Source organism: Stenotrophomonas sp. 3(2025), assembly GCF_052665395.1.
Window position 1 is genome coordinate 1 of the sequence record NZ_JBQOIF010000005.1, and the last position, 115,343, is coordinate 115,343.

Here is a 115,343-nt window from a genome sequence, read left to right on the forward strand (position 1 = left end):
CGATACCCACCGGACCGGTAGGCCACGACCGTTGGTCGTGGCACATGACCTGCCTTGGGTAGTGCCGGCCGCTGGCCAGCGGCCGGCCCTACCGTTGGGAATCAAGCCACGTAGATGGTCTTGATGTTCATGAACTCATGGATGCCGTGGTCGGCCAGTTCACGGCCGAAACCTGACTCCTTGCTGCCGCCGAACGGCAACCGCGCATCGCTCTTGACAATGGCGTTGACGAAGGCCGCACCGCATTCCATGCGCTGGGCGAAGGACTCGCCACGCACCGGGTCACGCGTCCACACGCTGCCGCCGAGGCCGAAGCGGGTGTCGTTGGCCACGCGCAGCGCTTCGGCTTCATCCTTGACCCGGATCACTGCGGCGACCGGCCCGAACAGTTCTTCGTCATAGGCCGGCATGCCCGGCCCCACCTGGTCGAGCACGCTGGCCGGGTAACCCGCGTGCGAACCGGCGATCGGTTCGCCGCCGATCAGCACCCGCGCGCCTTTGGCGACGCTGGCCTGCACCTGCTTGTGCAGTTCGTCGCGCAGGTCGGCACGGGCCATCGGCGCCAGCGTGGTGCCGCGCTCGTTCGGGTCGCCGTACTGACGCTCGCCCGCGGCCTCGACGAAGCGCCGGGTGAATTCTTCGGCCACCGCTTCAACCACGATGAAGCGCTTGGCGGCAATGCAGGTCTGCCCACTGTTGTCGAAGCGCGACTTCACCGCGGCGGCAACCGCCTTGTCCAGGTCGGCATCATCGAGCACCACGAAGGCGTCGCTGCCGCCCAGCTCCATCACCGACTTCTTCAACTGGCTGCCAGCGTTGGACGCGATGGAGCGCCCAGCCCGCTCGCTGCCGGTCAGGGTGACTGCCTTCACCCGTGCATCGCGCAGTACGTCGGCAGCCTGGTCGTTGTCGATGTGCAGCACGTCGAACACACCGTCCGGCAGGCCGCCATCGCGGCACACCGCCAGGATCAGGTCGGCGCACTGCGGCACGTTGCTGGCGTGCTTGAGCAGCGCCACGTTGCCGGCCATGAACGCCGGGGCCAGGAAGCGGAACACCTGCCAGATCGGGAAATTCCACGGCATCACCGCGAACACGCAGCCGATCGGCTCATAGCGCACGTAGCTGCGCTGGGCCTCGGTGTCGATCAGCTGCGGCTTCAGGTAATCGGCGGCATGGTCGGCATAGAACTCACAGGTGGTCGCGCACTTTTCCACTTCGGCCAGGGCCTCGGCCTTCAGCTTGCCCATCTCGCTGGTCATGGCCTGCTGCAGGTCATCGCAGCGCGCACGCAGCTGGCCGGCAATCTGCTTGAGGATCGCCCCGCGATCCTGCAGCGAGCGCTCGGCCCAGCGCGGGAACGCCTCGGCTGCGGCCTGCAGGCGCTGCTCGATGGCAGCGGCATCCATCAGCTCATGGCGGTAGGACACCTGGCCGGTGGCCGGGTTGATGATCTCGACGGTCATGGGGGGTCTCCATCAGGTAGACCCCCATTGTGCGCCGGCCGCCGTGAGCCGGATGTTGCGGCTCAGCCGTTGTCCTGGCGGGCCAGCTGCAGGTCGCGCTGGCGTCGCTTCTCCGCACGCGCATTGATGTACCAGCCGATCACCGCGGCGATGGACACTGCCGATACCAGCAGCGTGGCCAACGCGTTGATCTTCGGGCTGATGCCCATGCGTACCGAGGCGAACACCTTCATCGGCAGCGTGGTCGAGCCCGGTGTGGCAACGAAGCTGGCCACCACCACGTCATCCAGCGACAGGGTGAACGCCAGCAGCCAACCGGCCACCAGCGCCGGGGCGATGATCGGCAGGGTGATGCGGGTGAACACGGTCAGCCGGCTCGCGCCAAGATCCATCGCCGCTTCTTCCAGCGACAGGTCCATCTCCTGCAGGCGCGAGGACACCACCACGGTGACGAAGCACAGGGTGAAGGTGACGTGGGCGATCCAGATGGTGGCCAGGCCGCGCGCCGGGAAGCCCGGTATCGCGCCCATCGAGGCCAGCAGCGCCATCAGCGAGAAGCCCAGGATCACGTCCGGCATCACCAGCGGCGCGGTCACCAGCGCACCGAAGAACGGCTTGCCGCGGAAACGCTTGAAGCGGGTCATCACCATTGCCGCCAGCGTGCCGAGCACGGTGGCGGTACAGGCGGTCCAGAACGCGACCACCAGGCTGGTCCACATCGCCTCCATCAGCGCGCGGTCGGCAAACAGGTCGCTGTAGGCACGGGTGGAAAACCCGGCCCAGACCATGGCCAACCGCGAGCTGTTGAACGAATAGAACATCAACAGCAGGATCGGCAGGTACAGGAAAGCGAAACCGAGCAGCAGCACGCCCAGGCCCAGGCCCTTGGCAGAACGCGGGCTCATGCCTGCTTCCCTTCCAGCAACCGCTGCTGGGATCGGTTGAACAGCAGGATCGGCACCAGCAGCAACAGAATCATCGCCACTGCCATTGCCGAGGCGCCCGGCCAGTTGCGGTTGTTGAAGAATTCATTCCACAGCTGTCGGCCAACCATCAGCGTTTCCGAGCCACCCAGCATTTCCGGAATCACGAATTCACCGATCGCCGGGATCATCACCAGCATGCAGCCGGCGATGATGCCCGCCTTCGACAGCGGCAGGGTGATGCGCAGGAACGCCTGCCACGGCTTGGCGCCGAGGTCGTAGGCTGCTTCCAGCAGACGGTGGTCATGCTTGACCAGGTTGGCGTACAGCGGCAGCACCATGAACGGCAGATAGCAGTAGACGATACCGATGTAGGCCGCAGTCGGGGTGTCGATCAGCTGCAGTTTCGGCAGGCCCAGCGAGGTCATCAGCGACTGCAGGCCGGTGTACTGCAGGAACTGGTCGAGCAGGCCGTTGCGGTCCAGGATCGCTTTCCATGCATAGACGCGGATCAGGAACGAGGTCCAGGACGGCAGCACCACCAGCATCATCGCCACGTTGCGCGCGGCCGGCGACAGGCGGGCGATGGCATAGGCCATCGGATAGCCGATCAGCAGGGTGAGGAAGGTCGAGATCGCGGCGATCTTGATCGAGCTCAGGAACGCCTGCGCATAGATCGAATCACGGAACAGCGCCAGGTAGTTCTCGAGGTTGAGCTTGAGCGAGAACCCGCCATCGACGTACTGCAGCAGCCAGGTGTACGGCGGCGAGCCGACCCGGCTGTGCGAGAAGCTGATCATCAGCACGATCAGGAACGGCACGGCGAAGAACAGCAGCAGCCACAGGTACGGAATGCCGATCACCGTGGCACGCAGCCCCGGCAGCCAGCGCTTCAGGCCGGCGGCGCTCATGAGGTCAGCACCACGCCGTCGTTGTCGCGCCAGTGCACCCACACCTGGTCGCCCCAGGTCAGGCCATCACTGGCCCAGCGCTGCGAGTTGGCGAAGTTGGCCAGCACCTTGGCGCCGCTGGGCAGGCGCACGTGGTAGACCGAATGGCTGCCGAAGTAGGCGATGTCCTCGATCACGCCCTGCGCCTTGTTGGTGTGCCCTTCCGGCTCGTCCTTGCCGATCATCACCTTCTCCGGGCGCAGCGCGAACGCGACCGGCTGCCCTTCGTAGCAGGTGATGCCGTGGGCGATGTAGACCGGCGCCGGGAACAGCGGGGAACGCACGGTCACGTATTCGGGCAGGTCCTCGTCGATCACCCCGTCGAACAGGTTGACCGAACCGATGAACTCGGCGACGAAGCGATTGGCCGGCTGCTCATAGACCTCGTCGGGCTTGCCGACCTGCTGGATCCAGCCGGCGTCCATCACCGCGATGCGGGTGGCCATGGTCATCGCCTCTTCCTGGTCGTGGGTGACCATCACGCAGGTCACGCCCGACGACTCGATGATGCTGACCAGCTCCAGCTGCATCTGCGAGCGCAGCTTCTTGTCCAGCGCGCCCATCGGCTCGTCCAGCAGCAGCAGCTTCGGCCCCTTGGCCAGCGACCGCGCCAGCGCCACGCGCTGCTGCTGGCCGCCGGACAGCTGGTGCGGCTTGCGCTTGCCAAGATGGCCCATCTGCACCAGGTCGAGCATCTCGCCCACGCGCTTGGCGATGGCCTCGCGGCCGAGTCCGTCCTGCTTCAGGCCGAAGGCGATGTTCTGCTCCACGGTCATGTGCGGGAACAGCGCATAGGACTGGAACATCATGTTGACCGGCCGCTGGTACGGCGGCAGCGCATCCATCCGCTGGCCATCGACGGTGATGCTGCCCTTGGTGGGTGTCTCGAAGCCGCCCAGGCAGCGCAGCAGGGTCGACTTGCCGCTGCCAGAGCCACCGAGCAGCGCGAATATCTCGCCCTTGCGGACGTCCAGGTTGACGTCGTCGACGGCGACGAAGCCATCGAATTCCTTGCGCAGATCACGAATGGAGAGATAGCCGGGCACACCGGTCGCTTCGACGACGGCGGCTTCCGGCTGGGCTTCAACGGGCATGGGGGCTCCGGGAGCGGGCGGTGGACAGCGGCCGCCATTCTAACGGCCGGGGGCCGCAGGGGATATGACGGGCTGTGGCGGGCGGCCGCCTCGCCATGCCATCGGGGCAATCAGCGGATGGCCACCGGCGGCGCCTCCTGCCAGCCCAGGCCCAGGCTCTTCTGCAGGGCCACATAGCGCACCAGCAGCTGCAGGCGCGCCTGTGCGGCGGCATCCTGGGCCTGCAGGCGCTGGCGCTGCACGTCCAGCAGGTCGATCTGCGAGGTCGCCCCAGCCTGCCGACGCTGGCGCATAAGGCCCAGCGAGCGGTCGGCCGAGGCCTCGGCGCGGACACTGGCCTGCAACTGCTGCCGCGCAGCGCCGAACCGCGCCAGCGCCGTGTTCGCATCCTGCAGCGCCGCCAGCACCGTGCCCTCGTAGGCCGCCAGCCTGGCCTCGTTGCCCGCCCGGGCCTGCGCTACACGGGCCTTGTTCACGCCGAAATCCAACAGCGACCAGCGCAGGAACGGAGCAACGATCGTGGCCGCCGAATCCCGCCCCAGGTCGGACAGCGAGGTGGCTCCGGCGCCGATGCTGCCCAACAGCGTCACCTGCGGAAAGTACGCCGAGAGAGCCTGGCCGATCTGCGCCGACGAAGCTGCCAGCTCGCGCTCGGCCTTGCGTACATCCGGCCGGCGCTGGATAAGCGCGCCCGCATCATCCACCGGCACGCGGGCCGGCAGCGCTGGCAGCGGCTGGTCCGCCGCCAGCCGCGCATCCAGTGCACCGGGCTCGCGGCCAACCATCAGGGCCAGCACATCGCGCGCCTCATCGGCCAGTGCCTGCAGTGACGGCAGCGCGGCCTGCTGCTGTTGCAGCTGGGCCTGCGCCCGTTCCACCTGAAGGTCCGAATCTGCGCCGCGCTGGCGGCGCTGGCGGGTCAGCTGCAGGCTTTCATCGGCGGCGCGGAGGTTGTGTTCGGCCAGGGCGATACGCTCGCGGCTGCTGCGGTAGCCCAGGTAGACCTGGGTCAACTCGGCGGCCAGCTGCACCTGTGCGTCGGCCAGTGCTGCCGCGTTGGCCTCGGCCTCGGCGGCGGCCTGCTCGGCTGCGCGGCGCCGGCGCCCGAACAGGTCCAGTTCCCAGCTGGCGTCGAAGCCGGCCACGTACAGTTCGGTATCAAGATCGATATCAGCGAACTGCTGGCGCAGCTGCGCGGCTTCCTGAGGGCGGCCGTTGGCCTCGGCCACGCCGGCGATGTTCTCGCCAAGGCCACGTACGCTGTTTTCCAGGGAATCGGGCGCGGTGACGTTGGCGTAGCCGGCCACTGCCCCCACCTTGGGCAGCTGCTCGGCGCGACGCTGGCGCTGCAGCGCGCGCGAGGCCAGCAGCTTGGCCTGGGCCGCACGCAGGTTGGGGCTGTTGCGCAGCGCCTCGTCCACCAGCTGGTCCAGCAGCGGATCATTCAGCGCGCGCCACCACTGGCTGGGTGGCGTGGCCGGCTGCACGTCAGCCTGCGCGGCGCGCGGCAGCCGTGCCTGTGCGGTGGCATTGCCGGCAACGTCCGGCTTCACGTAATCCGGCCCCAGCATGCAACCGGCCAGCAGCAGCGGCACCGTGGCTGGCCACAGGCGGCGCAGGCGAAGGGACAGGGCCGGGAAAAGGGGCAAGGTCGTCGAAGTCATCAGTGCATCGCCAATGGAACGCCCTTGGGCAGGGGCTTGAGCAGGAACACCAGTGGCAGGGTCGCCACCACGATCAGGCCGAAGATCCAGAACAGGTCGTTGTAGGCCATCACCATTGCCTGCATCTGCACGGTCTGCGCCAGCACAGCCAGCGCCTGCGTGACGTCGCCGAGCTGTTGGCCGTAAGCATGCAGCGCATCCTGGGCCACGGTCGAATTGGCGGTAACGCTGCTGCCGATGGCATCGACGTGCAATGTGGCGCGACGCTCCTGGAAGGTGGAGATGATGGCCAGGCCGATCGAACCACCCAGATTGCGCGCGGCGTTGAACAGGCCCGAGGCATCGCTGGTGTATTCGCGCGGCACCGAGGTGATGGCGGCCTGGTTCAGCGCCATCATCGCCAGCGCCAGCCCGCAGCCCTGCAACAGCTGGCCGATGACAAAGTGCGGGCCGATGCTGTCCGGGGTCAGGCCCAGATTGACGAAGCAGGCGGCGGCAAAGCACAGCATCCCGCCAAACACCATGATGCGCACGTCCACCGTTTCCAGCATCTTCGGCATCAACGGCATCAGCAGGATGGTCGGCAGGCCGGCCAGCAGCAGCACGTAACCGGCCTGTTCGGTGTTGTAGCCGGCGATGATCGCCAGGAACTGCGGGATCATGTACATGACCCCGAACAGGATCATGCCCACCGCCATCACCATCACGAACACCGCGCCGAAACTGCGCTGGAAAAGGATGTTGAGGCGGATGACCGGCTCCTTGCTGATGAACTGCGAGAGCGCCAGCAGCGCGAACCCCAGCAGCGAGACGATGCTGAGCACTACGATCATGCTCGATTCGAACCAGCGCTCGCGCTGGCCGTCTTCCAGTACCACGGTAAGCGCGGACAGGCCGGCGGTCATGCCGACGATGCCCAGCCAGTCGGCGCGCAGCAGCCCGACCCAGTTCGATTTCTCATGCGGCAGGCCCAGCAGAAGCAAGGCAACCAGGCCAGCGCAGATGGGCACGTTGATGAAGAAGGCGTAGTGCCAGCTGACGTTCTCGGTCAACCAGCCGCCCAGCAGCGGGCCGATCACCGGGCCGAGAATGACGGTCATGCCGAACAGCGCGGTGCCCAGCGGCTGCTGTTTCGGCGGCAAGCGCGTGCCGACGATGGTCAGCGCAGTAGGGATCAGCGCACCGCCGGCAAAGCCCTGCCCTACCCGGCCGGCGATCATCATCGGCAGCGAATCGGCCAGGCCGCACATCACCGAGAATGCGGTGAACAGCGTGGCGCAGATCAGCAGGAACGTGCGCAGGCCCAACGTGCGCACGAACCAGCCGGTCAGCGGAATCATGACGATTTCCGAGACCAGGAAGGCAGTGGAGATCCAGGTGCCTTCGGTGCCGCTGGCGCCGACCTCGCCCTGGATGGTGGGCAGTGCCGCGTTGACGATGGAGATGTCCAGCGTGGCCATGAACGAGCCGATGGTGCCGGCCGCCACGGCCAGCCACGCACCGGCATCGGCCTTGCCTTCGGCGGCGGGCGCTGCGGAGGCAGTGGTGGCATTCATCGCGCCGGCGCGGCCGTGGCCTCGGCCTCGTCCCGGGTGCGCTCACGCGCGTCCTTGGCGTTGCGGGTGTCCACGGTCACTTCCACCGACATGCCCGGCACCAGCACCTTGCGCGCCTCGGCACCGGCGTCCACCCGGATGCGCACCGGCACGCGCTGCACGACCTTGGTGAAATTGCCGGTGGCGTTCTGCGGCGGCAGCAGCGCGAACTGCGAGCCGGTGCCGGGCGAGATGCTCTCCACAGTGCCGTGCAGGGTAGTGCCCGGCAGTGCATCGACCTTGATCTCGGCCGGCTGTCCGGCACGCATCAGACCCACCTGGGTTTCCTTGAAGTTGGCGCTCAGGTACAGCGACTCGACCGGCACGATGGTCATGGTGCGGGTGCCGGCAGCGACGAACTGTCCCACCTGTACGGTCTTGTTGCCGACCCGGCCGTCGATGCGCGCGCGAAGCTCGGTGTCCTCGAAGGCGACCCGCGCCTGCGCGGCATCGGCCTGGGCCTGCTTCAGGCCGGCCTGGGCCTGTTCCAGTTGCGCCTGGCTGGCTTCGATCTGGCTCTGCGCGCCCTGGATCTGCGCCCTGGCCGCATCGTACTGGGCCTGTGCACGTTCGACGTCGTGGCGCAGGCTTTCCACGTGTTCGTGGGTGTCGGCACCGCTGGCAGCCAACGGGGTGAAGCGGGCCAGCTCGGCCTTGCCGAATCGCAGCGAGGCGGTGGCAGCGGTGAGTTGGGTGCGGGCCTGCAGCAGGCTGGACTGCTGGCCCTGCACGCCGGCGGCGGCGGCCGCGATATCGGCCTCGCGCACGGCGATCACCGCCTCGGCCTGGTCCAGGGTGGCGCGGTAGGTGCGCGGGTCGATGCGCAGCAGCGGTTCGCCGGCCTTGACCCACTGGTTGTCCTGCACCAGCACCTCGGTGACGTAGCCGTTGATGCGCGGGGCGACCGCCACCGCGTCGGCCTGCAGGTAGGCGTTGTTGGTGTCCTGCAGGTAGCGGCCGACCAGGAGGTGATAGGCCAGCCAAGCGATCAGCACCAGCACGACGAGGATGCCGATGATCGCCAGCATCCACCGGACCTTGGGGTTCTTCAGCGGTGAGGGCTTGGCGTGCTCCTTCCGCCGCTCGTTTTCATCATCGTGGGCGCTGTCGTCGCGCTGGGGCTGTTCGGTCATCGTCTCGTGGCGGTGGTCAGTGCCGTACGGGAAGGTAGGGCAGGCGGCGCCGACGCGGAGTGAACGTGGCGATCGCATCAGCGTGAGACCCGACCACCGGCTTGTCGCCAATGGCCCGTTGGTGCAACGGCACCGACGCCCGGCGACCAACGCCTTCGCCTTGGTCCGTGGCCAATCCATGCAGATGCAACGTTTTTCAGAGCGGAAATCATTGACCCGGCACGCGCTGTCATTGGGGAATCACCTCGACCCTCAAGTGAATCCGACATGGCCCACTCCAAATCATCACCGGTTCTCCCCTGCTGCCCGTCCGCATCTACGCCGCGTGACGTCGTGATCATCGGCGCCGGCCAGGCAGGGCTGTCACTCAGCGCGGCCCTGCAGGAGGCCGGCATCAAGCATCGGGTACTGGAGGCCGAGGCCGTGGGTGCCAGCTGGAAGCGCCGCTGGGATTCGTTCCAGACCAACACCGCCAACGCGACGATGGCCCTGCATGGCCACGCCTATGCCGGCGACCACCCGGATGGCTTCATGGCCGCACCGGAAGTGATCCAGCAGCTACGCGACTATGCCAGCGAAAGGTTACTGCCGATCCACGAAGGCTGCGCGGTCCTGCGTGTCACGCCCAAGGCGGGCGGCTACGCCATCGAATCCAGCCGCGGACCGATCCAGGCCGCTGCGGTGGTGGTGGCCACCGGCGAATACGGCCGTCCCCGGATGCCCCGCGTTCCCTTTGTGCCCGGGCCGGCACTGGCGGTACTGCACTCCAGCAACTACCGCAATGCTGGGCAGCTTCCCGATGGCGCGGTGCTGGTCATCGGCGGCGGCCAGTCCGGCGCGCAGATCGCCCAGGATCTCCGCGCCAGCGGCCGCAACGTGTATTGGTCGCTGGCCGAGCGCCATTCGCATACGCGCCGGCTGCGCGGCAAGGATTCGATGACCTGGTGGGACATGGCCGGACGCATCCACCAGCATGTGAGTGAATCGGCCGGGGTACTCGCCGGGGAGCCGGACGCGCTGCGCAAGGCCCGGACCGCAGAGTTCCCGCTGATTTCCGGCAAGGGACGCGCAGGCCTGGGCAGCTCGATCAGCCTGCTGTCGATGCATCGCGAGGGCATCACGCTGCTGGGCCGCCTGCAGGGCTTGGACGCGGACATCGCCCGCTTCGCCGATGTCCGCCCACAGCTGCGCACCGCGGTCGAGGCAACGCGCGCCGAGTACGCCTATCTCGATTCACTGGCAAGCGGGTACTACGCCACGCGGCCCGAACCGCGCACCGACGACGCCCGCTACATTCCCGAAGAGGTGTACCTGCACTGGGAGCCGGACGCCTCGCCGCGCAAACTGGATCTGAACGCTGCCGGCATCCGCTCGGTTGTCCTCGCCACGGGCTTCGTCGCCGAATGGCCATGGCTGGATGTTGACGGCGTGCTGGACGAACACGGTTATCCGCTCGGCGAGTTCGGTGTCTCCCCGCAGCCTGGCCTGTTCTTCATCGGCATGCACAACCTGCAGCGGATGAGCTCATCCTTCCTGTGCAACGGCGGTCGCGACGCGCGCGACCTGTTGCCCGCCATCCTGCGGCACCTTGGCCGGGCCGGTGGTGCCGCTTCCGGGAAGGGCTGAGGCCATCCGCCGGGCATGGCCCGGCGCTACCACTTTCTTCCAGCGGGCAGGACCGCTTACCTGCCGGTCTTCACCTCGGTCCACAGCCGGGTGTAGAGCTTGTCGGTCTCCGGCGTGTTGATCGAATAGGTGAACATCTTCGCCGCCACGTCGGCCGGCGGGTAGATGGTCGGGTCGGTGCGGATCGCCTCGTCCACCAGCGGGGTCGCGGTCGGCACCGGGTTGCCGTAGTGGATGAAGTTGGTGTTGGCCGCGGCCACCTTCGGTTCCAGCAGGTAGTTGATGAACGCGTAGGCCGCTTCCGGGTGCTTGGCATCCTTCGGGATGGCCAGCATGTCGAACCACTGCGGCGCGCCTTCCTTCGGGATCGAATAGGCCACGTGCACGCCATTGCTGGCCTCGGCCGCACGGTCGCGGGCCTGGATGATGTCACCCGACCAGCCCACCACCAGGCAGGTGCCGCCATTGGCCAGCGAGCCCACGTACTGCGAGGAGTGGAAGTTCTGCACGTACGGGCGGATCGACTTCAGCAGGTCCGCCGCCTTCTGCAGGTCGGCCGGATCGCCGCTGTGCGGATCCAGGCCCAGGTAGTGCAGCGCGATCGGAATCATGTCCGCCGGCGTGTCCAGGATGGTCACGCCGCAGTCCTTCATCTTGCTGATGTTTTCCGGCTTGAACACCAGGTCCCAGCTGTTTGCGATGTCGGTGCTGCCACCGAAGCGCTCCTTCAGCATGTCCACGTTGTAGCCGATGCCGGTGGTACCGATCATGTAGGGCACACCGTACTGGTTGCCCGGATCCTGGGTGGCGATGCGCTTCATCACCGCCGGGTCGAGGTTGGCCAGGTTCGGGATCTTCGACTTGTCCAGCGGCAGGAACACGCCGGCCTGGATCTGCCGGCCGAAGAAGTTCAGCGTCGGCACCACCACGTCGTAGCCGCTGTTGCCGGCCAGCAGCTTGGTCTCGACCATCTCGTCACTGTCGAACACATCGTAGGTGACCTTGATCCCGCTCTGCTTCTCGAAGTTGGGGATGGTGTCTTCGGCGATGTAGTCGCTGTAGTTGTAGACGTTCAGGACCTGGCTGTCCTGTCCGCCGCCGTTGCCGCCGCCACAGGCGGCAAGCATGGCGGAGGCCAGGCCGAGCGTGAGGATACGCAGCTTCATCGGGTGCTCCAGAATGCGGAAAGGGGGGCCGGCCGGGCCGGCGACGGGTGCCAGCCTACCCCCCGGCGACGGATTTTTCTATTCGCGGCCTTCACACGTTCAGCAGCAGGAACTCGCGCTCCCACGAACTGATCACGCGGAAGAAGGTCTCGTATTCCTTGCGCTTGACCGAGGTGTAGGCGCGGCAGAAGCGCTCGCCGAGCAGCGCCTGCAGCTCGCTGCACTGCTCCAGCCCATCCAGCGCTTCACCCAGCGAACGCGGCAGGTCGTAGCCCAGTTCCTTGGCGCTGCCGGTCACCGGCGCATCCGGCGCCAGGCGCTCACGGATGCCGAGCAGGCCACAGGCCAGGGTCGCGGCCATCGCCAGGTAAGGGTTGGCATCGGAGCCGGCAAAGCGGCTTTCCACCCGCATGTTCTCCGGCGTATCCAGCGGCACCCGCAGGCCGCAGGTGCGGTTGTCGAAGCCCCAGTGCACGTTGCTCGGCGAGACCTCGCCGAACACCAGGCGCCGGTAGGAATTCACGTTCGGCGCGAAGAACGCCATGGCCATCGGCACATATTTCTGCAGGCCGGCCAGGTAATGGGCGAACAGCGGACTGAAATCCTCACCACCATGCTCGCCGGTGAACACGTTCTGGCCGTCGCTGATGCGCAGCAGGCTCTGGTGGATGTGCATCGCACTGCCCGGCTCGTTCTCCATCGGCTTGGCCAGGAAGGTGGCATACACCCCATGGCGCATCGCCGATTCGCGCATGGTGCGCTTGAACAGGAACACCTGGTCGGCCAGGTCCATCGCATTGGCGTGGGTGAAGTTGACCTCCAGCTGCGCCGCGCCGGATTCGTGGATCAGCGTATCCACGTCCAGCTTCATCGCATCGCAGTAGTCATACATCAGGTCGAGGATCGGATCGAACTCGTTGACCGCGTCGATCGAGTACGACTGCCGCGCCGTCTCCGGGCGACCGGAGCGGCCCGCCGGGGGCAGCAGCGGGAAATCGGGATCGGTGTTCTTCTGCACCAGGAAGAATTCCAGCTCGGGCGCGACCACCGGTCGCAGGCCGAGCTCGGTATAGGCATCCAGCACCCGCCGCAGCACGTTGCGCGGCGCCAGCTCATGCGGCTCGCCGTTCTTGGTGTAGCAGTCATGGATGACCTGCGCGGTCGGGTCGGTCGCCCACGGCACCATGCGCACGGTGTCGGGGTCGGGGCGCAGGATCATGTCCGAGTCCGACGGCGAGGTCAGGTCGTAGTAATCGTCCGGAAATTCACCGGTGACGGTGGTCGCGAAGATGCCTTCGGGCAGGCGCGTGCCGTAATCGTGCGAGAACTTGTCGGCCGGGATGATCTTGCCGCGCGCATTGCCGGTGATGTCTGGAACCAGGCATTCGACCTCGGTGATGCGCCGCTCCTTCAACCAACGCAGCAGGCTGCTTTCCTGCGGGGGCGGGGGCGTGGCCGTCTTGCGCGGGCGCGTTCGGGAACTCATGGGGATTCCAGTCGATTCTGTTGGTGCTGCCGGCAAGCTTGGCCGAACGCACGGAAAATAGCGTGATAGAACGGCGTCTGCATGACACGCCACTCCGGGTGCCACTGTACGCCGAGCACGAATCGATGGCGCGGGCTGCGCGCTGCTTCGACCAGGCCATCATCGGCCCAGGCCTCGATCTGCAGGTCGTCGGCGACCTGCGCGATGCCCTGCCCGTGCACCGAATTGACCTGCACCCGATCGGCGGCACACCACTGCGCCAGCCAACCCCCATCGGCCAGGGTGATCGCGTGGGCCGGCCCATACTGCACCTCCACCGGCGCCTGTGGATCTTCGCGATGGTCGGCCAGGCCAGGCACTGCATGTACCTGCGGATGCAGCGTGCCACCGAGCGCCACATTCAATTCCTGGAATCCGCGGCAGATCGCCAGCACGGGTAGATCCATCGCCAGCGCCTCGCGCAGCAGGGCGAACGCAGTGGCGTCGCGCGCCGGGTCATGACAGTTGCCGTTCCAGGTGCGGCCCCCTTCGTAATGCTGCGGCTCGATGTTGCTGACCGCGCCGGTCAGCAGCAGGCCATCCAGGCCCTGCAGCCAATCGCGCGCCGGCAGCAGCGGCTGCAGACTCGGCAGCACCAGCGGTGTTGCCTGCGCAGCGTCAACCAACGCACGCACATACTTTTCCCCGGCCACCGCGAAACGATGATGGCCGAGCACGGTGCTGTCGGTGGGCAGGCCCACCCAGGGCAGGCGGCGCATGGGGCAACTCCTTGGCGTGGCATCAAGGTACGCGCCCGGCATCGACATCGGCAAGCCGCTGCCCTCACACCACGGGCGCCCGGCTTGGGCCAAACTATCGCTGTGAAGCCCGACCGTCCTCCTCCGCTCCGACGCCCTTTCCCGCTTGTGCGAGGCCGCCGGTGAGTGCCGCCTTCCCGCCCAGCTGGTACGCCAGCAGCCTGCCCGAACCGCCCGCATTGCCGCCGTTGCGCGGTGAACTGCATGCCGATGTGGCGATACTGGGCGCCGGCTATACCGGCCTCACCGCCGCACTGGAACTGGCCCTGCGCGGCCAGCGGGTGGTGGTGCTGGAAGCGCAGCGGATCGGCTGGGGAGCCTCGGGCCGCAATGGCGGCCAGGCGCTGGTCGGCTACGGCTGCGAAGTGGACGAGCTGGAACGCCAGCTCGGCCGCGAGGATGCGCGCCGCCTCTTCGACTGGTCGCGCGAGGCGGTACAGGCGATGCGCGCGCGCATCGACCGGCATGGCATCGAGTGCCATTGGGTGGAGGGCCACGCCAGCGTTGCCATCCGCGCACGCCACGAGCGCGACCTGCGCGCCAACTGCGAACACCTGCAGCGACATTACGATTACCCGATGCAGTGGTGGGAGCGCGATACCCTGCGTGGGCAACTGGACAGTCCGCGCTACCGCGCGGCGATGTTCGACCCGCTCAGCGCCCACCTGCATCCGCTGGCCTACGCCCGCGGGCTGGCCGATGCCGCGCGCGCAGCCGGGGTGGCCATCCACGAACAATCGCCGGTGACGCGCATTCAACGCGGCGCACATGCGGTGCTGCATACCGACCACGGCAGCGTGCGCGCGCCGCAGCTGGTGGTGGCCGGCAACGCCCTGTTGCAAGGGCTGGTGCCTGAGCTCGAGCGGCGCATCATGCCGGTCGGTACGTATATCGGCGCCAGCGCACCGCTGGGGGCCGAGCGCGCCCGTGCCCTGATCGGCAACAACATGGCGGTCTCCGATACGGCCTGGGCGCTGGACTATTTCCGGCTCAGCCATGACCACCGCCTGCTGTTCGGTGGCCGCGCCAGCTATTCCGCGCTGCCGCCGCCGGGTCTGCACCGGGTGATGCAGCGGCGCATGCACGAGGTGTTCCCGCAACTGGCCGACATCCCGCTGCAGCAGGTCTGGGGCGGTTATGTGGACATCACCCGCAACCGTGCCCCGCACTGGGGCCGGCTGGATGGGAATGTGTACTTCGCGCAGGGGTTCTCCGGCCACGGCGTGGCAGCGGCCGGGCTGGCCGGTGAAGTGATCGCCGAAGCCATCGTTGGCCAGAGCGAGCGGCTGGACGTGTTCCAGCGCCTGCGCCATGGCCCCTTCCCCGGTGGGCGCCTGCTGCGCATGCCGCTGCTGGTGGCGGCCATGTCCTGGTACAAGCTGCGGGATGCGTTGTGGTGAGCTGATCAGGAAGCGAGCTGAATCTACCGCCCGCCGAAAACTGTGAAACTCGTCGCCGCCGGTATTCCTGTGATGACTTTCTCACTTGCCGGGCCGAGCGCTGAGGCGATTGCATAATCGAACGCGTGTCGATACCGTCGCTGAGAACCGGGTCCCGCGGCGAATGGATGCTGACAGGGAACGTACTGTGAAGGGGTAGTGCGATTGAACTGGTGGAATGAAGGCCTGCAGCTGAAGTTGCGTATCCGCCCGGCGGGGCTGGTCCTTGCGCTGCTGTACGCCATTGCATGCTGGGCGTCGCGCCAGTTGTCGCTCGACCAGTTCTATCTGCCGGCCGGCGTCCGCGTCGCTGCAGTGCTGTTGTTCCCCCCGCGTTGGTGGCCATACCTGCTGCTGGGCGAATACGCCTACTTTACGCAGATGCGCGTGCCAATGATCGAGAAGTATGGGCTGGCCTGGATCGTACTTGGTTCGGCACTGCTGATGCCTGCCGTGATGCTGATCGTGCATCTCCACCGGAAAATGATGGTGACCACGAAGAATGCGTGGCTGATTTCAGTCGCGGCGGCTTCGGCGCTGGTGGTCACCGCGCTCAATCTGATGCTGGCACACCTTCTCTGGCCGACACCACCCGAGATGCCGGTGATTGCCAGCATCGCACGCTTGGTGGTTGGCGACTTCATCGGCATTCTGACCCTTGCGCCGCTCGCGTTGCTGTGGACACGACGGACCAGCAACGCCCGGTGGACGTCAGGCTTTGCCCCGCCTGCACTCGCCGCCCTGACGATGATGGCGATGATTGGTCTGTATGCCGCACAGCTGCCCTTGGACGAAGTCAATGCCAAGACGTCGATGCAGCTGCTGATGGCGCTGCCGGTCGTCGTGCTTACCTGCCTGTACGGCTGGCGAGGTGCGGCGATCGGAGTGCCCTCGCTCAACCTGATCATCGGCCTCACCACGCCCAGTCCCTACACGGGAGCATTCGATCCAGCCGCCTTCGCGACCCAGCAGATAATGGCGGTCACCGGCGCTGCACTGTTGGTGCTGGGGTCGCGCATTACCCACTACTACCACCGTTCGCGATTGGGCGAAGTGGGTGAAAGGGATGCGCTCAAGCATGCGCGAAATTCACTGGTGGCAAGCGAGCTAGATCTCCGCGAGCGCGCGCGGCACCTGAGGAAACTGGGGGACGGTATCGACACCTCGCTCAGCGAGGTGGTGAACTGGCTCAATGCTCAGGGCCATCCCACTATAGCGAACAGCCTTCTGCACATGGCTTCGGTCCATTCGCGACAGTTCAGGGAACAGACCAGCATGGTCTATCCGGCCGCGTTGGAACATCTCGGGCTCTATGTCGCCCTCCAGGCCGGCGGCGTACGTGAAAGCTGGGACCTGAGCCATCGGGTGATGCGCCCTCGCCTGCTCGGCGATCCCTGCCAGCTCAGCGTCGGCCTGCAGCTAGCCGCCTATCGCGCACTCACCGATGCTGTTTCGCTGTTGATCAACAGTGAATCAGGCCAGATCCGCATCCGCGTACGTTGCGGCCAGACAGGCGGACGCCGCGGCATCCTGATGACGGTCGCACTACTGGATTCATACCGCACCCTGTCACCGTCCACCGTTACCGCCACGGTCGAGCGCTTGGCTGGCCGGACGATTGCGTATGGCGGGACAGTGCAGTGCCATCGGAACCGGATACGGATGGCGATGGTGGAAACGGATGATTCCGCCGCCCTCGGCATGGCATCGTTCAACGCGATGGATCACGTAACGGCCTTCGGCCAGGGAAACTCGCAGACCCAGACCTGACGCCCGGGGTCTGCTCGGCCGCGTCCATCGTGGCAATCGCAGCGGCGCGGAGACCCCGACGCCGCTGCGCTCCTCACTGTCTTTAAGGTGTTTCGACCGACCAGATAACGTCGCTGCCGCTGCGGTAACGCACCAGCGAGAAATCACTGGCGCTGTAGATCTGCGAGCGGGTGGCACCTGCCGGTATCTGGATCTGCTGCTGGGGCAGCGAAACCCGGGCCGCGTTGTTGCCTGCTGGCAGCACCCAGTATGTGCCTCCAGCATTGCCGATGATCAACTGCACGTTTCCGAGCAGGTCATTCACCTGTAGATAGGTGATCCCATCGCGCTGGAATCCAAACAGCTGCCAGCTGGGGTCTTGACTGAGATTGATCGCGGCAGGACTTGCCTGACCCAGTCCAGCAGTTGCCAACGGCTTTCCATGGAAGTCCGACGGACCGCCCGCGAATGCCGGGGCAGCGGCGAGAATCAAAAATGCAGTGGTCGCACCAAAACATGAAAATCGCACAGTGACCTCCAGGTCGAAGTTAACATCAGGAACCTCCAGCAGATACTAACCGCTTCCCATCCAATCAATGTGCCAGGCGGCGGGTACGGACGTTTTTGTCCTAAAGTTGCACCTGAAACCGCCGCTATCGGTGCCGAGCCCTCCCACGTGAGCCCGCATCATGCCCGTCCTGCCGCAGGCCGCTGTCGATGGCGACCTGGCCGATCCGCTGCCGCAGCGCATCCTGCTGGTGGAAAATTCCCGTGCCTTCACCGGCATGCTGCGCGAAGCCATCGAACAGCGCCTGGAGCTGCCGGTGGTGGTGGCCAGCTCGCTGGCCGAAGCTGATCGCCTGCTCAGTGAAGAAGGCGGCTGGTTCCTGGTGCTGACCGGGCTGGTGCTGGCCGATGGCGACCGCGACGCGGTGGTCGAGTTCTTCCTCAAGCGCAACCTGCCGACGGTGGTGGTCAGCGGTGTGTACGACGAGGACCTGCGCAAGCGCGTGCTGCAGCAGCAGATCATCGATTACGTGCTGAAGAACACTCCGGGCAGCATCGACTATCTGGTCTGGCTGGTGCAGCGCCTGGAACGCAACCGGCGCATCGCCGCGCTGGTGGTGGACGACTCGCCGTCCGCACGCGGCTATGCCGCCGCCCTGCTGCGCATGTACGGTCATGAGGTGTACGAGGCAGCCGATGGCAGCGAAGGCCTGGCGGCGATCGAGGCGCACCCGGCGATCCGCCTGGCCGTGGTCGATCAGGAGATGCCGGGCATGCAGGGCGTGGAGTTCACCCGACGCCTGCGCACCCTGCGCTCGCGCGACAAGGTGGCGGTGATCGGCATTTCCGGCAATACCGATGCGTCGCTGATTCCGCGCTTCCTGAAGAACGGCGCCAATGACTTCCTGCGCAAACCCTTCTCGCGTGAAGAGTTCTTCTGCCGTGTCTCGCAGAATGTGGACCAGCTGGAACTGATCGGCACGCTGCAGGACCTCGCCACCCGCGATTTCCTCACCGGCCTGCCCAACCGCCGCTGCTTCCTGGAACAGAGCCAGCGCCAGCTGCCGCAACTGCAGCTGCATGGCCAGTGCGTGGCGGTGGCGATGATCGACATCGACCATTTCAAGCACATCAACGACACCCACGGCCATGAGGCCGGTGACGATGCACTGCGCGCGGTCGCCCGTGCTGTCGGCGACCACGCGCGAAGCCAGGACCTGATCGCGCGCTTCGGCGGCGAGGAATTCTGCCTGCTGGTGCCGGACATGGAACAGGACGAAGCCCTGCTCTATTTCGAGGAGCTGCGCCAGCGCATCGCCGCGCTGGAAGTGGACATCGGCAGTGCCACGCTGCGCATGACAGTCAGCATCGGCTTGTGCTGCCTGCGGCCGCAGCGTGATGCGCTGCACCGGCTGATTTCCGAGGCCGATCGCCAGCTGTACCTGGCCAAGGCCGGAGGCCGCAACCGGGTCAGCTGCACCACGGTGGCCAGCCCGCTGCGCCCGCGCGAGGCTGCGCTGTCCTGACAGGCATGCCTTGATCCAGATCAACGCCGCCCGTGGGCGGCGCCTCTACAGTCGGCCCCGACATCAGCATGAAGGGGAGCCGGGGATGGCACTACTGGTCTGGCAGGACGATCTGAACATCGGCATCGATGTGATCGATCAGCAACACCGCCGCATCATCGAAATGCTCAACCACCTGCACGTGGCGCAGACCAGCCTGCAGCGGGCAGCGGTGGGCGAAGTGATCGACGAGGTGGTGGACTACACCATGTCGCACTTCGCATTCGAAGAAGAGCTGATGGAAGAAGCGGGCTATCCATTCTGTGCCGCGCACAAGCGTGTGCATGAGGTCTTCATCAAGCGGGTATCGGAATACCGCATGCGCTTCCAGGCCGGTGAGGACATCAGTGACGAGTTGCGCACCATGCTCTCGCGCTGGCTGTTCAACCACATCCGCGGCGACGACCAGGCCTATGCCGAACAGGTCAAGCAGCACCTGAACCAGTTTGCCCGCGAGCACCAGAGCGGCGGCTGGCTGGGCCGCACGCTCAAGCGCTTCTTCGGCTGATCAGCGCTGGCGGCGCTGCAGGGCGAGCAGCGCGCACAAGGTGATCACTGCGGTCAGGCACAGGTAGTAGCCGACCGCGACCAGCCCATAACGCTCTGCCAGCCAGGTCGCCAGGTACGGCGCCGGGGCTGCGCCCAGAATGCCGGCCAGGTTGAACGACAGCGAGGCACCGGTGTAGCGCACTTCCACCGGATAGATTTCGGCCAGGAACGTGCCGCACGGGCCGTAGGTCAGCCCCATCAGGAACAGACCCAGGCACAGGAACGTCAGTACCAGCCACGGGCTGCCGGCCTGGAACAACGGCGCGAACAGCACACCGAAGCCGATGATCAGCACGCTGGCGATGGCCATCGTGCGGCGCGTTCCCCAGCGATCACCGTAGCGCGCCGACAGCGGGATGCCGGCGGCGAAGAACAGCATCGCCACCATCTGCATCAGCAGGAACTGCTCGCGGCTGTAGCCGAGCACGGCGGTGCCATGGCCGAGGCTGAACACCGTCATCAGGTAGAACAGCACGAAGGTGGCGAACGCCCCCAGCGTGCCCAGCAGCATCGGCAGCGGATGGTCGCGCAGCACCGTCCACATCGGCAGGCGCACCGGCGCCTTGCGCTCCAGCGCGCGCTTGAAATCCGGTGTCTCGTGGATGTTCAGCCGCACCCACAGGCCAAGGCCGACCAGCAGCGCGCTGGCAACGAACGGAATGCGCCAGCCCCATTGCAGGAAATCGTCCTGGCCCAGAAAGCGACCGAGCAGCAGAAAGATGCCGGCTGACAGAAGGAAGCCGATCGGTGCACCCAGCTGCGGGAACATGCCGTACCAGGCGCGCTTGCCCGGCGGCGCATTCTCGGTGGCCAGCAGCACCGCCCCACCCCATTCGCCGCCCAGGCCCAGGCCTTGGCCGAAGCGGCACAGCGCCAGCAGTGCCGGCGCCCACAGGCCGATCTGCGCATGGGTGGGCAGCAGGCCGATGGCGACCGTGGACAGGCCCATGGTCAGCAGCGCGGCCACCAGGGTGGCCTTGCGGCCGATACGGTCCCCGAAGTGACCAAACACCGCCGAGCCCACCGGGCGTGCGATGAACGCCACCGCGAAGGTGGCCAGGGACTGCAGCAAGGCGGCCTGGTCGCTGCTTTCCGGGAAGAACAGGTGCGGGAACACCAGCACCGCGGCGGTGGCGTAGATGTAGAAGTCGAAGAACTCGATGGTGGTGCCGATCAGGCTGGCCAGCAGGACACGGCGGGGAGAATTCACGGGTGGCGCGGCAGCGGTGATCGTCGACATCGGCAAGGCGGGTAACGGCGGATCGACCGATTCTGCCACGCTTGGCCGCCCCGCCGGGGCAATGGTTTCAGGCGACACCGAGGCCAACGAATTCTTTCCCGGGGGCCGCTACGCTGCACCACCGGTCCCTGCATGGATGCTTCACCGATGGGTTCTGCCGCCCCGCAGTCGTGCTCCGATTCCCCGCTGCTGCCTCGCCTGGCTGCATGGCTGGTGGTGCTGCTGGTGCATCTGCTGATGCTGTGGTGGCTGTTGCATGCGGGGCGCATCGCCTTGATCGCACACGACAATTCGCGGATCAGCCTGCGTTGGCTGCCGCCGGAAGCGCCGCCGATGAGCCGTCTGGTTGTCGATGCATCACGGCCGGCGGCTGCGCCGCACCAGGTTCCGCACGCCCCCGCGCTTCCTACTGCGCAGGCCAAGCAGCGCTCAGCGCATGTCGATCGGCAACGCAGCGCGGCTGCGCGCAACCAACCACTGAATCTGAGGCTGCCGGCTGGCAGCATCGATGGTGGCGATGGCATCACTGCCGAGGGTGTGGCCGCAAAGCTGATCGGCCGCCGTGAGGTGCATGCGGCGTTCGCCCCCCGTCGCCCACCTTTCCGGATCCACCGGCAAATGACGCCCGAGCAGATCCTGCAGGGTGTTGCCCAGATGCTCGGCACCTGGCCACCGGGCTACATGGTTGACCCGTGCACGCTGGGCCAGCAGGACATGCACTACTTCCAGAACGCAGTGGAGGAAGTGGACCGGCAGTTGCTGCGCGAGGCGGTGCTGCAGGTCAGTGCAAGCTGCCGGTAGCGCGGTCTACAGCTGGATCCAGGTGGCCTTGATCTCGCTGTACTTGTCGAAGGCGTGCAGCGACTTGTCGCGGCCGTTGCCGGACTGCTTGTAGCCACCGAACGGTGCCGTCATGTCACCGCCGTCCCAGCCGTTCACCCACACGCTGCCCGCGCGCAGTTGGCGGGCTACGCGATGGGCGCGTCCAAGATCCCGCGTCCACAGGCCGGCGGCCAGTCCATAGCGACTGTCGTTGGCCAAGCGCACAGCCTCGGCTTCGTCATCGAAGCCGAGCACGGCCAGCACCGGGCCGAACACTTCCTCGCGGGCCAATGCCTGTTCCGGGCGTACCTGGTCGAACACCGTCGGCTGCACATAGCAACCGCCCGCCTCCACTTCGGCCCTCTGGCCGCCCAGCAGCAGGCGCGCGCCATCGGCTTCGGCCCGGGCGATATCGGCCAGTACCTTGTCCACGTGCGCGGCATCGACCAGCGCGCCCATCGGTGCATCGGCCTCCAGCGGATGGCGGGGCTGCATGCGTTGGCCGTAGGCGATCACCTGGTGCACGAAGTCATCGCGGATCGAACGCTGCACCAGCAACCGCGAACCGGCGGTGCAGACTTCGCCCTGGTTGAAGAAGATGCCCTGCGCCACGCCCTTGGCGGCCGCATCCAGGTCCGGCGCGTCGGCGAACACCACGTGCGGGCTCTTGCCACCGCATTCCAGCCAGACCCGCTTGAGGTTGGAGCGCCCCGCGTATTCGAGCAGCCTGGCGCCGGTAGCGGTGGAGCCGGTGAAGGCCAGCACGTCCACGTCCATGTGCAGGGCCAGCGGCTCGCCCACGCGTGAGCCGTGACCGGGCAACACGTTGAGCACGCCGTCCGGCAATCCCGCTTCGGCCGCCAGTGCGGCCAGCCGCAACGCACTCAGTGGCGAGCGCTCGGAGGGTTTCAGCACTACTGAATTTCCCATCGCCAATGCCGGCGCGATCTTCCAGCACGCCATCAGCAGCGGAAAATTCCACGGCACGATGGCCGCCACCACGCCTGCGGCCTCGCGCGTGACCAGGCCCAGCTCGCGCGGACCGGTGGGGGCGATTTCACCGTACAGCTTGTCCACCGCTTCAGCGGTCCAGGTCAGGCAGCGCACCACGCCGGGCAGATCGATGCGACGCGCATCGCGGATCGGCTTGCCCATGTCCAGCGTTTCCAGCAGGGCCAGCTCATCGGCGTGCGTCTCCACCAGCGCGGCCAGCGCCAGCAGCACGCGCTTGCGATGGGTGGGGCTGGCCTGCGACCAGTGGCCTGCCTCGAACGTGCGGCGCGCCGAGGCCACTGCACGCTCGACGTCCTGCGCATCACAGTCGGCCACCGCACCCAGTACGCGCCCGTCGATCGGGCTGATGCAATCAAAGCGCGCGCCGCTGGCGGCATCCACGTAGCGGCCATCGACGAACGCTTGCCCGGGAATCGCCACGCGGCTGCGCAGGGCCTGCCAGTGGCTGCGGTCGGGGAAGTCGGCCATGGGTCGCTCCAGCAATCAACGTTCCTTGTTTATACCGGCGCGGCCGCGACCCCACCGTGATCGACCGCGCTGCGCGCTCGCCGGGCATGGCCCGGCGCTGCCACAAGGTCGAGGCCCGAACGGTAGCGCTGGGCCATGCCTGCCGACAGAACCGTGACGCGGCTGCGCTAGAGTCGCAACCATCGGACCCGATGGAGCCGGCATGAAAACCCCTGCAAGCGACCTGCACGACCTGGCCACCCAGCGCCCCGATTCACTGGACGCGTACTGGATGCCGTTCACTGCCAACCGCCAGTACAAGGGCGCGCCGCGCATGCTGGTACGTGCCGAGGGCATGCACTACGAGGACATCGATGGGCGCACCATCCTCGATGGCACCGCTGGCCTGTGGTGCTGCAATGCAGGGCACGCCCGCCGACGCATCGTCGACGCGATCGCCGAGCAGGCCGCCACCCTCGATTACTCGCCGGCCTTCCAGATGGGTTCGCCGCCGGCCTTCGCCCTGGCGCAGCGGCTGGCGGCACTGGCCCCGGCCGGGTTGAACCACGTGTTCTTCACCAGCTCGGGTTCGGAGGCGGTGGATTCAGCGATGAAGATCGTGCTGGCCCACCACCGCCTGCGCGGCGAGGGACAGCGCACGCGCTTCATCAGCCGCGAGAAGGCCTACCACGGGGTCGGCTTCGGCGGCATGGCACTGGGCGGGCTGCCCAACAACCGTCGCCAGTTCGGCCTGCAGCTCGGCGGCGTGGACTACCTGCGGCATACCCTGGACCTGTCACGCAATGCGTTCAGCAAGGGCCTGCCACGCCAGGGCGCCGAGCTGGCCGACGATCTGGAACGGCTGATCGCCCTGCACGATCCGTCCACCATTGCCGCGGTGTTCGTTGAACCCATCGCCGGCTCGGCCGGGGTGATCCTGCCGGCGCCGGGCTATCTGCAACGACTGCGCGAGATCTGCGACCAGCACGGCATCCTGCTGGTGTTCGATGAGGTCATCACCGGCTTCGGCCGGGTTGGCATGGCGTTCGCCGCGCAGCGTTTCGGGGTCACCCCGGACCTGTTGACCTTCGCCAAGGGAGCCAGCAACGGCGCGGTGCCGCTGGGAGGCGTGCTGGTCGGCGACAGCGTGCATGCCAGCTTCATGCAGGGTCCGCCACAGGCCATCGAGCTGTTCCATGGCTATACCTATTCGGGCCACCCCTTGGCCTGCGCGGCGGCGTTGGCCACGCTGGACATCTACGCCGAGGAACGGTTGTTCGAGCGCGCGATCGAGCTGGGCGAATACTGGCAGGAGCGCCTGCACGCCCTGCAGGGGTTGCCGAACGTGATCGACATCCGCAACTTCGGCCTGGTCGGTGCGGTGGAGCTGGCACCGCGCAAGGACGCTCCCGGCAGCCGTGGCTACGAGGTGTTCCGCCGCTGCTTCCACGACGGGCGCCTGCTGGTGCGCTGTACCGGCGACATCATCGCGCTGTCACCGCCGCTGATCGTGGACAAGGCACAGATCGACCAGATCACCGGCACCCTGGGCGAGATGATCCGGGCCACCGCCTGAGGCCAGGCCGGTGCTGGTGAGCGGGTACAATGGGCGGTTCCGCTCCTGCCTGTTGCCGTGCCCATGAACATCGTCGTCAAAGAAGAACTCAAGGCCTACATCGACCCGCTCACCGCCGACGAACACGAGGCGCTGGAGCGCAGCATCCTCGCCGAAGGCTGCCGCGATGCGCTGGTACTGTGGGGCGACGTGCTGGTGGATGGACACAACCGCTTCGGCATCTGCCAGAAGCATGGCCTGCCGTTCAACACCGTGCAGAACACCCGCTTCCAGAGCATGGAAGACGTGCACCTGTGGATGATCGAACAGCACCTGGGCCGGCGCAGCGTTTCCGATTTCCAGCGCGGCGTGCTGGCCCTGCGCAAGCGCGACATCCTGTCCGCGCGCAAGCAGGTCGAACAGGCGCAGCTGCAGCGCGAAAGCGACGGCACCGCCGAGCCCGCCGACGAGGCCGGCGAAGACAGCCCGCCGTGGGAACCGGCGCCGAAGATCAGCCGCGCCGAACTGGCCCGCGAAGCCAAGCTGAGCACCAGCCAGGTGGGCATGATCGAGCGCATCCACGCCCAGGCTGCGGCCGAGGTGGTGGAAGCGGTGAAGGCCGGCGTGATCTCGATCAGCGCCGCCGCCGCCGTGGCCGACCTGCCGGAAGAAGAGCAGCGCGCGGCGGCTGCCGGTGGCAAGGATGAACTGAAGCAGGCTGCAAAGCGCGTGCGTGAGTCCAAGCGCAAGCCGCGTGCGCCGAAGCCTGAACCGGAGTCGGCGGAAATGGACTTCGAAGAGGCCAACGAGGATGAGATCGCCAGCCGCGATGCCGAGGTGCTGGCCGCACTGGAGCAGCTTGGCGAGGATGCCCCGGCGCTGCGCCGCCGCGTGGTTGCCCTGACCCGCGAGAACGACACCCTGCGCGCACAGCTGGCCCATCTGCGCAGGCAGCTGGAAACGCTGTAACGGGTGGGTAGCGCCGGGCCATGCCCGGCGAGCGCAGCGGCGCCTGAAGCGCCGCCGGGCATGGCCCGGCGCTACCGATGCGTCGGCATCATTCGGTGACGGGTAGACTTCGGGCATGACGTCTGCCATCGATCCGCGCCGCGCCCAGCTGCGGCGCCTGAAAACCCTCGCCCTTGGCCTGCTGCTGCTGATGCTGGCCGGTTTCGCGGTCAGCCACTGGCAGGGCGAGCGTGGCATCTGGGCCTGGGTCTCGGCCTTCTGCGAGGCCGCCGCGGTTGGCGCGCTCGCCGACTGGTTCGCGGTGGTTGCCCTGTTCCGGCGGCCGATGGGCCTGCCGATTCCGCATACGGCGATCATTCCGCGCAGCAAGGAACGCATCGGCGACAGCTTGGCCCTGTTCGTGCGTGACCAGTTCCTGGAACCGACGGTGCTGCTGGCCAAGCTGCAGGTATTCGATCCAGCCAGCCGCCTCGGCAGCTGGCTGGCCGATCCCGGGCGTTCACGGATGCTGGCCGACATGGCCCGTGGCTGGGCGCTGCAGGCGCTGGACTTCTTCGATGAAGCTGCGGTGCGGCGGCAGCTGCACAGCTTCGTGGTGCAGCAGCTGCGGCAGTGGAACGCCGCAGCCACCGCCGGCGAACTGCTGGGCCTGCTGACCGCCGATGGCCGCCACCAGCGCGTGCTGGACGAAGGCCTGCAACGGCTGGGGCGCTGGCTGGAGCAGCCGGAAGTGAAGGAGCGCGCCTCGCAGCTGATCGTGCGCTACATCCAGCGCGAATGGCCGACGCTGTCGAGCACGGTGAACTGGGTCAAGCCGATCGATGAGATCGGCGACAGCCTTGCCGAACGCCTGGCGCGCGCGGTGCTTGAGGAGCTGCAGCAGGTGCTGTCCGAGCCGCAGCACCCGCTGCGCCAGGACTACGAACAATGGCTGGGCAACTACGTGCAGCGCCTGCGCGAAGACCCGGCACTGGCCGAGCGCATCGAGCAGCTCAAGCAGGAAATGATCGACCACCCTGCCCTGCAGGACTACGTGCAGGGCCTGTGGTCGCGCATCCATGCCAGCCTGCGCGGCGATCTGCAGCGCGAGGATTCGGCACTGGTCGGTCATCTGCAGCGCAGCCTGGCCTCGCTGGGTGACAGCCTGCAATCGGACCCGGCGTTGCGCGAGGCATTGAACCAGCACCTGCTGGAAGGTGCGCAGCGGCTCACCGGGCGCCTGCGCGAGGGCGTCACCACCCATATCGCGCAAACGGTGAAGAGCTGGGACGAACGTCATCTGGTCGAGCAGCTGGAACTGAGCGTGGGCCGCGACCTGCAGTTCATCCGCTTCAACGGCACCCTGGTGGGTGGGCTGATCGGGCTGCTGCTGCATGCGGCGACGGTGCTGTTCCGGTTCTGAGGGGGTTGGCCGGGCTGCGCCCGGCACCCGCAGAGGCGACAGCAACAACCGAAGCAAACGGCAACAGCGGGATTCCGTGAGATGGCGGGGTGGGTCCGCCGCCGGGGGACGCCGTAAATAGGTCCTTGGTAGGCTCGATCGCGCCTTGCTCGTGTGCGCCGTCCTGCGCACACGGCAAGCCCAGGGTTGGGCGTCCTGCCCAACCCGCCCGACGCATGCCTCGGGCCCATGGCGCTCACGCCCCCGCCACCGGACCCACCCCACCTCCGACAGGTGTCCGGCCAAAGGCACAGCGGCTTGGATCCGCATGTTCGGGGGACGAATGGGGCTGTCACGCTTGCTTAACGAAATGCGAATGCCTATCATTTACTAATCGGTTGTACGCTTAGCCAAGCGGGGCACGGAAGCACGCGCCCACCCGCCCCTTCGCCCGTGTACATCCCCCGACCACTGGGTCGCCTGCCTGCCGCAGGTGGCGCGCCGTCGATGGGAATCACGCTGGGTGACGTGCGCGGAGCGCATGGCTGCCGTGGGTGCGTTTGCCATCGCCTGTTTTTTGTCCTGCATGGAATCGCACCGATGGCTTCTCCCCTGAATACTCCCCGCCCAACCCTGCTGGCCCTGGCCCTGACCGCTGTGATGATCGCTCCGCTGGCCCACGCCGATGCACCGCTCGCTGCCGATGCGCGCACGCTGGACACGGTGAAGGTGACCGCTTACGGCGAGATCGCAAACGGCTACACGGTGAAGAACACCCGCAGCGCGACCAAGCTGGATCTGTCGCTGCGCGAGACGCCGCAGTCGGTCACCGTCATCACCCGGCAACGGCTGGATGACATGGGGTTGTTCTCGTTGTCCGACGTGATGGGCCAGGTCACCGGGGTCAGCGTGTCGGTCACCGACAGCGAGCGCATCAGCTATGTTTCGCGTGGCTACACGATCGAGAACTTCCAGATCGACGGGATGCTCAACACTTTCGGTGGGTCGATCAAGACCAACACCGACAACGTCATCTACGAACGCATCGAAGTGATCCGCGGCGCCACCGGCCTGACCACGGGCGCTGGTGATCCGTCCGGCACCATCAGCATGGTGCGCAAGCGCCCCACCGACACCTTCCAGATGAGCAGCAACCTGACCATGGGGCGCTGGGGTAACCAGCGCCTGGAAGCCGACCTGGGCGGTCCCGTGGCCTGGGACGGGCGCATCCGCGCACGCGTGGTCGCGGCCAAGCAGCAGAGCGATTCGTTCCGCGATGTCTACAAGCTCGACAAGGACGTGTTCTACGGCATCGTCCAGGCCGACCTGACCGACAGCACCCTGTTCGAACTGGGCTATGAATACCAGTCACCGCACACCACGGGCGTTACCTGGGGCGTGGTGCCTTACTGGGGTGCTGACGGCAACCCGGCCAACCTGCCGCGCTCGACCAATCTGTCGGCGTCGTGGAGCGAATGGCCGATCATTGAAAAGACCACCTTCGCCCGCCTCGAACAGCAGCTGGGCAGCGGCTGGTCGCTGAAGGGCAGCGTCAGCCATGCCGTGCGTGATACCGATGGCAGCGTCTGGTACGGCGCAGCCGGCTACCCGCGCGCGGACGGCACCGGCGTCACCGCCTACGTCTCGCACTTCAACGAACACAGCACGATGGACGTGTTCGACGTCAACGTCGGCGGCCCGTTCCAGCTGTTCGGCCGCGAGCATGAACTGGCGTTCGGGCTGGGCCAGTCCGTGCGCAAGGGCGAATCCGAAGCGACCAGCTTCGACACCAGCGCACCGGGCTACATGCAGGTTCCCGACTGGCGCAACTGGACCGGCAAGGTGCCGGTCCTGCCGGTGACACGCTATGGCCGTCTTTCCTCGGAAAACGAGCTGCGCCAGCGCGCCGCCTACATCGCCGCGCGCCTGCGCCTGGCCGACCCGCTGCTGGCCGTGGTCGGCGCCCGCTATGGCAGCTGGGAAACCCGCCAGTGGGGCTACGGCTACGACACCAACGGCAACCGCAACCGCACCACCCGCACCGGCTACAAGCCCGACGACACGCTGACCCCGTACGCCGGCCTGGTCTACGACTTCAATTCGATGTTCAGCGGTTATGTCAGCTACACCGACATCTTCAAGCCGCAGAACTACCGCGACCGCAACGGCAACTACCTTGAGCCGGTGGTCGGCGACATGTACGAGGCTGGCGTCAAGGCCGAATTCTTCGGTGGCCTGCTGAACGCCTCGGCCGCCGTGTTTGAGGGCAAGCAGGACAACGTGGCCGAGATCGATGATTCGGTGCCGCTGAACTCGCTGCCCGACGGCGGCCAGGCCTATCGCTCGACCGGCAAGGGCAACAAGGTGAAGGGTTGGGAACTGGAAACCCAGGGCAGCATCGGCGAGCAGTGGAACATCTCGGCCGGTTTCGCCCGTACCCGGATCCGCAACGCCGCGGGTGTGCTGCAACGGACCACCACCCCGCAGGAAACCTTCCGCCTCAACACCAGCTGGCGGCCGGGCGGCATCGAAGGCCGCTTCTGGCTGGGCGGCGGCGTGACCTGGCAGAGCCGCATCTGGAACAACAGCACCAAGCCGACGGCCGACTACCTGAGCACCGGCCGCACCGAAAGTGCGCGCATCACCCAGGACGCGTTCTACCTGCTGAACCTGGCCGGTGGCTACCGCTTCAACGAGAACTTCAGCGCCCAGCTCAACATCAGCAACCTGCTGGACAAGAAGTACTACAACAACGTCGGCTTCTACCAGGGCGTGTACTGGGGCGAACCCCGCAACGTCAGCGTGACGCTGCGCTGGAAACTCTGATGACCTGATGGATGGTGCCGGTTCTGCGACCGGCACCCGGCCACGGATGGCCAACCCCGGCGCGCTTCGTTGCGCCGGCCTTCTCTTCATTCAACCTGCAGGACCGCCGTGGACCGCTCGCCCGCAACCGCCAGCCCCCGCCTCAGCACCTTCTTCGCCAACCCGCGATGGGGCGTGCTGTCCCGATCCCTTGCCTCCATCTTCGGCGGCTACGCGCTTGCCTCGATGACCACGGTGTTCTGTGCGCTGGCGCTGCCGGGCGCGCGCGGCCAGGCCGTGCTGACCGGCATGCTGCTGGCGATCCTGGTCGCCGCCTGCGCCGCGCTGTGGGCGTTCGCCACGCGCAGTGCGCTGCGTGCCTGGGTCGGCATTCTCGCCCCCACCCTGCTGTTGGCCGGCATTTCGCGCCTGCTGGGAGCGTGGGCATGAAGAATGGATTCCGCCAATCCATGGCCTGGCTGCATACCTGGACCGGCCTGCTGGTCGGCTGGCTGCTGCTGCTGATCTTCATGGCCGGCACCGCCAGCTACTACCGCGAGGAAATCAGCCGCTGGATGCGCCCGGAGCTGCCGCGCAGCACGGTCAGCACCGACGAAGCGGCGCAGCGCGCGGCCGACTACCTGCTGGCCAACGCACCACAGGCCGAGAGCTGGTTCGTCACCCTGCCGCAGCCACGCAATCCGGCCATGCAGATGTTCTGGCGGTTGCCGGCCGAGCTGGCCGACCCCAGCAAGGGCCGACGCGGCGCCTTCGGTGATGCCACCCTGGACCCGAACACCGGCACCGAGCTGAAGGCCCGCGAGACACGTGGCGGCGACTTCTTCTACCGCCTGCATTTCGACCTGCACTACATTCCCGTGCTGTGGGCGCGCTACCTGGTGGGCTTCTGCGCGATGTTCATGCTGGTGGCCATCATCACCGGCGTGATCACCCACAAGAAGATCTTCAAGGACTTCTTCACCTTCCGGAAGGACAAGGGCCTGCGTTCCTGGCTGGACTTCCACAACGTCAGCGCGGTGATGGCCCTGCCTTACCACGCGATGATCACCTACACCGGCATCGTCACGTTGATGATCATGTACCTGCCGTGGGGAGTGAACGTGGCGTACGGCACCGACCAGGATGCGTTCTACGCGGAGGCCTTTGGTGGCCTGCCCGAGGTCACCGCACCCGCCGAAGGCAAGGCAGCGCCCCTGCCGCTGCGGCAGCTGCTGGACAGTGCCCGCACGCATTGGCACGGCACCGAGGTCGCCGGTTTCAGCGTTGCCAATCCCGGTGCCGCCAATGCGGTGATCGACATCCGCCAGCGCGATGGCAAACGCCTGTCCATCGATACCCCGGCGCTGCGCTATGACATGGTCACTGGCGCGCTGCTGCAGGAAACGCCGCCTTCCGGTGGCGCCACCGCCACCCGTGGCGTGCTGTATGGCCTGCACCTGGCCCGCTTCGCCGATTGGGGCCTGCGCGCGTTGTTCTTCCTGTCCGGCCTGACCGGCTGCCTGATGGTGGCCAGCGGCGTGGTGCTGTGGGCGGTGAAGGAGCGGCCGAAGCATGCCAAGAGCGGTCGCACCGGCTTCGGCCTGCGCCTGGTCGATGCACTGAACATCGGCGCCGTGGCCGGTCTGCCGATCGCCTTTGCCGCCTATTTCTGGGGCAACCGCCTGCTGCCGCTGGGCTTGGCCGAGCGCTCCAACGCCGAAGCGAACGTGTTCTTCTACGCGTGGGGCGCCTCGCTGCTGGCAGCCTTCATCTGGCCCAAGCGGATGATGTGGGCGTGGCAGCTGTACATCGGCGCGGCCGCGTTCGCGCTGATTCCGGTAGTGAACGCGCTGACCACCCACGCGCACCTGGGCGTCACCTTGTTCAACGGTGACTGGGCATTGGCCGGTTTCGACCTGTCGATGATCGCCTTCGGCGCCATGCTGGCCCTGTGCGGCTGGCGCATGCAACGCTGGACGCCGCCGCTGACTGCCGCCGAGAAGAAGAAACGCGCGGCGGCCGCTGCAGCGACGAAGGCACCGGCCGATGCAGTGGAAGCGGAGGCCAGCGCATGATGCTGCTGGTACTGGGGTTGTCGTTCACGGCGTTCACCGCGCTGTCGCTGGCGATGGAAAAGCATCAGCAGGAACTGCACGGCAAATCCGCGGCATCACCGGCACGGCGCACGCAATGGCGGGTGCTGGGCTGGGTACTGCTGACGGTGGCTTTCGCACTGTGCGTGGTCGACCACGGCTGGGCGATGGGCCCGGTGCTGTGGCTCGGCGCGCTCACCCTGGGTGGAATCGTGCTGGCGTTCGCGCTGTACCCGTACCGGCCGAAATGGATCGCGCCGCTGGCGATCGCGTTGCCGGTGATCGGGCTGGTGGTGGCGCTGTTGTAACCCGTGCGGTGGGCCGCATCCACGCATGGCGTGGATCTACTACGGCTCTCATCCACGCATGGCGTGGATCTACCGGACCCACGCTCGCCGGGCATGGCCCGGCGCTACCGTTCTGCGCGCACGTGGGTAGCGCCGGGCCATGCCCGGCGACGCGTCACGCCAGGCGCTTCAGCTCCCACGCACGATGGATGCGCGCGTTGCGCTCGAAATCCGGGCCGATGGTGCTGGCGCTGATCTCGCGGCACTGGGCGAATTCGGCGATGGCGTTCTCTTCCAGCTTGAAGCGGCGGAAGTTGTTGGAGAAGTACAGCACGCCACCCGGCGCCAGTCGCGCGACGGCCGCACGCAGCATCTTCACCTGCTCGCGCTGTACGTCGAAGTCCTCGGCGCGGGCCGAGTTGGAGAACGTCGGCGGGTCGCAGAAGATCACGTCGTACTGGCCGCGATCGCCTTCCAGCCAGGCCATCGCATCGGCCTGCACCAGCAGGTGCTGATTGCCGCCCTGCCCGTTCAAGGCCAGGTTGTCGTAGCACCACTGCAGGTAGGTGGCCGACAGATCGACGCTGGTGGTGCTGGCCGCACCGGCCACCGCCGCCTGCACGCTGGCCACGCCGGTGTAGCAGAACAGGTTGAGGAAGCGCTTGCCGCGCGCCTGCTCGGCCATCAGCCGGCGCAGCGGGCGATGGTCGAGGAACAGACCGGTATCGAGATAGTCGAACAGGTTCACCTGCAGCAGCGCGTTGTTCTCGCGTACCACGAGGAACTCATCGCGCTGCTCGAAACGGCCGTACTTGCTGCCGCCCTTGCCACGTTCACGCGATTTCATCGATACCTGTTCCGGCGGCACGCCGAACACCTCGCGCGCAGCGGCCAGCAGTTCATTGCGGCGGCGGCGCACGTCGTTCTCGGGAATCGCGGCCGGTGCAGCGTATTCCTGCACATGCAGGAACGTGCGGCGCTGGCCGCCATCTTCCTCGTACACGTCGATGGCCGCTGCGTATTCCGGCAGATCGGCATCGTAGGCACGGAAACAGGTGATGCCTTCGCGCGCGCGCCAGCTCTTGAACTTCTTCAGGTTCTTGCGCAGGCGGTTGGCCACCATCTGCGCGCCTTCGCTCAGCTCGCGCACCTGTGCCGGGTCGCGGCCCGGCACCGCGATCGGATCGCAGACGATCAGTGCGCATTCCAGCGCACCATTGAACATCTGGTACTTCTTGCCCGCACGCAGGCCGGTGGCGAACGCCAGTTCGTCATTGCCGCACAGCAGGCTGGCGCGCCACTGCGGCACGGCCTTCTGCAGGGCATTGCCCAGCTTGCGGTACAGCGCCGGATCGGCGGCCAGGCGCTCGTCATACGGCGGGTTGCAGACCACCGCGCCGATCTCCTGCTCCGGGGTGGGCAGGTCAGCCACATCGGCGCGGGTGAAGCGGATGGCATGGGCGACGCCGGCAACTTCGGCGTTCTCGCGCGCGGCCTGGATCGCCACCGGGTCGATGTCGCTGCCGTGGATGACCGGCTTCAGCGCGGCAAGGCCGGTCGCTTCGCGATCACGCGCTTCGCTCTGGATGGTTTTCCAGGCAGCCTTGTCGAAGCCCAGCCAGCGGCTCGGCGGCAGGCTGCCATGGCGCATCAGGCCGGGGGCGACATCGGCCGCCATCAGCGCGCCTTCGATCAGCAGGGTGCCGCTGCCGCACATCGGGTCCAGCAGGCCGCCACCGGCAGCGTGCAGGCGCGGCCACTGTGCGCGCATCAGCAGCGCGGCAGCCAGGTTTTCCTTCAACGGCGCGTCATGCGCCGCACCGCGCCAGCCACGGCGATGCAGCGGGCCGCCGCCGAGGTCGATCGACAGCGAGGCGCGGCCCTTGCGCAGCGACAGGTTGACGCGCACGTCCGGCAGGTCGGTGTTGACCGAAGGGCGCTCCAGCCCTTCGTCACGCATGCGGTCGACGATGGCGTCCTTGATCCGCTGCGCGGCGAAACGGGCATGGGTGATCTTGTCGCCGGACACATGTGCGTCCACCGCTAGGGTCATCTCGGGCCTGATGTGTTCGTGCCACGGCAGCGCACGCACGCCGTCGTACAGCGCCTGCTCGTCCGGGCATTCGAATTCGTCGATCGGCCACAGCACGCGGCTGGCCAGCCGCGACCACATCACGATCCGCAGCGCCTGCTCCAGTTCGCCATCGGCGTTGACGCCGGCGATGGTGGCAGTGGCCTTTTCCAGGCCCAGGGCCGACAGCTCATCGGCAAGCAGGTATTCCAGGCCCTTGGCGCAGGAGACAAAAAATTTCACGGGATCGGTTCGCAGGTGGTCAGGCACGGCAGGGGGCCGGGCCATTCGGAAGGGAGGGCCGTGGACACGGCCGGCAGGCCCGCGCCGGGGGCGGCGGGGCTGCCATTGTAGTCAATGCGGGCGGGCGCGCCGTGCGCCCGGGCTTCACAGCTGCCGCAGCAGGCGCTCGAAGGCCTGCGCAGAGGCTTCCACGTGGTGCTCCAGGCGATGGCCATCGTCCACCAGCAGCAGCTGCGCCGAGCGCGCCTGCGCCCAGGCGATGACTCCGGCGGCCGGCACCACCTCGTCATGCCAGGCCTGCACCACCGTGGTCGGCACCGGCGCGGCATCCAGCGCCGGCATCGGTCCCATGGTGGTGGGCGGCACCATCAGGAACAGGCCGGCCACCGGCACCTGCAGCGAGGCGATGGCGGAGATGTAGGCGCCCAGGCTGGAGCCGGCCAGCACCACCGGCCCCTGCGCAGCGGCAGCGGCCGTGCGCTCGATCAGGCGTTGCAGGCGAGTGCGCACATCGCCAACGCGGCTGACCTGGCTCATCGCGTCCAGGTCGGTGTAATCGGGGCGCTCATGGGTCCAGCCCAGTCGCTCGGCGACTTCGGCCAGCGCGGTGACCTTGGTCGCCTCCGGGCCGCTCTCGAAGCCGTGGGACAGGATGCAGTGACCGCGGCTCATGCGTGCGCTCCCACGGAGCGGATCGACAGCAGAAGGGAAGGCAGTTTCATCCGGCAATGCTAGCATCGCCGCATGCCCAAACCGCTCCTGCCCGGCCTGCAGCTGCAGCCGTTGCCCTACCACGACCGCCTGCCACTGCGCGATCCATCCAGCCTGGCGATGGTGGTGATCCACTGCACCGAACTGCCCGACCTGGCGACCGCCCGGGAGTACGGCGAGCGCGTGCTGTACGACAGCGGCGCCGGCAACAGCGGGCATTTCTACATCGACCGCGACGGCAGCGTGGTGCAGTACGTGGCGCCGGAGCGCATCGCCCACCACGTGCGCGGCATGAATGCCGATACCGTGGGCATCGAACTGGTCAATTCGGGGCGCTACCCGCACTGGCTCGACAGCCGCCACCAGGCGATGGACGAGCCGTACACCGAAGCGCAGCTGCTGGCGCTGGAACAGCTGCTGCAGGCACTGGTGGCTCGTTACCCGTCGCTGCGGCGGATTGCCGGACATGACCAGTTGGACCTGGAGCAGGTGCCGGCCAGTGATGACCCGGCGGTGACCGTGGCGCGCAAGCGTGATCCGGGCCCGTTGTTCCCGTGGGCGCGGGTGCTGGCGAAGGTGCCGTTGCAGGGGTTGGGATGATGGGCAGGGCTGCGCCCTGGGTACACGCCATCGCATGCGCGCTGTCGCTCCCACGCTTCGCTGCGCGAAACGCGGGCCCCACTTACCAGCTCCCAGACCCCCGCCGCTTCGCGGCCGCCCCCTGACTCAGGGGGCTCTGCCCCAGAGATGAACCGGTGGCCAGCAGATCCACGCCATGCGTGGATGAACGTCAAATCGACCAACCCGCATTGCTCAGGCGCCGGTGGCGACCGGTCGGCTGCTGTCGCTGACCCAGCCACTCCAAGAGTCCGCGTAGATGCGTGCGCCGGACAGGCCCGCGCTTTCCATCGCCAGCAGCAGGTGGCAGGCGGTCACGCCCGAGCCGCACATCAGCACCACGCGTTGCGGGTCCTGGTTGCCGATCACGCCCTGCAACTCGGCACGCAGTTCCTGTGCATCGCGCAGGCGGCCGTCCAGCACGTTCAACGCGAACGGGCGATTGACCGCGCCCGGTACATGGCCGGCGACCGGGTCCAGCGGCTCCACCTCACCGCGGAACCGCTCGCCCGCGCGGGCATCGACCAGCCAGCCCGGCGCATGCTTGAGGCGTGATTCGATCTCGTCCGCGCTGGCGACCTGGCTGCCATCGAAGCGCCCCGGATACGCGGGCAACGCGGTGACCTCGCTGCTGCCGGTCGCCAGCGGCTGGCCGGCGGCCTGCCACGCGGCGATGCCGCCATCGAGTACGGCCACGTTCGCATGCCCTATCAGGCGCAGCAGCCACCACAGGCGCGCGGCGGCCATGCTGCCATCGCTGCCGTCATACACCACCACCTGCGTGTCGGTGCCGATGCCCCATTGCCCCAGTCGTGCGGCGAACGCATCGCTGTCGGGCAACGGGTGGCGGCCATGGCCTACCCGCGTCAGATCGGACAGGTCGCGGTTGAGATCGGCATGCACTGCGCCGGGAATGTGTCCCTGCGCGTAGAGGCTGTTGCCCGCCTGCGGGTCGGCAAGCGATGCACGCGCGTCGACCACGCGCACGGTACTGGCGGTCGCGCGGGCATCGACCACGCGTACCCCATCGCCCAAGGCCGCAGCCAGGGTCGCAACATCGACAAGGGTGGTCCACGGCGGGTCGATCGGCTTCATTGCACTTGCTCCAGGCGGCGACGCAGGTTGTACAGGATGGCCGCGGTGGCGCCCCAGATGCGCTGGCCGGGCCAGCCATATTCAAGGACATGGCGGACGCGGCCGCGATGGTTGATTTCGACCTGGCGCAGGTTGTCGGCGGCCATCAGATAGTCCAGCGGCACTTCGAACACCTCGGCCACTTCGCTGGGCTGCGGGACCGCCACGAACTCCGGATCGATCACTGCCACCACCGGGGTCACCCGGTAGCCGGTGATGGTCACGAACGGATCGAGATATCCCAGTGCCTGCACCTGTGTCGGCGCCAACGCGATTTCTTCCTGGCTTTCGCGCAGTGCGGCAGCCAGCGCATCGCGATCATCGGGCTCGGTACGGCCACCGGGGAAGCCAACCTGGCCACCATGTTGCCGCAGGGTTTCGGTACGCCGGGTCAGGATCACCTGCGCACCGTTGGCGCGCGGCACGATGCCAGCCAACACCGCCGCCTCGACCGGTGGGCCCGGAGGCAGCAGGTCATCCAGTTCACTGCGGTTCCAGCCGTCACCTGCCGGCGGTTCGGCCAGCGGATGCAGCGCGCGCAGCAGCCGCTCATGATCGGCCAACGACCCTCGCAGCGACTGCTGCAGCTGTTGGCGCAGGGGCAGCACACGCTGCAGGATATGGCTGCGTTCGCTGTCGCTCATCGACGACCACCGTGCGATTTCGTCGATATGCCGCCCGCACCCGGCGCAGAGCCGGTTGCGATCCAGCTTGCAGACGTTGATGCAGGGGCTTGCGACAGCACGCGCCGTTTCTTCCATTATTTGCACCGGTCAACAGTAGCGCGAATGGGCTGAATTTGGGATGGGCCCCGCACGGCTGCAGCGTGGTGCAGAAACAAAAACGCGCCGGTGGGTTCACCGGCGCGTTGATGTTGACGCTGTTTCTTCTTACTTGACGCTGATCAGCTTGATCTCGAACTGCACAGCCACGTTCGGCGGGAACGGGGTGCGCGGGTCGGCGCCGTAGGCCTGATCCGGCGGCAGCGAGACTTCCCACTTCGAGCCTGCCGGCATCTGCAGCAGGGTCTCACGCATGGCCTTCATTTCGACTTCGCTGACCTTGATCGACGGAATCTGCTGGGCCGGGCGGGCTTCGGTCGGGCGCTGGCCGTACGGGAACGGACCGGCCACTTCCAGCTGCACGGTGCTGGCCTGGGTCGGCTTGGCACCCTTGCCGGCTTCGATCACACGGTACTGAACGCCGCTCGGCAGGGTCTGCACGCCCGCCTTTGCCTTGTTCTGCGCCATGAACTGATCGCTCTTGGTCTTGTTTTCGGCAGCAGCCTTTTCGTACTCGGCCTTGGCGGCCTGGGCACGGCCCTGCTCGCGCTTCTGGAACGCTTCAACGGCCGGCTTCAGCTGCTCGGCGGTAATGGCCGGCTGCTTCTTGGCGTAGGCGTCCTGCAGGCCCTTCACCACCGAGTTGATGTCCAGCTGCTCACCGCGACCGGTCAGCTCCGCCAGGTTGTTGCCGTAGTCGTAACCGAAGTAGTAGCTCAGCTTGCCCTTCTCGGACGCGATGTCCTGGGCGAAGGCATTGCCCGTCAGGGCCAGGGCCGCGACGGCGACCGCGATAGAACGCAACTTCATCAAACAGTTCTCCAGGGGTGGTAACTCAGGGACGTTCTGCGCCGCCCTGAGGCGACGGGTTAGGATAACGGCCACAACGTGTAACCGCTACTCACCACGCAGGCTATGACCTGTCTGCGTTTACAGAGTTCAATCTCACTTTTTTTTAACGTTCCAGGAGTTTCCCGTGGTCGAGGCCCCCGCTCCCCACCCGGTCGACGTCAGCGATGATGGCGCCGTCCGCACCATTACCGTGCAACGCCCGGACAAGCTCAACGCCCTCAACGCCGCCACCCTGCAGGCCTTGGCCGAGGCGTTTGGCGACGCCGCCGCCGACCCGGCGGTACGGGTGGTGGTGCTGACCGGGGCTGGCCCCAAGGCGTTCGTGGCCGGGGCCGACATCGCCGAAATGAACACCTTGAGCGCGGTTCAGGGACGTGATTTTTCCCTGCTCGGGCAGGCCCTGATGCGCCGAATCGAACGCATGCCCAAGCCGGTGATCGCCCGGGTGAACGGATTTGCGCTGGGCGGCGGGCTGGAACTGGCCATGGCCTGCCATCTGCGCATCGCCGCCGATTCGGCCAAAGTCGGCCAGCCGGAGATCAATCTCGGCCTGATTCCCGGCTTCGGCGGCAGCCAGCGCCTGCTGCGCCTGTGTGGCCGCGCGGCCACGCTGGAACTGTGCCTGCTGGGCACCCCGATCGACGCCGCACGCGCACTGGCCCTGGGCATCGTCAACGAAGTGGTACCCGCCGCCGAGCTCGACGCCCGCGTGCAGGCCCTGGCCCGGCAGCTGGCACAGTCGGCGCCGCTGGCGCTGCGTGGCCTGCTCGACGCGGTACACGTGGGCGGCGAATGCAGCCTGGAAGCCGGCCTGGAATACGAAAGTGCGCAGTTCGGCCTGCTGTTCGCCACCGAGGACATGCGCGAAGGCACCAGCGCCTTCCTGCAGCGCCGTCCCCCCGCCTTCCAGAACCGCTGACGCCATGGCATCCCGACCCAACCCCGTGCTGCTGTTCGCCCGGGTCCAGGCAGACGATCCCGATGGTGCGCTGCAGGCTGGACTGATGGACTACGTCGTGAGGGCTGGCGATGAGCGGCTGCTGCCCGATCATCCGGACCTGCCCGAGCGCCTGTGCCAGATGCAGTTGCAACTGCAGCGTGCATGGGCGGCGCGCGAACGTTTCCGCGCACGCGCCGTGCGCCTTGCCCGCCGCGAGGCCGAGCGTGATGCGCGGCGGACGCCCGCGCCGGCACCGGACGTCAAACCCGCCCTGCCTGCCGCCGCGGCCGCCATCCTCGCCCGGGCCAAGGCCCGCGCCGCCGGCAAGGAGCAGTAATGGCGACCGCGAAGAAGACCGCGCGCGCACCTGCGCGCCGCGGCAGTACGATGCCGCGTGCCGACGTGGTGGAAATGTTCACCCGCCTGCGCGAGCTCAACCCGCACCCGAAGACCGAGCTGGAATACAGCTCGCCGTTCGAACTGCTGGTGGCGGTCGCGCTGTCTGCACAGGCCACCGACGTCGGCGTCAACAAGGCCACCCGACGCCTGTTCCCGGTTGCCAACACGCCGGCGAAGATCCTCGCGCTGGGCGAAGAGGGACTGAAGAAGTACATCGCCACCATCGGTCTGTTCAACGCCAAGGCGAAGAACGTGATCGCCACCTGCGCGCTGCTTCTTGAGAAGCACGGTGGCCAAGTGCCACGCGATCGCGACGCACTGGAAGCCCTGCCCGGTGTCGGCCGCAAGACCGCCAACGTGGTGCTCAACACCGCCTTCGGCGAACCGGTGATGGCGGTGGACACGCACATCTTCCGTGTCGCCAACCGCACTGGACTTGCGCCCGGAAAGAACGTGCGCGAGGTTGAAGATCGACTGGTCAAAGCGATTCCCGCCGAGTTCCTGCTCGACGCGCACCACTGGCTGATCCTGCACGGCCGGTACGTGTGCAAAGCGCGCAAACCGGATTGCCCGGGCTGCGTGATTGCCGACCTGTGCCGGTTCAAGGACAAGACACCCGCGGAGTGACGGCGCCATCCACGCATGGCGTGGATCTACTGGAAAATCCATCCACGCATGGCGTGGATCTACTGCAACCGGGGCGCAATCCGCGCGTCATACGTAACCGGTTTCAATGGCAGGCCCAGCCGTGACGGGGCCTGCGGCGGATCGCCGCCGTGCGCGAACTGTCACATTTACGCAATCTTCACGTTTTAGCCTGCGCGCATCTTCCCACCTGCCTGCAAGGCTCCTCTCCATGAAACTGCATCACCAGCTCCTGACGATCGCCGTGGCTGCTGCGCTGTACGTGCCGGCCGCCCACGCCGAAGTCGCCATCGATGTGATCGGCGGTTCGGAAATCACCTTCGAAGGCCTGGTCCAGGCCGACGGCAACTGGTACGACAATGACGTCGTGGACCTCAACGGCGGTGACGCCGGCAACGGCAAGAACAGCGAATTCGAACTGCGTCGCGCCGAGCTGGTGCTGAAGGGCAAGGGCCCGGGCAACGTGGAATGGGTCGTGGGCTACGACGCCAAGGCCGACAAGTTCCTCGACACCAACGTGAAGTACAAGCTGCTGGGCAACGCCAACCACTTCATCCAGGTCGGCCAGTTCAAGCAGCCCAACAGCCTGGAAGAACTGTCCAGCACCAAGAACAACGACTTCATCTCCAAGGCTGCGGTCACCAACACCTACGCTGTCGCCCGGCGCCTGGGCGGTGCCTACAGCTACGGCCAGGACAACTGGTCGGTCACCGCCAGCGCCTTCGGCCGCGAACTGACCCGCAACCTGGCCCACGGCAGCGGCTACGGCGCACGTGGCACCTGGGCACCGATCAACGAGAAGGGCCAGGTCCTGCACTTCGGCCTGAGCTACGTCGACTACGACACCGACGCGGACACCCTGCGCGTGCGTGCCCGCCCGAACGCCGACCTGGCCACCGCGCGCCTGGTCGACAGCGGCAACCTGGTCGACACCGACCGCGTCAGCACCATCGGCGCCGAAGCGATGTACTTCCAGGGCCCGTTCAAGGCCCAGGCCGAGTACTACACCAGCAAGGCCAAGCGCCTGGCCAACGACAACTACACCAGCGACGGCTACTACGTCAGCGGCGTGTGGAATGTCACCGGCGAAAGCTGGAGCTACAAGGGCGGCACCCCGGGCACCGGCCTGCCGAACAACCCGGCCGGCGGCCAGTGGCAGCTGGGCGTGCGTTATGACCACATGGATCTGAACGACGGCAACCTCGCCGCCAACGCGGTGGCCGGCCGTCCGCCGATCGTCGATGGCGTGCTCGGCGGCAAGATGGACATCTGGACCGTCGGCGCGAACTGGTACTGGCGCTCGAACTTCAAGCTGATGCTCAACTACGTGATGGTCGACAGCAAGAAGTACAGCTCGACCGCCCGTGGCTTCGTCAACGACGATCCGAACATCCTGGAAGCCCGCGCGCAGTTCTTCTGGTAAGCCCGGAAGCACGCGGTCGAACGAAGGCACGGCCCAGGCCGTGCCTTCGTCGTTGTGGGCAGGCGGTGGCCGCGCGATGATGCCCTGCCCTGTCGACAAGGACCTTCGGGATGCCTTCTCCCCTCCGCCTGCGCCGCCTGCTTTGCAGTGTCCTGCTCGCTGCCCTGCCCGCCACTGCGTTCGCCTGTGACGATGCGGATGCCGTGCGCGAGGCCGCGTACCGGCAGTTGCCGGCCGGCGCCCTGCCGGTCACGGCACGTTTCACCGATGCGGACAGCACGGCCTGCCGTGCGTGGCCGGCACAACCCGGCACGACCCTGCTGGCCGTCGCGCAATGGACCGCCCCCGCCTCGGAAGACGTGCGCGGTGGCGACCTGGACCTGTTGCTGATCGATACCGCCAGTGGCAGGCCACTGGCCTGGACCCGCGTGGCCGACGCGGTCAGCAGTGATGCGCTGCGTTTTACCGGCCTGCGCCTGGACACGGCGCGCTGGCAGCTGGATCCGGCCACCCGCGCATTCGGCGTGCGCATGGACTACAACGGCAGCTCAGGCCCCAACCCGTTCGCGCAGACCGAACTGCAGTTGTTCGTACGCGAGGGCCGGCAGCTGCGCCGGGTGCTTGCCCCGCTGGCCGTCAGTGGCAGTCGCGGCGAATGGGATACGCGGTGCGCCGGCGAGTTCAGCCGCTTCGAGCGCACGCTGGAAATGGGCAGTGCCAATGCCGCTGGCCTGGCGCCGATCGTGGTGCGCGAAAAGCGCACCGATACGATCAGCGTCGCCGCCGGTGACGACTGCCATGCCACCGACACGACGGCACCCGCACAGCGCTGGACACTGCAGCCCCGCGACGGTCGCTATGCCGTTCCGGAGGCCCTGCGCGGGCTCTGAAGGGCGGGCTTGGGCACCGCCATGACGGCTGTCACGTTCGCGTCATATGACAGACGCGGGCGTGTCATGGAACCGTTATGGAATGTGCACCGAAACGTCGGGCAGCCGCCCCTCGACCACCCCAGGAGTCTCTCCCGTGATCCACGCCTTCAAGTCGCGCGCCGCCGTCGCCATTCTGGCCGCGTCGTCCGTGTTCGCCGCCAACGCCGCCGATGTCACCGGCGCGGGCGCCTCGTTCATCTACCCGGTGATGTCCAAGTGGTCGGCCGACTACAGCACCGCCACCGGCAAGAAGGTCAACTACCAGTCGATCGGTTCCGGCGGTGGTATCGCCCAGATCAAGGCAGCGACCGTGGACTTCGGTTCGTCCGACGCGCCGTTGAAGCCGGAAGAGCTGGCTGCCGCCGGCCTGGCCCAGTTCCCGTCGGTGATCGGTGGCGTGGTGCCGGTGATCAATGTTGCTGGCGTCGCCCCCGGCGCGCTGAAGCTGGACGGCCCGACCCTGGCCAACATCTTCCTGGGCAAGATCACCACCTGGAACGACCCGGCCATCGCCGCCCTCAACAGTGGCCTGACCCTGCCCAGCGGCAAGATCACGATCGTTCATCGTTCGGACGGCTCGGGCACCACCTTCAACTTCGTCAACTACCTGTCCAAGGTCAGCCCGGAGTGGAAGAGCAAGGTCGGTGAAGGCACTTCGGTACAGTGGCCGGCCGGCATCGGCGGCAAGGGCAACGAAGGCGTTGCTGCCTACGTGAAGCAGATCAAGGGCGGCATCGGCTACGTCGAACTGTCCTACGCGCTGCAGAACAAGATGTCCTACGCGGCGATGAAGAATGCGGCCGGCAAGATCGTGCAGCCGTCGGACGCCTCGTTCTCGGCCGCTGCGGCCAGCGCCGACTGGGCCAACGCCCGTGACTTCTACCTGGTGATGACCAACGCCCCGGGCGCTGATGCATGGCCGATCACTGCCACCAACTTCATCCTGGTGCGCAAGCAGCCGAAGAACGTGGCGGGCGCCAAGGCCACGCAGGAGTTCTTCCGCTGGGTCTACAAGAATGGCGATGCGCAGGCCAAGCAGCTGGACTACGTGCCGCTGCCGGACGCGCTGGTGCGCCAGATCGAGACCTACTGGACGCAGAACCTGAAGTACTGAGTTCGTTGCAAGGCGTTCCCCCGCAGGAACGGGGCCGGCGGGTCCTCTCTCCCCCGCCGGCCCCACCGGGCGCTGGATCCTTCGGGGTCCGGCGCTCTTCTTTTCTGCAGGGTTGTCTGCTGCGGTTGGTCGTGAAAGGCGCTGCGCCTCCTCGAATGTGGCATAGCGGCGATGGGCCGGGCTGCGCATGACACGCCGCAAGTACCTCCTTGCAGGCTCGGCCCAACGCCGCCTGATGGTTCATCGGGGGCGCGGTGGGGTCATGGGAGGCAAGGAGCGGGGGCAACGGTTGCCCGGCCCTCCGCCACGCCGGGGACCGCGCACAAGCGCAGTTGGGGCTGTCAGCCGACCCGGTAGCCAACCGTGAATCCCGCGAAACCCTTGCCAGAACGTGATCCAGGACACCTCTGTCATGGACGTCATACGGCTGTAACAAAAACATCATTTCATAGCCGCATCCGCCGACACCGTCGGCTCTACCCCGCTATGGAGTGACCATGAAACTGCACTCGGCCAGCCTTGCCGCCCTTTCCCTGGCCATCGCCCTGGGCCTGTCTGCCTGCGGTGGCGACAAGCAGGCCGCACAGCAGCCGGCCGCTGACGGCGCCGCTGCTCCGGCCGCTGCCGGCGACAAGGTGACCGCTGAGGTCTCCGGTGCCGGCGCCTCCTTCATCTTCCCGCTGGTGTCCAAGTGGTCGGCCGACTACAACACCGCCACCGGCGCGAAGATCAACTACCAGTCGATCGGTTCCGGTGGTGGCATCGCCCAGATCAAGGCCGGCACCGTTGATTTCGGTTCGTCCGACAAGCCGCTGAGCAGCGACGAGCTGGCCCAGGCCGGCCTGGCCCAGTTCCCGTCGGCCATCGGCGGCGTGGTGCCGGTGGTCAACATCGACGGCCTGGAAGCCGGCAAGCTGCGCCTCAGCGGCGCCCTGCTCGCCGACATCTTCCTGGGCAAGGTCAAGACCTGGAACGACCCGGCCATCGTCGCCGCCAACCCGGGCGTGACCCTGCCGGACGGCAAGATCACCATCGTCCACCGTTCGGATGGTTCGGGCACCACCTTCAACTTCTCCAACTACCTGTCCAAGGTCAGCCCGGAGTGGAAGAGCAAGGTCGGCGAAGGCACCTCGGTGCAGTGGCCGGACGGCGTGGGTGGCAAGGGCAATGAAGGCGTTGCTTCCTACGTGAAGCAGATCAAGGGCTCGATCGGCTACGTCGAACTGGCCTATGCCCTGCAGAACGCGATGCCGTACACCTCGCTGCAGAACGCGGCCGGCACCTGGGTGCAGCCGAACGCTGAAACCTTCGCCGCCGCTGCCGCCAGCGCCGACTGGGCCAGCGCCAAGGACTTCAACCTGGTCATCACCAACGCCCCGGGCGAGCAGGCGTGGCCGATCACCGCCACCAACTTCATGCTGATGCAGAAGAAGCCGAAGGATGCCAAGCGCAACCAGGATGCGCTGGCCTTCTTCAAGTGGGCCTTCGAAAGCGGCCAGACCCAGGCCAACGAACTGCACTACGTGCCGCTGCCGGCCGAGCTGGTCAAGCAGATCGAAGCCTACTGGGCGACCGAACTGAAGTGATGGACCCGACGGTGCCCGCCACGTGCGGGCACCGTCTCCTGCACATCGTGCTGCCCCGCCCCTTCCTGGCCCTGCCGTCCCCATGAATGCCATCGCCCAGCCTGTAGCCGCCCCGTCCACGCGTGACATGCGTGATGCCCGCAACGACAAACTGTTCCGATGGGTGCTGGTCGGCACCGTCATCTTCGTCCTGATCGCGCTGGCCTGCGCCGCACTGTCGATGCTGTGGGGTGGTCGCCACGCTCTGCAGATGCAGGGCCTGAGCTTCTTCTTCTCCTCCGACTGGAATCCGGTCGAAAACAAGTTCGGCGCCCTCGCCCCGATCTACGGCACCCTGGTCACCGCCCTGATCGCGATGGTCATCGCCGTACCGGTCAGCTTCGGCATCGCCTTCTTCCTCACCGAAGTGGCACCGCGCTGGCTGCGTGGCCCGGTTGGTACCGCCATCGAACTGCTGGCGGGCATTCCCTCGATCATCTACGGCATGTGGGGCCTGTTCGTGCTGGTGCCGGTGATGACCGAGTACGTCACCCCGTTCCTCAACGAAACCTTGGGCGAATGGCCGATCATCGGCCCGGTGTTCCAGGGCCCGCCGCTGGGCATCGGCATGCTCACCGCCGGCTTCGTGCTTGCGATCATGGTCATCCCGTTCATCTCCTCGGTGATGCGCGAAGTGTTCCTGACCGTGCCGACCCGCCTGAAGGAATCGGCCTACGCTCTGGGTTCCACCAAATGGGAAGTGAGCTGGGACATCGTGCTGCCCTACACCCGCTCGGCGGTGATCGGTGGCGTGTTCCTCGGCCTGGGCCGCGCACTGGGCGAGACGATGGCAGTGGCCTTCGTGATCGGCAACAGCGTGCGCCTGTCGCCGTCGCTGCTGGAACCGGGCACCACCATCGCCGCACTGATCGCCAACGACTTCGGCGAAGCCACTGAAACCTACCGCTCGGCGTTGCTGCTGCTCGGCTTCGTCCTCTTCATCGTCACCTTCGTGGTGCTCGCCATCGCCCGCCTGATGCTGATGCGCCTGTCCCGCAAGGAGGGCAACTGATGTCCAGCACCGCTGACTCCCTGTACCTGCGCCGCCGCATCGGCAATGTCATCGCCATCGCGCTGTCTTGCGCCACCGCGCTGTTCGGCCTGTTCTTCCTCGGCTGGATCCTGTTCACCCTGGCCTCCAAGGGCCTGGCCGGCATCAACCTGGATCTGTTCACCAGGATGACACCGCCGCCGATGCAGGAAGGCGGCCTGGCCAACGCCTTCTTCGGCAGTGCGGTGATGTGTGCGCTGGCAATCGGCATCGGCACCCCGCTGGGTGTGCTGGCCGGCACCTGGCTGGCCGAGTACGGCAACGCCCGCAAGGCCGGCACCGTGGTCCGCTTCGTCAACGACATCCTGCTGTCGGCCCCGTCCATCGTGCTGGGCCTGTTCGTCTACACCCTGTACGTGATGCAGACCGGCGGCAGCTTCTCCGCCTTCGCCGGTGCACTGTCGCTGGCCTTCATCGTGCTGCCGGTGGTGGTGCGTACCACCGACGAGATGCTGCGCCTGGTGCCTTCGCAGATGCGCGAAGCCGCGCTTTCGCTGGGCATTCCGCAGTGGAAGGTGATCGTGCAGGTGCTGTACCGCAGTGCCTCGGCCGGCATCATCACCGGCATCCTGCTGGCGCTGGCCCGCATTTCCGGCGAGACCGCACCGCTGCTGTTCACCGCCTTCGGCAACCAGTACTGGAACAGCAACGTGTTCCAGCCGATGGCCTCGGTGCCGGTGGTGATGAACCAGTTCGCCGGCAGCCCGTACGAATCCTGGCAGGTGCTGGCCTGGGCCGGCGCGCTGGTGCTGACCGTGTTCGTGCTGCTGGTCAGCCTCTCTGCGCGCGGCATCCTGCTGCGCAACCGTATCTCCCATGACTGACCTTTCCGTGGATACCGCCATGAACGACCTTTCCAACGCCGTGCCGATGCAGCGCATCGTCGTGCCGGCCTCGCACGAGAACCTGCACGCTCCGGCCCCGGTCAAGCTCGCCGCGCGTGGACTGGACTTCTACTACGACAAGTTCCACGCCCTGAAGGGCATCAACCTGGAGATCCCGGAAAAGCGCGTGACCGCGCTGATCGGTCCCTCCGGTTGCGGCAAGTCGACCCTGCTGCGCATCTTCAACCGCATCTACGCGCTGTATCCGAAGCTGGAAGCGCGCGGTGAGGTGATCCTCGACGGCGAGAACATCCTGTCGCCGAAGTACCCGATGAACCGCCTGCGCAGCAAGGTCGGCATGGTGTTCCAGAAGCCGGTGCCGTTCCCGATGACCATCTTCGAGAACGTGGCCTACGGCATCCGCCACCACGAGAAGCTGTCCAAGGCGGACATGGCCGACCGTGTCGAGCACGCGCTGCGCCAGGGCGCGCTGTGGGACGAAGTGAAGGACAAGCTCAACCAGAGCGCTCTGGGCCTGTCCGGTGGCCAGCAGCAGCGTCTGTGCATCGCCCGTGCCGTGGCCCTGCGCCCGTCGGTGCTGCTGCTGGACGAGCCGACCTCGGCGCTGGACCCGATCTCCACCAGCCGCATCGAGCAGCTGGTGGAAGAGCTCAAGCACGAGTACACCATCGTGATCGTCACCCACAACATGCAGCAGGCCGCGCGCGTGTCCGATTACACCGCCTTCATGTACCTGGGCGACCTGATCGAACACGACCGCACCGAAGTGATCTTCTCGCAGCCGTCCAAGCAGCAGACCGAGGATTACATCACCGGCCGGTTCGGCTGATCGGCGCTGACGCTTCGCCACCTGTCCCAGCCAGGCGCGCCTGGCTCTACCTGGATTGCAGAACATGAACCTTCCCAACGACCACATCGTCAAAAGCTACGACGAAGAGCAGCAGCGCCTGGTGGCCGAGATCGTGCGCATGGGCGAGATGGCCGTCGCCCAGCTGGAGGCGTCGATGGACGTCATCGAGAAGCGCGATGAGAACGCCGCCCATCGCATCATCGCCAACGACGAAGCGATCGATGCGCTGGAACAGCAGATCAGCCACGACGTGATGCGCCTGGCGCTGCGTGGCCCGATGGCCCGCGACCTGCGCGAGATCCTCGCCGGCCTGCGCATTCCGGCCGATATCGAACGCATTGGCGACTACGCGGCCAACGTCGCCAAGCGCTCGATCGCGCTGGGCAAGGTGCCACCGCTGCCGCAGATCCAGGGCCTGCGCGCCCTCGGCCGCCTGGCCGCACAGCAGGTCCGCCGCGCCATCGCCGCCTACCGCGACAACGACGCCGATGCCGCGCTGGAACTGCGCGAGGACGACGCCCGCCTGGATGCGCAGTACACCGCGCTGTTCCGCGAGCTGCTGACCTACATGATGGAAGACCCGCGCAACATCACCCCGTGCACCCACCTGCTGTTCATGGCCAAGAACCTGGAGCGCGTGGGCGACCATGCCACCAACATCGCCGAGAACGTGTGGTTCCTGGTGCACGGCGAACAGCCGCTGCCGCCGCGCCAGAAGCGCGACGAGACCTCCAGCGCGGGCGATATCTGATACTGCACTGCAACACCGGATTCGACTCCAGGGTGGCCGCTGTCCTCGTGACAGCGGCCTTTTTGCTGGCGCTGTAATACTTCTCACGAAAATTTGAATTCCCGGCGAGGATTCGTTGAGTAGGATCGCTGCACCATCGCTTCACCACGGGCACCCGCCCACCACCCAGGAGCACGACCGATGAGCACCTCCAACAAGACGCTGTCCCTGCTGACCGCCACCGCCCTGGCCGCAGGCCTCGGCATGACCGCCTCCGCTTCGGCCCTGAGCATGACCGACCTCGCCCAGGGCTACCTGGTGGCCGGCCAGGCCGCCAAGGCCACCGACGCGAAAGCGACCGATGCAAAATCCGCCGACGCGGCCAAGCATGCCGAAGGCAAGTGTGGCGCCGACGGCAAGAGTGCTGAAGGCAAGTGCGGCGGCGACAAGGGCAAGGCAGCGGCCGGTGCGGACACCAAGGCCAAGACCGGCGGCGACAAGAAGTCGGCCGAAGGCAAGTGCGGCGAAGGCAAGTGCGGTGGCAAGCACTGACGTCCGCGCCGGCGTCGTCCACCCGCGGTCGCCGCTTCCTGCGGCGGCCGTGGGCCTGGGCCTGCGCCGTGCCCTGCTGCAGGACCTGCGCGATGCACCGGCCGGCGATTTCGATTTCCTCGAATGCGCGCCGGAGAACTGGATCGGTGTCGGTGGTCCCGCAGGTGACGCGTTGGCCGAACTGGCGGCGCGCCATCCGCTGAGCTGCCACGGCCTGTCATTGTCGCTGGGCGGCAGTGCCCCCCTGGATACCCAGCTGCTGGCCCAGGTCGGTACGTTCCTGCAACAGCATCAAGTGCCGCTGTACAGCGAACACCTGAGCTACTGCAGCGACGAAGGCCACCTGTACGACCTGCTGCCGATTCCATTCACCGATGAAGCGGTACGCCACACCGCTGCCCGCATCGCCCGGGTGCAGGACATTCTCGGCCGTCGCATCGCCGTGGAAAACGTGTCGTACTACCTGGCGCCGGACCCGACGATGGACGAACTGGCCTTCACCACTGCCGTACTGGCCGAGGCCGACTGTGATCTGCTGCTGGACGTCAACAACGTCTACGTCAATGCCTGCAACCATGGCTACGACGCCGATGCCTTCATCGCCGGCCTGCCCGCACAACGCATCGTCTGCCTGCACGTGGCCGGGCACCTGGACGAGGCGCCGGACCTGAAGATCGACACCCATGGCAGCCCGGTGATCGACCCGGTGTGGGACCTGCTGGCACGCACCTACGCCCGTATCGGCCCACGCCCCACCCTGCTCGAACGCGACTTCAATTTCCCGCCCTACGCCGAGCTGCGGGGCGAACTGCAGACCATCCACCGCCTGCAGGCCGCCCATGGCTGACGCCCCCGAACGCCTGCGTGCGCAGCAGCACGCGTTCACCGCGCACCTGCGCGACCCGGCGCAGGTACCGGCGCCGCCCGGCATGGACCCGCGTCGAGTGGCCGTGTACGAACGCCTGCTGTTCAACAATCTGCTGGGATTGTTGAGTAATGGCTTCCCGGTCTGCGTACGCCTGCTGGGCGAACCGGACTGGCGTGCACTGGTGCGCCACTATTTCGCCAGCCACCATTGCCACACCCCGTTGTTCACCGAACTGGCTGCCGAGTTCGTGCAGTGGCTGCAGGTGCAGCCGGAGCTGCCGCATCCGGCGCTTGCCGAACTGGCCCACTACGAGTGGGTGGAGACCGCGCTGTACCAGCTGCAGGCCGATCCGCTGCCGGAACCGGGCGACATCGATCCGCTGCAGGTGCCGCTGCGCCGCTCACCGCTGGCCTGGCCGCTGCTGTACCGCTGGCCGGTGCATCAGCTGGGTAGCGAGGATGCACCGTCGCAACCACCGGCAGAGCCCACCGGCCTGCTGGTGCGGCGCGATGCTGATGGCGCGGTGCGATTTGCCACCCTGACCAGCCTCGCAGTGCATCTGCTGACCCTGATCGGCGAGTCCCCCGGGGCCACCGGCCAACAACAGCTGCAGCAACTGGCCGCCCTGCACCACCTCGATCCTGGGACATTGGCCGCCCCTGGCGCGCAACTGCTGCAGCAGTTCCTGCGTGCTGGCGTGATCGGTCCGCTCCCCGCTTCACCCTGACGCCCCTTCCAGGAGATACACCGATGAAGACCCCGACCCTGGCCGCCGCACGCGGCCAGCTGGACCGTTTCGCCCCGTGGTTGGCCCCGCTTGGCCTGCGCCTGCTGCTTGCCTGGGAATTCTTCGAATCCGGGCGCGAGAAGCTGCACGGGCAGAACTGGTTCGCCGATCTGCAGGATGCCTTCCCGTTTCCGTTCGACCAGCTGCCCGCTGCGCTGAACTGGCAACTGGCCACCTGGTTCGAACTGGTGGGCGCAGCGTGCCTGCTGTTCGGCTTCGGCACCCGTTTTGCCGCCGCCAGCCTGCTGGTGCTGACGGCTGTGGCAACGTACGCGGTGCACTGGCCGGCCGAATGGAGCTCACTGGGCGATCTGGCAATGGGCTATGCTATCAGCGATCAGGGCTTTGGCAACTTCAAACTGCCGCTGCTGTTCATGGCGATGCTGTTGCCGCTGCTGTTCACCGGCGCTGGGCGCCTGAGCGTGGATGCGGTGCTGGCGCGCTGGTATCCGTCGGGCCCCATGGCGCGGCCTGTGCTCCGGTAGATACCGACCCTGGTCGGCGCGCAGTGTGCCAACCAAGATTGGCACCTGCCAGGATCCGGGGCGCTCAGGGTCGCTCTGCTAGAATTCATGCATGACCGACCCCACTTCCGCACCTGCCGCCCTCCCTGTTTCCGACGTACCCCAGGCACAGCGCGCGATGTCACAACGCTTCCGCGGCTTCCTGCCGGTGGTGGTGGATGTTGAAACCGGCGGCTTCGACAGCCAGCGCAACGCGCTGCTGGAAATCGCCGCCGTGCCGATCGAGATGGACGAGAACGGCCTGCTCTACCCCGGCCAGACCGCCAGCGCCCACGTGGTGCCGGCAGAGGGGCTGGAGATCGACCCGAAGTCGCTGGAAGTGACCGGCATCATCCTCGACCACCCGTTCCGGCTGGCCAAGGAAGAGAAGGCCGCGCTGGACCACATCTTCACCCCGGTGCGTGCAGCGATGAAGAAATACGGTTGCCAGCGCGCGATCCTGGTCGGCCACAACGCCCATTTCGACCTGGGCTTCGTCAACGCCGCGGTGGCCCGTACCGGGCACAAGCGCAACCCGTTCCACCCCTTCAGCGTGTTCGACACGGTCACCCTGGCGGGCATTGCCTATGGCCAGACGGTGCTGGCGCGCGCGGCCAACGCGGCTGGGCTGGGTTGGGATGCCAACGAGGCGCACAGCGCGGTGTATGACACCGAGCAGACGGCGCGGTTGTTCTGCACGATCGCCAACGCCTGGCCGCGGTGAAGCAGCCAACGGCGGAGCCCCTCGTGGCGGGCTGACAGCGATTCCTGGGCAGGCCGGACGGGTGGACTGCGCAGGGGACGCTGCAAGTACATCCCTGTAAGCTCGGTCGCCGCATGCTCGTGTGCGCTGTCCTGCGCACACGGCAAGACCGGGGTTGGGCGTCCTGCCCAACCCGCCCGAGGCGTGCCTCGGGCCCATGCGGCTCACGCCCCTGCGCAGCCCACCCGCCCGGCCACGGACAGTTTCCCGGGCGCCACGGAAAGATCAGAAAAGCGGGAGCAACAGCGGGTCGCTGCGCTCGATGGGTCCTGCCGGCTAGGGCTGTGGTGAGTCACCTTTTTGGTGGGTGCCGACCGTTGGTCGGCACGCCGATTGGTACGGCAATGCCAGTAGATCCACGCCATGCGTGGATGCTTTGCAGTGGATCAACCGATGCTCGTGCGATCCCTGCCGTCACTCTTCGCACGGTACAACGCGCGGTCGGCGCGCTGGTACAGCAGTGCCGGGGTGCGGTCGTCGCCGTCCAGTTCCACCAGGCCGGCGCTGAAGGTCACCCGCAGGCCAGGGATGCCGGCCCAGTCCGGATGGTCATGGAACAAGCCACGCAGGCGCGCGCACAGCTGCGCCGCCTCCTCCAGCCGGGTGTCATTGAGCAGCAGCGCGAATTCTTCGCCGCCGGTGCGTGCCGGCAGGTCCGAATCACGGCTGGCGGCGGCGATCACCTGGGCCACTTCCACCAGTACCGCATCACCGATGCTGTGGCTGTGCTGGTCGTTGACGTCCTTGAAGTGGTCGATGTCCAGCACCACCAGGCACAGCGGATGGCCGCTGCGCTGGGCGCGGGCGAAGTCGCGGGCCAGCGCCTCGTCGAAGCCGCGACGGTTGGCCAGCCGGGTCAGCGCGTCTTCGCGGGCCTGCCGTTCGAACGCCTCGGCCTGCCGCGCCAAGCGCTCGGCCAGCTCGGTCTTCTCCTGGTTCAGCGCCTGCAGGTGCACGGTCTGCGCCTGCAGGTCGAAGGTGGCCTCGTCCACGCGCCGTGCCAGGCGCAGGTTGCTGGCCTTGTACTGCTGCAGCAGGAAGCGGTACAGCGCCACCAGCGCGGACAGCAGCACCAGCCCGATCAGCGCCTGCACGCTGCGCCGCTGCCACCAGAACGGCTCGACGGTAAAGCTCCACACCGCTTCCTGATGACCCCAACTGCCCCCCGGGTGCGCGGCGGCCACGTGCAGCGTGTAATCACCCGGCGGCAGGCCGACGAATTCCACGCTGCGCTGCGGGCCACGTTCCACCCAGCCGTTGTCCAGCCCTTCCAGCCGCGTGCGGTAGCGGATGCGGTCGGACATCAGGTAGCTCAGGCCCACGTAGCTCACTGCAAGCCGTCGCCCACCGGGAATCAGGTTGCGCTCGGGGCCTTCCCAGTGCACCGGCGCACCGTCGACCTGTACGTTCTCGATTGCCGCAGGCGGTGCGGGACGTTCACGGAAACGCTGCAGCCGCTGCGGATCGACCGTGCTCAAGCCGCCGGCGGTCACCACCCAGAACGTGCCGTCCTGGCGCAGGATCGCCGAGGGACCGGAGCTGCCGTTGGCCTGCGCATTGGCCATGCCGTCGATCTCGTTGTAACGCTCCACCGTGACCCGCGGCGCGCGTCCGTCGGCCACGGCGTTGAGCGTGGCCATGTCGGTGCGCAATACTCCGCGGTTGCTGCTGATCCACACGTTGCCCAGTCGGTCGGGCACCAACTGGAACACCGCATCCACCGGCATGCCCTGCTCCAGGCCCACCCGTGCCAGCGTCCCCGCCTGCCAGCGGTACAGCCCACGGTCACTGCTGATCCACATCGCATCGCCGATCTGGTGGAAGCCGAACACGCTGCGGCCACCGCCCAGCGGCGCCAGGTCGATCGACTGCACCTGGTCACCGCGCAGCACGCGGACGCCTTCAATGGTGCCGATCCACAGATTTCCCTGGTGATCGTGTTCCAGCGCGGTGGTCAGGCCTGCCGGCATGCCCGCAACCGTGGGCACGGTTACCTTGTCACCTTCGATACGGACCACGCCCTTCTGCGTCCCCGCCCAGACCACGCCGTCAGGCGCGATGCTGATCGCACGGATGTTGCCGCCGGGCAGGCCATCGGCCGCCGCGTAGTTGTGGCGAAGCCGTCCATCGGCGTGCAAGCGGTAGATGCCGTCGCCGAAGGTGCCCACCCACAGATCGCCGCCGGCATCCTGGGCCAGGCTCAGCACCGAAGGCGCCTTGCCACCGCGGTTGTGCAGCGGTATCGCACGGAATCGACCGTCCGCGGTCTGCAGGTCCAGGCCACTGGCGCTGCCCACCCACAGGTGGCGGTCCCGGTCTTCAAGCACCGTGCGCACGTAGTCGCCGCTGAGGCCGTCGCGTTCGGTGTAACTGCTGAACAGGGTTTCGCGCAGGCGGTACAGGCCGCCGTTGGCGCCTACCCAGATGCTGCCCTCAGCGTCTTCGCGCAGGCTGACCACGCGCCCGCCCGGCAGGTTCAGGCCCGCTGGCAGGCGCTCCAAGCCGTGCGCCGAGATGCGCAGCAGGCCCTGGTTCTCGGTACCCAGCCACAGGTCGCCATGGCGGTCCTGCAACATGGCCGTCAAGTGCAGCTGGCCGGGCAGCCGGTGCACCAGCACCAGGCGATCATCCTCCACCCGGTACAGGCGCTCGCCCGCGACGATCCACAGCGTCCCATCGGGCGCGCGGTAGGGCCACGACAGGCCCTTGTCCACGCCCCACGCCGCCGGCGCGCGCTGCAGTACGCCGGCGGTGTCGCGCAGCACCAGGCCATCGAGGGTGCCGATCCAGACCCGGTCCTGCGCGTCGACCGCCATCTTGGTGAAACTCATCGCCAGCGGCAGGTCCGGCGGCGGGCGCTGGTAGACGATGCCCTTGTCCGGGGTCAGATAGCCGATGCCTTTGCCCTCGTACAGCAGCCACAGGCGACCTTGGCTGTCCATCTGCATGGACTGGATCAGCACCTGCGGCGTATCCGGTTGATGTTCCCAGACCCGCCACTGGCCGTCGCTGCCGCGGTGGCTGACATTGCCGCGCGAATCGCTGATCCACAGACCGCCCTGCGGATCGACCAGCAGCGCGCCGATGCCGTTGTCGCGCAGCCCCGGCCGGGTGCTGCGGTCGAACACGGTGAAATCCAGGCCGTTGTAGCGCACCAGGCCTTCCCAGGTGGCGAACCACAGGTGGCCTTCCGGGGTCTGCGCGATGTCGCGCAGCGAGTTGTGCGGCAGACCATTGCGCGAGGTCCACACGTCGATGGCGTAGTCGCGCAACGGCGGCGCGCCACTCTGCGCGGCCAGTGGCGTGGCAATCGCCAGCAGCAGCCACAGCACACCCACCCGCAGCAGGCGACCGATGTTCTCCGCGTGGCGCCCCGCCCGGCGCCTGCCCGCCCCCTGCCCGCCCATCAGCGCAGCGGCGGCGGCCAGCTGCGGATGCCGGTGGCGGCAGCAGACGCGAACAGGGACAGCTGCACCGCGCAGGGCGGCATGCCGGCAGGAACAGGCAGGCTCATCGGACGAAGAATGGGGAGGTACGCAGATGATAGGGCAAACCCTGTCACCGGCGTCGGCGCCCGCGCAGCCCGGCGCAACCGGGCCGGGTCCGGGATCGATGCTGCTAGCGCGCCTCGGCGCTGGTCGACCACTGCACCACCGCTTCCAGCCCACCTTCGGGGCGGTTACGCAGCCACAGTCGGCCCCCGTCCTTCTCGGCCAGCGCGCGGGCGATGGTCAGGCCCAGGCCGGCACCGCCGGTCTCGCGCGAACGGGATGTCTCCACCCGCACGAACGGGTCGAACACGGCTTCCAGCTGGTCATCGGCCAGCCCGGGGCCATCATCGGCGATGACCACCGTGATCGTGCCCTCGCCGCGCTCGACACGTACCCGGGCGCGTTGCGCATACATCACCGCGTTGTCCACCAGGTTGGAGAACAGGCGGTGCATCGCCAACGGGCGCAGCATCAGTACCGCGCCGCTGCGGCCTTCGAAAACGACGTCGGCGCCGTCCTCGGCGGTGTCCTCGACGATGCTCTCCAGCAGTGAATCCAGATCCAGCGCGGCGCGCTGTTCGGCACTCTCCGCACTCCGGGCCAGTTCCAGCCCCTCGCGTACCAGTGCCTGCATCGCAGCCAGGTCGCCGATCAGGCGCTCGCGCAGCGCCTCGTCGGTCACGTTTTCCAGGCGTAGGCGCAGCCGGGTCAGCGGCGTCTGCAGGTCATGGGTGATCGCCGCCAGCATCTGCGTACGTTCGGCCAGGTGGCGCTGCAGCCGATGCTGCATGGCATTGAAGGCTTCGGCGGCACGCTGCACCTCACGCGGCCCGCGCAGCGGCAAGGGTGCCCGCTGCAGGTCATCGCCCAGGTCCTCGGCGGCGGCCGCCAGCTCCTGCAGCGGCGCACTGGCCATGCGTGCGACCACGTAGGCCAGCACGGCGATGGCCAGCACCAGCAGGGTCAGGAACAGCGGGTCCACGGCGAGGATGCCGTTGTGTGCGATCGCCGGCGAATCCAGGGCGAGCTTCAGCAACGTGCCGTCGTTGAGCACCACGTCCACCGCCCGGCACTTGGGCGGGATGAAGGTGGGATCGCGTTCGCGTGGCGGCTTGCGGTGGCCCGGCGGTGGCGGCGGCAGCAGGTCCTGCAGCTTGGGAATGCACGAACGGAACGAGGCAAAGTGCACATGCGCCCGCGACACCGGGCCCGGGCGGTCTTCCAGTACCTCCATCAGCGCCTTGTCGGCCCGCCCGATGCGGGCGCCGGGCTGCAATGCCCGCACGCTGGGGCCACCGATCTCCAGCAGCCGCTCGCGCAGCTCCGGGTTGCCGTCGAGCAGGTTGATGTAGCCCTGCAGTCGGTCGGCGATGCGGTTCAGGTTCTGCCGCTCGAATTCCTGCTGCCGCTTGGAACTGGCCAGCATGGTCGCGCCGATCGCGGCCACGCTCATGCCCAGCAGCAGGATCACGAACAGCCGTCCGACCATCGAGGACAGGAAGTGGCGCAGGCGCTTCATCGCGGCTTATTCCAGGTTGACGGCCGAGGCCAGCACGTAGCCTTCGTTGCGCACGGTCTTGATCAGGCCATCGGGGCCACCATCATCGGCCAGCTTGTTGCGCAGCCGGCTGACCTGCAGGTCGATCGCCCGGTCCTGCGCTTCGTAGTTGCGGCCGCTGCTGAGGGCCACCAGCTGCTCGCGCGAGAGCACCTTGTTGGCATGGGCGATGAACACCCGCAGCAGGCGGAATTCGGCGCCGGACAGCACCACCACGCGCCCGTCCGGATCGACCAGGTGGCGATGCTCCAGGTCGAAGATCCAGCGTGAGAAACGCGCACGGCGCACCGCCAGCGGTTCCAGGTTGGCCGGCAGCGCTTCGGTACGGCGCAGCACGTTGCGGATGCGCGCCAGCAGTTCACGCGGCTCGAACGGCTTGGCCAGGTAGTCGTCGGCGCCCATTTCCAGGCCGAGTACGCGGTCGATCGGCTCGGCGCGCGCGGTGAGCATGATCACCGGCGTGTTCGAGCGCGCGCGAAGGTCGCGACACAGGGTCAGGCCATCCTCGCGCGGCAGGTTGAGGTCGAGCACGATCAGGTCCACGTGTTCGCGTTCCAGCAGCTGGCGCATGCTGGTGCCATCGGCGGCGGTGCTGACCTGGTAGCCAGCACGGCCGAGCTGCTCGGCCAGCAGGGTGCGGATATCGTTGTCGTCATCGACGATCAGCAAACGGTGCATCGGGTTTTCAGTCTCCATGTCGCGAATCATCCCGTGTCGGCAGCTGAACCGCATCCAGGCCAATGCGTACCACTGTATCCCCCGCAGTGCGGGATACCTGCTGATACGCAGTCTCGCAGACAGTGTTACACAGAGACACACCCCGAGGATTGAGCGCGGTGTCGCTCGATCTTCACAATGCCCACCAACGCCGCCACTGCGGCCCCCAGAGTGAAGCCGCCACGTGATCTCCCGCCTGTTGCCCGCGACCCGCAAGGGTCGCCTGATGTTGATCGCCCTGCTTGTCCTGATCGCCGCTGTATCCGTGTGGTGGCTGCTGCGCAAGCCGGCCGCACCGGCGCTGGCGACCACCCCGGTCAGCCGCGGCGACATCGAGCAGACGGTGGAAGCTACCGGCGTGATCGACGCCTACAAGCTGGTCAGCGTCGGTGCGCAGGCCTCCGGCCAGATCAAGTCGCTGAAGGTGCAGCTGGGCGATACGGTGAAGGAAGGCGACCTGATCGCCGAGATCGACGCCACCACCCAGCAGAACCAGGTGCTCAACGCGCAGGCCTCGCTGGACCAGGTGACCGCGCAGCGCGCAGTGCAGCAGGCCACCCTGCGCCAGGCCGAACTGGAGTTCGCACGCCAGCAGCAGATGCTGGCTGCCGAAGCCACCTCGCGCCAGGAATACGATGCCGCCGAGGCCCAGCTGAAGACCGCGCGTGCGCAGCTGCAGTCCTACGAGGCGCAGATCAAGGGCCGCGAAACCGAGCTGGGCACTGCCCGTGCCAACCTGGCCTATACCCGCATCGTCGCGCCGATGGACGGCACCGTGGTGGCGGTGGTGGCCGAGGAAGGCCGCACGGTGAACGCCAACCAGACCGCGCCGACCATCGTGATGCTGGCACGGCTGGACGTGGTGACCGTCAATGCCGAGGTGTCCGAGGCCGACGTGGTCAAGATCAAGGCCGGCATGCCGGTGTACTTCACCACGCTGGGTGACCCGGACCGCAAGTACCACGCTACGCTGCGGCAGATCAATCCGGCACCGGCGTCGATCGCCAACGAAAGCTCGTCCAGTTCCAGCAGCTCGTCCAGTTCCAGCTCCAGCAGCGCGGTCTACTACAACGCGTTGTTCGACGTCGAAAACCCCGATGGCACCCTGCGCATCGACATGACCGCACAGGTATCGGTGCTGCTCAAGCAGGCCAAGGGCGTGCTGATGGTGCCGGCCGTGGCACTGGGACCGAAGTCGCGCGATGGCGAGCGCATCGTGCGGGTGGTCGACGACAAGGGCCAGCCGCAGCCGCGCAGGATCAAGGTCGGCATCAACAACGGCGCCAACGTCGAGGTCCTGTCCGGCCTGAAGGAAGGCGAGCGCGTGGTGGTCGGCGAAGGCGGCGCTGCGGCAGCCGCTGGCGGCGGCAACCGTGGCGGCATGCAGATGCGGGTCGGCGGCCCGGGCATGGGGCGCCGATGAGCATGACGGCGCCACTGCTGCGCCTGCGCGACCTGCGGCGCGAATTCCCGGCCGGTGAAGATGTCATCGCCGTGCTGCGCGACGTCAACCTGGACATCCATGCCGGCGAGATGGTGGCGATCGTCGGCCAGTCCGGGTCGGGCAAGTCCACGTTGATGAACATCCTCGGCTGCCTGGACCGCCCGACCCGTGGCAGCTACCAGGTGGCGGGCCGCGAGACCGGGAAAATGGCGCCCGACGAGCTGGCCGAGCTGCGCCGCGAGCACTTCGGTTTCATCTTCCAGCGCTACCACCTGCTGGGTGATCTCGACGCACGCGGCAATGTGGCCGTGCCGGCGGTGTATGCCGGCAGTCCCGGCCCGGTGCGCACCGCCCGTGCCGAGCAGCTGCTGCAACGGCTGGGCCTGGCCGACCGCATGCACCACAAACCCGGGCAGCTGTCCGGTGGCCAGCAGCAGCGCGTGTCGATCGCGCGCGCGTTGATGAACGGTGGCGAGGTGATACTGGCCGACGAACCGACCGGCGCCCTGGACACGAAATCCGGCGAAGAGGTGATGGCCATCCTCGGCGAACTGCATGCCGAAGGCCACACCATCATCATCGTCACCCACGACATGAGCGTGGCCGAGCACGCACAGCGCATCATCGAGATCCGCGACGGCGAGATCATCGCCGACCGTGCCAATCCGGCCGCACCCAGCTACCGTGCGCAACGCGAGCCGAGCACCGGCGTGGCCCATGGCAGCAGCTGGCAGGCCGCCCGCGACCGCTTCACCGAAGCGTTCCGGATGGCCCTGCTGGCGATGAACGCCCATCGCCTGCGTACCTTCCTGACCATGCTCGGCATCATCATCGGCATCGCTTCGGTGGTCTCGGTGGTGGCACTGGGCAACGGTTCGCAGCAGCAGATCCTGCAGAACATCAGTGCGCTGGGTACCAACACCATCGACGTCTACCCCGGTCGCGGCTTCGGCGACATGCGTTCGGCGCGGGTGCAGACCCTCAAGGCCAGCGATGCCGATGCCCTGTCACGGCAGAGCTACGTCGACAGCGCCACCCCCAGCGTGTCCAGTTCGGTCACCGCGCGCTACCGCAACCAGTCGGCCACCGCGCAGATCAGCGGCGTCGGCGAGCAGTACTTCCGGGTGAAGGGCGTGAGCCTGCTCAGCGGCAGCTTCTTCGACACCGACGCGGTGAAGGGGCTGGGCCAGGTGGCGGTGATCGATGAGAACACCCGGACCCAGTTCTTCCCCGACAGCGATCCGATCGGCCAGGTGATCCTGCTTGGCAACGTGCCGGTGCGGGTAGTCGGCGTGGCCAAGAAGCAGAGCTTCGGTTTCGGCGGCAGCACCAGCCTGAGCGTGTTCGTGCCCTACACCACGGTGATGTCGCGCATGCTCGGGCAGAGCCACGTTTCCAGCATCACCGTGCGGGTGAACGATGAAACGCCGATGGATGCGGCGCAGGAAGCGATCACCCGGCTGCTGACCATGCGCCACGGCACCGAGGACTTTTTCCTCAGCAACAGCGCCGAGATCCGCGACACCATCGAACAGACCACGCGCACGATGACACTGCTGATCGGCGCCATTGCCGCCATCGCCCTGCTGGTCGGTGGCATCGGCGTGATGAACATCATGCTGGTCTCGGTGACCGAGCGCACCCGCGAGATCGGCGTGCGCATGGCGGTGGGGGCGCGGCAGAGCGACATCCGCCAGCAGTTCCTGATCGAAGCGGTGCTGGTATGCCTGCTCGGCGGGTTGCTTGGCATCGGCCTGGCACTGCTGATGGGCGTGTTGATCGGCCGGTTCGCCAGTGATTTCCAGGTGCTGTTCTCCACCGCTTCCATCATTGCCGCCTTCGCCTGTTCGACCCTGATCGGCGTGGCCTTCGGCTTCCTGCCGGCACGCAGTGCCGCCCAGCTCGACCCGGTGGAGGCCCTGGCCCGCGAATGAAGACGATGACCCGACTGCCCTTCCCCGCTCCCTCGCGCCTGCTGCTGTCCGGCGCCGTGCTGCTTGCACTCTCCGCCTGCGCTTCCGTGGGCCGCTATCCGGTCGAAGACCCCAGCGTTGCCGCCACCTATGGTCGTGGCGATGCGACCCTCAACGCACCGGCCGACGACCCACGCAGTGGCCTGGACACCCCGGCCCGTGACGTCCGCCAGGACACCTGGTGGACCGGCTTCGGCGACGAGCGCCTCGACCGCCTCGTCGCGCAGGCGCTTGCCGCCAACAGCGACCTCGGTGCGGCCGGGCTGGCGGTGCAACGTGCACGCCTGCAGGCCGGGCTGGCCAGCAACGCGCTGTGGCCGCAGCCTTCGTCGTCCGGCGTGAGCGGCAGCGGCAGCCGCGCCACCGACCAGGCCGACGACTGGCGCCGCAGCTATTCCACCGGCGTGTCGCTGGGGTGGGAGATCGATCTGTGGGGGCGCCTGCGCACCCAGCGCGACATCGCCCGCTGGGAGGCCAACGCCAGCGAAGAAGACCGGCAGAACACCGCCCTGCTGGTGATCGGCGATGTCATCAACCAGTACTGGGCACTGGCCTACCTCAACCAGTCCATCGCCACCGGCCAGGCCAACCTTGAACGGCTGCAACGCACGCACGAACTGGTGCAGGCACGCTTCGATGCCGGTGCGGTTTCGCGCCTGGAAGTACGCCAGGCACTGCAGAACCTGCAGTCGCAGCGTTCGGCGCAGAGCGCGCTGGAACAACAGCGGGTGGAGGTGCGCAACGCGCTGACCGTGCTGCTGGATGGCACGCCGTGGCCGCAGCAGGACGAACCGCAGAACCTGCTGGAGGCGCAGAGCCCGACCATTGCCGAAGGCCTGCCCGCCGACCTGCTCGGCCGCCGGCCCGACCTGCGCGCGGCCGAACTGCGGCTGCGCAACAGCCTGAAGACGATCCGGGTGACCGCCACCCAGTACTACCCGGCCCTGAGTCTTACCGGCAGCTTGGGTTCCAGCGCCACCTCGCTGGGCGATGTGCTGCGCAATCCGGTGGCGACGCTGGGAGCCGGGCTGTCGCTGCCCTTCCTCAACCTGCAGCACGCGCAGCTGGATACGGACGTGGCCGGCACCAACTACCAGATCGCCGCCACCAACTTCCGCAAGACGCTGTACACCGCGCTGTCGGAGGTGGACAACGCCTTGTCCGCACGCGAGCAGCTGCTGCGCCAGGTAACCGCGTCGCAGGCGTCCTACGATGAAGCGGTGGAAGTGGAACGTGCGCAGGAAGTGCGCTATCGCGTGGGCGCCACCGATCTGCGCACCTGGCTGGAAGCGCAGCAGACCCGGCGCGACGCGGAACTGTCACTGGCACGGGTGCGGCAGAGCCAGTTGAACAACGACGTGACGCTGTTCAAGGCGCTGGGAGGCAGCGCGGGGTAAGGCGCTGCGTCATGCATGTAGTCGGTAGCGCCGGGCCATGCCCGGCGATTCCCTGCGGCAGCACGACGTGTACCGCGCTGCACGATCGCCGGGCATGGCCCGGCGCTACCGGGAGCGCGTGACACGCCCCCGATCGCTGCCGATCAACCGCGCTGGCGCACGGCCTCGAACAGGCTGACACCGGCAGCAACCGAGACGTTCAGGCTCTCGATCTCGCCCGGCATCGGAATCTTGACCAGGCCATCGCAGTTTTCGCGGGTCAGGCGGCGCAGGCCGTCGGCTTCGCCGCCCAGCACCAGGGCGATGTTGCCCTTCAGGTCCAGCTGGTACAGCGACGCAGTCGCCTCACCGGCCAGGCCGTAGATCCACACGCCCTGCTTCTGCAGGTCCTTCAGGCAGCGCGACAGGTTGGTCACCGCCACCACCGGAATAAGGTCGGCAGCGCCGGCCGAGGTCTTGCGCACGGTGGCGTTGACCGTGGCCGACTTGTCCTTGGGAATGATCACGGCGGTAGCGCCGGCAGCGGCGGCCGAGCGCAGGCAGGCGCCGAGATTGTGCGGGTCCTGCACCTCGTCCAGCACCAGCAGCAGGGCCTTGCCTTCCGCAGCCGTGACCAGCCCTTCCAGCTCGTTCTCGTTGTAGGTGCGGGCGGCGGCATAGCGTGCGGCCACGCCCTGGTGGCGCACCGAACCGCCCACGCCGTCCAGCGCCTGGCTGTTGACCTTGCGCACGTCGATGCCCTTGCGGCGGGCGTTTTCCTCGATTTCGACCAGGCGCGGGTTCTTCGCACCGGCCTCGACCAGCACTTCGCGGACGTTCTCGGCGTCGTTCTCGATGGAGGAGGCGACGGCGTTGACGCCGACGATCCACTGGCTGTTCTTGCTCATGCGGGCAGGACCGGAAAGGGGGTGGCTATGGTAGAGCATCAGGGGCGGCCGCGCTTCGCGCTCGCCGGACATGGCCCGGCGCCACCCACCGTTCACCCTTCGGCCGAACGGCTGCGCGGCGGCCAGTGCGGGGTGTCGTGGTCGGGATGCTGGTGGGACACGACCGTGGCCAGGAATTCCAGCGCGGCCATGTCCTGTTCCGTACGGCGTGCCGGCAGCCGGCCCAGCCCATCGACGAAGGGCAGCTTGCGCTCGACGCCGTACTGAAGGGTCGGCGGCAGTCGTTCAGGCTGGTCGAACGCACCGGCGGCCACCGCCACGCCATCGGGGGCCTCATAGGTCAATGGCGTGCCGCAGTCGGCGCAGAAGCCGCGCCGCACTACGTTGGACGACTGGAAATAGCGCGGTTGGCCACGGGTCCAGCTGAACTGCACACCGCGCACCGACACCAGTGGCGCGTAGTAGGCGCCGAAGGCCTTCTGGCACATCCGGCAGTGGCAGATCGAGCTGTCGGTCAGCTCGCCCCGCGCCTGGAAACGGATCGCGCCGCACTGGCAGCCGCCGCTGTATTCGGGTTGGCCCTGCATTGCTGCTTTCCTCCGGAACCTCGTGCCAACCAACGGTTGGCACCTACCGGGTGAGGTGGGTGCCGACCGTTGGTCGGCACGGCTTTCAATACTTCTTCTTCGCGCGCTTGGCCGGCTTGCCGCGCTCGGGCAGCGGGGCCGGGCCTGCTTCCTCTTCCTCGCCCTTGTGCTCGACCAGGCGGAAGTCGATCTTGCGTTCTTCCATGCTGGCCTTCAGCACCAGGATGCGCACCTGGTCACCCAGTCGGTAACTGCTGCCGCGGCGCTCACCGGTCAGCGTCTTGCGGGTCGCGTCGAACTTGTAATAGTCCTGCGGCAACTGGGTCACGTGCACCAGGCCCTGCACCTTCGAGTCGGCCAACTCCACGAACAGGCCGAAGCTGGTCACGCCGCTGATCACGCCGTCGAACTGGCCACCGACGTGTTTTTCCATCCACGCCGCGCGGTAACGCTCATCCACTTCACGCTCGGCCTCATCGGCGCGACGCTCACGCTCGGAACACTGCAGTGCCAGTGCTGCCATCTCGCGGGCGGTGTAGGTGAACTTGTCCAGCGGCTTGCCCGACAGCGCATGCTTGATCGCCCGGTGCACCAGCAGATCCGGGTAGCGACGGATCGGCGAGGTGAAGTGCGCATACGCTTCCAGCGCCAGGCCGAAGTGGCCGTTGTTGTCGGGGCTGTACACGGCCAGGCTCTGGCTGCGCAGCAGCACCGATTCCAGCAGCGTGGCATCGGGACGGTCGCGGATCTTCTTCAGCAGCTTGGTGTAATCACCCGGGCGCACCTTCGACCACGGCGGCAGGCTCAGCTTGAACTCCTTGAGGAATTCCAGCAGATCGGCGTACTTGGTCTCCGGCGGCTTCTCATGCACGCGGTAAGGCGCCGGCACATGGCGCGACAACAGGTACTTGGCCGCCTCCACGTTGGCCGCAATCATGCATTCCTCGATCAGCTTGTGCGCATCGTTGCGCACCAGCATGCCGGCCTGGGTGACTTCACCGCGGTTGTCGAGCACGAAGCGGACTTCGCTGCTTTCAAACTCGATCGCGCCACGCTTGCTGCGCGCCTTCGACAGCACCTTGTACAGCTGGTGCAGGCGCTGCACCTGCGGCAACAGGTCACCGATGAAGGCCTTGGCACCGGCATCGTCCTCGCCCACCGCCTGCCACACCTGGGTGTAGGTCAGGCGCGCATGCGAATTCATCACCGCTTCGTAGAAGCGCGAGCCGGTCACCTGGCCCTCGCGGTCGATCTGCATGTCGCAGACGAAGCACATGCGGTCTACCTTCGGCATCAGCGAGCAGATGCCGTTGGACAGCGTTTCCGGCAGCATCGGCACCACGAAGCCCGGGAAGTACACCGAGGTGGCGCGCTTCTGTGCTTCATCGTCCAGCGGCGTGCCGGGACGGACATAGTTGGAGACATCGGCAATGGCGACCACCAAACGGAAGCCATCGGCGTTCGGCTCGCAGTACACCGCGTCGTCGAAGTCCTTGGCGTCCTCGCCATCGATGGTGACCAGCGGCGTGCTGCGCAGGTCGACGCGGCCGCCGATCATCGCCGGCTCGACCACCAGCGGTACCGCGGCGGCTTCGTCCAGCACCTCCTGCGGGAACTCGAACGGCAGCTCGTGGCCGTGGATCGCGGTTTCCACCACCAGCGAGGCAGTCAGCTTGTCGCCGAGCACGGCGATGATGCGGCCGATCGGCGGACGGCGGCTGTCCGGTGCCTGGGTCAGTTCGCAGACGACCAGCTGGCCATCGCCCGCGCCGCCGGTCTGATCCGGCGGTACCTGCACGTTGCGCTGGATGCGCTTGTCATCGGGCACCACGTAATTGATGCCCATCTCGACGCTGAAGCGGCCGATCAGGCGCGTCATGCCGCGCTCGAGCACGCGGGCGATGCTGCCTTCGCGACGGCCGCGGTGGTCAATGCCGGTGACACGTGCCAGCACCTTGTCGCCGTGCATCACCTTGCGCATTTCATACGGCGGCAGGAACAGATCGTCACCGCCCTCGACCGGGCGCAGGAAGCCGAACCCTTCCGGATTGGCAATCACCACGCCGGTGACCAGGTTCAACGTCTGGATGGGCGCGAAGCCGCCGCGGCGGTTCTGCACCAGCTGGCCGTCGCGGACCATGGCGCCGAGCCGGCGCGACAGTGCTTCGGCACGGTCCGGTGCGGTCAGGCCCAGGCGCGCGCCGAGTTCCTCAGCCGTCTGCGGCCCTTCGCAGCGTTCCAGCAGGGCCAGGATGGCCTCGCGGCTGGCAATGGGTTGTTCGTACTTTTCCGCTTCGCGGGACGCATAGGGATCGTCGATCACCTTGCCCGTCGGCGGCAGCTTGCGGCCCGGCGCCGGACCCGGCGGCTCGGCGTTGCGGCGGCCACGTCCTGGAGGCGGTGCACCGCCTTCGGCCAGTGCGGGGAGCCAGCCCGGCAACGGCTTGCCCGGCTTGTTGTTGCGGGCAGTGCCCTGCTTGGTGCCCTTGTTGGGGGCTTCACTGCGGGACTTGCTCCCGCCCTTGCTTGGTTTTTTGGTAGTCATCGCCCTCCATGGTAGCCGCTGTGGGCGTGCAGAACGGGTCAGCGCCCGTCTTTGAACAATCGGGTGAAAAACGTTCACAAAATCGTTGACAGCCTGCGTGTTCATCTTCACAATTGCGCCTCTGGAACGCCCAGATGGCGGAATTGGTAGACGCACTAGTTTCAGGTACTAGCGGGTAAAACCGTGGAGGTTCGAGTCCTCTTCTGGGCACCAACGAAAAAACTCCTCGCTCCGGCGGGGATTTTTTTTGCCTGAAATCCGGCTGCCGCACCCATCCACGCATGGCGTGGATCTACTGAGCACGTTGGACGCAGGAATTTCAGAAGAGTGTTGACACCTCCATCACGGCACCCCATAATTCTCCTCCTCGACGCCCAGGTGGCGGAATTGGTAGACGCACTAGCTTCAGGTGCTAGCGGGGGCAACTTCGTGGAGGTTCGAGTCCTCTCCTGGGCACCATGTCGAGAATGAAAAACACCCGCGAAAGCGGGTTTTTTCTTGTCTGGCGTCCGGCCGGCATCACCACCACGAACGCAGCATCAGCTCCAGGCCCAGCAACAGCAGGAAGCCGAGGAAGCAGGCGCGGAACACCCGCGCGCTGATGCGCTGGCGGATCACCTGCCCCAGCCACATGCCCAGCAGCGCCGGCAGCACCGCCAGCGCACTCAACCCCAGCTGCTGCACGCCAAACGCACCGTTGAGCACCAGTCCGGTGGTCAGCGAGATCGTCGATACGGTGAATGCCAGGCCCAGCGCCTGCACCAGCTCCTCGCGCTGCAACCCCAGCGACTGCAGGTACGGCACCGCCGGCATGACGAACACGCCGGTGGCGCCAGTGACCACGCCGGACACCGCCCCGACCAGCGGCCCCAGCCAGCGCTCGCGCCGCTGCGGTACGCGGAACACCGGCGCCACCAGTGCGTACAGCGCATACACCACCAGCGCCACGCCCAACGCGGCGCGCGAGGCATCACGATCCACCCGTACCAGCAGCGCGGCCGAGCCCAGCGTCACCACCACCACGGCCAGCATCATCGGCCACAGCCGCCGCAGGGTGCGGCCCAGTGATGGCCCGGACAGCAACTGCCAGGCATTGGTGACGAAGGTGGGAATGAACAGCATCGAGGCCGCCGCCACCGGCGACAACGCGCCGCCCAGCAGTCCCATCGCCACCGTCGGCAGGCCCATGCCGGTCACGCCCTTGACCATCCCGGCCAGCACGAACACCACCACCAGCAATCCATAGAAGTATGTCGTCTCGTTCATGCCGCCATTGGAGCCGGCGCCGCAGGCGCGCACAATGCGGTCTTCCCGCCTGCGCCTTCGGACCAGCCGAAGGCAGGGCCGAGCGGAGCAAACGACATGCGTCTGGACATTGCCGATCTGCGCCTGTTCCTGGCGGTGGCCGAAGCCGGCAGCATCACCGCCGGCGCGGTGGAGGCGAATCTGGCACTGGGATCGGCCAGCGAACGCCTGCGCGCCATCGAAACCGACGCTGGCACGGCGCTGCTGACCCGTCACCCGCGCGGCATCAGCCTCACCGAAGCGGGTGCCGCACTGGCCCATCACGCGCGATTGATCCTGCAGCAGCAGGCGCAGCTGCGCGGCGAACTGCAGGCGTTCGCCCACGGTGCGCGCGGCACGCTGCACCTGTACGCCAACACCGCGGCATTGACCAACTACCTGCCCGCGCGGCTGGCCCCATGGCTGGCAGAGCGCCCTCGCCTGCGCGTGGAACTGCACGAACGCACCAGCAATGAAGTCGTGCGCGCGATCCGTGCCGGCCAGGCAGAGGCCGGCATCATCAGTGATGCCGTTCCCGCCGATGGACTGCGTCGTCATGTCGTAGCCGAAGATCCGCTGATGATGCTGCTGCCGGCCGGCCACCGCTTCGCCGCGCGGCGCTCGCTCGACTTCAGCGATGTGCTGGGCGAGACCTTCGTTGCCCTGGCCGACGGCAATGCGCTGCAGACCTATATCGAAGAACTGGCGGCAGAGGCCGGACGCACGCTCGACGTGCGCATCCGCATGAAGACCTTTGAAGGCCTGTGCACGATGGTGGGCCATGGCATCGGCGTGGGCATCGCGCCGCGCACGATCGCGCGGCAACATCGGCGGGCCACCGGCATCGTCGCCGTTGCACTCGGCAACGCATGGGCACAACGCCGGCTGTGCGCCGCGTTCGCCGACTGGACATCGCTCTCGCCACCGATGCGCAGCCTGCTGCTGCATCTGGATGTGCACGCGGAAGCCGGTGCAGAAAAAAATGTGTGAAATGGTGTTGACACATATCCAGCCTTCCTGCAAAATTCTCCTCCTGAGTCGCCCAGGTGGCGGAATTGGTAGACGCACTAGCTTCAGGTGCTAGCGGGGGCAACTTCGTGGAGGTTCGAGTCCTCTCCTGGGCACCATGACTCAGACAATGATCAAACCCGCGCAAGCGGGTTTTTTCATGTCCGGCGTTTGCCGGGATCACGCGATTGTGGCGTCCATCCACGCATGGCGTGGATCTACTGGAATTCGCATGCATGCGTGGATGCACTGCAAACAAAAACCCCGCCTTCCGGCGGGGTTTTGTTTTTCAGCGACAGCGATCGATCAGTGCCCGCCACCGGCGGCGGCACCCGCGCCCGCACCGAAGGGCGGCTTGGCCAGCCACAGGAACGAGATGATCGCCAGGAAGATCCAGCCCAGCAGGAAGAAGATGTCGTTGAAGCCCATCTGCGATGCCTGGTGGTTGATCATGTTGTTCAGCACCGCCGCGCCATGTTGCAGGTCGCCCTGCCCCATCGCCGCCACCTGGTCCTGCATGCCCGGCTGATAGGCCGAAATGTGCTCGGTCAGGTCCGCGTGATGCACCTGCGTGCGACGTGCCCACAGCCAGGTGGTCAGCGACGCCGCGAAGCTGCCGCCCAGCGTACGCAGGAAGGTGGCCAGGCCCGAGCCGGCCGCGATCTCACGACCATCCAGGTCCGACAGCAGGATCTGCAGCACCGGCATGAAGAACAGTGCCACGCCGATGCCCATGATCAGCTGCACGCCTGCCACATGGTGGAAGTCCACCTGCAGGTTGAAACCCGAGCGCAGGAAGCTGGTCATCGACAGCACCACGAACGCGATGGTGGCCAGCATGCGCATGTCGAAACGCGATGCGTACTTGCCCACGAACGGGGTCATGATCACCGGCAGGACACCGATCGGGGCTGTTGCCAGACCGGCCCAGATCGCGGTGTAGCCCATGTCGCGCTGCAGCCACTGCGGAATCAGCAGGGCCACGCTGAAGAACGCTGCATAGGCCACCACCATCGCCAGCGTACCGGCGCGGAAGTTGCGGTGCCGGAACAGCTTCAGGTCGACGATCGGGTCCTTGTCGGTCAGTTCCCAGATCAGGAACACGGTCAGCGCCACCACGGCCACGCAGGCCAGTACCACGATCTTCATCGACGAGAACCAGTCTTCGTCGTTGCCCAGGTCGAGTACCAGCTGCAATGCGCCCACGCCGATCACCAGGGTGACCAGGCCGACGTAGTCCATCTTCGGCTTCTCGACGTGCTCGGGGCGACCCTTCAACTGGTTGCCCACCACCAGCGCAGCGAAGATGCCCAGCGGCACGTTGATCAGGAAGATCCATTCCCAGCTGTAGTTGTCGGTGATCCAGCCACCGAGGATCGGCCCGCAGATCGGCGCCACCACGGTGATCATCGCCAGCAGCGCCAGCGCCTGCCCGCGTTTCTCCCGTGGATAGATCGAGACCAGCAGCGACTGGGTGATCGGGTACATCGGGCCGGCGACGAAGCCCTGCAGTGCACGCGACAGCACCAGCATGCCCATGCTCTGGGCCAGGCCGCACAGCAGCGAGGTGATCACAAAGGCCAGCGTGGCCCACACGAACAGCTTGCGCTCGCCGAAGCGACGGCTGAGCCAGCCGGTCAGCGGCAGCGCGATCGCGGTGCTGACCGCGAACGAGGTGATGACCCACGTCGCCTGCTGCGAACTGGCGCCAAGATTACCGGCGATGGTCGGCAGCGAGACGTTGGCGATGGTGGTGTCGAGCACCTGCATGAACGAGGCCATCGCCAGGCCCACGGTGCACAGGGCCACGCTGGGTGGCAGGAAGCCAGCGGCCGCACCCGGCGCCGCCGGTGCGCCCGGAGAGCCGGGCGCAGCTGGAGCTTGTGCGGACATGGCCGACCTCAGCTCGCCTTGGACTGCTGCGGCAGGTTGCCCTGGATGATCGTGTGGATCACCTCATCGGCATCGTGCAGCTGCTTGGCATACACGTCGGTGTCAAACACCGTGCCCTTGGCGGCTGCGCTCGGCAGCACTTCGCCCTTCTGGTCGCGCAGGCTCACCTCGGCCTTCATCGACAGGCCGATGCGCAGCGGGTGTTCGGCCAGCTGCTTGGCATCGATGGCGATGCGCACCGGCACGCGCTGCACGATCTTGATCCAGTTGCCGCTGGCGTTCTGCGCCGGCAGCAGCGAGAACGCCGAGCCGGTGCCCAGGCCCAGGCTGTCGATGCGGCCCTTGTACTTGACGTCGCCGGCATACAGGTCCGACTTCAGCTCCACTTCCTGGCCCAGGCGCATGTGCCGCAGCTGGGTTTCCTTGAAGTTGGCTTCGACCCACATCTGGTCGGTCGGCACCACCGCCATCAGCGCATTGCCCGGCTGCACGCGCTGGCCAACCTGCACCGAACGACGGGCAACATAGCCGGTGACCGGCGCGACGATGCCCGAACGTGCATTGTTGAGGAAGGCCTGGCGCAGCTGCGCGGCGGCAGCCTGCACATCCGGCTGGGTCGCGATCACGGTGTCATCAACCAGTGCGCGGTTGCGCTCGACGGTCTCGCGCGAACCGGCCACGGCCGCTTCGGCAGCTGCCAGCTCATCGCGGGCGTGGGCCAGTTCTTCGTTGGAGATGGCGCCGGTGGCGGCCAGGCCCTTGCGGCGTGCGAAGTCGTCGCGCACGCGCTTCAGGGTCACCTGGCGTGCGTTCAAGTCCGCCTGCGCACCTTCGACGCTGCGGTACAGGCCGCGGGTCTGGCGCACGGTCTTGGCCAGGTTGGCTTCGGCTTGCTGCAGGGCCACCGAGGTATCGGCCGGGTCCAGCTGCACCAGCAGCTGGCCGCGCTCCACGCGCATGCCGTCGTCGGCGTTGATGGCGACCACGGTACCGGCCACCAGCGGGGTGATCTGCACCTGGTTGCCCTGCACGTAGGCGTCGTCGGTCTCTTCGAACCAACGGCCGAACATGAAGTACCACAGCGCCAGTGCCGCCAGCAGCAGCACGACGATCACGAACAGGCCGCGCAACAGCTTGCCGCGGCGGTTGGGGGCGGCAGGGGCCGCAGTGTCTTGGGTCTGGCTCATGGCAGGGGTCTTCAGGAATGCGGGGAATCGGAATGGGAAGCAAGCGGTGCGGCATCAGCGTCACTGGGCTGGAAACCACCGCCGAGCGCCTTGCTCAGGCGCACCGAGGTCTGCAGCTGCTGCGACTGCAGGCCGGCCAGCTGCTGCTGCGACTGCAGCAGGGTGGACTGCGCGGTCAGCACGTCCAGGTAGCTGCCGATGCCGGCGCGATAGCGCTGCTGGGCCAGGTCGAACGCCGCGCGTGCGGTATCCACCGCCTGCTGCTGCGACTGCGCCTGCTGCGCCAGTGAGCGCACCGCGTTGACCTGGTCGGCCACGTCGCGCAGTGCATCGAGCACCGCCTGGTTGTAGTTCGCCACGGCCAGGTCGTACTGCGCATCGGTGTTGGCCAGGTTGGCCCGCAGCTTGCCGCCTTCGAAGATCGGCAGGCTCAGCGCCGGGCCGATGTAGGCGAAGCTGGAACTGCTCTGCAGCAGGTCGCCGACATTCGGTGCGACCACGCCGGCCAGCGCGGTCAGGTTGAGGCTCGGGTAGAACCGGGTCTTGGCGACCTTGATCTGCTTGTCGGCCGCTTCCACCCGCCAGCGCGCGGCGACGATGTCGGGGCGACGGCCGAGCAGTTCACTGGGCACTACGCCCGGCAGCTGCAGGGCCAGCGGGTTCATCGCCCGCGGGCGTTCGATCGACAGGCCGCGGTCCGGGCCCTTGCCGACCAGCGCGGCCAGCGCCGTGCGCCCGGCATCGATGCGCTGCTGCGCCGCCAGCAACTGCTGCTGTGCGGCCGGCACGCGGGCTTCGGCCTGGCGCACCTGCAGATCGCTGTCGATGCCGGCACTACGACGCTGCCGGGTCAGCTGCAGCGACTTCTGCGAGCGCGCCAGTTCTTCTTCGGCCACGTCGTTGAGCTGCCAGGCGTAGGCCAGGTCGGTATAGGCCTGGGCGATGCCGGTGGACAGGTTCAGGCGCGCGGCCTGGGCCTCGACGGTGGCGGCGTGGGCGCCATCCACGGCAGCCTCCCAGGCGGCGCGCTTGCCGCCCCACAGGTCGATGCCGTAGCTGAAGTCGAACGCGATCTGGCTGCTGCCGGCGTAGTGGCCGCCGATTTCATCGCCAGCCATCGATTCGGGCAGGCGCAGGCCGGTGTAGCCACCGGACACGGAGAGGCTGGGCAGGCGATCGGCGCGCGCGGTGCCGACCTGCGACTGTGCCTGGCGCAGGCGCGCGTCGGCGGCGTCCAGGCTCGGATGGCCGGCCAGGCCTTCGGCGATCAGCGCATCCAGCTGCGCATCGCCCAGTGCCTTCCACCAGTCCTGGGCAGGAAAACCGGCGGCGCTCAGGTCGCTGTCGGCCAGGGTACGTTCGCTGTGCAGGCTGTCCACGTCGAGCACGTGGCCCTGCGGGTCAAGGCCACGGCTGCTTGCGCAGGCGGCCAAGGCCAGGGCCAGCGCTGAAACCAGCAGCGCGCGCGCGGAGCGGCGGAGAGTGGGATGCGGGATCGGGTTCATGGGGTTGTCAGGGAATCGCGGATTCGGGTCAGGAGGGACAGCAGCTGCGTGCGTTCGTCGGCGGACAGATCGCGCAGGGCGTAATCCATCACCGCGTCGCCGCGCAGCTTCAACCGCGCCCACAGCGCGCGGCCTTCATCGGTCAATACGATCTGCAGCGCACGCCGGTCCTGCGCATGCGGCTCACGGCGCACGCAACCGAGCGCTTCCAGCTTGTCCAGCAGGCGGGTGACCGCGCTGGGCACCTGGTCGATGGCCTGGGCCAGCTCGTTGGCCGTGCACGGCGCCATGTTCGAGAGCACCTTCAGCCCGATGTAGTGGGTGAAGCCGATGCCGAGGTCTTCTTCGGCCATGGACGCGTCGAGCTGGCGGACCAGGCCGTCGCGCACCTGGCGCAGCAGCAGGCCGAAGCTGGGGGGAGTGGTTGCAGGACAGATCATGGGGGAGCATTCTCTTCCAAAAAAAATATTTCTCAATGGAAATATTCGATCTGGCATCGAATGCTGTGTTGCAGCAGTGGGCTGGATCAGGTGAAGGCGCCACCTTAATGGCGCTCCCAACTGGCCCGGTAGTACAATCCAGCCAATGAATGTCACATTCAAGCCACCCCCAGCCCACATGACGGCGGGCGAACCCGGACCGGCCACCCTGCTGCGTGAAGAAGCGCTGGACTGGTTCGAGCGCAATGACGGCCCGCCGGTCATCGCCTTCCGCTTCGACAGCCCGCAGGGGCTGGCCCGCGAAGTGGACTGGCATCACCACGTTCGCGCGCAGCTGATCTGCGTCGAACGCGGCCTGCTGACCACCCGCACCTCGCATGGCACCTGGTCGCTGGCGCCCGGTTCGGCGGGCTGGATGCCGCCGGCCGAGCCGCATACGGTCCACATCGATGGCCCCCTGCGCGGCTGGGGCATGGTGCTGGCCGCACCGCTGTGCGCCGAACTGCCCGCCGACCCGTGCGTACTGGGCATCTCGCGGTTGGCGCAGGCAGTGGCCGAACGCATCTGCGACTGGCCGCAGGACTACGAAAGCACCAGCGAGCGGCAGCACATCATCAACGTGCTGCTGGACGAGATACGCGCCGCGCCGCGCCAGCGCATGCACCTGCCGATGCCGCGCGACCGGCGCCTGCTGAAGATCGCCTCGCAGCTGCTGGCCGACCCGGCCGATGAGCGCGGCCTGGCGCAGTGGGCGCATTGGGCCGGCCTGTCGCCGCGCAGCCTGACCCGCCATTTCCGCGACGAGACCACCCTCAGCTTCGCGCAATGGCGCCAGCAGGCGCGGTTGGCCGAGGCGCTGCGGCAGCTCAGCGAGGGCCGCAGCGTGGCCGACATCGCCCACGCACTGGGCTTCAGCAGCGCCAGCGCCTTCGTCACCGTGTTCCGGCGACACTTCGGGCTACCGCCCGGACGCTACCTGGCACGGGCCGGCCACGGCCTGGAACCGGGCCTTGACCCTGCACGCGGCTTGGCATCCCCCGCCGCATCCGGATAATCACTGGATTGAGAGCGGCGACCGCCGTCACCGCCTCCCGACATAGGTAACAACGCCGCATGACCGATCTTGCCCGCCCCGTGTTCCACGGTTTCGAACAACTGCCGCTGCGCGAGTACGCCGAACGCGCCTACCTCGACTACTCGATGTACGTGGTCCTGGATCGAGCCCTGCCGTTCATTGGCGACGGCCTGAAGCCCGTGCAGCGCCGCATCATCTATTCGATGAGCGAGCTGGGCCTGAATGCCGCGTCCAAGCCGAAGAAGTCCGCGCGCACCGTCGGTGACGTCATCGGTAAGTACCACCCGCATGGCGACAGCGCGTGCTACGAAGCACTGGTGCTGATGGCACAGCCGTTCTCGTACCGTTATCCGCTGATCGAAGGCCAGGGCAACTTCGGTTCCAGCGACGATCCGAAGTCGTTCGCGGCGATGCGTTACACCGAATCCAAGCTGACCCCGATCGCCGAAGTACTGCTGGGCGAACTGGGCCAGGGCACCACGGACTGGGCACCGAACTTCGACGGCACCCTGCAGGAACCGACCTGGATGCCGGCACGCCTGCCGCATCTGCTGCTGAACGGCACCACCGGCATCGCCGTGGGCATGGCCACCGATGTGCCGCCGCACAACCTCAACGAGATCGTCAGCGCGCTGCTGCACCTGCTGGACGATCCGGATGCCAGCGTGCGCGACCTGTGCGAGCACGTGAAGGGTCCGGATTATCCGTCCAACGCCGAGATCATCACCCCGGCCAACGACCTGCGGAACATGTACGAGACCGGCAACGGCAGCGTGCGTGCGCGTGCCACCTACATCAAGGAAGCGCACAACGTGGTGGTCACCGCGTTGCCGTTCCAGGTGTCGCCGTCGAAGGTGATCGAGCAGATCGCCGCGCAGATGCGCGCCAAGAAGCTGCCGTGGCTGGAAGACATCCGCGATGAGTCCGACCACGCCAACCCGGTGCGCGTGGTACTGGTGCCGCGCTCGAACCGCGTCGACGCCGAGCAGTTGATGGGGCACCTGTTCGCCACCACCGACATGGAGCGCAGCTACCGCGTCAACCTCAACGTGATCGGGCTGGACGGCCGTCCGCAGGTGAAGAACCTGAAGACGCTGCTCAGCGAATGGCTGGCATTCCGCAGCAGCACCGTCACCCGCCGCCTGCAGCACCGCCTGCAGAAGGTCGAGCGTCGCCTGCACCTGTTGGAAGGCCTGCTGGTGGCGTTCCTCAACCTGGACGAGGTGATCCACATCATCCGTACCGAGGACGAACCGAAGGCGGCGCTGATCGCACGCTTCGGCCTGTCCGAAGACCAGGCCGAGTACATCCTGGAAACCAAGCTGAAGCAGCTGGCCCGCCTGGAAGAAATGAAGATCCGCGGCGAGCAGGACGAACTGGCCAAGGAGCGCGACAAGATCCTCAGCATCCTCGACAGCAAGGCCAAACTGAAGAAGCTGATCCGCGACGAGTTGCAGGCCGATGCCAAGAAGTTCGGTGACGAACGCCGCTCGCCGCTGGTGCAGCGCCAGGCCGCGCAGGCCATCGACGAGACCGAGCTGGTACCGAGCGAGCCGATGACCGTGGTGCTGTCGGAGAAGGGCTGGATCCGTGCCGCCAAGGGCCACGACGTCGATGCGTCCGCCCTGTCCTACCGCGACGGCGACGCCCTGCAGGGCGCAGTGCGTGCGCGCAGCACCCAGCAGGTCGCGTTCCTGGACAGCGAAGGCCGCGCCTACTCCACGCCGGTGCATACCCTGCCCTCGGCACGCGGCAACGGTGAACCGCTGACCGGCCGCTTCTCGCCGGCCTCAGGCACCAGCTTCGTGACCCTGGCCAGCGCCGAACCGGATACCCGCTTCGTGCTGGCCTCGACCCACGGCTATGGCTTCGTCACCCGCTTCGAGAACCTGATCGGTCGCAACAAGGCCGGCAAGGCGATGCTGAACCTGTCGGCGGGTTCGTCGGTACTGACCCCATCGGTGGTGGCCAACGTCGCTACCGACCGCATCGTCGCGGTGACCAGTTCGGGCAACCTGCTGGCGATCGCCGCCAACGACCTGCCGGAACTGGACAAGGGCAAGGGCAACAAGATCATCGAGATCCCCAAGGCCAAGCTCGCCACCGAACGCGTGGTCGCCATCGTGGCAATCAGCCCGGGCCAGACCCTGCAGGTCCGCAGCGGCCAGCGCACCATGGGCCTGAAGTTCAACGAACTCGACGCCTATCTGGGCGCCCGCGCCACCCGTGGCCATCTGCTGCCGCGTGGCTGGCAGAAGGTGGAAGGGTTGTCGGTCGAATGACGGTAGGTGTCAACCTTGGTTGACACGCCTTGCCCGGCAACCGGGAACCCGCCGGGCATGGCCCGGCGCTACCGGGAACGGAGCATCAGACACAAAAAAGCCGGGGCATTCCCCGGCTTCTTTGTTTGTCGGCTGGCGGGCGGTGGAGCAGCTGGCGGGCGAAGGCTGGCTGGCGGTGCTCCGGTGCTGGCGGGCGACGTTGCTTTGCAATCCTGGTAGAGCCGGGCATGACCCGGCGCTACGACAATCGGGGTCAGTGCGCCGGGGCGCCGCTGCCGTCGATCTTGCTCAACTGGTACAGCTCCAGGCCGATGCGCTTGATCAGGCCCAGCTGCTGCTCCAGCCACCAGGCGTGGTCTTCCTCGGTGTCCTTCAACTGCGCCAGCAGCATGTCGCGGCTCACGTAGTCGCCCTTCTCCTCGCACAGCTTCATGCCGGCGGCGAGGTTGTTGCGCACCGCGTATTCGGTGTCCAGGTCCTTGCGCAGCATCTCCTCCACGGTCTTGCCGGGCTCGGTGGCATGCGGGCGCATGTCCGGGTCGCCGCCCAGGAACAGGATCCGGCGCAGCAGCGCGTCGGCATGCTGGGTCTCCTCTTCCATCTCGTGGTTCAGGCGTTCGTACAGCGCGAACAGGCCCTGGTCCTCGTAGCGGCGGGAGTGGATGAAGTACTGGTCGCGGGCGGCGAGTTCGCCGCGCAGCAGTTCCTTCAGGCAGGCGATGACGTCCGGGTTGCCTTTCATGGGGGGCGCTCCTGTGAATCGATGGCGCCCATGGTGCCCGATCTGGAACTACGGTGATCTAATCGGAATCAGTCGCAGTTGCGCCTGCGGCTACAATCGGCCGACCTGCTCGGAAAGGACCTGCAATGCGTCGTACGTGGCGGTGGATTCTGGGTGCGCTGGTAGCGATCATGCTGCTGGCGGTGCTGGCCCTGTGGTTGCTGCTGCGCGGCAGCCTGGCCGAGCTGGATGGCGAGCACCCGTTGCCCGGGCTGGCCACCCAGCTCACCGTAGAGCGCGATGCGCTGGGGGTGGTCACCATCACCGCCGGCAACAAGGCCGATGCCCTGCGGGCGCTCGGCCGTGTTCACGCGCAGGAACGTTATTTCGAAATGGACCTGATGCGGCGCAGTGCCGCGGGTGAACTGTCCGCGTTGTTCGGGGCGAAGGCGATCGAAGCCGACAAGCGCATGCGCGTGCACCGCCTGCGCGCGCGCACCGAGGCCCATCTGCAGGACGCACTGGGCAGCGACCCTGCGGCCGTGCGCGCCTACGTGGACGGGGTCAACCAGGGCCTGGGCAGCCTGGCGGTGCGGCCATGGGCCTACCTGCTGCTGCGGCAGGCGCCCCGACCGTGGCAGGCCAGCGACAGCGTGCTGGCAGGCTTGGCCATGTACGCCGACCTGCAGGACCCCAGCAACCAGTCCGAACTCGCCTTGGATCGCATCCGCGCGGTGGTGCCACCGGCACTGTATGCGCTGCTGGCGCATGACGGCAGCGAGTGGGATGCGCCGCTGGCCGGCGCTGCCCGTGGCAACGCCCCCCTGCCCGATGCCAGCCAGCTGGACCTGCGCACGCTGAAGGCGGCGACCGGCGCGGCTGCCGAAGATGCTGACGCGGTCGGCAGCAACAATTTCGCCGTGGCCGGCGCGCTGACCGCCGATGGCCGTGCGATCGTCGCCGACGACATGCACCTGGGCCTGCGCGCCCCCAGCCTGTGGTTCCGTGTGCGCCTGCGCTACCCCGATCCACAGGCCGCGGGTGGCCAGGTCGACGTCAGCGGATTCTCGCTGCCGGGCGTGCCGGCGGTGATTGTCGGCAGCAACGGCCACGTGGCCTGGGGCTTCACCAACAGCTACATCGACACTGCCGACTTCCGCACCGAGCCAGCGGACGCTGCAGTGACCGTGCACGAGGAACGGATCGTCGTGGCCGGCGGTGCCGACGTGCGTTTCCCGGTACGCGAAACCGCGTGGGGACCGATCCTGCACACCCACGCCGATGGCAGCGGCGACGCCTTGCGCTGGGTCGCGCAGTTGCCGGGCGCGGTGCGCATGGACTTCGCCGACATGGCACGGGCCGCCGATCTGGACCAGGCCCTGCAGATTGCCGACCACGCCCGCATTCCCGCGCAGAACCTGGTGATCGGCGACCGCAGCGGGCGCATCGCGTGGCGCCTGATCGGCGCGCGGCCTGACCGTGGCCCGGGCTGCACACCGCTGGGCTTCAATGACAATCACCGCAACCCGGGCTGCGCGCCGTGGCCGATCCGCAGCGACGCCGCGCCGAGCCTGGTCGACCCCGCCTCGCATCGGCTGTGGACGGCCAACAGCCGCGTGGTGGACGAGGCGACCCTGGCCACGGTCGGCAATGGTGGCTACGACCTCGGCGCACGCGGACGGCAGATCCGCGACCTGTTGGCCACGCAGGCGCATTTCGACGAGCACGACCTGCTGGCGATCCAGCTCGACGACCGCGCGGTGTTCCTGCAGCGCTGGTGGGTGCTGCTGCACCAGGTGGTCGAGCACAGCGACGATCCGGCACTGAAGCGGTTGGGCACGGCCAGCAGCCATTGGGAGGGTCGCGCCGCGATCGGTTCGGTCAGCTACCGGGTGGTGCGCGAATTCCGCACACAGGTACTCGACACGTTGACCGATGCGCTGCTGGCACCGGCCCGGGCACCGCTGGGCGAGGATTTCCTGGCACCGCGCCTGGCGCAGCTGGAAGGCGTGGCCTGGCCGATGCTGCAGCAGCGCCCCGCCAACCTGCTGCCGCCCGCCTACACGAGCTGGGATGCGCTGCTGGCCGATGCGGCGCGCCGTACCGAAGCGGAGTTGTCGGCGCAGGGGCCGCTGGCGCACCGCAGCTGGGGCGAGCGCAATACTGCAGCAATCTGTCATCCGGTCGCGCGCGCCCTGCCCGCCTTCGCCAGCCGCTGGTTGTGCATGCCGACCGATCCCCTGCCCGGCGACCGTGACATGCCGCGTGTACAGACGCCGGCGTTCGGCGCCTCGCAGCGCATGGTGGTCTCGCCCGGACACGAGGCCGATGGCATCGTGCACATGCCGGGTGGGCAGAGCGGCCATCCGCTGTCGCCGTACTGGGGCGCCGGACATGAGGACTGGGTGCACGGCCGTCCCACCCCGTTCCTGCCCGGCAAGGCGCAGCACACGTTGACGCTGCTACCGGCCAGGTAATTGCTCGCCGGGCATGGCCCGGCGCTACCAGAGCAACGAGCCCGCGCACAGTGGATCCGAACGATATGGTAGCGCCGGGCCATGCCCGGCGGGATTCACCGGGTCAGGCCTTGCGGCGCTCGATCAGGTTCAACAGCGGCCCGGTCATCGCAGTGGTCACCAGTGCCATGATCACCAGCACCGCAAACAGGCGGTCGCCCAGCAGGCCCAGCTCGTAGCCCAGGTTGAGCACGATCAGCTCCATCAACCCGCGGGTGTTCATCAGCGCACCCAACCGCCACGCTTCGCGCGAGGCCATGCCGGTACTGCGCGCCGCGCTCCAGGTGCCCAACAGCTTGCCCACCGTGGCCACGGCGATCACCACCACGCACAACGCGATGTCACTGGTCTGCAACGCGTCGGCGCGCATGCGCAGGCCGGTCATGGCGAAGAACAGCGGCAGCAGCAGCGTCACCGCGAACGGTTCGACCCTGGCCACCAGCAGGTGCCGCAGCTGCGCGTTGGACGACACCGCCACGCCTGCAGCGAAGGCGCCGAACAGCGCATGGATGCCGAGTATTTCTGTGACCAGCGCACTGGCCAGCGACAGCAGCAGGATGCCCAGCAGCCAGCGCCCTTCGCGACCGGGCGCGATGGCCTGCCGGGCGAACCACGGCTTCACCAGGCCCAGCATCAGCGCGATGAACGCCACCACGCACAGCAGGTTGAGGCTGGCTGGCAGCCAGCCGGTGGCCTGCGCTGCCGCCACGATCAACGCCAGCAGGCACCACGCGGTCGCATCGCCCAGCGCCGCGCAGGCGATGGCGGTCTGCCCCAGCGGGGTATGGGTGATGCCGCGATCAGCGAGGATGCGCAGCAGCACCGGGAAAGCGGTGATGCTCATCGAAATACCGACGAACAGCGCGAACGCGGTAAAGCTCACGCCCTGCGGGCCATGCTGCGGGTACAGCCAGATGGCCAGTGCCACACCGAGTACGAACGGCACCGCGATGCCGGCGTGGCTGACGGTGAAGGCGAAGCGACGACGCCCACGCAGCGCGCCCAGATCCAGTTCGGCGCCGGCCACCAGCAGGAACATCAGTACACCCAGCTGGCTGAGCATGCCCAGCGGCCCGAGCGAAGCGGCCGGGAACAGCGCACCGTGCACCTGCGGCAGCAGGCTGCCCAGCAACAGCGGCCCCATCATCAGGCCGGCGGCCATTTCGCCGATCACGGCCGGCTGGCCGAAACGCTTCAACAGCGCACCGGCGCCCTTGGCGACCAGCAACAGCACCAGCAGCTGCAGCAGGAACAGGCCGAGCGGCGAGGCCAGGTGACGTGCCCAGTCACTGCCGACCACGGCTTCGGCCTTGCTGGCCACCGTCGGCAGCCCGGGGCCCGCATAGCGCGCCAGCAGCAGGCCGGCCAGCAGCGGCACGCCGGCCCACACCAGGTAGCGCCAAGCCCATTTCGTCGGCCTCACGGGACCTCCGGTCTGTACGTCCATGAACATTCCCCAATGTGCAGGGCGCCGATGATACGTCCCTCGCCGCCCATGCGCTGCAGGGCTCGCCGGGCAGGGCCCGGCGCTACCCGTGTGGCTGCCGCTCGGCGTGGCCGATCAGGCCAACGCCTGTTCGTGCACGCCGGCGATGGCGCGGCCCGACGGGTCGGCGGCGGCGGCGAAGCTGGCATCCCAGGCGATCGCTGCCGGCGAGGAACAGGCGATCGACTTGCCGCCCGGCACGGTTTCAGCCGCCGCATGGCTGGGGAAGAACTGCTCGAACAGGTGACGGTAGTAGTACGCCTCCTTGGTCTGCGGCGGGTTGTGCGGGAAGCGCTTGTCGGCCGCAGCCAACACGCGGTCGCTGACCTGTGCTTCGGCGTGCGCCTTCAGGCCATCGATCCAGCCGTAGCCGACGCCATCGCTGAACTGCTCCTTCTGCCGCCACAGGATGCTGTCCGGCAGGTAGCCCTGGAAGGCTTCGCGCAGTACCGCCTTCTCGATGCGGCGACCACCAGAACCGGCGCCGACCATCTTGTGTGCGGCATCGAATCGCATCGCCACGTCGAGGAACTCGCGGTCCAGGAACGGCACGCGCGGCTCCACGCCCCAGGCCATCATCGACTTGTTGGCGCGCAGGCAATCGTAGTTGTGCAGGGCATCGAGCTTGCGCACCAGTTCCTGGTGGAATTCGCGCGCGTCCGGCGCCTTGTGGAAGTACAGATAGCCGCCGAAGATCTCGTCGCTGCCTTCGCCGGACAGCACCATCTTCACCCCCATCGCCTTGATCCGGCGCGCCAGCAGGAACATCGGCGTGGAGGCGCGGATGGTGGTGACGTCGTAGGTTTCAATATGGCGGATCACCTCCGGCAACACGTCCAGGCCTTCTTCGAAGGTGTATTCGAAGCCGTGGTGGACCGTGCCCAGTGCTTCGGCGGCCACCGCAGCAGCGGCCAGATCCGGCGAGCCCTTCAGGCCGATGGCGAACGAATGCAGGCGCGGCCACCATGCTTCGCTCTGCCCGCCATCTTCGATGCGACGACGCGCATAACGTGCTGCCACGGCCGCAACCAGCGATGAATCCAGCCCGCCCGACAGCAGCACGCCGTACGGCACGTCACTCATCAACTGGCGTTCGACCGCATGTTCGAAGGCCTGGCGCAGCTCGGCGAGATCGGCCGGACGGCCCTGCACGTCATCGTACGCGCGCCACGGCTGCTGGTAGTAGCGCACCAGCTCAGCGCTGGCGCTGTCGTAGTAGTGGCCGGGCGGGAACTGGGCGACATCGGCACAGGTGTCGACCAACGCCTTCATTTCAGAGGCGACGCGCAACCGCCCCTGCGCATCATGGCCCCAGTACAGCGGCACCACGCCGACCGGGTCGCGCGCGATCAGTACACGACCCGCACTGCGATCCCACAACGCAAAAGCGAAGATGCCGTTGAGCTGCTCCAGCCACTGCGCCGGCGACCCGCCCTGGCGGTACAGCGCGTTGATCACCTCGCAGTCCGAGCCGGTCTGGAAGGCATAGGCCTGGGCAAGCCCGGCCTTGAGCTGCTGGTGGTTGTAGATCTCGCCGTTGACCGCCAGCGCCAGCTGCCCGTCTTCGGACAGCAACGGCTGCGAGCCGCCTGCCGGATCGACGATGGCCAGGCGCTCGTGCACCAGCAGCGCGCCTTCGTCCAGGTACACGCCGCTCCAGTCCGGGCCACGATGACGCTGGCGCTGCGACAGCTCCAGCGCATGGCGGCGCAGGGAAGGAAGATCGTCACCGGCCTGCAGGCCGAAAATACCGAAGATCGAACACATGGGTGGAACTCCTGTTGTGGGGAAGTACACGGGGGGAAGGTGTTCGACCGGCCATCCAGGCCCGGGTGGGGCTGCGCCCGGGCACAAAAAAACCCGCATCGGCCGATGCGGGTTTTCTGGTGTCCGGGCGTATGTTGCTGTCTATCTACCCAGGGCGCAGTCCCGCATCGGCCGCGCACGATTATTCGCACGCAGATTATTGCGGTTGGTGTTGTTGACGGCGGTGGCCAGGCGGATCGACATGGCATCGACCCTACCCCGCTTTCCGGCACGGCGCAACCGTTGCGTTGGCAACCACTCCGCAGAGCGCATAATGGCCCGCCGTGAAACGTGCAATGGAAATGCAACACCGCAACGGACGCAACGCGGCTCTGGCCGCCCTGATCTGCCTGGGCCTGGCCGCCTGCCAGACCCTGCCCCCACCCTCGCTCCTTCCGCCGGCTCAGCAGCAGAGCCTGGAACAACGCGGAACCGACGGCAGCTTCAAGGGGGCCTTTGATACCGCCGAAACCTTCGAGCGCTTCAACGATCCGCGCGCCATTGCCTATTACGAGCGTGCCGCAGCGGTCACCCCCTGGACCTTCCACAACACCAGGGCGGAAGAAGCCCTGGGCCGGATCTGGATCTCCGGCACGCTGCGGTATGCCGACAGCCCCCGCATCAACCCTGCGCCGGTGCTGCGTGCGTCCTGGCGACGGGGCGAACGCGCCTATCTGGCGGCGGCCTACCACGGCAATCCCTATGCGTTCTACGAACTTGCCAAGGCCTATCGCCAGCGTGGCGACGCGCAACAGGCGCTGCGCTGGGACCTGCGCGGAATGATCCATCAGCGCTACCCGAGTTCATCGTCGCGACTGCCGGATGCGGTGACCGCGCAGGGCGACGGCGTGCACCCGCTGGTTGCGCAGATCCAGCGTCGCGCCGAGCACGGCGATGCCGAAGCGCAGGTGGACCTGGGCGCGTTGCTGGAGAAGGGCGTGGGACTGCCGCGCGATCCGGCGCGTGCGCTGCAGCTGTACCAGCGCGCCGGCGAGAAGGGCAATGTGTTCGGCCAGTACTTCGCCGGGCTGCTGCTGGGCCGCAGTGCGCCGGGCGTGGAGAAGGACACCGACGCGGCAGCGCGCTGGTTCGCCCGGGCCGACGCGCAGCGCTTCTACATGGCCGCGCCGAGCTACTGGAAAAAAGCAGTCGAACCGCCGTTCTTCATTTTTTCGGAATGACGCGCGCCGCTGCACTCGCCGGGCATGGCCCAGCGCTACCCACGATCATCCGCACGCTCCCCCCGGTAGCGCCGGGCCATGCCCGGCGACGCGGATCACACCATCATCCGCACGCTCACCCCGGTAGCGCCGGGCCATGCCCGGCGACGCGGATCACACCAGCATCCGCACGCTCACCCGGTAGCGCCGGGCCATGCCCGGCGACGCGGATCACACCAGCATCCGCACGCTCCCCCCGGTAGCGCCGGGCCATGCCCGGCGACGCGGATCACACCAGCAGGCGTTCGACCAGTCGCTGGTACAGCCCCGGCAGTGCTTCCAGCTCGTCCACGCGCACGTTCTCATCCACCTGGTGGATGCTGGCGTTGACCGGGCCGACTTCGATGCACTGCGCGCCCAGGGGTGCGATGAAGCGCGCATCGGAGGTGCCACCACCGGTGCTCTCTTCCGGTGCGCGACCGGTGTGCTCGGCCAGTACCGCGCGCGCCGCTGCACGCAACGTACCTTCCGGGGTGTAGAACGGCTCGCCACTGCGGTGCCACTTCAGCGTGTACTGCAGGCCATGGCGGTCCAGCAGCGCGGTGATGTCCGCTTCCAGCTTCGCTGCATCCCAGTGCGGGTTGTAGCGGATGTTGAAATCCACCTCCAGTTCACCGGGAATCACGTTGTTGGCACCGGTGCCGGCATGGATGTTGGAGATCTGCAGGCTGGTCGACGGGAAGCTCTCATAGCCCTCGTCCCAGCGCCGTGCGGTCAGTTCAGCGAGCATCGGCGCGGCAAGATGAATCGGATTGCGCGCCTTGTCCGGGTAGGCCACGTGGCCTTGCACGCCCTGCACGCGCAGCTTGGCCGACAGGCTGCCGCGACGTCCCACGCGCAGCAGGTCACCCAGCGTGGCGGTGGAGGACGGCTCGCCGGTGATGCACCAGTCGATGCGCTGGCCACGCTCGGCGAACAGCCGCGCGACATGGCGCACGCCATCGATCGCATCGCCTTCCTCATCGCTGGTCAGCAGCACCGCCAGCGTACCGGTGTGCTGCGGATGGGCCGCAACGAACTGTTCGGCAGCGATCACGAACGCGGCCACGCTGCCTTTCATGTCGGCGGTGCCGCGACCGTACAGCACGCCATCGCGGATCTGTGGCGCGAACGGATCGCTCTGCCACGCCTCGCGCGGGCCCGGCGGCACCACGTCGGTATGGCCCAGCAGGACCAGCACCGGCGCGCCGCTGCCGTGCGTGGCCCACAGGTTGTCGACCTCGCCCAGCCGCAGGTGCTCACAGGTGAAACCGGCCGCCTGCAGACGCTGGCCGATCAGTTCCTGGCAACCGGCATCGTCCGGGGTCACCGATGGCCGTGCAATCAGATCGCAGACCAGGTCGAGGACGGCGCTCACGCGCCGCCCACGCCGAAGCGCGCCTTGAAACCGTTGTCGCTGAAACCCTGGCTGACCTTGCCGTCGGCAGTCACCACCAGCGGCCGCTTGATCAACTGCGGGTACTCGCGCAGCAGCAGCTTCCACTCCGCCTCCGAATCGGCGGCCTTGCGGTTGTCGGGCAGCTGCCGCCAGGTGGTGGAGGATCGGTTGACCATCGCTGCCAGGCCACCCAGCTGGGCGGCCCATTCCAGCAGCGTTTCCGGGCTGGGTTTGTTGTCGCGGTAGTCGACGAAGGTGTACGGCACGCCGAAGCGGTCCAGCCACTTGGTCGCCTTCTTGCAGGTATCGCAGTTCTTCAGACCATGGACGGTGGTGCTCATGCGTGCGGCCCCGTCAGTCGGCCAGGCCGCGCAGCAGGTCGTTGACGCTGGTCTTGCTGCGGGTGCGGGCATCGACCTGCTTGACGATCACCGCGCAGTACAGCGAGTGGGTACCATCCTTGCTCGGCAGCGAGCCGGACACCACCACGCTGTACGGCGGAATGTAGCCGTAGCTGATTTCGCCGGTGGCGCGGTTGTAGATGCGGGTGCTCTGGCTGAGGAACACGCCCATGCCGATCACGCTGTGATGGCCGACGACCACGCCTTCCACCACTTCCGAACGCGCGCCGATGAAGCAATGGTCTTCGATGATGGTCGGGCTGGCCTGCAGCGGCTCGAGCACGCCACCGATGCCGGCACCACCGGACAGGTGGCAATGCTGGCCGATCTGCGCGCAGGAACCGACGGTGGCCCAGGTGTCGACCATGGTGCCTTCGCCGACGTAGGCACCGATGTTGGTGAAGCTCGGCATCAGCACCACGTCCTTGCCGAAATACGTGCCGCGACGGGCGATCGCACCCGGCACCACGCGCACGCCGCCACGGCGGAACTTCGCCTCGTCATAGCCGGCAAAGCGCGATTCGACCTTGTCCCAGAACGGTGCCGGGCGTGCATCGACCACGGCCATGTCGTTGACGCGGAAATACAGCAGCACTGCCTTCTTCAGCCATTCGTTGACCTTCCAGCCACCATGGCCATCGGGTTCGGCGACGCGGAACTCACCGCTTTCCAGGCCGTCGATCACGCGGTTGACCAGCGGCCGGGTCGAGCCTTCCAGTTCGTGCAGGGTCAGCGTGGCGCGGCGCTCGAAGGCGCTTTCGATGCCGAACTTCAGTTCTTCCACGCCCGGCCCGGCCGGCTTGCGCAGCGACTTGCGTGCGATGTTCTCGGCGCGCGCCGCTTCGGCGGTCTTGGCCGGCGCCTTCTTCGCTGCAGCCTTCGGTGCGGCGGCCTTCTTCACCGCTGCGGTCTGGCCCGCCTTCGGCTGTCGCGCAGCCTTCTTCGCAGCCGGGGCGGCGGCAGGGGTCTTTCTGGCCGCTGCGCTCTTGGCGGTCGCGTCAGTCTTCTTTGCGGGCTTGGTGGCCATCAGGTGGGGTCTCCGGCGTTTCGATCAGGGTCCAGGCAGGCCAGCATTGCGTCATGCAGCTGCTGCCGGGCGGATTCAGTCAGGGGGAGGTCGTGTTCGTCACTGATCACGAAGGTGTCTTCGGCGCGTTCGCCGAATGTGGCAATGCGCGCGTCCTGCACGCGCAGTCCCTGGTTGCGCAGCACGAACGCCACGTCGGCCAGCAGGCCGGGGCGATCGGGGGCGACCAGGGCAAAACGGGTCGCGCCGGGTTCATCGCGGAACTCGATGCGCGGGGCGAAACGGAAGTGGCGCAGCTGGCGTGGCACCACCCGGCGCGAGGGACGCAGCCGCGCAAGGTCGCCACTGAGCGCCTCGCGCAGTGCCGCTTCCAGGTTGGCGCTGCTGCCATCGGCAAAGGTGTCGGCCGGGCTCACTTCAAAATTATCGAAAATCGTGTCGGCCGGACCATCCAGCACGCGCGCGCGGTGGATGCCGTAGCCCTTGCGGTCCAGGGTCATGACGATCGCGGCGAACAAGCCGTCACGGTCCGGCGAATGCACGAACACTTCCAGCGCTGGGTCGTCAACGCTGATCCGGCGTACCTTCACCAGCGTCTGGCCCTGCTTGATCGGCACCAGTGCGGCAGCCTGCCAGGCCAACTGTTCCGGGCGCAGGCGGATGAAACCTTCGTCGGGCATCACCGCGAACTGGCGATCGATGGTGGCATCGTCGTAGCCCTGCTCGCGCACCAGTGCTCGCACGCTGTCGCGCGCTTCGGCCACGCGCTCGGCGGCCGGCACCGGATGCTCCAGGCCCTCGCGCAGCGCGCGGCGGGTAGCGAAATACAGATCGGCCAGCAGCCGGTCCTTCCACGCGTTCCACAGCTTCGGGCTGGTGCCGGCGATGTCGGCGCAGGTCAGCAGATACAGGTAATCCAGGCGGTCGCGGCTGCCGACCAGGGTCGCGAAACGATGGATCACCTCCGCATCGGCGATGTCCTGCTTCTGCGCGGTCACCGACATCCGCAGGTGCTGTTCGACCAGCCAGGCCACCAGTTCGGTGTCCGAGCCACTCAGCCCCTGCGCGTGGCAGAACGCCCGTGCGTCGACCGCGCCCAGTTCGGAATGATCGCCGCCGCGCCCCTTGGCGATGTCGTGGAACAGGCCGGCCAGCAGCAGCAGTTCCGGCTTGCGCAGGCGCGGCCAGACTTCGTGGGCGATGGAGAAACGTTCATCGGCGCGACTGCTGGCGAACAGCCCCATGTTGCGCAGGACCATCAGCGTGTGCTGGTCGACGGTGTAGACATGGAACAGGTCGAACTGCATGCGCCCGCTGACCTGGGCGAATGCGGGAATCCACTGCCCGAGCACGCCCAGCCGCGCCATGCGCGAAAGCGTGTCGACCGGGCGCTGGCCACGCAGCAGGGCCATGAACTGTTCGCGCGCGTCGGGGTCGGCCTGGTCATAGGCAGGCAGCAACGGCAGCGATTCGGCCAGCGCGCGCGCGGTCAACGAATGCAGGCCACGGATCTGCGGATTGTTCGCCCAGCTGGCGAACAGCGCGAAGACCTGGCCGATGTCAGCATTTGGCCAGTCGGCATCGTTGGCCGCCAGATAGCCACGGCGCAGCGCGAACCCTACGGTCAGCGGCTCAGGCTGTGCCTCGCCATCGAACTGTTCCTCGAAACGCTGCAGCAGACGATCGCTGATCCGCCGCACCACCGAAGCGGCGCGGTAGAAGCCCTGCATCATCTTCTCGACGCCCAGGCTCTCGGCGTCGTCTTCAAAGCCCAGGCGCGCGGCCAGGGTCTTCTGGTAATCGAAGCGCAGGCGCTCTTCCGGGCGTCGCGCCACCAGGTGCAGGCCGAAGCGCAGTCGCGCCAGCACCGCACGTTCGCGCTTGAGTGCCGCCGCCTCGTCAGCGCCCAGGTGGCCCAGGCCGACCAGCGCTTCCAGATCGCGCACGCCAAACGCACGCAGCGCCATCCAGCCCAGCGTGTTGAGATCGCGCAGGCCGCCGGGGCCATCCTTCAGGTCCGGCTCCAGGTTGTCGGCGGTGTCGCCGAAACGCTGGTGGCGGTTGCGCAGCTCCTCCAGCTTGGCCAGGAAGAACGCACGCGGCGGCCACAGTTCGCGGTCATCCACCGCCGCACGCAGCGCGCGCCGCGCCGCCTCATCGGCCATCAGCGGGCGCGCTTCGATCAACGCCGTCAGCACGGTCTGGTCGGCTGCAGCCTCGCTGCACTGCCCGCCCGAACGCACCGCGTGGCTGACCGCCAGGCCGCAATCCCACAGCAGCGCGAACAGGCGCGCGAGCGCCTCCTCATGGGCCACCTGCGCCTGCGGATCGCCGAACACCAGCAGGTCGATGTCCGAGCGCGGGAACAGTTCACCACGCCCATAGCCACCGACCGCAAACAGCGACAGGCCACTGTCGGCTGGCAGGCAGCGCTGCCACGCATGGCGGATCAGGTGATCGGCCGCGCGCGCGCGCAATGCCAGCAGGCGCTCGATGTTGTCGCCCTGGTCGAAGCGGCGGTACAGGCGCGTATCGGCCTGCTGCAGCGCATCGCGCGCGGCAGCAGCCCAGTCCGGGTCGTTGAGCGACGCGGCCGGCGTGTCCAGCAGCGAACTCGCCGGCAGCATTGTCAGGAAACCTGCGACTCGCCCGGCGACAGGGTCAGCACGTCCACGCCGGTCTCGGTGACGGCGATCATGTGCTCCCACTGTGCCGACAGCTTGCGGTCCTTGGTCACCACCGTCCAGCCATCGGGCAGCACCTTGTTGTAGCGGGTGCCCTCGTTGATCATCGGCTCGATGGTGAAGGTCATGCCCGGCTGCAGCACCAGGCCCTGGCCCGGACGGCCGTAATGCACCACCTGCGGTTCATCGTGGTAGACCTTGCCGATGCCGTGGCCGCAGTATTCGCGCACCACGCTGAAACGCTCGCTCTCGGCATAGCTCTGGATCGCATGGCCGACGTCGCCCAGGGTTGCGCCCGGACGCACCGCGCGGATGCCGCGCCACATCGCTTCATAGGTGGCGTCGACCAGGCGCTTGGCCATCACCGACGGGGTGCCGACGAAGTACATGCGGCTGGTGTCGCCATGCCAGCCGTCCTTGATGACGGTGACGTCGATATTGATGATGTCGCCATCCTTGAGGACCTTCCCTTCACTGGGAATGCCATGGCAGATGACATTGTTGACCGAGGTGCACACGGTCTTGGGGAAGCCGCGGTAGCCGACGTTGGCCGGAATGGCGCCCTGCACGTTCACGATGTGGTCGTGACAGATGCGGTCCAGTTCCTCGGTCGTGACACCGGGCTTGACGTGGGGGGTGACGATGTCGAGCACTTCGCTGGCCAGGCGGCCGGCGATGCGCATCATCTCGATTTCCTGCGGGGTTTTGATATTCACGCTCATGGCTCCCATTATCGCCGATCCGGCCGCAATCTGAACGAACGCCACCCAACTGGCGATCCGGGCCATGCACGGATCCGGCAAGGAACGTGAAAGCGTGATGACCCACACCCTTTCGATCGCCTGTTTCTCACGGAATACAGACACTTGCGGTGCCTACGCTGGCCCCACTGTCGTCCATATCGGCGCCAAACGCGCCGACTTCGCGCTGTTCAACGGACCTTCGGGTCAGGGAGGTTGTCCATGCGATCCACCGTTCGTTCCCCTTTGGCCTGGGCCCTGGCCCTGCTGGTGGCAGGCCCGGCCGCCGCCGCCGACACCACCACCTTCAACGTCACCCTGGTGGTCACCAAGGCCTGCACCATCACTGCGGCCGCCGCCACCAACGTCGACTTCGGCACCGCCGCCTCCACCACGGCCACCCCCACCCTGGGCCAGGGCACCGTAACCGCACAGTGTTCGGCGCTGACCCCGTACACCATCTCGCTCAACGCCGGTGCCAATGCCGGCACGGCCAATGACGTCACCACGCGGCGGATGAAGAACACCAACGCGGCAGTGACGGCCAACAACTACGTGGGCTACCAGCTCTACCAGGATGCCGCGCATACCCTGGTCTGGGGCGCCACCACAGGCACCAACACCCAGGCCGGTATAGGCACCGGCCTGGCGGTGCCCTACATCGTCTACGGCCAGATCCTCAACCTGAGCACGGCCAACGCTGCGACCGGCAACTACCTGGATACCGTCACCGCCACGATCACCTATTGATGGAGCACGCCCGCATGGCCGTATCCCGCCCGTGGCGCGCCACCGGCGTGGCGCTGCTCGCCTTCAGCCTGCTGCTCGGGGTCACCGGGGTTTCGGCGACCAGCCTGCAGGTCGCACCCACCAGCCTGCAGCTGGAGGCACGCCAGCGCGCTGGCGAACTGTGGTTGACCAACAGCGGCACCTCGCCGGTGAAGCTGCAGGTGCGGGTATTCCGTTGGCTTCAGCAGGACGGCAGCGAACAGCTGCTGCCCACCGAGGATCTGCTGGCCACGCCACCGATGCAGGAGCTGGCCGCCGGCCAGCAGCAGCTGGTGCGGGTCATCCGCGCCGTCGCCGAAGCACCGGCTGTGCAGCAGCACTACCGGCTGATCGTCGATGAGGTGCCCGACCTGGCCACGCGCAGCGAAGGCATGCAGTTCGTGCTGCGCTATTCGATCCCGGTGTTCGTGCAGCCCGATCCAGGCAGCCGCCTGGCACCGCAGCTGCATGCCCGCCTGGTCCGGCTGGATGATGGCCGCAACGGCGTGGAAGTAGGCAATTCCGGCAACAGTTACGCGCAGATCGCCGACCTTGCCCTCGGCAGCAGGGAGCGCCCGCGCATCGTCCACCCGGGCCTGCTGGGCTACGTGCTGCCCGGCCAGGTGATGCGCTGGCCACTGGAGCGCACGGCGATCGACGCCGGCAACGACCAGATCACGGCAAAGCTCAATGGCGAGTCGGAACAGACGCCGCTGCCGCCGCCGGCTCGCTGAGGCGCTGATGAGCGCAGCGCTCGGTGCAGCGCTGTACCCGGCGGCTCACGCGGCCGATGTCTCCGGGGTCTCCGCCGATGCCCTGCTGCCGCCACCCACCTCGCTCATGGCCAACCAGACGCTGTACCTGGACGTGACCCTCAACAGCACACCACGTGGCCTGCTGCCCTTCACCGACAATCGAGGTCGCCTGCAGGCCAGCCCCGAGATCCTGCGCCAGCTCGGCTTCAACGCCAGCGGTGAGGCCCCGGTCTATCTGGACCAGATCAGCGGCGCGGTGGTGCGCTATGACGCGCAGCTGCAGACCCTCGCCCTGGACGTGCCACTGGACCAGTTGACCCTGCCCACCACCGTGATCAGCCGTCCGCAGGTCCACGCTCCCCGCGGCAGCGCCTCGCCCGGCCTCCTGCTCAATTACGACCTGTATGGCAGCCGCGTCGACAGCCTCGGGAACCTGACGCTGAGCTCTGAGCTGCGGGTGTTCGGCGTGGGCGCCGGCACCTTCGAGAACACCGCGGTCAGCCGTCGCTACCAGACCGGCCAGCGCCACTGGCGCAGCGAAAGCGTCCGCCTCGATACGCGCTGGACGCTGGACTTCCCGGACAAGGCGCTGACCCTGGAGGTGGGCGATTTCTACAGCGGCTTTGTCGACTGGAGCCGGCCGGTCCGCCTGGGCGGCATCCAGATCGGCCGCAATTACGGGCTGCAGCCGTATCGCGTTCTTACCCCGACCCCCGCCTTTCTCGGCCAGGCGGTGGTGCCATCGACGGTCGAGCTGTATGTGGATGGCCTGCGCCAGTACAGCGGGCAGGTACCGGTCGGGCCGTTCCAGCTGGCGGCGCAACCGGGCATCAGCGGTACCGGCAGCGCACAGGTGGTGGTCACCGACGCCTTCGGCCGCATGCAGACCCTGGATTTCAGCTTCTACGGCACCCAGCAGCTGCTGGCCAACGGCCTGTCGGACTGGTCACTGGGTATTGGCCAGCTGCGCGAGGACTTCGGCGAGCGCTCCTTTGCCTACGACGACCGTACCGTGGCAAGCGCCAGCTGGCGTGGCGGGGTCAGCGACACATTCACCGGCGAAGCACATGCCGAGGGCGGCGGCGGCCTGGCCCAGGCCGGCGTGGGTGGCTGGTGGCTGCTGGGCGGCGCCGGCGTGCTCAATGCCGCCTATGCCCACAGCCGCTACCAGGGCCTGCAGGGCGGACAGTGGGCGCTGGGGTACAGCTGGAACAACCGGCGCTTCAATTTCAACCTGCGCAGCGTGCGCAGCCACGGTGACTACCGCGACCTGGGCGCGCTGCAGGCCAACCTGCCGCCCAGCATCAGCGAGCAGGCTACGGTCGGCCTGGACCTGCTGCGGCTGGGCACGCTCAGCGCCAGCTATCTGCGCCTGCGCTACCCCGATGGCGAGGACAACCGCTATGCCAGCCTGTTCTGGTCCCGCAGCTGGAGCCAGCGCTGGTCGGCCTACCTGTCGGTCAACCAGAACCTGGACAACAGCGATGACCGCAGTGTCTACCTGTCGCTGACCGCGAGCCTGGGCAACAACCGCCAGGCCAGCCTGTCCAGCCAGCGCAACGGTGACAGCCAGAGCTGGGTCGCCGATGTCACCCAGCCGGTGCCGGGTGATGGCAGCGCCGGCGGTATCGGTTGGCGCGCGCAGGTCCGCCACGGCGACGGCGGCAGCGGCGGCCTGGCCGAAGTCGGCATCCTCAACGATGTCGGCCGCTACGCCTTCGGTGCCTCCCGCCAGGCGGGCCTCAACCATGCCTATGGCAGCGCCAGCGGCAGCCTGGTGTGGATGGCCGGGCACACCTTCGCCGCCCGCGAAGTCGCCGATGCCTTCGCGGTGGTCAGCACCAATGGCATCGGCGGTGTGCCGGTGCGGCTTGAGAACCGCCTGATCGGTGCCACCGACGAACGGGGCCTGCTGCTGATCAGCCCGCTGCTGTCCTGGCAGCGCAACCGCGTCTCCATCGACACCCTGGACCTGCCGGCGGACATGCGCGCCGATCGCATCGAGGACTGGGTGACACCCCGCCAGCGCGCCGGTACCCGGTTGACCTTCAACCTGCGCTCGCGGCCTTCGCTGACCCTCACCGTGCAGGACATGGCCGGCCAGCCGCTGGAAGCCGGCAGCGAGGTGCAGCTGGTGGATGGCCGCCAGGCGTCGATTGGTTACGACGGCCTGCTGTACCTGGAAGACGTGGCCGCTGGCACTGTGCTGTACATCACCACCAGCCGTGGCCAGTGCCGCGCGCGGGTACCGGCGTCGCCACAGGTGGTCGCTGCGGGAGCAAGGCCGCGCCCGGCCACGCTGCAATGCGTGCCGGAGGTGGCGCCATGAGCCTGCGCCTGCTGCTGGCGGGCATGCTGCTGCTTGCAGGGCTGGTGGCCAGCCTGCCGGTCCGCGCCGCGGCCGTATGCACGGCAACCGCAGACGCCCTGCTGCCGTTCGGCAACGTCAACAGCGGCGCGGCCGGCCCGACCTCGGGCACCCTGAACATCACCGTGACCTGCACTACCGCCGCGCTGAGCCTGCTCGCCACCACCGGCGTGCGCGTCTGCGTGGGCATCGGCAGCGGCACTGGCGGCAGCACCACCACGCCGTGGCGAACGATGGTCAACGGCAGCGGCGATACACTCAACTTCCAGCTCTACAACACCTCCAACTACAGCCAGGTGACCGGCCTGGTGCCGCGCGGCGTTCCGCCGGCGCAGGAGCTGACCATGTCCTACAGCGTGCCTTTGCTGACCGGCGGCAGCGGCGCCCAGAGCGTGCAGCTGTTCGCGCAGATCCCGGCCAACCAGGTGCTGGCGTCGGGCAGCTACGGCAGCACCTTCAGTGGCGCCAACGTGGTGCTGACCTGGGCCTGGAACGAGGTGCTGCTGGGCACCGCCAGCGTGCCGGCCACCTGCAACGGCGGCGCGACCGGCACCAACAGCAGCAGTGCCGCCTTCGCCTTCAACACGACCGCCACCGTGCTGCCGCAGTGCGGCAGCTACCTGACCACGGACCTGAACTTCGGCACGGTCACCGGCGGCATTCCCGGCAACATCGACCAGACCGCCACCCTGGCCCTGACCTGCCTGAAGCGCACTGCCTACCAGGTCGGCCTGGACAATGGCCAGAACAATCCGGCCCTGACCACCACCCGGCGCATGCGCACCACCATCGGCGGCAACAACTATTACCTGCCCTATGAGCTGTATCGCGATGCTGCGCGCAGCCAGCGCTGGGGCAACACGCTTGCGCTGGACACGGTCAGCGGCACCGGCACCGGCGGCGCGCAGACGCTGAACATATTCGGGCGCGTGCCCCCTGTGGCCGGACAGCCACCGGCAGGCACCTACAACGACCTGGTACAGGTGACGATCACCTACTGAGGGGAGTCCGCTCTACAGAATCCCCCCTCTCGGCCGATACCGCGCATCAAGTCGACAACACGGTGGATCGCAGGTGGTTCGGGGAGTACTGATCGGGGCGACGGCGATGGCCATTGCCAGCACGGCAGCCTGGGCAGAACCGGTACCTGCTCCGCTGCAGATCCGCTTGGTCGTGGTTGAAGGCTGCGCCGGTCCTGGCGGCGCCCCACGTTGCCCGGTGCCGCAGCAGCACACCGACGGCGGCCACCTGCCGCCCCAGGTCCGTGAGCTGGCTCCGCCAGCGCAGGACGAACAAGGGCATTCACTGCCCGAACCGCGCACCACCTTCTACTGATGCGCCGGCTGCTGCTTCTGCTGGCCGCCGCGCTGCCCCTTCCCGCGCAGGCGCAGGCGCTGGAGCTGGTGCCGACCACCCTGCACCTGCCGGCCGCGCAGGGGCGGACCGAGCTATGGCTGCGCAATCCTGGCCCCGGACATTGGCGTGGGCAGCTGCAGGTCTGGGCGTGGGACCAGCAGCAGGATGCCGAACACCTGCAGCGCAGCGGGCAGGTACTGGCCAGCCCTACCCTGCTGGACCTGCCGGCCGGCGCCCGCCAGCGCGTCTGGTTGCTGCCGGCCTCACCGGTACCCGTGGTCGCCGAACAGGCGTTCCGTATCATCCTGGCACCAGCCGAAGCCGGCATGCCGCGCTATTCGCTGCCACTGTTCCTTGGCGAACAGGCCTCCCCGGCGCGGCCCCGGCTGCAGGTCGAGGTGATGGCCAGCGGATCGCAGCCGATGCTGCGACTGCACAACAGCGGTGCCCGGCACGCACGCCTGAGCGAGCTGAGCTTTGAGAGGGCCGACGGCCGGCGCAGCCTGCTGCTGCCCGGCCTTGCCGGCTACGTGCTGGCGGCCAAGCGACGCCAGTGGCCATTGCCGCCGCGCGCCGATGGCTATGCCGGTGGCCGCTTCCACGCCCGCCTGCAGGACGGCACAGACGTGATTCTGATCCCATCGGTGCCCGCAATTGCGGCGAGCCAGCCAAGCGGGCTATAATTGCCCGGATGTCCTGCCGCCCTGTGTGCGCGGGACGCCGTCCACACCGGACGTCACCGGTGAATCCACACCTGCTGCCCCCATCCGTGCCGGGGTGCTCCGCAAGGAGTTCGGCCACGGAGGCAACAGGGAAGCCCAACCCCGGAACCATCAGCGCTTCCACGCGTCCCGCATACCTATCCCGCGGGCGGAATCGCCGGTTCCCCATCAGGAGTTCTGCAATGCCCCAGGTCACCATGCGTCAGATGCTGGAAGCCGGCGTCCACTTTGGCCACCAGACCCGCTACTGGAACCCGAAAATGGCTCCGTACATCTTCGGCGCCCGCGGCAAGATCCACATCATCAACCTGGAAAAGACCGTCCCGCTGTTCAACGACGCGATGAACTTCATCTCGTCGGTTGCCCAGAAGCGCGGCACCATCCTGTTCCTGGGCACCAAGCGCAGCGCGCGCGAGTCGATCCGCGAAGAAGCCGAGCGTTGCGGCATGCCGTTCATGAACCAGCGCTGGCTGGGCGGCACCCTGACCAACTTCCGTACCGTCAAGCAGTCGGTTGCCCGCCTGAAGGAACTGGAAGCCGGTGAAACCGACGGCACCTTCGAGAAGCTGGTCAAGCACGAAGTGCTGGGCCTGCGTCGCGAGCGCGACAAGCTGGAAGCTTCGCTGGGCGGCATCAAGGACATGAACCGTCTGCCGGACGCGATCTTCGTCATCGACATCGGCCACGAAGACATCGCCATCAAGGAAGCCAAGAAGCTCGGCATCCCGGTGATCGCTGTCGTCGATACCAACTACAACCCGGAACTGGTGGATTACGCGATCCCGGGCAACGACGACGCCATCCGTGCCGTGCAGCTGTACGCGCGCGCCGCTGCTGACGCCGTGCTGGAAGGCAAGGCTGCTGCACCGCACGCTGCCACCGTCCGTGAAGAAGAGTTCGCCGACGCTCCGGCCGAAGAAGGCAAGCCGGCTCGCCGTGCTCCGGCCAAGAAGGCTGCTGCCGACAAGGGCGAAGCCCAGGCCTGATCCAGGCCCTGGTGGGCGCCACGCGCCCACCTTTCCTGTCCGCTGCCGATGGCGCGACGACAGGACACTGTCACACGGGCCGGCCACCATGCCGGCCCAACCCCTTTCTTTCGTGAGGTAATCCCGTGGAAATCACTGCTTCCCTGGTCAAGGAACTGCGCGAGCGCACCGGCGCCGGCATGATGGAATGCAAGAAGGCGCTCACCGAGGCCGGCGGCAACATCGACGCCGCTGCTGAAGCGCTGCGCAAGTCCGGCGCTGCCAAGGCCGACAAGAAGGCTGACCGCGTCGCCGCCGAAGGTCGTCTGGGCCTGGCCCAGGACGGCGGCAAGGCCGTGCTGGTCGAGATCAACTCGGAAACCGACTTCGTCGCCAACGACATCAACTTCAAGAACTTCGTCGATTCCGTCGCTGCCGCTGCCCTGGCATCGGGCGCCGCCGACGTGGAAGCCCTGAAGTCGGCCACCCTGCCGAGCGGCCAGACCGTCGAAGAAACCCGCGCGACTGCCGTGCAGACCCTGGGTGAGAACATCCAGATCCGTCGCCTGGTCAAGCTGGACACCACCGGCAACGTCGGTTCCTACGTCCACACCAACGGCAAGGTCGGCGTGCTGGTCGACCTGATCGGCGGCGACGCCGAACTGGCTCGCGGCCTGGCCATGCACGTGGCTGCGCTGAAGCCGCCGCACAACAAGGCTGCCGATGTGCCGGCCGAGTTCGTGGAAAAGGAAAAGGAAATCGAACTGGCCAAGATGTCCGAGAAGGACAAGTCCAAGCCGGCCGACATCCTGGAAAAGATCATCAGCGGCAAGATCAACAAGATCGTCAGCGAAGTGACCCTGTACGGCCAGAGCTACGTGCTGGACGGCGACAAGACCGTCGAGCAGGTGGTCAAGGCTGCCGGCGCCGACGTCGCAGGCTTCCAGCTGCTGGTCGTTGGCGAAGGCATCGAGAAGGTGGTGGAAGACTACGCCGCCGAAGTTGCCAAGGCGATGCAGGTCTGATTCCAGCCTCACGGCTGCAATGAAACCAGAAGGAGCCGCGGGAAACCGCGGCTCTTTTTTTATGCCGGCGGGCCTGTGGGTGCCCTTCACCTGTGGGTGGCCGAATCTGTGGGTGGCCGAATCTGTGGGTGGCCGAATCTGTGGGTGGCGGAATCTGTGGGTGGCGGAATCTGTGGGTGCGCACCGTTGGTGCGCACACCGTCACCTTTGCGTTGCAGCCGAATCAAGCCGATACTCGGCAAAGGGAACCTGCAGTCACATAACAGGAACGAAAGTCGCAGACTGTGATGCATTCCTAGGTATTCTTGTCCTAATGGAATTGAACGACCCGACATGCCTCCCGAGCTGACAGCTGCCCTGGCGCTTTGCCGCAACCTCCCCTCGCCGCCCGGTATTGCCCTGCGCATCATCGAACTGGCCCAGGATCCGGAAGCGGACATCGCAACCGCTGCGGACATCATCGCCATCGACATGGCGTTGAGTGCGCGCATGCTGCGTATCGCCAATTCACCGCTGTATGCCAGCCGGCGCCGGATCGAGAACCTCGGCCAGGCTCTGACCATGCTCGGGCTGAACGCCACGATCAGCCTCGCCCTGGGCTTCACTGTCACCCAGGGCCTGACCGGCAACGGCGGCGCCGACCACGACCTGCGCCAACGCGCCTGGAAGCGCAGCATCCTCAGCGCACTGGCCGCCAGCCAGCTCGGCCAGGCGCGCGGCCTGCGCCGGCTGGAAGAACTGATGCTGGCCGGGCTGCTGCAGGACATGGGAGTGCTGTGCCTGGCCCAGGCCGAATCCGAACGCTACCTGCCGCTGCTGCGCGAGGCGCGCGACAATCCCGACCTGATCGCGCGCGAGCGCCAGGAACTGGGCTGCAGCCACGCCGACGTCGGTGCATGGGTGGCCGAGCAGTGGGGCCTGCCGCGCTACCTGGTGGACAGCATCCGCCACAGCGAAGACGAGGGCACCGCCGAGAATCCGTTCCAGGCCTGCGTGCAGCTGTCTGGCGCGGTCGCCGACATCTGGCTGGATGAAGACGCCGATGCCGCCCGCGAACGCGCCCTGCAGCAGGTCCATGACCGCCTGCAGATGGACAGCGCCCGCTTCGACCAGGTGCTGGCGCGGATCAGCGACGCGTTGCCCGACATCGCCAGCCTGTTCGAGAACGGCCTGAACTCGCCGGCACGCGTGCGCGAGTTGATCGACCACGCCCAGGAGCTGGCCACCCTGCGCAACCTGCGCGAACTGCAGGATGCCGACCAGGCCCGCCGTCGCGCCGATGAATTCGAGGCCCGCGCCAAGCGCCTGGCCGACCAGGCCCATCGCGATGCCCTGACCGGCGTCCTCAACCGCCGCCAGCTCGAAGCCGTGCTGGAACAGGAATTCCTGCGTGCCGGCCGCCATGGCTGGCCATTGTCGGTGGCCTTCATCGACCTGGACGATTTCAAGAAGATCAACGACGCGCACGGCCACCTGACCGGCGACGAGGTGCTGCGCGCCTTTGCCGGCAAACTGCAGGGGCAGCTGCGCAACAGCGACACCGTGGCCCGCTTCGGCGGCGAGGAGTTCGTCGCGCTGCTGCCCAATACCAGCGAATCGGTGGCCCTGGACGTGATCCGCCGGGTGTTGGCGAACATCGTCGCCACCCCGATGGCGGAACTGGAAGGCGGCCCGCTGTTCATCACCTTCTCGGCCGGCGTGGCCACCCAAGGGGGCTACGAGCGCTTTGCCGGCGTGCAGGACCTGCTGCGCGCCGCCGATGACGTGCTCTACCGCTCCAAGAACCTGGGCCGCAACCGGGTCATCGCACGCTCTCCCGGCGAGCTGGGGCATGATGAACTGTCTGCCACGGCTGGCGCCGAGCTGGGCTGAATGGTGCGCCCCGGATGCACGGGGCACGCCGGTATTTTGCGCCGCAGTGCACAAAACGCTTTGGCCGCGCGCCGCTTGCGCGTAGAATCGCCCGCGATTTCCACGCACCCGAGGTCCCTATGTCCAAGCTCGCCTATCGCCGCATCCTGTTGAAACTTTCCGGGGAGGCGCTGATGGGAGATGAGGACTACGGCATCGACCCCAAGATCATCAACCGCCTGGCCCGTGAAGTCGTCGAGGCCCAGCAGGCCGGCGCCGAAGTCGCCCTGGTCATCGGCGGTGGCAACATCTTCCGCGGTGCGGGCCTGGCCGCTGGCGGCATGGACCGCGTTACCGGCGACCAGATGGGCATGCTGGCCACGGTCATCAACGCGCTGGCCATGCAGGATGCACTGGAAAAAGTGGGCGCCAAGGCCCGCGTGATGAGCGCGATCAAGATCAACGACGTGTGCGAGGACTACATCCGTCGACGCGCCATCCGCCATCTGGAAAAGGGCCGCCTGGTGATTTTCGCCGCTGGCGTCGGCAGCCCGTTCTTCACCACCGATTCCGGCGCGGCCCTGCGCGCGATCGAGATCGGCGCCGACCTGCTGCTGAAGGCAACCAAGGTCGATGGCGTGTACGACAAGGATCCGAACAAGTACAGCGACGCTGTCCGCTTCGACAGCCTGAGCTACGACGAAGTGATCCGCCGCGGCCTGGAAGTGATGGATACCGCCGCCTTCGCCCTGGCGCGCGACAGCGACCTGCCGATGCGCGTGTTCGACATGGGCCAGCCGGGCGAGCTGCTGAAGATCCTGCACGGCGAGAACATCGGCACCCTCGTCCAGGGCCGCGACCCGGCCTGAGGCTGAGCGCAAGGCGACCTCCGGGCCGATTCAGGCCCGGCGGCGTCCCGTATTCGCCTATAATCGCCCGATTCCAGTTACATCCAGGACCCTGGCGATGCTCAACGACATCAAGAACAACGCGCAGACGCGCATGGCCAAGAGCATCGACGCTCTTAAGCACACCCTCACTTCGATCCGCACCGGTCGCGCCACACCGGCCCTGCTGGACCGCGTCACGGTCAATGCTTACGGCAACGCCAGCACCCCGCTGAACCAGGTTGCGTCGATCTCCAACGCCGATGCCCACTCCCTGCTGGTCACGCCCTTCGACAAGAGCATGATCAAGGAGATCGAAAAGGGCCTGTACAACATCGAGCTGACCCCGAACACCATCGGCACCTCGATCCGCGTCAACCTGCCGCCGCCGACCGAAGAGCGCCGCAAGGAACTGGCCAAGCAGGTACAGAAGGAAGGCGAAGGCGCCAAGATCGCCATCCGCAACATCCGCCAGGACGCGAACAAGGAAATCGCCAAGCTGCTGAAGGACAAGGCGATCAGCGAAGACGACAAGAAGCGCGGCGAAGACGATATCCAGAAGCTGACCGACAGCAACATCAAGGATGTGGATAAAGTCGTCGCCGACAAGGAAAAGGAACTGATGTCGGTCTGAAGTCGATGCCTTCAGCCCCGCCTCCCCTGCCGGCCGCCCTGCCGCGCCATGTTGCCATCATCATGGATGGCAACGGGCGCTGGGCACAGCTGCGCCGTCGCCCCCGCGTGATCGGCCATCGTGCCGGCGCGCGCGCGGTCAACCGCACCATCGAACGCTGCCTGGAACTGGGCATTCCGGCGCTGACCCTGTTCGCGTTCTCCAGCGAGAACTGGGGCCGGCCGCAGGAAGAAGTCGATGCGTTGATGAAGCTGTTCCTCGGCGCGCTCGACCGCGAAGTGGACGAGCTGCATCGGCGCGGCGTGCGCGTGCGCTTCATCGGCGAACGCGAGCGCTTCGGTGCTGCCCTGGTCAGCCGCATGCAGCTGGCCGAACAGCGCACCGCCGACAACAGGACACTGACCCTGTCGATCGCCGCCAGCTATGGTGGCCGCCAGGACATCGCCCGTGCCGCACGCGCACTGGCCGCTGAAGTGGCCGCCGGCCGCCTGCTGCCCGAGCAGATCGACGAATCCCTGCTGGGGCGACAGGTGGCCCTGGCCGATCTGCCGCCACCGGACCTGTTCATCCGCACCGGCGGCGATACCCGCATCAGCAACTTCCTGCTGTGGCAGCTGGCGTATACCGAGCTGTGGTTCACCGAAGCGCTGTGGCCGGATTTCGACGCCGCGCAGCTGCAGCTGGCGCTGGATGCCTACGCCAGCCGTGAGCGCCGCTTCGGCCTGACCAGCGCCCAGATCGCCGCCCTGGCCACCGAGACGTCCAGCCCATGACCAAGACCCGAGTCCTCGCCGCGCTGATCATGGCGCCGGTCGCCATTGCGGCGATCCTGTTGCTGCCGACGCAATGGCTGGCCGCCGCCGCCGCCGCCGTGCTGCTGATCGGCCTGTGGGAATGGCTGAAGCTGGCCGACATCGAAGACACCCTCGCCCGCACCGTGCTGCTGGTCCTCAACCTGGTGCTGATGGTGCTGCTGGTGTGGGCCGATGCCGGCACCCTTGTGCTGTTCCAGATCGCGACCCTGGTAGGCGTGGCCTGGTGGCTGGGCGCGCTGGTGTGGCTGCGCTTCTTCAACTTCGGCGCACAGCCCGGCAGCCCGGCGCGCATCCTCAAGCTGCTGGCCGGCACCCTGGCCATCGTGCCTGCGTGGGCCGCACTGGTACTGATCCATGCCGGCGGCGACCCGCCCGGGCATCAGGGCCACCTGTGGCTGCTGGCCGCGCTGGCGCTGGTCTGGGCCGCTGATTCGGGCGCCTACTTTGCCGGGCGTCACTTCGGCAAGCACAAGCTGGCACCGCGGATCAGCCCGAACAAGACCTGGGAAGGCCTCGTCGGCGGGCTGATCGCCGGCGTTGCGGTGGCCGTCGGCCTGGGCTGGCTGGCCGGCATCGATGCCGCGCACCTGCCCGGCCTGCTGCTCACTTCGGTGGTGGCGGTATTCGCCTCCGTACTGGGCGACCTGTTCGAAAGCCTGATCAAGCGCCATGCCGGCGCCAAGGATTCAGGCCACCTGATCCCCGGCCACGGCGGCGTGCTCGACCGCGTCGACGGCGTGCTGGCGGCCATCCCGGTGTTCGCACTGGGCAAGGAAATCTTCGGGTTCTGACCATGGATGCTGCTGCAGACCTGCGCCGGGTCGCCGTATTCGGCGCCACCGGCTCGATTGGTGCCTCCACGCTTGACGTGATCGCCCGCCATCCACTGCGGTACCAGGCCACCGTGCTTGCCGCCGGCCGCCAGGTACAGGCGCTGCTGGCCCTGTGCCGGCAGCACCGGCCCGCGCATGCGGTGATCGCCGATGAAACCCTGTATGCCGAACTGCGCGACGGCCTGCGCGACGCCGGCCTGGCCACCCAGGCCCACGCCGGCCATGCCGCGCTGGACCAGCTGGCGGCCAGCGACGCCTGCGACACCGTGGTTGCCGCGATCGTCGGCGCCGCCGGCCTGTCCTCGACCCTGGCCGCCGCTGCGGCCGGCAAGCGCATCCTGCTGGCCAACAAGGAATCGCTGGTACTGGCCGGTGAACTGCTGACCCGCACCGCCGAACGCGCCGGCGCCGAGATCATCCCGATCGACAGCGAACACAGCGCGATCTTCCAGTGCCTGCGCTCACGTGATGCCAGCCTCGACGGTGCCGGGGTGCGCCGCATCCTGCTGACCGCCTCGGGCGGCCCCTTCCGCGGGCGCAGCCGCGCCGAACTGCAGCAGGTCACCCCGGCCCAGGCCGTGGCGCATCCGAAGTGGTCGATGGGGCCGAAGATCTCGGTCGATTCGGCGACGTTGATGAACAAGGGCCTGGAAGTGATCGAGGCCCACCATCTGTTCGGCATCCCCGGCGAGCGCATCGAGGTGCTGGTGCATCCGCAGAGCCTGGTGCATTCGCTGGTGGAGTTCGTTGACGGCTCCACGCTGGCGCAGATGGGCCTGCCGGACATGCGCACCACCCTGGCCGTAGGCCTGGGCTGGCCGCAACGGATCGAATCGGGCGTGTCCGGGCTGGACCTGCTCACCCAGGGCCGGCTGGATTTCGAGGCCCCCGACACCGACGCCTTCCCCTGCCTGGCCCTGGCATGGCAGGCGATGCGCGCCGGCGGCACCGCCCCGGCGGTGCTGAACGCTGCCAATGAAGAGGCTGTTTCAGCGTTTCTTCAGGGCCGCATAGGCTTCCTGACCATTCCGACGCTGGTTGCTAACGCTCTTTCAACACTGCCGACCGAACCAGCCGATACACTTGAGGTTCTGTTGTCCGCCGACGAGCGGGCCCGCCAGCTGACCCTGAACGCCATCGCCGCCACCTGAACAGCGCACCCATCCCGTATGACGCCGCCGCCCGTGTCCGCCAATGTGAACCTGCATGACTGACTTCATCGGATCGGTCTGGTGGATGATCGTCAGCCTTGGGCTGCTGGTCACCTTCCACGAATTCGGGCACTACTGGGTTGGGCGCCTGTGCGGGGTCAAGGTGCTGCGCTTCTCGGTCGGCTTCGGCCGTCCGCTGTGGTCGCGCCGCGACCGCCATGGCACCGAGTTCGCCATCGCCGCCATCCCGCTGGGCGGTTATGTGAAATTCCTCGACGAACGCGAAGTCGAGGTCCATCCGCACGAGCGCGGCCAGGCCTTCAACCACAAGACCGTGTGGCAGCGCATCGCCATCGTCGCGGCCGGCCCGATCGCCAACCTGCTGCTGTGCATCCTGCTGCTGTGGGCGATGTTCGTGATCGGCAAGCAGGACTATTCGGCAACCGTCGGCCGCGCTACCGGCATGGCTGCCACGGCCGGGCTCGGCAGTGGTGACCGCCTGCTGCGCGTGGGCGGCCGCGATGTGATCACCCTGGGCGAGGCCAGCATGGCCCTGACCGCGGCGGCGATGGACCGTCGCGATGTGACCCTGGAGGTGCTCGACCCCGCCGACCAGCTGCGCTCGCGCACCCTGCCGCTGTCGCAGCTGCCGGCCGGTTTCGATGAACGCCGGGTTCCGATCCTGGCCGGCGTGTACTGGCGTGCGTGGCTGCAGCCGCCGCTGGTGGACACCATCGTGAAGGGTTCGGCCGCAGAGGGCCACCTGCAGACCGGCGATCTGATCGTGGCGATCGACGGCCAGCGCATCGACAGCGTCGAACAGGCCATCAGCGAAGTGGGCAGCCTCGGCCGCCGCGGTGGCCCGGCGATGATCGAGGTGCTGCGTGGTGGCGAGCGCCTGGCGCTGGAGATCACCCCACGCCAGGGCAAGGACGGCAAGGGCCAGCCCACCTGGCAGATCGGCGCGGGCTTTGCCCAGAGCTACAGCCCCGCCTACGACACCCTGCTCAAGTTCGGCCCGCTGCAGTCGGTCACGGTCGCGGTGCGTGAAACCGGCAGGATGGCCGCCGATTCATTGGCCATGATGGGCCGGATCGTGACCGGCAAAGCCTCGCTGCAGAACGTTTCCGGCCCGGTCACCATTGCCCGGGTCGCCAATATTTCGGCCAAACGTGGCGTGGACTGGTTCATCCAGTTCCTCGCCCTGCTGTCGCTGAGCCTGTGCATCATCAACCTGCTGCCGATCCCCATCTTGGACGGCGGCCACCTGCTGTATTACCTTATCGAGTTGGTCAAGGGCAGCCCGCTGAGCGAGCGTGCCGTCGCCGCCGGCCAATACATCGGCCTGGCGTTGCTGGCCGGGCTGATGGGATTGGCGTTCTACAACGACATCCTCGGCCTGGTCCCGCGATGAACTTTTCCATGTTTTTGCCGTCTACAGCGTCGGCATCCCTTACCAATGAAATCGACCTTCCTACCGGACGTGACATGACGCGACTCCCCAATCGCCGCCTGCTGGCCCTCGCCCTCGCCGCCGTCACCGGCGCTCCCGCCCTGGCCCAGGCAGCCGAGCCCTTCACTGTCAGCGACATCCGCGTCGACGGCCTGCAGCGCATCAGTTCCGGTACGGTGTTCACCTACCTGCCGGTCGAGCGTGGCGAGACGGTCACCGACAGCAAGGTCGGCGAGACCATCCGCGCCCTGTACAAGACCGGCTTCTTCGAAGACGTGCAGCTGGATCGCCAGGGCAGCATCCTGGTGGTGACCGTCAAGGAGCGTCCGGCGATCAACAAGCTGACCGTCACCGGCAACAAGGACATCAAGTCCGACCAGCTGCTCAAGGGCCTGTCCGACATCGGCCTGACCGAAGGCGGCACCTTCGATCGCCTGAGCCTGGATCGCGTGACCCAGGAACTTCGCCGCCAGTACAACGATCGTGGCAAATACACCGTCGACATCACCCCGACCGTGAGCCCGCTGGACCGCAACCGTGTCGACATCGCCATCGCGATCAAGGAAGGCAAGGCGGCCAAGATCCGCCACGTCAACATCGTCGGCACCGAGAAGTACGACAGCAAGGACATCCTGGAATACTGGGAGTCCAAGGAGCACAACTGGGCGTCGTGGTACCGCCGTGACGACCAGTACTCCAAGGAAAAGCTGTCCGGCGACCTGGAAAAGCTCAACTCCTGGTACCTGGACCGCGGCTATGTCGACTTCAGCATCGACTCGACGCAGGTGTCGATCAGCCCCGACAAGCGCGACATGTTCATCACCGCCGGCGTGACCGAAGGCGACCAGTACAAGATCTCCGAGATCAAGGTCAGCGGCGATACGATCCTGCCGCAGGAAGACGTCGAGCGCATGGTCGTGCAGAAGTCCGGCGACACGTTCTCGCGTGCCCTGCTGGAATTCAGCTCCGACTCGATCACCAACTCGCTGTCCAACATCGGTTATGCCTTCGCCAAGGTGAACCCGATTCCGACCACCAACCGCGCCGAGCAGACCGTGGCGGTCAACATGCAGGTCGTGCCGGGCCCGCGCGTGACGGTCCGCCGCATCATCTTCAAGGGCAATACCCGCACCTCCGATGAGGTGATGCGCCGCGAAATGCGCCAGTTCGAGAACAGCTGGTACTCGCAGGCCGCGATCGACCGTTCCAAGATCCGCCTGCAGCGCCTGGGCTACTTCGAAGCGGTGGACGTGGAAACCCCGCCGGTCAGCGGCAGCAACGACCAGGTCGACGTCGTCTACAACGTCAAGGAAACCACCTCGGGCAGCTTCGTGTTCGGCCTGGGCTATTCGCAGTCCTACGGCATGACCACCTCGGTGCAGCTGTCGCAGAACAACTTCCTGGGCGGCGGCAACCGCGTGTCGGTCGAAGCCTCGCGCAGCAGCTACCTGCAGCGCTACGGCTTCAGCTACACCAACCCGTACTTCACCGATGACGGCGTTTCGCTGGGCTACAACCTGTCCTGGCGCGAACTGGACTACTCCGACTTCAACACCGCGCAGTACAACAGCACCAATGGTTCGGCGCAGGTGGTGTTCGGCGTGCCGATCACCGAGACCGACACCGTCTCGCTGATGTTCGGCATCGACAGCAACCAGATCACCACGTACGCGGGCTCGACCCCGAAGTCGATCATCGATTACATCGATGCCGTCGGCAGCCGCACCTTCCATGCGTGGCGCACCGAGCTGGGCTGGGCCCGCGACTCGCGCAACGACTACTTCATGCCGACCCGCGGTACCTACCAGCGCGTGGGCCTGGAAACCACCCTGCCGGGTTCGACCATCGAGTACTACAAGCTGAACTACCAGATCAGCAAGTACTGGCCGATCATCCCCTCGCTGGTGATCAACACCCGCGCCGAAATCGGCTACGGCGATGCCTACGGCAACGACAAGACCCGCGTGATCGATAATGGCGACGGCACCACCCGCACCGTCACCGCCTCGGGCCTGCCGTTCTACGAGAACTTCTACGCCGGTGGTACCAACTCGGTTCGTGGCTTCGAGGACAACACCCTCGGCCCGCGCGAAGTCACCAGCGGTTACCCGAACGGCCAGCCGCTGGGTGGTTCGCTGAAGACTGTCGGTTCGGTCGAAGCCTACTTCCCGCGCCTGTTCGACAGCCCGTCGGCCCGTGTATCGGCATTCGTCGACTTCGGCAACGTCTACAACGGCACCGACAACTTCAAGGCCAACGAGCTGCGCGTGTCCACCGGTGTAGCCCTGCTGTGGCGCGCCCCGGTCGGCCCGATCTCGATCAGCTATGCGTTCCCGCTGAAGAAGAAGGACGGCGACGAGATCGAGCGTCTGCAATTTACGTTTGGTGGCCAGTTCTAACTGGCCCCCAAACGTTCCCACGGTTTGCGATGCAAACCGCGGGGCCTATCCTGCTCCCTATCCCCCGCGCCGTTGGCGCGCCCCCCCTTAACAAAGGGGGGCTCTCCACCAGACGGGGTACGAATCGCCGGGCATTGCCCGGCGTTTTAGTTATTGAAGCGCACGCTGACGCGCGGTGAGCCGAGTATGGACCGGTTCTGCAGGCGACTGTGGAGGTTGGATCCGCTCGCACGCGGAAGACTATCCGGCGATGGCGCAGGGGGCTGACCAGGACCGTTGGCGCCATGGATGGCGCCATCGAGCCCCCAGGGATGGGTTTACGGCGTGTCCTGGGCAGCCCCCTGCGCCATCGCCCCACGGATCAGCCAGGCGCCGGCTTTTGCTCCCGCATGACCGCAATGGCGTCACACGTTAAACTCCCGCCGTGAATACTCCTACCTACACCGCCCAGCAACTCGCCGATCAGTTCGGCCTGCAGGTCCATGGCGACCCGAGCACCGCCATCCATGGCGTGGCCACCCTCGCCCATGCCGGTGCCGGCCAGCTGACCTTCCTTGCCAATCCGCGCTACCGCGCCCAGCTGGCCGACAGCCAGGCCGGCATCGTGGTGCTGCGCGCCGAGGATGCCGATGCAGCACCCGGTACGGCCCTGGTTGCCAAGGATCCTTACACCACCTTTGCCAAGATCGGCGCGCTGTTCGACATCGCCCCGACCCGCCCGCCCGGCATCCATCCCAGCGCTGTGATCGATCCGCAGGCGCAGGTCGCCGCCAGCGCCCACGTCGGTCCGTTCGTCACCATCGGCGCACGCAGCGTCATCGGCGAGAACTGCATCATCGGCGCCGGCAGCATCATCGGCGAAGACTGCACCCTCGACAGCGGCTGCGAACTGATCGCCCGCGTCACCCTGGTCACCCGCGTCAAGCTGGGCAAGCGCGTGCGCATCCATCCCGGCGCCGTGCTGGGCGCCGATGGCTTCGGCCTGGCCATGGACGCTGGCAAATGGATCAAGGTGCCGCAGCTTGGCGGCGTGCGCATCGGCGACGACTGCGAGATCGGCGCCAACACCTGTGTCGACCGTGGCGCGCTGGAAGACACCGTGCTGGCCGAGGACGTCCGCCTGGACAACCTGGTGCAGATCGCACACAACGTGCAGATCGGCGCCCACTCGGCCATCGCGGGCTGCACCGGCATCGCCGGCAGCGCCAAGATCGGCCGTTACTGCCTGCTCGGCGGCGCCGTTGGCGTCGTCGGTCATCTTGAAATCTGCGACAAGGTCGTGATCACCGGCAAATCGGTGGTCCGCAACTCCATCACCGAGCCGGGCGAGTATTCCTCCGGCACGCCCCTGACCGACAACCGCACGTGGCGCAAGAATGCCGCGCGCTTCAAGCAGCTCGATGCACTGGCCCGTCGCATCCTGTCTGTGAGCAAGGAGAAAGAATGAGCCACACCCAGACCCTGCCGGACATGGCGCAGATCCAGACGCTGCTTCCGCACCGCTACCCGTTCCTGCTGGTGGACAAGGTGGTGTCGATCGACTACGAGAAGCGCACGATCGTCGCGACCAAGAACGTCAGCATCAACGAGCCGTTCTTCCAGGGCCACTTCCCGGGCCAGCCGATCATGCCCGGCGTGCTGATCATCGAAGCCATGGCCCAGGCCGGCGGCGTGCTGACCCAGTTGACGCTGGGCCGCGATGCACAGTCCAAGCTGTTCTACATGGTCAAGGTCGACAAGGCCCGCTTCACCAAGCAGGTGGTGCCCGGTGATGTGCTGGAGATGCACGTGGAGATCAAGCGCGTGATCCGCAACATGGCCGTGTACGACTGTGTGGCCAAGGTCGACGGCGAAGTCGTCGCCTGCGCCGAGGTGCTGTGCGCCGGCACCCGCGAATGACCCTGGCTGGAGGTCCGAGATGAGCGACAACGCCCCCCTGATCCACCCCACTGCCGTGATCGATCCGTCGGCGCGCCTGGCCGACGATGTGCGCGTGGGCGCGTTCACGATCATCGGGCCGGACGTCGAGATCGGTGCCGGCACCGAGGTCGGTTCGCACTGCAGCATCCACGGCCCGACCCGGATCGGCCGAGACAACCGTTTCATCGGCCATGTCGCGGTCGGTGGCGAACCGCAGGACAAGAAGTACGGCGGTGAACGCACCGAACTGGTGATCGGCGACCGCAACGTGTTCCGCGAATTCGTCACCCTCAACCGTGGCACTGGCGGCGGCGGTGGCATCACCACCATCGGCGATGACAACTGGATGCTGGCCTACACGCACGTGGCCCACGATTGCCACGTCGGCAACTTCTGCGTGTTCTCCAACAACACCACGCTGGCCGGGCACGTGACCGTGGGTGACTACGTGATCATCAGCGGCTTCGCCGGTGCGCATCAGTTCTGCCGCATCGGTGCGCACGCCTTCCTCGGCATGGGCGCGCTGACCAATGGCGACGTCCCGCCGTTCACCATGGTCGGCACCGACTCGCTGGGCCGCCCGCGCGGCATCAACAGCGAGGGCCTGAAGCGTCGCGGCTTCGATCCCGAGCGCATCACCGCCATCAAGCGTGCCTACCGCACGCTGTATGTGGCTGGCCTGCCGCTGGCCGAAGCCAAGGCACAGCTGGCCGAGCAGGCGCGCGACAGTGATGACGTCAAGTCGATGCTGGACTTCATCGAGCACACCGAGAGGCACCTGCTGCGATGAGCAGCGCGACCGGCCAGGCGCCGGCCGGCGCCGAGGTGATTCCGCTGGCCTCGATGGCCGGCAGCGTGCCTGCACACCGGGTGCTCAGCGAGCGCCCGTTACGGATCGCGCTGGTCGCCGGTGAAGCCTCCGGCGACCTGCTCGGCGCAGGCCTGGTGCGCGAACTGAAGGCCCGCTTCCCGCATGCCGAATTCGCCGGCATCGGCGGCGATGCCATGCGCAGCGCCGGCTGCCAGACCTGGCACGATGCCAGCGAACTGGCGGTGATGGGCCTGACCGAAGTCCTGCGCCATCTGCCGCGGCTGCTCAAGCTGCGTTCGGCCTTCCGCCAGCGTGCGCTGGAGTGGCAACCGGACGTATTCATCGGCATCGACGCACCGGACTTCAATCTGGGCATCGAACGCTGGCTGAAACAGCGTGGCGTGCGCACCGTGCACTACGTCAGCCCCTCGGTGTGGGCATGGCGCGAGAAGCGTGCCGAGAAGATCGGCAGCAGCGCCGACCTGGTGCTGTGCCTGTTCCCGATGGAACCGCCGATCTACGCCAAGCACGGCATCGACGCACGCTTCGTCGGCCATCCGATGGCCGATGACATCCCGCTGCACGTCGACCGGGAAGCGGCCCGGATCGAGCTCGGCCTGCCCGCCTCCGCCAAGGTGCTGGCCGTGCTTCCCGGCAGCCGCCTGGGCGAGATATCCAAGCTCGGCGAAGCCTTCTTCGAGGCCGCCTGGCAGGTATCCGAGCGCATTCCCGGCCTGCACGTGGTGGTGCCGGCGGCCAATGCGGCCTGCCGGCGCCTGATTGAAGAGCAGTTGTCACGCTCGGCGCTGCCGGTGGCCTATTCGCACGTGCTGGACGGCCAGGCGCGCAACGCGATGATCGCCGCCGACGTGGTGGTGCTGGCCTCCGGTACCGCCACCCTGGAGGCGATGCTGGTGAAGCGTCCGATGGTGGTCGGCTACCGGGTCAACGAACTGACGTACCGCCTGGTGAAGGCGCTGGGGTTGATCAAGGTCGACCGCTTCGCCCTGCCCAACATCCTGGCCGGCCAGGACCTGGCGCCAGAGCTGATGCAGCACGACTGCACGCCGGAAAAACTGGCCGCCGCCATCCAGCAGTGGTTCGACCACCCGCAGCGGATCGCCGACCTGCAGGGCACCTACGCGCGCCTGCATGAACGGCTGCGCCGCAATGCATCGGCGCGCGCAGCCGATGCCGTTGGCGAGCTGCTGGTGCGCGGCCAGGAAAAGGCATGAGCCGCCGCCACGCGGCAGCCGCCAGCCTGGCCTTGTTCGATGGTGCCGCGGTGATCGACCCCGGCCACCGCATCGCCGGTGTCGACGAAGCCGGACGCGGACCGCTGGCCGGCCCCGTCGCAGTGGCAGCGGTGGTGTTCGACCCGCAGCGGCCACGACTGAACGGCCTGGATGATTCCAAGCAGCTGACCGCGGCCCGCCGCGAGCAGCTGCATGACCGCATCCTCGACCGCGCCCTGGCCTGGCACGTGGTGCTGGTGGACGTGGAAGCCATCGATCGCCTGAACATCTATCAAGCCACCCTGCAGGGCATGCGCGATGTGGTCGCGGCGGTGGCCCACGTGGCCGGCTTCGCCCGCATCGACGGCAACGTGGTGCCCAAGGGGCTGGTGCTGCCGGCGCAGGCGCTGGTCGGCGGCGATGGCATCGACCGCGCGATCATGGCGGCCTCGATCCTGGCCAAGGTTTCGCGCGACCGCTACATGCTGGACCTGCACGCACGCCACCCGCAGTACGGTTTCGACCAGCACAAGGGCTACGGCACCCCGGCGCATCTGGCCGCCCTGCGTGAACACGGCCCGTGCGCGGAGCACCGGCGCAGCTTCGCCCCGGTGCGCGAGTGCCTGGAAGTACCGGCCACCACCGCGATCGCCTGAACGTCCGCCGGGCATGGCCCGGCGCTACCACGGCAACATGAACGCCCCCGGTAACGCCGTGCCATGCCCGGCGGCACTCGCGATATCGCGCACCGTCAAGTCCTTGTCGCAACCCCCTGCCCTCGCTACCCTGACCGGGCACTCCAGCGCTTCCCGACCCCGGCGACGATTCCCGCGTCTGCACCCGGGGCCTGCGCGCTCCAACCTGGTCCGGCATGTCCAACTCCCGCTTCGTACATCTCCACGTCCACACCGAGTTCTCGCTGGCGGACTCCACCATCCGCGTGCCGGCCAAGCCGGACCAGGCTGACCCGAAGAAGGCCAAGCAGGCCAACCTGCTGTCGCGCTCGGTCGAACTGGGCCTGCCTGCGCTGGCGGTGACCGACCTCAACAACCTGTTCGCCCTGGTCAAGTTCTACAAGGCCGCCGAAGGCGTGGGCATCAAGCCCATCGCCGGCGCCGACGTGATGATCGCCGAAGAAGGCCAGGACCCGTGGCGGATGACCCTGCTGTGCCGCGACCGCGAGGGCTACCTGAGCCTGTCGCGGCTGCTGACCCGTGCATGGATGGAAGGCCATCGCCCCGAGGGCGGCGTGGCGGTGCATCCGGACTGGCTGAAGGCCGGCAACGCCAACCTGTTCGCTCTGGCCGGCCGTGAGAGCCTGGCCGGGCGCCTGGCCCTGGATGGCAAGCATGATCTGGCAGAGCAGCAACTGGCCGACTGGCA

96 protein-coding genes and 3 tRNA genes (1 of these 99 running past the window's edge) are annotated in these 115,343 nt (G+C 67.2%); 62 read left to right on the forward strand and 37 right to left on the reverse strand.

The genetic code is table 11. From position 1 onward, the window contains the following. Positions 1-101 precede the first annotated feature (101 nt). The 7 genes from ACUXVE_RS05300 to ACUXVE_RS05330 form a co-directional block, all read right to left on the reverse strand. Positions 102-1,466, reverse strand: a complete 1,365-nt coding sequence (locus ACUXVE_RS05300; RefSeq protein WP_445513954.1) for an NAD-dependent succinate-semialdehyde dehydrogenase — start codon at positions 1,464-1,466, stop codon at positions 102-104. A gap of 62 nt (positions 1,467-1,528) precedes the next feature. Further along, a complete protein-coding gene (locus ACUXVE_RS05305; RefSeq protein WP_093817808.1) occupies positions 1,529-2,371 on the reverse strand; it encodes an ABC transporter permease subunit in 843 nt (280 codons plus the stop codon). After that, positions 2,368-3,300: an ABC transporter permease subunit gene (locus tag ACUXVE_RS05310; RefSeq protein ID WP_093817807.1), complete on the reverse strand. Its 933-nt coding sequence runs from the start codon at positions 3,298-3,300 to the stop codon at positions 2,368-2,370. The genes ACUXVE_RS05305 and ACUXVE_RS05310 overlap by 4 nt, the downstream gene beginning before the upstream one ends. Beyond that, on the reverse strand, positions 3,297-4,433 hold the full coding sequence (locus ACUXVE_RS05315; protein ID WP_093817806.1) for an ABC transporter ATP-binding protein: 1,137 nt from the start codon (positions 4,431-4,433) through the stop codon (positions 3,297-3,299). Before ACUXVE_RS05315 ends, ACUXVE_RS05310 begins: the two co-directional genes overlap by 4 nt. A 110-nt stretch (positions 4,434-4,543) precedes the next feature. Continuing rightward, the gene (locus ACUXVE_RS05320; RefSeq protein WP_445513955.1) at positions 4,544-6,097 is read right to left on the reverse strand and encodes an efflux transporter outer membrane subunit; all 1,554 of its coding nucleotides are present in this window, start codon (positions 6,095-6,097) and stop codon (positions 4,544-4,546) included. After that, a complete protein-coding gene (locus tag ACUXVE_RS05325) occupies positions 6,097-7,653 on the reverse strand; it encodes a DHA2 family efflux MFS transporter permease subunit (protein WP_445513956.1) in 1,557 nt (518 codons plus the stop codon). Before ACUXVE_RS05325 ends, ACUXVE_RS05320 begins: the two co-directional genes overlap by 1 nt. Next, positions 7,650-8,825 (reverse strand): HlyD family secretion protein, encoded by a 1,176-nt coding sequence (locus tag ACUXVE_RS05330; RefSeq protein WP_222390056.1) that lies wholly within the window; start codon positions 8,823-8,825, stop codon positions 7,650-7,652. The genes ACUXVE_RS05325 and ACUXVE_RS05330 overlap by 4 nt, the downstream gene beginning before the upstream one ends. A gap of 267 nt (positions 8,826-9,092) precedes the next feature. Here ACUXVE_RS05330 and ACUXVE_RS05335 point away from each other — a divergent pair, with 267 nt between their 5' ends. After that, a complete protein-coding gene (locus ACUXVE_RS05335; protein WP_445513957.1) occupies positions 9,093-10,451 on the forward strand; it encodes a flavin-containing monooxygenase in 1,359 nt (452 codons plus the stop codon). A 56-nt stretch (positions 10,452-10,507) separates the two neighbouring features. Here the strand turns inward: ACUXVE_RS05335 and ACUXVE_RS05340 are convergent, their stop codons facing one another. From ACUXVE_RS05340 to ACUXVE_RS05350, 3 genes are all read right to left on the reverse strand, one after another. Further along, positions 10,508-11,617 carry a polyamine ABC transporter substrate-binding protein gene (locus tag ACUXVE_RS05340; RefSeq protein ID WP_222390060.1) on the reverse strand — a complete coding sequence of 370 codons (1,110 nt, stop codon included), beginning with the start codon at positions 11,615-11,617 and terminating at the stop codon, positions 10,508-10,510. A gap of 91 nt (positions 11,618-11,708) precedes the next feature. Continuing rightward, complete coding sequence (locus tag ACUXVE_RS05345) at positions 11,709-13,103, reverse strand: glutamine synthetase family protein (protein WP_025875326.1); 1,395 nt, start codon at positions 13,101-13,103, stop codon at positions 11,709-11,711. After that, complete coding sequence (locus tag ACUXVE_RS05350; protein WP_222390062.1) at positions 13,100-13,861, reverse strand: gamma-glutamyl-gamma-aminobutyrate hydrolase family protein; 762 nt, start codon at positions 13,859-13,861, stop codon at positions 13,100-13,102. Before ACUXVE_RS05350 ends, ACUXVE_RS05345 begins: the two co-directional genes overlap by 4 nt. Before the next feature lie 161 nt (positions 13,862-14,022). On the opposite strand from ACUXVE_RS05350, the gene ACUXVE_RS05355 reads away from it, so the two are divergent. Together ACUXVE_RS05355 and ACUXVE_RS05360 are read left to right on the forward strand one after the other, a co-directional pair. Further along, positions 14,023-15,300: an NAD(P)/FAD-dependent oxidoreductase gene (locus ACUXVE_RS05355; protein WP_222390063.1), complete on the forward strand. Its 1,278-nt coding sequence runs from the start codon at positions 14,023-14,025 to the stop codon at positions 15,298-15,300. Between the two features lie 198 nt (positions 15,301-15,498). Further along, complete coding sequence (locus ACUXVE_RS05360) at positions 15,499-17,109, forward strand: MASE1 domain-containing protein (protein ID WP_261311936.1); 1,611 nt, start codon at positions 15,499-15,501, stop codon at positions 17,107-17,109. 82 nt (positions 17,110-17,191) lie between these two features. Here the strand turns inward: ACUXVE_RS05360 and ACUXVE_RS05365 are convergent, their stop codons facing one another. Continuing rightward, a complete protein-coding gene (locus tag ACUXVE_RS05365) occupies positions 17,192-17,521 on the reverse strand; it encodes a hypothetical protein (RefSeq protein WP_235189914.1) in 330 nt (109 codons plus the stop codon). A 256-nt stretch (positions 17,522-17,777) separates the two neighbouring features. Here ACUXVE_RS05365 and ACUXVE_RS05370 point away from each other — a divergent pair, with 256 nt between their 5' ends. Together ACUXVE_RS05370 and ACUXVE_RS05375 are read left to right on the forward strand one after the other, a co-directional pair. Further along, the gene (locus tag ACUXVE_RS05370) at positions 17,778-19,121 is read left to right on the forward strand and encodes a diguanylate cyclase (protein ID WP_059063890.1); all 1,344 of its coding nucleotides are present in this window, start codon (positions 17,778-17,780) and stop codon (positions 19,119-19,121) included. 85 nt (positions 19,122-19,206) lie between these two features. Then, complete coding sequence (locus tag ACUXVE_RS05375) at positions 19,207-19,668, forward strand: bacteriohemerythrin (RefSeq protein ID WP_025875341.1); 462 nt, start codon at positions 19,207-19,209, stop codon at positions 19,666-19,668. Here the strand turns inward: ACUXVE_RS05375 and ACUXVE_RS05380 are convergent, their stop codons facing one another. Next, positions 19,669-20,949: an MFS transporter gene (locus ACUXVE_RS05380; RefSeq protein WP_033830743.1), complete on the reverse strand. Its 1,281-nt coding sequence runs from the start codon at positions 20,947-20,949 to the stop codon at positions 19,669-19,671. 147 nt (positions 20,950-21,096) lie between these two features. On the opposite strand from ACUXVE_RS05380, the gene ACUXVE_RS05385 reads away from it, so the two are divergent. After that, positions 21,097-21,750 (forward strand): hypothetical protein, encoded by a 654-nt coding sequence (locus tag ACUXVE_RS05385; protein ID WP_229655671.1) that lies wholly within the window; start codon positions 21,097-21,099, stop codon positions 21,748-21,750. A 6-nt stretch (positions 21,751-21,756) separates the two neighbouring features. Here the strand turns inward: ACUXVE_RS05385 and ACUXVE_RS05390 are convergent, their stop codons facing one another. Beyond that, a complete protein-coding gene (locus ACUXVE_RS05390) occupies positions 21,757-23,253 on the reverse strand; it encodes an aldehyde dehydrogenase (RefSeq protein WP_222390069.1) in 1,497 nt (498 codons plus the stop codon). A 202-nt stretch (positions 23,254-23,455) separates the two neighbouring features. On the opposite strand from ACUXVE_RS05390, the gene ACUXVE_RS05395 reads away from it, so the two are divergent. The 7 genes from ACUXVE_RS05395 (at position 23,456) to ACUXVE_RS05425 (ending at position 32,343) form a co-directional block, all read left to right on the forward strand. Continuing rightward, positions 23,456-24,808, forward strand: a complete 1,353-nt coding sequence (locus ACUXVE_RS05395; protein WP_445513958.1) for an aspartate aminotransferase family protein — start codon at positions 23,456-23,458, stop codon at positions 24,806-24,808. Positions 24,809-24,871: 63 nt separating this feature from the next. Continuing rightward, positions 24,872-25,756, forward strand: a complete 885-nt coding sequence (locus ACUXVE_RS05400) for a plasmid replication/partition related protein (protein WP_140226536.1) — start codon at positions 24,872-24,874, stop codon at positions 25,754-25,756. A 115-nt stretch (positions 25,757-25,871) separates the two neighbouring features. Continuing rightward, entirely contained in the window at positions 25,872-27,158 is a 1,287-nt protein-coding gene (locus ACUXVE_RS05405; RefSeq protein ID WP_445513959.1) for a DUF445 domain-containing protein, read from the forward strand. Positions 27,159-27,737: 579 nt separating this feature from the next. Further along, a complete protein-coding gene (locus tag ACUXVE_RS05410; RefSeq protein ID WP_445513960.1) occupies positions 27,738-29,963 on the forward strand; it encodes a TonB-dependent siderophore receptor in 2,226 nt (741 codons plus the stop codon). 108 nt (positions 29,964-30,071) lie between these two features. Continuing rightward, positions 30,072-30,392, forward strand: coding sequence for a DUF3649 domain-containing protein (locus ACUXVE_RS05415; protein WP_222390077.1), 321 nt, complete (start codon positions 30,072-30,074; stop codon positions 30,390-30,392). Continuing rightward, positions 30,389-32,017: a PepSY-associated TM helix domain-containing protein gene (locus ACUXVE_RS05420; RefSeq protein WP_025875359.1), complete on the forward strand. Its 1,629-nt coding sequence runs from the start codon at positions 30,389-30,391 to the stop codon at positions 32,015-32,017. Before ACUXVE_RS05415 ends, ACUXVE_RS05420 begins: the two co-directional genes overlap by 4 nt. After that, the gene (locus tag ACUXVE_RS05425; protein WP_032975662.1) at positions 32,014-32,343 is read left to right on the forward strand and encodes a DUF3325 domain-containing protein; all 330 of its coding nucleotides are present in this window, start codon (positions 32,014-32,016) and stop codon (positions 32,341-32,343) included. Before ACUXVE_RS05420 ends, ACUXVE_RS05425 begins: the two co-directional genes overlap by 4 nt. 154 nt (positions 32,344-32,497) lie before the next feature. On the opposite strand, the gene rlmKL is transcribed toward ACUXVE_RS05425, so the two are convergent. Continuing rightward, positions 32,498-34,636, reverse strand: a complete 2,139-nt coding sequence (gene rlmKL, locus ACUXVE_RS05430) for a bifunctional 23S rRNA (guanine(2069)-N(7))-methyltransferase RlmK/23S rRNA (guanine(2445)-N(2))-methyltransferase RlmL (protein ID WP_222390079.1) — start codon at positions 34,634-34,636, stop codon at positions 32,498-32,500. A gap of 144 nt (positions 34,637-34,780) precedes the next feature. Then, positions 34,781-35,308 (reverse strand): alpha/beta hydrolase, encoded by a 528-nt coding sequence (locus tag ACUXVE_RS05435; protein ID WP_025875362.1) that lies wholly within the window; start codon positions 35,306-35,308, stop codon positions 34,781-34,783. 72 nt (positions 35,309-35,380) lie between these two features. Here ACUXVE_RS05435 and ACUXVE_RS05440 point away from each other — a divergent pair, with 72 nt between their 5' ends. After that, the gene (locus tag ACUXVE_RS05440) at positions 35,381-35,947 is read left to right on the forward strand and encodes an N-acetylmuramoyl-L-alanine amidase (RefSeq protein WP_093817788.1); all 567 of its coding nucleotides are present in this window, start codon (positions 35,381-35,383) and stop codon (positions 35,945-35,947) included. A 213-nt stretch (positions 35,948-36,160) separates the two neighbouring features. Here the strand turns inward: ACUXVE_RS05440 and ACUXVE_RS05445 are convergent, their stop codons facing one another. The 3 genes from ACUXVE_RS05445 to ACUXVE_RS05455 all read right to left on the reverse strand — a co-directional run bounded on the left by ACUXVE_RS05445 (position 36,161) and on the right by ACUXVE_RS05455 (position 38,691). Then, on the reverse strand, positions 36,161-37,060 hold the full coding sequence (locus ACUXVE_RS05445) for a sulfurtransferase (protein ID WP_093817787.1): 900 nt from the start codon (positions 37,058-37,060) through the stop codon (positions 36,161-36,163). Continuing rightward, positions 37,057-37,860, reverse strand: coding sequence for a CoA pyrophosphatase (locus ACUXVE_RS05450; protein ID WP_093817786.1), 804 nt, complete (start codon positions 37,858-37,860; stop codon positions 37,057-37,059). The genes ACUXVE_RS05445 and ACUXVE_RS05450 overlap by 4 nt, the downstream gene beginning before the upstream one ends. Before the next feature lie 129 nt (positions 37,861-37,989). Next, positions 37,990-38,691: an FKBP-type peptidyl-prolyl cis-trans isomerase N-terminal domain-containing protein gene (locus ACUXVE_RS05455; RefSeq protein WP_025875366.1), complete on the reverse strand. Its 702-nt coding sequence runs from the start codon at positions 38,689-38,691 to the stop codon at positions 37,990-37,992. A gap of 166 nt (positions 38,692-38,857) precedes the next feature. Here ACUXVE_RS05455 and ACUXVE_RS05460 point away from each other — a divergent pair, with 166 nt between their 5' ends. From ACUXVE_RS05460 to rnt, 16 genes are all read left to right on the forward strand, one after another. Next, on the forward strand, positions 38,858-39,652 hold the full coding sequence (locus ACUXVE_RS05460; protein WP_025875367.1) for an enoyl-CoA hydratase/isomerase family protein: 795 nt from the start codon (positions 38,858-38,860) through the stop codon (positions 39,650-39,652). 4 nt (positions 39,653-39,656) lie between these two features. Further along, entirely contained in the window at positions 39,657-40,010 is a 354-nt protein-coding gene (locus tag ACUXVE_RS05465; RefSeq protein ID WP_445513961.1) for a hypothetical protein, read from the forward strand. Continuing rightward, positions 40,010-40,699 (forward strand): endonuclease III, encoded by a 690-nt coding sequence (gene nth / locus ACUXVE_RS05470; RefSeq protein WP_222390089.1) that lies wholly within the window; start codon positions 40,010-40,012, stop codon positions 40,697-40,699. Before ACUXVE_RS05465 ends, nth begins: the two co-directional genes overlap by 1 nt. Positions 40,700-40,928: 229 nt before the next feature. Next, entirely contained in the window at positions 40,929-42,140 is a 1,212-nt protein-coding gene (locus ACUXVE_RS05475; RefSeq protein WP_445513962.1) for an OprO/OprP family phosphate-selective porin, read from the forward strand. A 110-nt stretch (positions 42,141-42,250) separates the two neighbouring features. Next, positions 42,251-43,030 carry a hypothetical protein gene (locus ACUXVE_RS05480; protein WP_445513963.1) on the forward strand — a complete coding sequence of 260 codons (780 nt, stop codon included), beginning with the start codon at positions 42,251-42,253 and terminating at the stop codon, positions 43,028-43,030. 136 nt (positions 43,031-43,166) lie between these two features. Continuing rightward, positions 43,167-44,186 carry a phosphate ABC transporter substrate-binding protein PstS gene (gene pstS / locus ACUXVE_RS05485; protein ID WP_025875374.1) on the forward strand — a complete coding sequence of 340 codons (1,020 nt, stop codon included), beginning with the start codon at positions 43,167-43,169 and terminating at the stop codon, positions 44,184-44,186. A gap of 497 nt (positions 44,187-44,683) precedes the next feature. Further along, positions 44,684-45,772: a phosphate ABC transporter substrate-binding protein PstS gene (pstS, locus tag ACUXVE_RS05490; RefSeq protein WP_025875376.1), complete on the forward strand. Its 1,089-nt coding sequence runs from the start codon at positions 44,684-44,686 to the stop codon at positions 45,770-45,772. A gap of 82 nt (positions 45,773-45,854) precedes the next feature. After that, positions 45,855-46,823 (forward strand): phosphate ABC transporter permease subunit PstC, encoded by a 969-nt coding sequence (pstC, locus tag ACUXVE_RS05495; protein ID WP_140226733.1) that lies wholly within the window; start codon positions 45,855-45,857, stop codon positions 46,821-46,823. Continuing rightward, positions 46,823-47,686, forward strand: coding sequence for a phosphate ABC transporter permease PstA (gene pstA, locus ACUXVE_RS05500; protein ID WP_132825510.1), 864 nt, complete (start codon positions 46,823-46,825; stop codon positions 47,684-47,686). Before pstC ends, pstA begins: the two co-directional genes overlap by 1 nt. Before the next feature lie 19 nt (positions 47,687-47,705). Beyond that, positions 47,706-48,536, forward strand: a complete 831-nt coding sequence (pstB, locus tag ACUXVE_RS05505) for a phosphate ABC transporter ATP-binding protein PstB (RefSeq protein ID WP_025875381.1) — start codon at positions 47,706-47,708, stop codon at positions 48,534-48,536. Positions 48,537-48,600: 64 nt separating this feature from the next. Beyond that, a complete protein-coding gene (gene phoU / locus ACUXVE_RS05510) occupies positions 48,601-49,308 on the forward strand; it encodes a phosphate signaling complex protein PhoU (RefSeq protein ID WP_049465163.1) in 708 nt (235 codons plus the stop codon). Positions 49,309-49,488: 180 nt separating this feature from the next. Continuing rightward, positions 49,489-49,839: an HvfA family oxazolone/thioamide-modified RiPP metallophore gene (locus ACUXVE_RS05515; protein ID WP_025875386.1), complete on the forward strand. Its 351-nt coding sequence runs from the start codon at positions 49,489-49,491 to the stop codon at positions 49,837-49,839. Next, positions 49,826-50,686, forward strand: coding sequence for an HvfB family MNIO-type RiPP peptide maturase (locus ACUXVE_RS05520; RefSeq protein ID WP_222390095.1), 861 nt, complete (start codon positions 49,826-49,828; stop codon positions 50,684-50,686). Before ACUXVE_RS05515 ends, ACUXVE_RS05520 begins: the two co-directional genes overlap by 14 nt. Then, a complete protein-coding gene (locus tag ACUXVE_RS05525) occupies positions 50,679-51,434 on the forward strand; it encodes an HvfC family RiPP maturation protein (RefSeq protein ID WP_222390097.1) in 756 nt (251 codons plus the stop codon). The genes ACUXVE_RS05520 and ACUXVE_RS05525 overlap by 8 nt, the downstream gene beginning before the upstream one ends. A gap of 23 nt (positions 51,435-51,457) precedes the next feature. After that, positions 51,458-51,979: an HvfX family Cu-binding RiPP maturation protein gene (locus tag ACUXVE_RS05530; protein ID WP_222390099.1), complete on the forward strand. Its 522-nt coding sequence runs from the start codon at positions 51,458-51,460 to the stop codon at positions 51,977-51,979. A 157-nt stretch (positions 51,980-52,136) separates the two neighbouring features. After that, positions 52,137-52,721, forward strand: coding sequence for a ribonuclease T (rnt, locus tag ACUXVE_RS05535; protein WP_012510544.1), 585 nt, complete (start codon positions 52,137-52,139; stop codon positions 52,719-52,721). Positions 52,722-53,146: 425 nt separating this feature from the next. Here rnt and ACUXVE_RS05540 read toward each other — a convergent pair whose 3' ends face one another. From ACUXVE_RS05540 to ACUXVE_RS05550, 3 genes are all read right to left on the reverse strand, one after another. Continuing rightward, complete coding sequence (locus ACUXVE_RS05540) at positions 53,147-56,167, reverse strand: two-component regulator propeller domain-containing protein (protein ID WP_445513964.1); 3,021 nt, start codon at positions 56,165-56,167, stop codon at positions 53,147-53,149. Between the two features lie 211 nt (positions 56,168-56,378). Further along, positions 56,379-57,770, reverse strand: coding sequence for an ATP-binding protein (locus ACUXVE_RS05545; RefSeq protein WP_093817777.1), 1,392 nt, complete (start codon positions 57,768-57,770; stop codon positions 56,379-56,381). A 6-nt stretch (positions 57,771-57,776) separates the two neighbouring features. Then, positions 57,777-58,505 carry a response regulator gene (locus ACUXVE_RS05550; protein ID WP_025875399.1) on the reverse strand — a complete coding sequence of 243 codons (729 nt, stop codon included), beginning with the start codon at positions 58,503-58,505 and terminating at the stop codon, positions 57,777-57,779. 205 nt (positions 58,506-58,710) lie between these two features. Here ACUXVE_RS05550 and ACUXVE_RS05555 point away from each other — a divergent pair, with 205 nt between their 5' ends. From ACUXVE_RS05555 to ACUXVE_RS05565, 3 genes are read left to right on the forward strand one after another with little or no spacing between them, the layout of a single operon-like run. Continuing rightward, on the forward strand, positions 58,711-59,949 hold the full coding sequence (locus ACUXVE_RS05555; RefSeq protein ID WP_222390104.1) for an efflux RND transporter periplasmic adaptor subunit: 1,239 nt from the start codon (positions 58,711-58,713) through the stop codon (positions 59,947-59,949). Further along, complete coding sequence (locus tag ACUXVE_RS05560) at positions 59,946-61,904, forward strand: MacB family efflux pump subunit (protein ID WP_025875403.1); 1,959 nt, start codon at positions 59,946-59,948, stop codon at positions 61,902-61,904. Before ACUXVE_RS05555 ends, ACUXVE_RS05560 begins: the two co-directional genes overlap by 4 nt. Then, positions 61,901-63,340, forward strand: a complete 1,440-nt coding sequence (locus tag ACUXVE_RS05565; RefSeq protein WP_222390107.1) for an efflux transporter outer membrane subunit — start codon at positions 61,901-61,903, stop codon at positions 63,338-63,340. Before ACUXVE_RS05560 ends, ACUXVE_RS05565 begins: the two co-directional genes overlap by 4 nt. Positions 63,341-63,483: 143 nt before the next feature. On the opposite strand, the gene rlmB is transcribed toward ACUXVE_RS05565, so the two are convergent. The 3 genes from rlmB to rnr all read right to left on the reverse strand — a co-directional run bounded on the left by rlmB (position 63,484) and on the right by rnr (position 67,359). After that, positions 63,484-64,227 (reverse strand): 23S rRNA (guanosine(2251)-2'-O)-methyltransferase RlmB, encoded by a 744-nt coding sequence (rlmB, locus tag ACUXVE_RS05570; RefSeq protein ID WP_025875407.1) that lies wholly within the window; start codon positions 64,225-64,227, stop codon positions 63,484-63,486. 92 nt (positions 64,228-64,319) lie between these two features. Continuing rightward, a complete protein-coding gene (locus tag ACUXVE_RS05575; protein ID WP_093817773.1) occupies positions 64,320-64,814 on the reverse strand; it encodes a GFA family protein in 495 nt (164 codons plus the stop codon). A gap of 85 nt (positions 64,815-64,899) precedes the next feature. Continuing rightward, positions 64,900-67,359 carry a ribonuclease R gene (rnr, locus tag ACUXVE_RS05580; RefSeq protein WP_222390108.1) on the reverse strand — a complete coding sequence of 820 codons (2,460 nt, stop codon included), beginning with the start codon at positions 67,357-67,359 and terminating at the stop codon, positions 64,900-64,902. Positions 67,360-67,487: 128 nt separating this feature from the next. On the opposite strand from rnr, the gene ACUXVE_RS05585 reads away from it, so the two are divergent. Together ACUXVE_RS05585 and ACUXVE_RS05590 are read left to right on the forward strand one after the other, a co-directional pair. Further along, positions 67,488-67,572, forward strand: a tRNA-Leu gene (locus tag ACUXVE_RS05585). Positions 67,573-67,731: 159 nt separating this feature from the next. Further along, a tRNA-Leu gene (locus ACUXVE_RS05590) sits at positions 67,732-67,818 on the forward strand. 60 nt (positions 67,819-67,878) lie between these two features. Here the strand turns inward: ACUXVE_RS05590 and ACUXVE_RS05595 are convergent. Continuing rightward, entirely contained in the window at positions 67,879-68,625 is a 747-nt protein-coding gene (locus tag ACUXVE_RS05595) for a sulfite exporter TauE/SafE family protein (RefSeq protein ID WP_445513965.1), read from the reverse strand. A 96-nt stretch (positions 68,626-68,721) separates the two neighbouring features. Between ACUXVE_RS05595 and ACUXVE_RS05600 the strand changes: the two genes are divergently transcribed. Further along, on the forward strand, positions 68,722-69,633 hold the full coding sequence (locus ACUXVE_RS05600; protein WP_093817771.1) for a LysR substrate-binding domain-containing protein: 912 nt from the start codon (positions 68,722-68,724) through the stop codon (positions 69,631-69,633). Positions 69,634-69,683: 50 nt separating this feature from the next. Next, positions 69,684-69,770 (forward strand) — tRNA-Leu (locus tag ACUXVE_RS05605). A 187-nt stretch (positions 69,771-69,957) separates the two neighbouring features. Here ACUXVE_RS05605 and emrB read toward each other — a convergent pair. Genes emrB through emrR form a run of 4 tightly spaced genes read right to left on the reverse strand, consistent with a single transcriptional unit; the run spans position 69,958 to position 74,676 of the window. Continuing rightward, on the reverse strand, positions 69,958-71,544 hold the full coding sequence (gene emrB, locus ACUXVE_RS05610) for a multidrug efflux MFS transporter permease subunit EmrB (protein WP_025877622.1): 1,587 nt from the start codon (positions 71,542-71,544) through the stop codon (positions 69,958-69,960). Between the two features lie 8 nt (positions 71,545-71,552). Beyond that, the gene (emrA, locus tag ACUXVE_RS05615) at positions 71,553-72,731 is read right to left on the reverse strand and encodes a multidrug efflux MFS transporter periplasmic adaptor subunit EmrA (RefSeq protein ID WP_445513966.1); all 1,179 of its coding nucleotides are present in this window, start codon (positions 72,729-72,731) and stop codon (positions 71,553-71,555) included. A gap of 11 nt (positions 72,732-72,742) precedes the next feature. Further along, positions 72,743-74,236, reverse strand: a complete 1,494-nt coding sequence (emrC, locus tag ACUXVE_RS05620; RefSeq protein ID WP_445513967.1) for a multidrug efflux transporter outer membrane subunit EmrC — start codon at positions 74,234-74,236, stop codon at positions 72,743-72,745. Beyond that, on the reverse strand, positions 74,233-74,676 hold the full coding sequence (gene emrR, locus ACUXVE_RS05625) for a multidrug efflux system transcriptional regulator EmrR (RefSeq protein WP_025877626.1): 444 nt from the start codon (positions 74,674-74,676) through the stop codon (positions 74,233-74,235). Before emrR ends, emrC begins: the two co-directional genes overlap by 4 nt. Before the next feature lie 145 nt (positions 74,677-74,821). Between emrR and ACUXVE_RS05630 the strand changes: the two genes are divergently transcribed. Beyond that, positions 74,822-75,730: an AraC family transcriptional regulator gene (locus tag ACUXVE_RS05630; protein ID WP_445513968.1), complete on the forward strand. Its 909-nt coding sequence runs from the start codon at positions 74,822-74,824 to the stop codon at positions 75,728-75,730. A 59-nt stretch (positions 75,731-75,789) separates the two neighbouring features. Beyond that, the gene (gene parC, locus ACUXVE_RS05635; protein ID WP_445513969.1) at positions 75,790-78,033 is read left to right on the forward strand and encodes a DNA topoisomerase IV subunit A; all 2,244 of its coding nucleotides are present in this window, start codon (positions 75,790-75,792) and stop codon (positions 78,031-78,033) included. 253 nt (positions 78,034-78,286) lie between these two features. On the opposite strand, the gene bfr is transcribed toward parC, so the two are convergent. Beyond that, entirely contained in the window at positions 78,287-78,775 is a 489-nt protein-coding gene (gene bfr, locus ACUXVE_RS05640; protein WP_025877631.1) for a bacterioferritin, read from the reverse strand. A gap of 125 nt (positions 78,776-78,900) precedes the next feature. Between bfr and ACUXVE_RS05645 the strand changes: the two genes are divergently transcribed. Continuing rightward, on the forward strand, positions 78,901-81,231 hold the full coding sequence (locus tag ACUXVE_RS05645; protein WP_445513970.1) for a penicillin acylase family protein: 2,331 nt from the start codon (positions 78,901-78,903) through the stop codon (positions 81,229-81,231). Positions 81,232-81,334: 103 nt separating this feature from the next. Here the strand turns inward: ACUXVE_RS05645 and ACUXVE_RS05650 are convergent, their stop codons facing one another. Beyond that, positions 81,335-82,723: a cation:proton antiporter domain-containing protein gene (locus ACUXVE_RS05650; RefSeq protein WP_445513971.1), complete on the reverse strand. Its 1,389-nt coding sequence runs from the start codon at positions 82,721-82,723 to the stop codon at positions 81,335-81,337. Positions 82,724-82,831: 108 nt separating this feature from the next. Beyond that, a complete protein-coding gene (gene asnB, locus ACUXVE_RS05655) occupies positions 82,832-84,523 on the reverse strand; it encodes an asparagine synthase B (RefSeq protein WP_445513972.1) in 1,692 nt (563 codons plus the stop codon). 341 nt (positions 84,524-84,864) lie between these two features. On the opposite strand from asnB, the gene ACUXVE_RS05660 reads away from it, so the two are divergent. Continuing rightward, positions 84,865-85,743: a tetratricopeptide repeat protein gene (locus ACUXVE_RS05660; protein ID WP_445514037.1), complete on the forward strand. Its 879-nt coding sequence runs from the start codon at positions 84,865-84,867 to the stop codon at positions 85,741-85,743. Between the two features lie 268 nt (positions 85,744-86,011). Here the strand turns inward: ACUXVE_RS05660 and dapE are convergent, their stop codons facing one another. The 5 genes from dapE to map are packed head-to-tail and all read right to left on the reverse strand — an operon-like array spanning position 86,012 to position 91,994. Next, complete coding sequence (gene dapE, locus ACUXVE_RS05665) at positions 86,012-87,139, reverse strand: succinyl-diaminopimelate desuccinylase (protein ID WP_445513973.1); 1,128 nt, start codon at positions 87,137-87,139, stop codon at positions 86,012-86,014. Further along, positions 87,136-87,501: an arsenate reductase gene (locus ACUXVE_RS05670; RefSeq protein ID WP_080149330.1), complete on the reverse strand. Its 366-nt coding sequence runs from the start codon at positions 87,499-87,501 to the stop codon at positions 87,136-87,138. Before ACUXVE_RS05670 ends, dapE begins: the two co-directional genes overlap by 4 nt. Before the next feature lie 13 nt (positions 87,502-87,514). Beyond that, positions 87,515-88,588 (reverse strand): 2,3,4,5-tetrahydropyridine-2,6-dicarboxylate N-succinyltransferase, encoded by a 1,074-nt coding sequence (gene dapD, locus ACUXVE_RS05675; RefSeq protein WP_093817763.1) that lies wholly within the window; start codon positions 88,586-88,588, stop codon positions 87,515-87,517. After that, the gene (locus tag ACUXVE_RS05680; protein WP_445513974.1) at positions 88,588-91,215 is read right to left on the reverse strand and encodes a [protein-PII] uridylyltransferase; all 2,628 of its coding nucleotides are present in this window, start codon (positions 91,213-91,215) and stop codon (positions 88,588-88,590) included. Before ACUXVE_RS05680 ends, dapD begins: the two co-directional genes overlap by 1 nt. A 2-nt stretch (positions 91,216-91,217) precedes the next feature. Beyond that, positions 91,218-91,994, reverse strand: a complete 777-nt coding sequence (map, locus tag ACUXVE_RS05685; RefSeq protein WP_205420742.1) for a type I methionyl aminopeptidase — start codon at positions 91,992-91,994, stop codon at positions 91,218-91,220. 240 nt (positions 91,995-92,234) lie between these two features. Between map and ACUXVE_RS05690 the strand changes: the two genes are divergently transcribed. From ACUXVE_RS05690 to dnaE, 21 genes are all read left to right on the forward strand, one after another. Continuing rightward, a complete protein-coding gene (locus ACUXVE_RS05690; protein WP_093817760.1) occupies positions 92,235-92,762 on the forward strand; it encodes a Csu type fimbrial protein in 528 nt (175 codons plus the stop codon). A 14-nt stretch (positions 92,763-92,776) separates the two neighbouring features. Next, the gene (locus tag ACUXVE_RS05695; protein ID WP_445513975.1) at positions 92,777-93,514 is read left to right on the forward strand and encodes a fimbrial biogenesis chaperone; all 738 of its coding nucleotides are present in this window, start codon (positions 92,777-92,779) and stop codon (positions 93,512-93,514) included. Positions 93,515-93,521: 7 nt separating this feature from the next. Continuing rightward, entirely contained in the window at positions 93,522-95,864 is a 2,343-nt protein-coding gene (locus tag ACUXVE_RS05700) for a fimbria/pilus outer membrane usher protein (protein WP_445513976.1), read from the forward strand. A 2-nt stretch (positions 95,865-95,866) separates the two neighbouring features. Next, entirely contained in the window at positions 95,867-96,904 is a 1,038-nt protein-coding gene (locus ACUXVE_RS05705; protein ID WP_222390995.1) for a Csu type fimbrial protein, read from the forward strand. Between the two features lie 333 nt (positions 96,905-97,237). After that, on the forward strand, positions 97,238-97,942 hold the full coding sequence (locus ACUXVE_RS05710) for a fimbrial biogenesis chaperone (protein ID WP_445513977.1): 705 nt from the start codon (positions 97,238-97,240) through the stop codon (positions 97,940-97,942). Between the two features lie 221 nt (positions 97,943-98,163). Then, entirely contained in the window at positions 98,164-98,967 is an 804-nt protein-coding gene (rpsB, locus tag ACUXVE_RS05715) for a 30S ribosomal protein S2 (RefSeq protein ID WP_093817755.1), read from the forward strand. A 125-nt stretch (positions 98,968-99,092) separates the two neighbouring features. After that, entirely contained in the window at positions 99,093-99,971 is an 879-nt protein-coding gene (gene tsf, locus ACUXVE_RS05720; protein ID WP_093817754.1) for a translation elongation factor Ts, read from the forward strand. A gap of 333 nt (positions 99,972-100,304) precedes the next feature. After that, complete coding sequence (locus tag ACUXVE_RS05725; protein ID WP_093817753.1) at positions 100,305-101,843, forward strand: sensor domain-containing diguanylate cyclase; 1,539 nt, start codon at positions 100,305-100,307, stop codon at positions 101,841-101,843. 119 nt (positions 101,844-101,962) lie between these two features. Next, positions 101,963-102,691 (forward strand): UMP kinase, encoded by a 729-nt coding sequence (gene pyrH, locus ACUXVE_RS05730; RefSeq protein ID WP_025877663.1) that lies wholly within the window; start codon positions 101,963-101,965, stop codon positions 102,689-102,691. Between the two features lie 97 nt (positions 102,692-102,788). After that, positions 102,789-103,343, forward strand: a complete 555-nt coding sequence (frr, locus tag ACUXVE_RS05735) for a ribosome recycling factor (RefSeq protein ID WP_049465365.1) — start codon at positions 102,789-102,791, stop codon at positions 103,341-103,343. Positions 103,344-103,348: 5 nt separating this feature from the next. Further along, positions 103,349-104,116 (forward strand): polyprenyl diphosphate synthase, encoded by a 768-nt coding sequence (uppS, locus tag ACUXVE_RS05740; RefSeq protein ID WP_093817752.1) that lies wholly within the window; start codon positions 103,349-103,351, stop codon positions 104,114-104,116. Beyond that, entirely contained in the window at positions 104,113-104,949 is an 837-nt protein-coding gene (locus tag ACUXVE_RS05745) for a phosphatidate cytidylyltransferase (RefSeq protein WP_222390130.1), read from the forward strand. Before uppS ends, ACUXVE_RS05745 begins: the two co-directional genes overlap by 4 nt. A 2-nt stretch (positions 104,950-104,951) precedes the next feature. After that, positions 104,952-106,142, forward strand: a complete 1,191-nt coding sequence (locus tag ACUXVE_RS05750; protein ID WP_222390131.1) for a 1-deoxy-D-xylulose-5-phosphate reductoisomerase — start codon at positions 104,952-104,954, stop codon at positions 106,140-106,142. A 55-nt stretch (positions 106,143-106,197) separates the two neighbouring features. Further along, on the forward strand, positions 106,198-107,556 hold the full coding sequence (gene rseP, locus ACUXVE_RS05755; protein WP_445513978.1) for an RIP metalloprotease RseP: 1,359 nt from the start codon (positions 106,198-106,200) through the stop codon (positions 107,554-107,556). A gap of 74 nt (positions 107,557-107,630) precedes the next feature. After that, positions 107,631-109,994, forward strand: coding sequence for an outer membrane protein assembly factor BamA (gene bamA, locus ACUXVE_RS05760; RefSeq protein WP_445513979.1), 2,364 nt, complete (start codon positions 107,631-107,633; stop codon positions 109,992-109,994). Between the two features lie 424 nt (positions 109,995-110,418). Continuing rightward, on the forward strand, positions 110,419-111,441 hold the full coding sequence (gene lpxD / locus ACUXVE_RS05765) for a UDP-3-O-(3-hydroxymyristoyl)glucosamine N-acyltransferase (RefSeq protein ID WP_093817747.1): 1,023 nt from the start codon (positions 110,419-110,421) through the stop codon (positions 111,439-111,441). After that, positions 111,438-111,893, forward strand: a complete 456-nt coding sequence (gene fabZ, locus ACUXVE_RS05770; protein ID WP_025877675.1) for a 3-hydroxyacyl-ACP dehydratase FabZ — start codon at positions 111,438-111,440, stop codon at positions 111,891-111,893. The genes lpxD and fabZ overlap by 4 nt, the downstream gene beginning before the upstream one ends. Positions 111,894-111,912: 19 nt before the next feature. Next, complete coding sequence (gene lpxA, locus ACUXVE_RS05775; RefSeq protein ID WP_222390133.1) at positions 111,913-112,704, forward strand: acyl-ACP--UDP-N-acetylglucosamine O-acyltransferase; 792 nt, start codon at positions 111,913-111,915, stop codon at positions 112,702-112,704. 53 nt (positions 112,705-112,757) lie between these two features. Further along, positions 112,758-113,960 carry a lipid-A-disaccharide synthase gene (gene lpxB / locus ACUXVE_RS05780; protein ID WP_223482669.1) on the forward strand — a complete coding sequence of 401 codons (1,203 nt, stop codon included), beginning with the start codon at positions 112,758-112,760 and terminating at the stop codon, positions 113,958-113,960. Further along, a complete protein-coding gene (locus ACUXVE_RS05785) occupies positions 113,957-114,616 on the forward strand; it encodes a ribonuclease HII (protein ID WP_093817745.1) in 660 nt (219 codons plus the stop codon). Before lpxB ends, ACUXVE_RS05785 begins: the two co-directional genes overlap by 4 nt. 215 nt (positions 114,617-114,831) lie before the next feature. After that, a protein-coding gene (gene dnaE, locus ACUXVE_RS05790) for a DNA polymerase III subunit alpha (protein ID WP_222390134.1) crosses the window boundary here: on the forward strand, positions 114,832-115,343 show its start. 3,067 nt of this gene lie beyond the right edge of the window; 512 of the gene's 3,579 nt are visible here — the first part of the coding sequence; the start codon lies at positions 114,832-114,834; its stop codon lies off the right edge, out of view.

Coding starts and splice junctions, on each gene's coding strand:
- ACUXVE_RS05300 (WP_445513954.1), bottom strand. CDS start 1,466: ATGACCGTCGAGATCATCAACCCGGCCACCGGCCAGGTGTCCTACCGC.
- ACUXVE_RS05305 (WP_093817808.1), bottom strand. CDS start 2,371: ATGAGCCCGCGTTCTGCCAAGGGCCTGGGCCTGGGCGTGCTGCTGCTC.
- ACUXVE_RS05310 (WP_093817807.1), bottom strand. CDS start 3,300: ATGAGCGCCGCCGGCCTGAAGCGCTGGCTGCCGGGGCTGCGTGCCACG.
- ACUXVE_RS05315 (WP_093817806.1), bottom strand. CDS start 4,433: ATGCCCGTTGAAGCCCAGCCGGAAGCCGCCGTCGTCGAAGCGACCGGT.
- ACUXVE_RS05320 (WP_445513955.1), bottom strand. CDS start 6,097: ATGACTTCGACGACCTTGCCCCTTTTCCCGGCCCTGTCCCTTCGCCTG.
- ACUXVE_RS05325 (WP_445513956.1), bottom strand. CDS start 7,653: ATGAATGCCACCACTGCCTCCGCAGCGCCCGCCGCCGAAGGCAAGGCC.
- ACUXVE_RS05330 (WP_222390056.1), bottom strand. CDS start 8,825: ATGACCGAACAGCCCCAGCGCGACGACAGCGCCCACGATGATGAAAAC.
- ACUXVE_RS05335 (WP_445513957.1), top strand. CDS start 9,093: ATGGCCCACTCCAAATCATCACCGGTTCTCCCCTGCTGCCCGTCCGCA.
- ACUXVE_RS05340 (WP_222390060.1), bottom strand. CDS start 11,617: ATGAAGCTGCGTATCCTCACGCTCGGCCTGGCCTCCGCCATGCTTGCC.
- ACUXVE_RS05345 (WP_025875326.1), bottom strand. CDS start 13,103: ATGAGTTCCCGAACGCGCCCGCGCAAGACGGCCACGCCCCCGCCCCCG.
- ACUXVE_RS05350 (WP_222390062.1), bottom strand. CDS start 13,861: ATGCGCCGCCTGCCCTGGGTGGGCCTGCCCACCGACAGCACCGTGCTC.
- ACUXVE_RS05370 (WP_059063890.1), top strand. CDS start 17,778: ATGCCCGTCCTGCCGCAGGCCGCTGTCGATGGCGACCTGGCCGATCCG.
- ACUXVE_RS05375 (WP_025875341.1), top strand. CDS start 19,207: ATGGCACTACTGGTCTGGCAGGACGATCTGAACATCGGCATCGATGTG.
- ACUXVE_RS05380 (WP_033830743.1), bottom strand. CDS start 20,949: ATGTCGACGATCACCGCTGCCGCGCCACCCGTGAATTCTCCCCGCCGT.
- ACUXVE_RS05385 (WP_229655671.1), top strand. CDS start 21,097: ATGGGTTCTGCCGCCCCGCAGTCGTGCTCCGATTCCCCGCTGCTGCCT.
- ACUXVE_RS05390 (WP_222390069.1), bottom strand. CDS start 23,253: ATGGCCGACTTCCCCGACCGCAGCCACTGGCAGGCCCTGCGCAGCCGC.
- ACUXVE_RS05395 (WP_445513958.1), top strand. CDS start 23,456: ATGAAAACCCCTGCAAGCGACCTGCACGACCTGGCCACCCAGCGCCCC.
- ACUXVE_RS05400 (WP_140226536.1), top strand. CDS start 24,872: ATGAACATCGTCGTCAAAGAAGAACTCAAGGCCTACATCGACCCGCTC.
- ACUXVE_RS05405 (WP_445513959.1), top strand. CDS start 25,872: ATGACGTCTGCCATCGATCCGCGCCGCGCCCAGCTGCGGCGCCTGAAA.
- ACUXVE_RS05410 (WP_445513960.1), top strand. CDS start 27,738: ATGGCTTCTCCCCTGAATACTCCCCGCCCAACCCTGCTGGCCCTGGCC.
- ACUXVE_RS05420 (WP_025875359.1), top strand. CDS start 30,389: ATGAAGAATGGATTCCGCCAATCCATGGCCTGGCTGCATACCTGGACC.
- ACUXVE_RS05425 (WP_032975662.1), top strand. CDS start 32,014: ATGATGCTGCTGGTACTGGGGTTGTCGTTCACGGCGTTCACCGCGCTG.
- ACUXVE_RS05435 (WP_025875362.1), bottom strand. CDS start 35,308: ATGAGCCGCGGTCACTGCATCCTGTCCCACGGCTTCGAGAGCGGCCCG.
- ACUXVE_RS05440 (WP_093817788.1), top strand. CDS start 35,381: ATGCCCAAACCGCTCCTGCCCGGCCTGCAGCTGCAGCCGTTGCCCTAC.
- ACUXVE_RS05445 (WP_093817787.1), bottom strand. CDS start 37,060: ATGAAGCCGATCGACCCGCCGTGGACCACCCTTGTCGATGTTGCGACC.
- ACUXVE_RS05450 (WP_093817786.1), bottom strand. CDS start 37,860: ATGGAAGAAACGGCGCGTGCTGTCGCAAGCCCCTGCATCAACGTCTGC.
- ACUXVE_RS05455 (WP_025875366.1), bottom strand. CDS start 38,691: ATGAAGTTGCGTTCTATCGCGGTCGCCGTCGCGGCCCTGGCCCTGACG.
- ACUXVE_RS05465 (WP_445513961.1), top strand. CDS start 39,657: ATGGCATCCCGACCCAACCCCGTGCTGCTGTTCGCCCGGGTCCAGGCA.
- nth (WP_222390089.1), top strand. CDS start 40,010: ATGGCGACCGCGAAGAAGACCGCGCGCGCACCTGCGCGCCGCGGCAGT.
- ACUXVE_RS05475 (WP_445513962.1), top strand. CDS start 40,929: ATGAAACTGCATCACCAGCTCCTGACGATCGCCGTGGCTGCTGCGCTG.
- ACUXVE_RS05480 (WP_445513963.1), top strand. CDS start 42,251: ATGCCTTCTCCCCTCCGCCTGCGCCGCCTGCTTTGCAGTGTCCTGCTC.
- pstS (WP_025875376.1), top strand. CDS start 44,684: ATGAAACTGCACTCGGCCAGCCTTGCCGCCCTTTCCCTGGCCATCGCC.
- pstC (WP_140226733.1), top strand. CDS start 45,855: ATGAATGCCATCGCCCAGCCTGTAGCCGCCCCGTCCACGCGTGACATG.
- pstA (WP_132825510.1), top strand. CDS start 46,823: ATGTCCAGCACCGCTGACTCCCTGTACCTGCGCCGCCGCATCGGCAAT.
- pstB (WP_025875381.1), top strand. CDS start 47,706: ATGAACGACCTTTCCAACGCCGTGCCGATGCAGCGCATCGTCGTGCCG.
- phoU (WP_049465163.1), top strand. CDS start 48,601: ATGAACCTTCCCAACGACCACATCGTCAAAAGCTACGACGAAGAGCAG.
- ACUXVE_RS05515 (WP_025875386.1), top strand. CDS start 49,489: ATGAGCACCTCCAACAAGACGCTGTCCCTGCTGACCGCCACCGCCCTG.
- ACUXVE_RS05525 (WP_222390097.1), top strand. CDS start 50,679: ATGGCTGACGCCCCCGAACGCCTGCGTGCGCAGCAGCACGCGTTCACC.
- ACUXVE_RS05530 (WP_222390099.1), top strand. CDS start 51,458: ATGAAGACCCCGACCCTGGCCGCCGCACGCGGCCAGCTGGACCGTTTC.
- rnt (WP_012510544.1), top strand. CDS start 52,137: ATGTCACAACGCTTCCGCGGCTTCCTGCCGGTGGTGGTGGATGTTGAA.
- ACUXVE_RS05540 (WP_445513964.1), bottom strand. CDS start 56,167: ATGGGCGGGCAGGGGGCGGGCAGGCGCCGGGCGGGGCGCCACGCGGAG.
- ACUXVE_RS05545 (WP_093817777.1), bottom strand. CDS start 57,770: ATGAAGCGCCTGCGCCACTTCCTGTCCTCGATGGTCGGACGGCTGTTC.
- ACUXVE_RS05550 (WP_025875399.1), bottom strand. CDS start 58,505: ATGGAGACTGAAAACCCGATGCACCGTTTGCTGATCGTCGATGACGAC.
- ACUXVE_RS05560 (WP_025875403.1), top strand. CDS start 59,946: ATGAGCATGACGGCGCCACTGCTGCGCCTGCGCGACCTGCGGCGCGAA.
- ACUXVE_RS05565 (WP_222390107.1), top strand. CDS start 61,901: ATGAAGACGATGACCCGACTGCCCTTCCCCGCTCCCTCGCGCCTGCTG.
- rlmB (WP_025875407.1), bottom strand. CDS start 64,227: ATGAGCAAGAACAGCCAGTGGATCGTCGGCGTCAACGCCGTCGCCTCC.
- ACUXVE_RS05575 (WP_093817773.1), bottom strand. CDS start 64,814: ATGCAGGGCCAACCCGAATACAGCGGCGGCTGCCAGTGCGGCGCGATC.
- rnr (WP_222390108.1), bottom strand. CDS start 67,359: ATGACTACCAAAAAACCAAGCAAGGGCGGGAGCAAGTCCCGCAGTGAA.
- ACUXVE_RS05595 (WP_445513965.1), bottom strand. CDS start 68,625: ATGAACGAGACGACATACTTCTATGGATTGCTGGTGGTGGTGTTCGTG.
- ACUXVE_RS05600 (WP_093817771.1), top strand. CDS start 68,722: ATGCGTCTGGACATTGCCGATCTGCGCCTGTTCCTGGCGGTGGCCGAA.
- emrB (WP_025877622.1), bottom strand. CDS start 71,544: ATGTCCGCACAAGCTCCAGCTGCGCCCGGCTCTCCGGGCGCACCGGCG.
- emrA (WP_445513966.1), bottom strand. CDS start 72,731: ATGAGCCAGACCCAAGACACTGCGGCCCCTGCCGCCCCCAACCGCCGC.
- emrC (WP_445513967.1), bottom strand. CDS start 74,236: ATGAACCCGATCCCGCATCCCACTCTCCGCCGCTCCGCGCGCGCGCTG.
- emrR (WP_025877626.1), bottom strand. CDS start 74,676: ATGATCTGTCCTGCAACCACTCCCCCCAGCTTCGGCCTGCTGCTGCGC.
- ACUXVE_RS05630 (WP_445513968.1), top strand. CDS start 74,822: ATGAATGTCACATTCAAGCCACCCCCAGCCCACATGACGGCGGGCGAA.
- parC (WP_445513969.1), top strand. CDS start 75,790: ATGACCGATCTTGCCCGCCCCGTGTTCCACGGTTTCGAACAACTGCCG.
- bfr (WP_025877631.1), bottom strand. CDS start 78,775: ATGAAAGGCAACCCGGACGTCATCGCCTGCCTGAAGGAACTGCTGCGC.
- ACUXVE_RS05645 (WP_445513970.1), top strand. CDS start 78,901: ATGCGTCGTACGTGGCGGTGGATTCTGGGTGCGCTGGTAGCGATCATG.
- ACUXVE_RS05650 (WP_445513971.1), bottom strand. CDS start 82,723: ATGTTCATGGACGTACAGACCGGAGGTCCCGTGAGGCCGACGAAATGG.
- asnB (WP_445513972.1), bottom strand. CDS start 84,523: ATGTGTTCGATCTTCGGTATTTTCGGCCTGCAGGCCGGTGACGATCTT.
- ACUXVE_RS05660 (WP_445514037.1), top strand. CDS start 84,865: ATGCAACACCGCAACGGACGCAACGCGGCTCTGGCCGCCCTGATCTGC.
- ACUXVE_RS05670 (WP_080149330.1), bottom strand. CDS start 87,501: ATGAGCACCACCGTCCATGGTCTGAAGAACTGCGATACCTGCAAGAAG.
- dapD (WP_093817763.1), bottom strand. CDS start 88,588: ATGGCCACCAAGCCCGCAAAGAAGACTGACGCGACCGCCAAGAGCGCA.
- ACUXVE_RS05680 (WP_445513974.1), bottom strand. CDS start 91,215: ATGCTGCCGGCGAGTTCGCTGCTGGACACGCCGGCCGCGTCGCTCAAC.
- map (WP_205420742.1), bottom strand. CDS start 91,994: ATGAGCGTGAATATCAAAACCCCGCAGGAAATCGAGATGATGCGCATC.
- ACUXVE_RS05690 (WP_093817760.1), top strand. CDS start 92,235: ATGCGATCCACCGTTCGTTCCCCTTTGGCCTGGGCCCTGGCCCTGCTG.
- ACUXVE_RS05695 (WP_445513975.1), top strand. CDS start 92,777: ATGGCCGTATCCCGCCCGTGGCGCGCCACCGGCGTGGCGCTGCTCGCC.
- ACUXVE_RS05700 (WP_445513976.1), top strand. CDS start 93,522: ATGAGCGCAGCGCTCGGTGCAGCGCTGTACCCGGCGGCTCACGCGGCC.
- ACUXVE_RS05710 (WP_445513977.1), top strand. CDS start 97,238: ATGCGCCGGCTGCTGCTTCTGCTGGCCGCCGCGCTGCCCCTTCCCGCG.
- rpsB (WP_093817755.1), top strand. CDS start 98,164: ATGCCCCAGGTCACCATGCGTCAGATGCTGGAAGCCGGCGTCCACTTT.
- ACUXVE_RS05725 (WP_093817753.1), top strand. CDS start 100,305: ATGCCTCCCGAGCTGACAGCTGCCCTGGCGCTTTGCCGCAACCTCCCC.
- pyrH (WP_025877663.1), top strand. CDS start 101,963: ATGTCCAAGCTCGCCTATCGCCGCATCCTGTTGAAACTTTCCGGGGAG.
- frr (WP_049465365.1), top strand. CDS start 102,789: ATGCTCAACGACATCAAGAACAACGCGCAGACGCGCATGGCCAAGAGC.
- uppS (WP_093817752.1), top strand. CDS start 103,349: ATGCCTTCAGCCCCGCCTCCCCTGCCGGCCGCCCTGCCGCGCCATGTT.
- ACUXVE_RS05745 (WP_222390130.1), top strand. CDS start 104,113: ATGACCAAGACCCGAGTCCTCGCCGCGCTGATCATGGCGCCGGTCGCC.
- ACUXVE_RS05750 (WP_222390131.1), top strand. CDS start 104,952: ATGGATGCTGCTGCAGACCTGCGCCGGGTCGCCGTATTCGGCGCCACC.
- rseP (WP_445513978.1), top strand. CDS start 106,198: ATGACTGACTTCATCGGATCGGTCTGGTGGATGATCGTCAGCCTTGGG.
- bamA (WP_445513979.1), top strand. CDS start 107,631: ATGACGCGACTCCCCAATCGCCGCCTGCTGGCCCTCGCCCTCGCCGCC.
- fabZ (WP_025877675.1), top strand. CDS start 111,438: ATGAGCCACACCCAGACCCTGCCGGACATGGCGCAGATCCAGACGCTG.
- lpxA (WP_222390133.1), top strand. CDS start 111,913: ATGAGCGACAACGCCCCCCTGATCCACCCCACTGCCGTGATCGATCCG.
- lpxB (WP_223482669.1), top strand. CDS start 112,758: ATGGCCGGCAGCGTGCCTGCACACCGGGTGCTCAGCGAGCGCCCGTTA.
- ACUXVE_RS05785 (WP_093817745.1), top strand. CDS start 113,957: ATGAGCCGCCGCCACGCGGCAGCCGCCAGCCTGGCCTTGTTCGATGGT.